94 protein-coding genes, 1 tRNA gene and 1 pseudogene (2 of these 96 cut by a window edge) are annotated in these 115,343 nt (G+C 62.9%); 41 read left to right on the forward strand and 55 right to left on the reverse strand.

Annotated features, from left to right (window positions below; genetic code table 11):
* The 7 genes from AC56KW_RS11975 to AC56KW_RS12005 all read left to right on the forward strand — a co-directional run.
* Nucleotides 1–413, forward strand: partial view of an aminopeptidase P family protein gene (locus tag AC56KW_RS11975; protein WP_497170953.1) — the 3' end only. 1,420 nt of this gene lie to the left of the window's left edge; the window shows 413 of its 1,833 coding nt (coding positions 1,421–1,833); the start codon falls outside the window, past its left edge; the stop codon is at nt 411–413.
* Nucleotides 413–673, forward strand: a complete 261-nt coding sequence (locus tag AC56KW_RS11980; protein ID WP_109345677.1) for a hypothetical protein — start codon at nt 413–415, stop codon at nt 671–673. Before AC56KW_RS11975 ends, AC56KW_RS11980 begins: the two co-directional genes overlap by 1 nt.
* An 18-nt stretch (nt 674–691) precedes the next feature.
* Complete coding sequence (locus AC56KW_RS11985; protein ID WP_497170954.1) at nt 692–1,435, forward strand: MgtC/SapB family protein; 744 nt, start codon at nt 692–694, stop codon at nt 1,433–1,435.
* A gap of 47 nt (nt 1,436–1,482) precedes the next feature.
* On the forward strand, nt 1,483–2,061 hold the full coding sequence (locus tag AC56KW_RS11990) for a DUF924 family protein (RefSeq protein WP_497170955.1): 579 nt from the start codon (nt 1,483–1,485) through the stop codon (nt 2,059–2,061).
* Between the two features lies 1 nt (nt 2,062).
* Nucleotides 2,063–2,899 carry a Rossmann-like and DUF2520 domain-containing protein gene (locus AC56KW_RS11995; protein ID WP_497170956.1) on the forward strand — a complete coding sequence of 279 codons (837 nt, stop codon included), beginning with the start codon at nt 2,063–2,065 and terminating at the stop codon, nt 2,897–2,899.
* A 36-nt stretch (nt 2,900–2,935) separates the two neighbouring features.
* Nucleotides 2,936–3,316 carry an MAPEG family protein gene (locus AC56KW_RS12000; protein WP_497170957.1) on the forward strand — a complete coding sequence of 127 codons (381 nt, stop codon included), beginning with the start codon at nt 2,936–2,938 and terminating at the stop codon, nt 3,314–3,316.
* A 120-nt stretch (nt 3,317–3,436) separates the two neighbouring features.
* On the forward strand, nt 3,437–3,799 hold the full coding sequence (locus AC56KW_RS12005; RefSeq protein WP_497170958.1) for a hypothetical protein: 363 nt from the start codon (nt 3,437–3,439) through the stop codon (nt 3,797–3,799).
* A gap of 3 nt (nt 3,800–3,802) precedes the next feature.
* Here AC56KW_RS12005 and AC56KW_RS12010 read toward each other — a convergent pair whose 3' ends face one another.
* Nucleotides 3,803–4,405: a putative pterin-binding protein gene (locus AC56KW_RS12010; protein WP_497170959.1), complete on the reverse strand. Its 603-nt coding sequence runs from the start codon at nt 4,403–4,405 to the stop codon at nt 3,803–3,805.
* A 51-nt stretch (nt 4,406–4,456) separates the two neighbouring features.
* Between AC56KW_RS12010 and AC56KW_RS12015 the strand changes: the two genes are divergently transcribed.
* Entirely contained in the window at nt 4,457–5,053 is a 597-nt protein-coding gene (locus tag AC56KW_RS12015; protein WP_497170960.1) for an alpha-ketoglutarate-dependent dioxygenase AlkB family protein, read from the forward strand.
* Nucleotides 5,054–5,229: 176 nt separating this feature from the next.
* Nucleotides 5,230–5,802 carry a porin family protein gene (locus tag AC56KW_RS12020; RefSeq protein WP_497170961.1) on the forward strand — a complete coding sequence of 191 codons (573 nt, stop codon included), beginning with the start codon at nt 5,230–5,232 and terminating at the stop codon, nt 5,800–5,802.
* Between the two features lie 140 nt (nt 5,803–5,942).
* Here AC56KW_RS12020 and AC56KW_RS12025 read toward each other — a convergent pair whose 3' ends face one another.
* The 5 genes from AC56KW_RS12025 to rarD form a co-directional block, all read right to left on the reverse strand.
* Nucleotides 5,943–6,920, reverse strand: coding sequence for an NAD-dependent epimerase/dehydratase family protein (locus tag AC56KW_RS12025; RefSeq protein ID WP_497170962.1), 978 nt, complete (start codon nt 6,918–6,920; stop codon nt 5,943–5,945).
* Entirely contained in the window at nt 6,917–8,284 is a 1,368-nt protein-coding gene (locus tag AC56KW_RS12030) for a UDP-glucose dehydrogenase family protein (protein ID WP_497170963.1), read from the reverse strand. The genes AC56KW_RS12025 and AC56KW_RS12030 overlap by 4 nt, the downstream gene beginning before the upstream one ends.
* A 223-nt stretch (nt 8,285–8,507) precedes the next feature.
* Nucleotides 8,508–9,053 (reverse strand): REP-associated tyrosine transposase, encoded by a 546-nt coding sequence (locus AC56KW_RS12035; RefSeq protein ID WP_497170964.1) that lies wholly within the window; start codon nt 9,051–9,053, stop codon nt 8,508–8,510.
* A gap of 177 nt (nt 9,054–9,230) precedes the next feature.
* Nucleotides 9,231–10,898, reverse strand: a complete 1,668-nt coding sequence (gene ettA, locus AC56KW_RS12040; protein WP_497170965.1) for an energy-dependent translational throttle protein EttA — start codon at nt 10,896–10,898, stop codon at nt 9,231–9,233.
* Between the two features lie 107 nt (nt 10,899–11,005).
* Nucleotides 11,006–11,890 carry an EamA family transporter RarD gene (gene rarD / locus AC56KW_RS12045; protein ID WP_497170966.1) on the reverse strand — a complete coding sequence of 295 codons (885 nt, stop codon included), beginning with the start codon at nt 11,888–11,890 and terminating at the stop codon, nt 11,006–11,008.
* 166 nt (nt 11,891–12,056) lie between these two features.
* On the opposite strand from rarD, the gene AC56KW_RS12050 reads away from it, so the two are divergent.
* On the forward strand, nt 12,057–13,934 hold the full coding sequence (locus tag AC56KW_RS12050) for a potassium transporter Kup (RefSeq protein ID WP_497170967.1): 1,878 nt from the start codon (nt 12,057–12,059) through the stop codon (nt 13,932–13,934).
* 184 nt (nt 13,935–14,118) lie between these two features.
* On the forward strand, nt 14,119–14,556 hold the full coding sequence (locus AC56KW_RS12055) for an FKBP-type peptidyl-prolyl cis-trans isomerase (protein ID WP_497170968.1): 438 nt from the start codon (nt 14,119–14,121) through the stop codon (nt 14,554–14,556).
* A gap of 1,104 nt (nt 14,557–15,660) precedes the next feature.
* Here AC56KW_RS12055 and AC56KW_RS12060 read toward each other — a convergent pair.
* The 9 genes from AC56KW_RS12060 to AC56KW_RS12100 form a co-directional block, all read right to left on the reverse strand.
* The gene (locus AC56KW_RS12060; RefSeq protein ID WP_497170969.1) at nt 15,661–16,128 is read right to left on the reverse strand and encodes a GNAT family N-acetyltransferase; all 468 of its coding nucleotides are present in this window, start codon (nt 16,126–16,128) and stop codon (nt 15,661–15,663) included.
* A 43-nt stretch (nt 16,129–16,171) separates the two neighbouring features.
* A complete protein-coding gene (locus AC56KW_RS12065) occupies nt 16,172–17,218 on the reverse strand; it encodes a histone deacetylase family protein (RefSeq protein ID WP_497170970.1) in 1,047 nt (348 codons plus the stop codon).
* A 59-nt stretch (nt 17,219–17,277) separates the two neighbouring features.
* Nucleotides 17,278–18,873, reverse strand: coding sequence for a glutamate--cysteine ligase (gshA, locus tag AC56KW_RS12070; RefSeq protein ID WP_497170971.1), 1,596 nt, complete (start codon nt 18,871–18,873; stop codon nt 17,278–17,280).
* A gap of 77 nt (nt 18,874–18,950) precedes the next feature.
* Nucleotides 18,951–20,987 (reverse strand): DUF885 domain-containing protein, encoded by a 2,037-nt coding sequence (locus AC56KW_RS12075; RefSeq protein WP_497170972.1) that lies wholly within the window; start codon nt 20,985–20,987, stop codon nt 18,951–18,953.
* Between the two features lie 57 nt (nt 20,988–21,044).
* Nucleotides 21,045–21,872 carry a peptide chain release factor N(5)-glutamine methyltransferase gene (gene prmC, locus AC56KW_RS12080; protein ID WP_497170973.1) on the reverse strand — a complete coding sequence of 276 codons (828 nt, stop codon included), beginning with the start codon at nt 21,870–21,872 and terminating at the stop codon, nt 21,045–21,047.
* Nucleotides 21,869–22,351 (reverse strand): disulfide bond formation protein B, encoded by a 483-nt coding sequence (locus AC56KW_RS12085; protein ID WP_497170974.1) that lies wholly within the window; start codon nt 22,349–22,351, stop codon nt 21,869–21,871. The genes prmC and AC56KW_RS12085 overlap by 4 nt, the downstream gene beginning before the upstream one ends.
* A 160-nt stretch (nt 22,352–22,511) precedes the next feature.
* Complete coding sequence (gene prfA, locus AC56KW_RS12090; RefSeq protein WP_497170975.1) at nt 22,512–23,588, reverse strand: peptide chain release factor 1; 1,077 nt, start codon at nt 23,586–23,588, stop codon at nt 22,512–22,514.
* 99 nt (nt 23,589–23,687) lie between these two features.
* Nucleotides 23,688–24,974: a glutamyl-tRNA reductase gene (gene hemA / locus AC56KW_RS12095; RefSeq protein ID WP_497170976.1), complete on the reverse strand. Its 1,287-nt coding sequence runs from the start codon at nt 24,972–24,974 to the stop codon at nt 23,688–23,690.
* A 74-nt stretch (nt 24,975–25,048) separates the two neighbouring features.
* Nucleotides 25,049–25,738 carry a response regulator transcription factor gene (locus AC56KW_RS12100; RefSeq protein ID WP_497170977.1) on the reverse strand — a complete coding sequence of 230 codons (690 nt, stop codon included), beginning with the start codon at nt 25,736–25,738 and terminating at the stop codon, nt 25,049–25,051.
* A gap of 245 nt (nt 25,739–25,983) precedes the next feature.
* Between AC56KW_RS12100 and AC56KW_RS12105 the strand changes: the two genes are divergently transcribed.
* Entirely contained in the window at nt 25,984–26,580 is a 597-nt protein-coding gene (locus tag AC56KW_RS12105; protein WP_497170978.1) for a hypothetical protein, read from the forward strand.
* Here the strand turns inward: AC56KW_RS12105 and AC56KW_RS12110 are convergent, their stop codons facing one another.
* From AC56KW_RS12110 to minC, 4 genes are all read right to left on the reverse strand, one after another.
* A complete protein-coding gene (locus tag AC56KW_RS12110) occupies nt 26,581–27,117 on the reverse strand; it encodes a carboxymuconolactone decarboxylase family protein (protein WP_497170979.1) in 537 nt (178 codons plus the stop codon).
* Nucleotides 27,118–27,318: 201 nt separating this feature from the next.
* Nucleotides 27,319–27,570: a cell division topological specificity factor MinE gene (gene minE, locus AC56KW_RS12115; protein WP_497170980.1), complete on the reverse strand. Its 252-nt coding sequence runs from the start codon at nt 27,568–27,570 to the stop codon at nt 27,319–27,321.
* A gap of 1 nt (nt 27,571) precedes the next feature.
* Entirely contained in the window at nt 27,572–28,387 is an 816-nt protein-coding gene (minD, locus tag AC56KW_RS12120; RefSeq protein WP_497170981.1) for a septum site-determining protein MinD, read from the reverse strand.
* Nucleotides 28,388–28,424: 37 nt separating this feature from the next.
* Nucleotides 28,425–29,216 carry a septum site-determining protein MinC gene (minC, locus tag AC56KW_RS12125; protein ID WP_497170982.1) on the reverse strand — a complete coding sequence of 264 codons (792 nt, stop codon included), beginning with the start codon at nt 29,214–29,216 and terminating at the stop codon, nt 28,425–28,427.
* Between the two features lie 329 nt (nt 29,217–29,545).
* Between minC and AC56KW_RS12130 the strand changes: the two genes are divergently transcribed.
* Nucleotides 29,546–30,724: an acetyl-CoA C-acetyltransferase gene (locus tag AC56KW_RS12130; RefSeq protein WP_497170983.1), complete on the forward strand. Its 1,179-nt coding sequence runs from the start codon at nt 29,546–29,548 to the stop codon at nt 30,722–30,724.
* An 89-nt stretch (nt 30,725–30,813) separates the two neighbouring features.
* Nucleotides 30,814–31,554 (forward strand): acetoacetyl-CoA reductase, encoded by a 741-nt coding sequence (gene phbB, locus AC56KW_RS12135; protein ID WP_497170984.1) that lies wholly within the window; start codon nt 30,814–30,816, stop codon nt 31,552–31,554.
* Between the two features lie 50 nt (nt 31,555–31,604).
* Here phbB and AC56KW_RS12140 read toward each other — a convergent pair whose 3' ends face one another.
* Nucleotides 31,605–35,558, reverse strand: a complete 3,954-nt coding sequence (locus AC56KW_RS12140) for a hypothetical protein (protein WP_497170985.1) — start codon at nt 35,556–35,558, stop codon at nt 31,605–31,607.
* A 133-nt stretch (nt 35,559–35,691) separates the two neighbouring features.
* Here AC56KW_RS12140 and AC56KW_RS12145 point away from each other — a divergent pair, with 133 nt between their 5' ends.
* Both AC56KW_RS12145 and AC56KW_RS12150 read left to right on the forward strand, forming a co-directional pair.
* Nucleotides 35,692–35,973, forward strand: coding sequence for a hypothetical protein (locus AC56KW_RS12145; RefSeq protein WP_497170986.1), 282 nt, complete (start codon nt 35,692–35,694; stop codon nt 35,971–35,973).
* A 277-nt stretch (nt 35,974–36,250) separates the two neighbouring features.
* Nucleotides 36,251–37,225 (forward strand): glycosyltransferase family 2 protein, encoded by a 975-nt coding sequence (locus AC56KW_RS12150; protein WP_497170987.1) that lies wholly within the window; start codon nt 36,251–36,253, stop codon nt 37,223–37,225.
* A gap of 37 nt (nt 37,226–37,262) precedes the next feature.
* Here AC56KW_RS12150 and AC56KW_RS12155 read toward each other — a convergent pair whose 3' ends face one another.
* Nucleotides 37,263–38,453, reverse strand: coding sequence for a hypothetical protein (locus AC56KW_RS12155; RefSeq protein WP_497170988.1), 1,191 nt, complete (start codon nt 38,451–38,453; stop codon nt 37,263–37,265).
* A 199-nt stretch (nt 38,454–38,652) separates the two neighbouring features.
* On the opposite strand from AC56KW_RS12155, the gene AC56KW_RS12160 reads away from it, so the two are divergent.
* From AC56KW_RS12160 to AC56KW_RS12185, 6 genes are all read left to right on the forward strand, one after another.
* On the forward strand, nt 38,653–39,975 hold the full coding sequence (locus AC56KW_RS12160; protein ID WP_497170989.1) for an amino acid deaminase: 1,323 nt from the start codon (nt 38,653–38,655) through the stop codon (nt 39,973–39,975).
* Between the two features lie 57 nt (nt 39,976–40,032).
* Nucleotides 40,033–40,989, forward strand: coding sequence for a prolyl aminopeptidase (gene pip / locus AC56KW_RS12165; RefSeq protein WP_497170990.1), 957 nt, complete (start codon nt 40,033–40,035; stop codon nt 40,987–40,989).
* Nucleotides 40,990–41,085: 96 nt separating this feature from the next.
* The gene (locus AC56KW_RS12170) at nt 41,086–41,592 is read left to right on the forward strand and encodes a DUF2721 domain-containing protein (protein WP_497170991.1); all 507 of its coding nucleotides are present in this window, start codon (nt 41,086–41,088) and stop codon (nt 41,590–41,592) included.
* Nucleotides 41,593–41,614: 22 nt separating this feature from the next.
* The gene (locus tag AC56KW_RS12175; RefSeq protein WP_497170992.1) at nt 41,615–42,070 is read left to right on the forward strand and encodes a hypothetical protein; all 456 of its coding nucleotides are present in this window, start codon (nt 41,615–41,617) and stop codon (nt 42,068–42,070) included.
* A gap of 67 nt (nt 42,071–42,137) precedes the next feature.
* On the forward strand, nt 42,138–44,177 hold the full coding sequence (locus AC56KW_RS12180; protein ID WP_497170993.1) for a 2,4-dienoyl-CoA reductase FMN-binding domain-containing protein: 2,040 nt from the start codon (nt 42,138–42,140) through the stop codon (nt 44,175–44,177).
* Between the two features lie 132 nt (nt 44,178–44,309).
* Nucleotides 44,310–45,224, forward strand: coding sequence for a glycosyltransferase family 32 protein (locus AC56KW_RS12185; protein ID WP_497170994.1), 915 nt, complete (start codon nt 44,310–44,312; stop codon nt 45,222–45,224).
* A 50-nt stretch (nt 45,225–45,274) separates the two neighbouring features.
* Here AC56KW_RS12185 and AC56KW_RS12190 read toward each other — a convergent pair whose 3' ends face one another.
* Together AC56KW_RS12190 and AC56KW_RS12195 are read right to left on the reverse strand one after the other, a co-directional pair.
* Nucleotides 45,275–46,396 (reverse strand): beta-ketoacyl-ACP synthase III, encoded by a 1,122-nt coding sequence (locus AC56KW_RS12190; protein ID WP_497170995.1) that lies wholly within the window; start codon nt 46,394–46,396, stop codon nt 45,275–45,277.
* A gap of 108 nt (nt 46,397–46,504) precedes the next feature.
* Entirely contained in the window at nt 46,505–47,932 is a 1,428-nt protein-coding gene (locus AC56KW_RS12195) for a S41 family peptidase (RefSeq protein WP_497170996.1), read from the reverse strand.
* 597 nt (nt 47,933–48,529) lie between these two features.
* Between AC56KW_RS12195 and AC56KW_RS12200 the strand changes: the two genes are divergently transcribed.
* On the forward strand, nt 48,530–50,614 hold the full coding sequence (locus AC56KW_RS12200) for a M13 family metallopeptidase (protein ID WP_497170997.1): 2,085 nt from the start codon (nt 48,530–48,532) through the stop codon (nt 50,612–50,614).
* Between the two features lie 76 nt (nt 50,615–50,690).
* Complete coding sequence (locus AC56KW_RS12205) at nt 50,691–52,760, forward strand: M13 family metallopeptidase (RefSeq protein ID WP_497170998.1); 2,070 nt, start codon at nt 50,691–50,693, stop codon at nt 52,758–52,760.
* A gap of 696 nt (nt 52,761–53,456) precedes the next feature.
* Here the strand turns inward: AC56KW_RS12205 and AC56KW_RS12210 are convergent.
* Together AC56KW_RS12210 and AC56KW_RS12215 are read right to left on the reverse strand one after the other, a co-directional pair.
* Nucleotides 53,457–55,682, reverse strand: a complete 2,226-nt coding sequence (locus tag AC56KW_RS12210; RefSeq protein ID WP_497170999.1) for a hypothetical protein — start codon at nt 55,680–55,682, stop codon at nt 53,457–53,459.
* Nucleotides 55,683–55,942: 260 nt separating this feature from the next.
* Entirely contained in the window at nt 55,943–56,827 is an 885-nt protein-coding gene (locus tag AC56KW_RS12215) for a c-type cytochrome (RefSeq protein ID WP_497171000.1), read from the reverse strand.
* Between the two features lie 195 nt (nt 56,828–57,022).
* Here AC56KW_RS12215 and AC56KW_RS12220 point away from each other — a divergent pair.
* Nucleotides 57,023–57,098: transfer RNA gene (locus AC56KW_RS12220), tRNA-Arg, on the forward strand.
* 285 nt (nt 57,099–57,383) lie between these two features.
* On the opposite strand, the gene AC56KW_RS12225 is transcribed toward AC56KW_RS12220, so the two are convergent.
* Entirely contained in the window at nt 57,384–57,791 is a 408-nt protein-coding gene (locus tag AC56KW_RS12225; RefSeq protein ID WP_497171001.1) for a hypothetical protein, read from the reverse strand.
* 196 nt (nt 57,792–57,987) lie between these two features.
* On the opposite strand from AC56KW_RS12225, the pseudogene AC56KW_RS12230 reads away from it, so the two are divergent.
* Nucleotides 57,988–59,113: pseudogene (locus tag AC56KW_RS12230) on the forward strand (IS3 family transposase).
* Nucleotides 59,114–59,378: 265 nt separating this feature from the next.
* Here the strand turns inward: AC56KW_RS12230 and AC56KW_RS12235 are convergent.
* The 4 genes from AC56KW_RS12235 to AC56KW_RS12250 form a co-directional block, all read right to left on the reverse strand.
* Nucleotides 59,379–60,998 carry a tetratricopeptide repeat protein gene (locus tag AC56KW_RS12235; protein WP_497171002.1) on the reverse strand — a complete coding sequence of 540 codons (1,620 nt, stop codon included), beginning with the start codon at nt 60,996–60,998 and terminating at the stop codon, nt 59,379–59,381.
* A gap of 8 nt (nt 60,999–61,006) precedes the next feature.
* On the reverse strand, nt 61,007–63,028 hold the full coding sequence (locus AC56KW_RS12240) for a phospholipase D-like domain-containing protein (protein ID WP_497171003.1): 2,022 nt from the start codon (nt 63,026–63,028) through the stop codon (nt 61,007–61,009).
* A 212-nt stretch (nt 63,029–63,240) separates the two neighbouring features.
* Nucleotides 63,241–64,421 (reverse strand): IS3 family transposase gene (locus tag AC56KW_RS12245; protein WP_497171004.1). Its coding sequence is split into 2 segments (ribosomal slippage): nt 63,241–64,154 and nt 64,154–64,421, totalling 1,182 coding nucleotides; the frame shifts between segments, so codons are not numbered across the junction.
* 47 nt (nt 64,422–64,468) lie between these two features.
* Nucleotides 64,469–65,434, reverse strand: coding sequence for a hypothetical protein (locus tag AC56KW_RS12250; RefSeq protein ID WP_497171005.1), 966 nt, complete (start codon nt 65,432–65,434; stop codon nt 64,469–64,471).
* Between the two features lie 614 nt (nt 65,435–66,048).
* Here AC56KW_RS12250 and AC56KW_RS12255 point away from each other — a divergent pair.
* Genes AC56KW_RS12255 through AC56KW_RS12270 form a run of 4 tightly spaced genes read left to right on the forward strand, consistent with a single transcriptional unit; the run spans nt 66,049 to nt 72,410 of the window.
* Entirely contained in the window at nt 66,049–67,446 is a 1,398-nt protein-coding gene (locus AC56KW_RS12255; protein ID WP_497171006.1) for a TIGR03013 family XrtA/PEP-CTERM system glycosyltransferase, read from the forward strand.
* The gene (gene prsK, locus AC56KW_RS12260) at nt 67,446–69,581 is read left to right on the forward strand and encodes an XrtA/PEP-CTERM system histidine kinase PrsK (protein ID WP_497171081.1); all 2,136 of its coding nucleotides are present in this window, start codon (nt 67,446–67,448) and stop codon (nt 69,579–69,581) included. Before AC56KW_RS12255 ends, prsK begins: the two co-directional genes overlap by 1 nt.
* Before the next feature lie 13 nt (nt 69,582–69,594).
* Nucleotides 69,595–70,953 carry a PEP-CTERM-box response regulator transcription factor gene (gene prsR / locus AC56KW_RS12265; protein WP_497171007.1) on the forward strand — a complete coding sequence of 453 codons (1,359 nt, stop codon included), beginning with the start codon at nt 69,595–69,597 and terminating at the stop codon, nt 70,951–70,953.
* Complete coding sequence (locus tag AC56KW_RS12270) at nt 70,953–72,410, forward strand: right-handed parallel beta-helix repeat-containing protein (protein WP_497171008.1); 1,458 nt, start codon at nt 70,953–70,955, stop codon at nt 72,408–72,410. The genes prsR and AC56KW_RS12270 overlap by 1 nt, the downstream gene beginning before the upstream one ends.
* 57 nt (nt 72,411–72,467) lie before the next feature.
* Here the strand turns inward: AC56KW_RS12270 and AC56KW_RS12275 are convergent, their stop codons facing one another.
* From AC56KW_RS12275 to AC56KW_RS12295, 5 genes are read right to left on the reverse strand one after another with little or no spacing between them, the layout of a single operon-like run.
* Nucleotides 72,468–73,304 (reverse strand): hydrolase 1, exosortase A system-associated, encoded by an 837-nt coding sequence (locus tag AC56KW_RS12275; RefSeq protein ID WP_497171009.1) that lies wholly within the window; start codon nt 73,302–73,304, stop codon nt 72,468–72,470.
* Nucleotides 73,294–74,142: a hydrolase 2, exosortase A system-associated gene (locus AC56KW_RS12280; RefSeq protein WP_497171010.1), complete on the reverse strand. Its 849-nt coding sequence runs from the start codon at nt 74,140–74,142 to the stop codon at nt 73,294–73,296. The genes AC56KW_RS12275 and AC56KW_RS12280 overlap by 11 nt, the downstream gene beginning before the upstream one ends.
* Entirely contained in the window at nt 74,139–74,387 is a 249-nt protein-coding gene (locus AC56KW_RS12285) for an acyl carrier protein (RefSeq protein ID WP_497171011.1), read from the reverse strand. Before AC56KW_RS12285 ends, AC56KW_RS12280 begins: the two co-directional genes overlap by 4 nt.
* Nucleotides 74,378–75,427 (reverse strand): GNAT family N-acetyltransferase, encoded by a 1,050-nt coding sequence (locus AC56KW_RS12290; RefSeq protein WP_497171012.1) that lies wholly within the window; start codon nt 75,425–75,427, stop codon nt 74,378–74,380. The genes AC56KW_RS12285 and AC56KW_RS12290 overlap by 10 nt, the downstream gene beginning before the upstream one ends.
* Before the next feature lie 4 nt (nt 75,428–75,431).
* On the reverse strand, nt 75,432–76,622 hold the full coding sequence (locus AC56KW_RS12295) for a DegT/DnrJ/EryC1/StrS family aminotransferase (protein ID WP_497171013.1): 1,191 nt from the start codon (nt 76,620–76,622) through the stop codon (nt 75,432–75,434).
* 123 nt (nt 76,623–76,745) lie between these two features.
* Here AC56KW_RS12295 and AC56KW_RS12300 point away from each other — a divergent pair, with 123 nt between their 5' ends.
* The gene (locus AC56KW_RS12300; RefSeq protein WP_497171014.1) at nt 76,746–78,329 is read left to right on the forward strand and encodes an acyl-CoA ligase (AMP-forming), exosortase A system-associated; all 1,584 of its coding nucleotides are present in this window, start codon (nt 76,746–76,748) and stop codon (nt 78,327–78,329) included.
* A complete protein-coding gene (locus tag AC56KW_RS12305) occupies nt 78,326–79,561 on the forward strand; it encodes a pyridoxal-dependent decarboxylase, exosortase A system-associated (RefSeq protein ID WP_497171015.1) in 1,236 nt (411 codons plus the stop codon). Before AC56KW_RS12300 ends, AC56KW_RS12305 begins: the two co-directional genes overlap by 4 nt.
* A 161-nt stretch (nt 79,562–79,722) precedes the next feature.
* Here AC56KW_RS12305 and AC56KW_RS12310 read toward each other — a convergent pair whose 3' ends face one another.
* From AC56KW_RS12310 to AC56KW_RS12375, 14 genes are all read right to left on the reverse strand, one after another.
* Entirely contained in the window at nt 79,723–80,904 is a 1,182-nt protein-coding gene (locus AC56KW_RS12310; RefSeq protein ID WP_497171016.1) for a glycosyltransferase family 4 protein, read from the reverse strand.
* The gene (locus tag AC56KW_RS12315; RefSeq protein ID WP_497171017.1) at nt 80,901–82,361 is read right to left on the reverse strand and encodes a lipopolysaccharide biosynthesis protein; all 1,461 of its coding nucleotides are present in this window, start codon (nt 82,359–82,361) and stop codon (nt 80,901–80,903) included. The genes AC56KW_RS12310 and AC56KW_RS12315 overlap by 4 nt, the downstream gene beginning before the upstream one ends.
* Complete coding sequence (locus AC56KW_RS12320; RefSeq protein ID WP_497171018.1) at nt 82,358–83,350, reverse strand: polysaccharide deacetylase family protein; 993 nt, start codon at nt 83,348–83,350, stop codon at nt 82,358–82,360. The genes AC56KW_RS12315 and AC56KW_RS12320 overlap by 4 nt, the downstream gene beginning before the upstream one ends.
* Nucleotides 83,351–83,380: 30 nt before the next feature.
* Nucleotides 83,381–84,763 carry a putative O-glycosylation ligase, exosortase A system-associated gene (locus tag AC56KW_RS12325; protein ID WP_497171019.1) on the reverse strand — a complete coding sequence of 461 codons (1,383 nt, stop codon included), beginning with the start codon at nt 84,761–84,763 and terminating at the stop codon, nt 83,381–83,383.
* A 119-nt stretch (nt 84,764–84,882) separates the two neighbouring features.
* Nucleotides 84,883–86,784, reverse strand: coding sequence for an XrtA/PEP-CTERM system amidotransferase (locus AC56KW_RS12330; RefSeq protein WP_497171020.1), 1,902 nt, complete (start codon nt 86,782–86,784; stop codon nt 84,883–84,885).
* Nucleotides 86,772–87,968, reverse strand: coding sequence for a TIGR03088 family PEP-CTERM/XrtA system glycosyltransferase (locus AC56KW_RS12335; protein ID WP_497171021.1), 1,197 nt, complete (start codon nt 87,966–87,968; stop codon nt 86,772–86,774). Before AC56KW_RS12335 ends, AC56KW_RS12330 begins: the two co-directional genes overlap by 13 nt.
* A gap of 2 nt (nt 87,969–87,970) precedes the next feature.
* The gene (gene xrtA, locus AC56KW_RS12340) at nt 87,971–89,536 is read right to left on the reverse strand and encodes an exosortase A (protein WP_497171022.1); all 1,566 of its coding nucleotides are present in this window, start codon (nt 89,534–89,536) and stop codon (nt 87,971–87,973) included.
* On the reverse strand, nt 89,527–90,720 hold the full coding sequence (locus tag AC56KW_RS12345; RefSeq protein WP_497171023.1) for a TIGR03087 family PEP-CTERM/XrtA system glycosyltransferase: 1,194 nt from the start codon (nt 90,718–90,720) through the stop codon (nt 89,527–89,529). The genes xrtA and AC56KW_RS12345 overlap by 10 nt, the downstream gene beginning before the upstream one ends.
* A 4-nt stretch (nt 90,721–90,724) precedes the next feature.
* A complete protein-coding gene (locus AC56KW_RS12350) occupies nt 90,725–91,825 on the reverse strand; it encodes a FemAB family XrtA/PEP-CTERM system-associated protein (RefSeq protein WP_497171024.1) in 1,101 nt (366 codons plus the stop codon).
* Complete coding sequence (locus tag AC56KW_RS12355) at nt 91,822–92,706, reverse strand: XrtA system polysaccharide deacetylase (protein ID WP_497171025.1); 885 nt, start codon at nt 92,704–92,706, stop codon at nt 91,822–91,824. Before AC56KW_RS12355 ends, AC56KW_RS12350 begins: the two co-directional genes overlap by 4 nt.
* 22 nt (nt 92,707–92,728) lie before the next feature.
* Nucleotides 92,729–93,766, reverse strand: coding sequence for an XrtA/PEP-CTERM system-associated ATPase (locus tag AC56KW_RS12360; protein ID WP_497171026.1), 1,038 nt, complete (start codon nt 93,764–93,766; stop codon nt 92,729–92,731).
* A gap of 17 nt (nt 93,767–93,783) precedes the next feature.
* A complete protein-coding gene (locus tag AC56KW_RS12365; RefSeq protein WP_497171027.1) occupies nt 93,784–95,352 on the reverse strand; it encodes a TIGR03016 family PEP-CTERM system-associated outer membrane protein in 1,569 nt (522 codons plus the stop codon).
* Nucleotides 95,345–96,292, reverse strand: a complete 948-nt coding sequence (locus AC56KW_RS12370) for an XrtA-associated tyrosine autokinase (protein WP_497171028.1) — start codon at nt 96,290–96,292, stop codon at nt 95,345–95,347. The genes AC56KW_RS12365 and AC56KW_RS12370 overlap by 8 nt, the downstream gene beginning before the upstream one ends.
* 21 nt (nt 96,293–96,313) lie before the next feature.
* Nucleotides 96,314–97,846, reverse strand: a complete 1,533-nt coding sequence (locus AC56KW_RS12375; RefSeq protein ID WP_497171029.1) for an XrtA system polysaccharide chain length determinant — start codon at nt 97,844–97,846, stop codon at nt 96,314–96,316.
* Nucleotides 97,847–98,280: 434 nt separating this feature from the next.
* Between AC56KW_RS12375 and AC56KW_RS12380 the strand changes: the two genes are divergently transcribed.
* The 9 genes from AC56KW_RS12380 to pepA all read left to right on the forward strand — a co-directional run bounded on the left by AC56KW_RS12380 (nt 98,281) and on the right by pepA (nt 105,568).
* Entirely contained in the window at nt 98,281–99,075 is a 795-nt protein-coding gene (locus AC56KW_RS12380) for a S1 family peptidase (RefSeq protein WP_497171030.1), read from the forward strand.
* Nucleotides 99,076–99,251: 176 nt separating this feature from the next.
* Nucleotides 99,252–99,869 carry an XrtA/PEP-CTERM system exopolysaccharide export protein gene (locus AC56KW_RS12385; protein WP_497171082.1) on the forward strand — a complete coding sequence of 206 codons (618 nt, stop codon included), beginning with the start codon at nt 99,252–99,254 and terminating at the stop codon, nt 99,867–99,869.
* Between the two features lie 169 nt (nt 99,870–100,038).
* Nucleotides 100,039–100,617 (forward strand): hypothetical protein, encoded by a 579-nt coding sequence (locus AC56KW_RS12390; protein ID WP_497171031.1) that lies wholly within the window; start codon nt 100,039–100,041, stop codon nt 100,615–100,617.
* The gene (locus tag AC56KW_RS12395) at nt 100,610–100,951 is read left to right on the forward strand and encodes an HPr-rel-A system PqqD family peptide chaperone (RefSeq protein ID WP_497171032.1); all 342 of its coding nucleotides are present in this window, start codon (nt 100,610–100,612) and stop codon (nt 100,949–100,951) included. The genes AC56KW_RS12390 and AC56KW_RS12395 overlap by 8 nt, the downstream gene beginning before the upstream one ends.
* A complete protein-coding gene (locus AC56KW_RS12400; protein ID WP_497171033.1) occupies nt 100,945–101,862 on the forward strand; it encodes an HprK-related kinase A in 918 nt (305 codons plus the stop codon). The genes AC56KW_RS12395 and AC56KW_RS12400 overlap by 7 nt, the downstream gene beginning before the upstream one ends.
* Nucleotides 101,859–102,953, forward strand: coding sequence for a nucleotidyltransferase domain-containing protein (locus tag AC56KW_RS12405; protein WP_497171034.1), 1,095 nt, complete (start codon nt 101,859–101,861; stop codon nt 102,951–102,953). Before AC56KW_RS12400 ends, AC56KW_RS12405 begins: the two co-directional genes overlap by 4 nt.
* A gap of 146 nt (nt 102,954–103,099) precedes the next feature.
* A complete protein-coding gene (locus tag AC56KW_RS12410; protein ID WP_497171035.1) occupies nt 103,100–103,828 on the forward strand; it encodes a GNAT family N-acetyltransferase in 729 nt (242 codons plus the stop codon).
* Nucleotides 103,829–103,913: 85 nt separating this feature from the next.
* Nucleotides 103,914–104,579 (forward strand): class I SAM-dependent methyltransferase, encoded by a 666-nt coding sequence (locus AC56KW_RS12415; RefSeq protein ID WP_497171036.1) that lies wholly within the window; start codon nt 103,914–103,916, stop codon nt 104,577–104,579.
* Between the two features lie 194 nt (nt 104,580–104,773).
* A complete protein-coding gene (pepA, locus tag AC56KW_RS12420) occupies nt 104,774–105,568 on the forward strand; it encodes a flocculation-associated PEP-CTERM protein PepA (protein ID WP_497171037.1) in 795 nt (264 codons plus the stop codon).
* Nucleotides 105,569–105,681: 113 nt separating this feature from the next.
* Here pepA and AC56KW_RS12425 read toward each other — a convergent pair whose 3' ends face one another.
* From AC56KW_RS12425 to icmF, 6 genes are all read right to left on the reverse strand, one after another.
* Nucleotides 105,682–106,557 carry a ThiF family adenylyltransferase gene (locus AC56KW_RS12425; RefSeq protein ID WP_497171038.1) on the reverse strand — a complete coding sequence of 292 codons (876 nt, stop codon included), beginning with the start codon at nt 106,555–106,557 and terminating at the stop codon, nt 105,682–105,684.
* 29 nt (nt 106,558–106,586) lie between these two features.
* Nucleotides 106,587–107,258: a GNAT family N-acetyltransferase gene (locus AC56KW_RS12430; RefSeq protein WP_497171039.1), complete on the reverse strand. Its 672-nt coding sequence runs from the start codon at nt 107,256–107,258 to the stop codon at nt 106,587–106,589.
* 145 nt (nt 107,259–107,403) lie between these two features.
* Entirely contained in the window at nt 107,404–110,181 is a 2,778-nt protein-coding gene (gene prsT / locus AC56KW_RS12435) for an XrtA/PEP-CTERM system TPR-repeat protein PrsT (protein WP_497171040.1), read from the reverse strand.
* A 168-nt stretch (nt 110,182–110,349) separates the two neighbouring features.
* Complete coding sequence (locus AC56KW_RS12440; protein WP_497171041.1) at nt 110,350–110,682, reverse strand: hypothetical protein; 333 nt, start codon at nt 110,680–110,682, stop codon at nt 110,350–110,352.
* Between the two features lie 141 nt (nt 110,683–110,823).
* Nucleotides 110,824–111,903, reverse strand: a complete 1,080-nt coding sequence (locus AC56KW_RS12445; protein WP_497171042.1) for a type I restriction endonuclease — start codon at nt 111,901–111,903, stop codon at nt 110,824–110,826.
* A 233-nt stretch (nt 111,904–112,136) separates the two neighbouring features.
* Nucleotides 112,137–115,343, reverse strand: the 3' portion of a protein-coding gene (icmF, locus tag AC56KW_RS12450) for a fused isobutyryl-CoA mutase/GTPase IcmF (protein WP_497171043.1). The gene runs 93 nt beyond the window's last position; 3,207 of the gene's 3,300 nt are visible here — the last part of the coding sequence; its start codon lies off the right edge, out of view; the stop codon is at nt 112,137–112,139.

The following is a 115,343-nucleotide window of genomic DNA, read 5'->3' on the forward strand; positions in this document are numbered from 1 at the left end:
CCGCCGGCATCGACTACGGCCACGGCACCGGCCACGGCGTCGGCTACTTCCTGAACGTGCACGAAGGACCGCAGACGATTTCGCCAGCGGTGCCGCCGGAGCCGCACACCGCGATGGAGGCGGGCATGATCACCTCGATCGAGCCGGGCATCTATCGTCCGGGACGCTGGGGCATCCGTATCGAGAACCTGGTGCTGAACGAGCACGTCGAGACGTCCGAGTTCGGCGACTACCTCGGTTTCGAGACCTTGACCCTGTGCCCGATCGATACGCGCTGCCTCGATAGATCGCTGCTGCGTGCGGACGAAATCGCGTGGCTGAACGACTACCATGCGACCGTGCGCACGCGCCTGACGCCATACGTCGAGGGTCCGGCATTCGAATGGCTGATGCTGCGCACGGAGGCGATCTGATGGCCAGCTCACGCTCCACCCGCGCCAGCACCGCCGTCGAGCGCCTCAAGCAGCGCACCGGGAACAACCTGTACTCGATGGCGCGCACCGGCGACGGCCATTTCTACCTGTCCGAAGCGCCCGGCAGCCCGCCGCTGTGTCCACCGATGGAGCTCGACGACTTCGTCGCTTTCGTCAAGGGCCTGGGCCCGCAGGAGCAGCCGCGCATCAGCAAGAACGACCTGGCTTTTGAAAAACAGCTGGTCAAGAAGAAGCCTTGAGTCTCTACGCATAAGCGCATGACGGAATACAACCTGATCGCGGCCTATTGGTCGAAGAACGAGCTGTTCACCAATGGCCTGATCCTGTTGCACCTGGTCGGGGCCTTGCTGCTTGGCCTCCTGGTCGGCTACGAGCGCGCCTATCATGGCCGCGCGGCCGGCATGCGCACCTATGGCCTGGTGTGCATGGCCTCGGCGGCGCTGACCATCCTGGCCGGCTATCCGGACTTCTGGTACGGCGGCCACTCGGGCATCCTGGCGCCGATCGATCCGACCCGCATCATCCAGGGCGTGGTCACCGGCATCGGCTTCCTCGGCGCCGGCGTGATCATGCGCGACGGCTTCAATATCAGCGGCCTGACCACGGCCGCGTCGATCTGGGCCTCGTCGGCGATCGGCATCCTGATCGGCGTCGGCTTCTATCTCGCCGCGATGGGACTGGCCTTCCTGTCGGCGATGATCATGATCTACCTGAACCGCCTGGAGACCTTCCTGCCGTCGCGCCATGCGGTGGCGGTGCGCATGCGCTTCAAGCCTGAATTCATGCCGCGCGAGGACGCGATCCGCAAGGTGGCGCTGGAGCGCGGCTACGAGATCGCCGGCAGCTCGCTGACCATCAGCAGCGACGAAGGCCGCCAGGAATGGCGCTTCGTGGCACTGGCGTTGTCGCGCAAGACCGGCGCGCCGCTGTCGGAGCTGGCGCGCGAGCTGGCCGCCTTCGATGGCGTCGATTCCTTCCAGCTATCGCACGCGCGTAACTGATTCTTCGCACACGCAAGACCAAGAACAATTCCAGACAGGGTTTTCCAATGGACGCACAAGAAGTTCTCGATTTCTGGTTCCTGCCATCTTCAGAGGCAGGCCACGGCAGGCAGCGCGCCGAATGGTTTCGCAAGGACGACGGGTTCGACGCCGTCATCCGTGAGCGCTTCGGCGCGGCGATCGACCACGCGATCGCTGGCGGCCTGCGTGAATGGGACGCGCAGGGACCGCGCGGCGTGCTGGCGCGCATCCTGGTGCTCGACCAGTTCACACGCAATGCGTATCGCGACACGCCCGAATCCTTCGCCGGCGACGCCCTGGCGCTGAGCGCCGCGCGCCAGCTGGTGGAGTCCGGCGCGCACCTGGCGTTGAGCCCCTGGGAGCGCTCTTTTGCCTACATGCCGTTCGAACACGCGGAAGACGCGCGCATGCAAGAGCAAGCGGTCGAACTGTTCACCGGGCTGGCCGCCGCGCACGAAGGTTTTGGTGCATCGCTCGACTACGCGCACCGCCACCGCGGCGTGATCGCGCGCTTCGGCCGCTTCCCGCACCGTAACCCGATCCTGGGCCGCGCATCGACGCCGGAAGAACTCGACTACCTGGCCCAACCGGGTTCGGGGTTCTGAAGTGGCGTCGACCCTGAACCTGGTCGGCGCCGGCCATGTCGGCAAGGTACTGGGCCGGCTGCTGTCGGACAGCGGCGCGGTCGTGGTGCAGGACGTGATGACCCGGTCCCCGGCAAGCGCGCGGGCGGCGGTCGATTTCATCGGGGCGGGCAAAGCCTGCGCGGACATCGCGGCACTGCGCGCCGCCGATATCTGGCTGCTGGCCGTGAACGACGACCAGATCGCGCCGACGGCTGCGGCACTGGCACAGGCGCAGCGCACCAGGCTGCGCGATGCGGTCGTGTTCCACTGCAGCGGCGCCAAGGCATCGAACGAATTGCAGGCCCTGGCAGAGCAGGGCGCGCTCGTCGCCAGCGCGCACCCGATCCGCAGCTTCGCCGATCCCGACGCCGTCGCGCGCGACTTTGGCGGCACCTTTTGCGGGATCGAAGGCGACGCGGCGGCGCTGGCGCTGTTGACCCCCGCCTTCGAGGCGATCGGCGCACGCCTGGTGCCGATCGACGCCGCGGCCAAGACGGTCTATCACGCGGCGGCGGTGTTTGCCTCGAACTACCTGACCACGGTCCTGGATGCCGCCTTGCGCGCTTACCAGGCGGCTGGCGTGCCGGAGACGATCGCGCGCGAGCTGGCGCGTCCGCTGGCCAGCGAGACCATGGCCAATGTGTTCCGCCTCGGTCCTGCCGCGGCCCTGAGTGGGCCGGTGGCGCGCGGCGACCATGCGACCGTGGCGCGCCAGCAGCAGGCCTTGCTCGACTGGGACGAGGCGACCGGGACGCTGTACGAGGCGCTCATACCCTTGACGGCCGACCTGGCGCGGCGCAAGCGCGCCGGAGGCTGAGCGTCCGGCCCTTGATTTGCCAATAACAAGGAAAACATGATGTTCTTCACCGCTTGGGCCACGCTGGCTATTCTCGGCGTCTATTTCTGGACCTGGGGTGTCGCCGGCTATGCCCGCGTGCGCTACAAGGTGCCGGCGCCATCGATGGAAGGCCCGGAGGCGTTCCAGCGCGCCCACCGCGTCCAGATGAACACGCTGGAAATGCTGCCACTGGTGCTGGTGCCCTTGTGGCTGTGCGCCACCTTCCTGGGCGATGTGTGGGCGGCGGCAGGCGGCTTGCTGTGGTGCCTGGGCCGTATCCTGTATGCGCTGGGCTATTACCGTGATCCAGCCAAGCGCGAAGCCGGCTTTATTGTGGGCATGCTCGCTTGCGCCGCGTTAGTCGTTGCCACAGTTGTTGGTTTATTGATGCGCTAACGGCAAGAATCCAGACATCGATCGACAAAGTTCCCATATGGAAATATGCTTGAGCACTGACCAACTAACAAGCATTGCGCGTCCTGTCCTCTAGGTCACCGGCGCGCCAGGAGAACAGATATGTTGTTTCTGAAGAGCACGAGTGCCACCAGGGCGCCAGGAATCTATGAGGTCGATATCGCTGCCAAGCCGCCAGGCAAGACTTTTGGCGTATTCCTGGCCACCGATCCGGAAAATCCTCCACACACCGTGCTTGCCGGCCTTGCCGAACTGGGTTTCCACAACGTCCACCAGCAAAACTACGTGCACCGCGACAAGGGCAAGGTGCTCGACCTGCACTTCCAGAAGGACGGCACCGATATGTTCAAGGGCTGGAAGGCCGAAGAGTGCAGCGCCAACCTGGCCGCCATCGATTCCCTGTTCGGCAATGTCGGCATCACGGTGGCGCCGCGCGTGATGAGCCTGGCCGAAGCCTACGCCTGATTTCTACGCCATCACTTCCAGGTGATACAGGGCCCAAGGGCAAGCACCAAAACGCTGCGCTACCGGGAGCGCCGCCATCTCCGGCACCCGGTCGGCGTCGTACACGGCCCATAGCGGGCCCAGGCCGCCCAGTGCCATCGGCCTGCCATCCAAGTGGGTGGCAACGATAAATTTCCAAGTTTTTAACTGCTGCATCTCGAGCACGGCGGCATAGCCGTCGACCCCCCGCATCAGAACCTTGGCCGTATCGCGCGGCCTGGCGCCGGCCTGGGCCAGTACATCGGCCAGCAAGGGTCCGCGCAAGGTATGCGGCTTGCCATCGTATTCCAGCGTCGGACGGATGGTGCGTGCCGGCAGGGCGGCCAGGGCCGCGAAATCCAGGGCATGGGCCCGGTCGAATGCCAGCTTGTGCTTGGCCATCATCTGGTCGAGGGCCGGGTCGAGGGCGCCGCGGTTGTGGCGCGTGATCGCGCCGGTGATGGTCAGCAGGGTCGGTCCGGCGGCGCGCCCCGCGGTCGGGCCCGTGGCCTGTGGCGCGGGACGGCTGGCAAATGCCGGCGCTGCGCCCGTGATGACGGCGGCGCCGAGGAAATGGCGTTTGTCCATGCGAGAATGCCTGTGGTGGAAGATTCACCATCATAGCCTTGAATATTGCCCATGGATTTGTTTGCTGCCGACTCCGTGTTGAGTCCGATTCCGTTCGAAGACGGATACCTTGCCTGGATGCCCCAGTTGCCGCTGCGCTGGACCAATGCCGAGGTCATGGCGCGCCTGCTCGCCGAGACTGCCTGGCGCGAGGAGACCGTGGTGGTCCATGGCAAACGCCACCTGCAGCCACGCCTGAGCGCCTGGCATGGCGACGCCGCATATACCTATTCCGGCCTGCGGCTCGATCCCTTGCCTTTTACACCCCTGCTCGATACTCTACGCGGCGCGGTCGAAGCGGCGACCGGGCATGTCTTCAATAGCGTCCTGCTGAATTACTACCGCAATGAGCGCGACAGCATGGGCATGCATAGCGACGACGAACCGGAATTAGGGCCACAACCGGCCATTGCATCGCTCAGTTTTGGCGCGGCCCGTACCTTTATCCTTAGGCATAAATACAACAAAAAGACTGTTCGTTTGGAATTGACAGATGGCAGCCTGCTACTGATGTGCGGTGAAACACAGAAATATTGGTTGCATGGCGTTAATAAGATAACGCGCATATTACAACCGCGGGTCAATCTAACTTTCAGGAAAATCGTTTAAGTTGACGGCAACCTCGTCGATCCATACAGAAATATTAATAACCGGCTGGTCAGTAAGTTACACTTTCTTACAGTTCTTACGGAAACGCGACGGACTTGACGTTTCGACAGTGCTATCTTGGTCACATCGCGATTCGTTGGGAATCGCGAGCCAGATGAACAAGAAGAGGAATTGAGATGAAAAAGCTGATCGTTGCACTGCTCGCTACCACCGCCGCTGTTTCGGCAGCCCAGGCACAAGAATTCACCCCACGCGCCTATGTCGGCGCCGGTGCGGTGGCTACCGATTATGAAGCCCGTGTGCCAGGTGCGACCAGCGCCGACATCGATACCATCAAGGCATCGGCCAAGCTGTTCGGCGGCTATGAGTTCACCCCGAACTGGGCGGTCGAAGTCGGCCACACCGACTTCCGCAGCGCCGACATCTATTACACCCTGGGTCCAGTGAACGCCAGCGGTGTCGTCGATGGCCGTTCGACCTATGTCGCTGCCAAGTTCAGCTCGCCGCTGACCGAAAAGCTGGTCGGTTATGCCAAGCTGGGCGTGTCGCATGACGTGAACGAATTGTCGGCGGTCAATGCATCGCTGAACCGTCGCGACAGCGACAACAACGCCTATGGCGCCCTGGGTGTGCAGTACAACATCAACCAGGACGTGGCCGTGATCGCCGAATACGAACGCTTCGGTGGCACCCGTGACTTCGGCGTGCGTCCGAACGCACTGACCATCGGCGCGAAATATTCGTTCTAAGTAAGCACGTGGCGCCGTAGCGCCAAAAAACTAATGCCGTTCAGTTTGCACTGAGCGGCATTTTTTTTTGGCCGGCCATACTGACCGCTGCTGGCTAGCATATCGGTCCCTGAAGGGCTCTTCCAGCAGAGGCCTGTCAATTATGTCCGCCAGCTACGATACCAGTCGCGATAGCGGGTTAAACCAGATTCGAGCGATGTCGATGGCTCAAAGCCAACCCATTCCTTCAACAGCGTCGTATCTGCATGCGTCGCAGGTACATCCCCGGCTTGCATCGGCTGAAAGTCCAGCAAGGCATTGACACCCAACACACGTTCGAGTGTGCGGATGAAATCGATGACCACTACCGGCTGGTTATTACCTATGTTGAATACCGCGTGACGCGCCTTACCCCTCTCTGGTTGTGGTTTGAATAGCAAGCGCACGACACCCTCGACAATGTCATCGATATAGGTGAAATCGCGCGTCAGCTTTCCCTCCGCAAAGACGGGAATCGACTCACCACGCATCATCTTCTCAGTAAAACTGAAATAAGCCATATCGGGTCTTCCCCACGGTCCATACACCGTAAAGAAACGCAGGCCAGTAGCCGGGAAACCGTAAAGATGGCTGTAGGAGTGCGCCATCAATTCATTGGATTTCTTGGTGGCGGCGTACAGCGACACCGGCTCGTCTACTTGGTCCGATTCGCTGAACGGTACTTTGGCATTGTTTCCGTACACACTGCTACTGCTGGCATACAGCAAATGCGCGATCTGATGCTGACGACAGGCTTCCAGGATATTGCCGAAGCCGACAAGATTCGATTGTATATAGGCAGTGGGATTCTGTAGCGAATAGCGCACACCAGCTTGCGCCGCCAGGTGGACCACCAGGTCAGGACGAACGCGTTCGAACAGCGCGTTCAGTGCCGTACCATCAGCGATATCAACGCGCTCGCATTCGACACCGGCAGGCGTCAGCAGCGATGCAACGCGGTCGTTCTTCAACTGTGGATCATAGTAGTCGTTGAAATTATCGCAACCGGTCACGCGATGTCCCATCGCCGCGAGGCGTGCGGCCACGAAGCTGCCGACGAAGCCGGCGGCACCCGTGACCAGGATGCATTTACCACTCACAGTGACCTCGCCTGTACCACGCGACCGATTCCCTCGTACACCAGGCCAGCATCAGCCACGATCTTGGGATCATAGATGTTGCGCCCGTCAAATACCGCACGTCGAGCCAGCGATTGCGCCAGGAACTGCCAGTCCGGAGAGCGGAATTCCTTCCATTCGGTGACAAGTACCAGTACATCGGCCCCACGTACCGCGTCTTCGGCCGAGTCCGCAATAGTCAACAATTCGGCGCAGGTCGATGCACCGTGTTCGGCCTTCAGTACGCGCAAGCCTTCGGCCCCAGCAACAGGATCGTAAGCCACGACGCGACAACCGGCTGCGAAGAGCGAACGAATCAGTATCAGGCTGGGAGCCTCACGCATATCGTCTGTATCGGGCTTGAATGACAAGCCCCATAAGGCTACGGTGCGCCCTTGCAGGTTGGCTTCGCCATCGAAAAAGCGGGATATCTTTTGATACAGAACATTTTTCTGCAACTCATTAACACGTTCAGTTGCTTCCAGAATATGCAACTGCTGATTCCTGTCGCCGGCCGTCTTGATCAATGCCTTGACATCTTTCGGGAAGCATGAACCACCGTAACCCATGCCCGCATACAAGAAGTGTGGGCCGATGCGCGGATCCAGACCAATACCCTGGCGGACTGCTTCGATATCGGCGCCGAGCACTTCGGCCAGGTTGGCCAGTTCGTTCATGAAACTGATGCGGGTGGCCAGCATGGCATTGGCGGCATATTTGGTCAGTTCGGCCGAGCGAACGTCCATGACGACCAGTTTTTCGTGGTTGCGGCTGAACGGCGCATACAGCTGGCGCATGAGCGCGGTCGCGTCGGACGCATCGCTGCCCACGATGATCCTGTCGGGCCGCATGAAGTCGCCAATCGCGGCACCTTCCTTCAAGAACTCTGGATTGCTGACTACGCTAAATGGAACTTGGACGCCACGCTTGTCGATTTCGTCCTGAACTGCTTGACGTACAAGCTCACCAGTGCCTACTGGCACGGTGGACTTGTCGACGATGACCATTGGTTTCACGATACGCCGGCCGAGTTGACGTGCAGCATCGAGGATATGCCGCAAATCGGCGCTGCCATCCTCATCTGGCGGAGTTCCTACTGCAAGGAAGACCACGTCGGCATGGGCCACGGCATCGTCATAACTAGTCGAAAAATGCAGCCGCTTGGCAGCGACGTTGCTCGCGACCATGGTGTCGAGTCCGGGCTCATGAATAGGAATCTGCCCGTCCTTGAGCATCTGGATCTTGGCAGCATTGATGTCGAGGCAGAGGACGTTATTGCCGACATCGGCGAAACATGCACCAGAAACTAAACCTACGTAACCGGTTCCGATAACTGAAATTTTCATGAGAAATATGGATGAGTTGAGACGCGCAGTCGTAGGAAGCAAGCACCGTCAGGCTGCATATTGAAGCAGAGCTGAATGGCTAGCGCTGATCGCGGCAACATTGAACGAAATAGGTGATGCTTGGAAATTATTATATTGTAAATCGCGCAAGAATCCGCTTGGATTCGATTGACTACTATCAAAAAATTAACAAAATTTCTTGCTTCTTAGCACCGTACCTGGTTTACAGGGCGCTGTCAGAATTGAGCGTCAGTGCATTGTTACGCGATTTCACTATCCACGGTGGGACGATGAGGGGTTGGGGTGAGTCGTATCCGGCCGAAATGAAACGGTGCAGCGACGACCATGGCCAGTCGCGCGCTTCGAGGCAATGGCCGTGACGTACGGGGTCGGTATGGACATAGTCGACCAGCGCCGCATAATCATCATCCGGGCCCACGCGGTAGTGACGGTAATGGCGTTCCCAGACCACGCCGTCGTCCATCTCGGGCCGGCCGGTCTTGCGCAAGGCCTTGGAAAAGGCGATCTTGACTGCGCGCCAGCGGCTCGAGCAGTCGTGGTCGCCGGGAGGCAGTGTCCAGATCGCGTGGGCATGGTCGGGCAGCACCGCCCACGCATCGACGTGAAAAGGACGGCGTGTACGCGCCATCCGCATGGCTTCGCCGAATGCGGAAATATGTTCTGTCAGCAGAGTGCTGCCGCGATCGAGCAGGCGCACCGTGAAAAAGAACGTCCCGCCAGGGACGCGGTTATAGCGGTAATCGAGCATGGTCTGGCCAGCACCGCGCGCACGAGGCGGCTACGGTCGACGAGCTTCCGAGAGTCTGATCGGCTAGAGTTTTACACAATTTACACTGCTACCCCGTTCCGTTTCCGCTAATAAAAAAGCCTGCCAATGGCAGGCTTCTAACGGAAACAGGCGATTACATCCTGTCCATGAACACGATCAGGTGGTCAGCGGCTTGTAGCGGATACGCTTCGGCTTGGCGCCTTCTTCACCCAGGCGTTTCTTTTTGTCGGCTTCATATTCCTGGTAGTTACCATCGAAGAAGGTGACTTGCGAATCGCCTTCGAAGGCGAGGATATGGGTGGCGATGCGGTCCAGGAACCAGCGATCGTGGGAGATCACCATCACGCTGCCGGCGAACTCGAGCAGTGCATCTTCGAGTGCACGCAGGGTTTCGACGTCGAGGTCGTTCGACGGCTCATCCAGCAGCAGGACGTTGCCGCCTTGCAGCAGGGTCTTGGCCAAGTGCAGGCGGCCGCGTTCACCGCCCGACAGGTTGCCCACGACCTTTTGTTGGTCGGAACCTTTGAAGTTGAAGCGGCCCAGGTAGGCGCGCGACGGCATTTCGAAGCGGCCGACGCTGAGCATGTCGGCGCCGCCAGAGACGTCTTCGAACACGGTCTTGGCATTGGCCAGTTCGTCGCGACTCTGGTCGACCAGCGACACCTTGGCGGTCTTGCCGATCGCGACTTCGCCGCTATCCGGCTGCTCTTTGCCGGCGATCATCTTGAACAGGGTCGACTTACCGGCGCCGTTGGGACCGATGATGCCGACGATGGCGCCAGGCGGCACCGTAAACGACAGGTTGTCGATCAGCAGGCGGTCACCGAAGGCTTTCGAGACGTTCTTGAATTCGATGACTTCATTGCCCAGGCGCTCGGCCACGGGAATGAAGATCTCTTGCGTCTCGTTGCGCTTCTGGTATTCGAACTCGGACAGCTCGTTGAAGCGGGCCAGACGGGCTTTCGACTTGGCCTGGCGCGCCTTTGGATTCTGGCGCGACCATTCGAGTTCTTTTTGCAGCGCCTTCTGGCGCGCCGATTCGGTCGATTCTTCCTGCTTCAGGCGGGCTTGTTTCTGGTCCAGCCACGACGAGTAATTGCCTTTCCATGGGATGCCATGGCCGCGGTCCAGTTCCAGGATCCATTCGGCGGCGTTGTCGAGGAAGTAGCGATCGTGGGTGATGCCGACCACGGTGCCCGGGAAGCGCAGCAGGAATTGCTCCAGCCACTCGACCGATTCGGCGTCCAGGTGGTTGGTGGGTTCGTCGAGCAGCAGCATGTCGGGTTTCGACAGCAGCAGCTTGCACAGTGCCACGCGGCGTTTCTCGCCGCCCGACAGCACGCCGATCTTCGCGTCCCATGGCGGCAGGCGCAGCGCGTCGGCGGCCATTTCGAGTTGCAGGTTCAGGTTGCCGCCGTCGGAGGACGAGATGATCGCTTCCAGGCGTTCCTGTTCCTTGGCCAGCGCATCGAAGTCGGCGTCTTCGTCGGCATAGGCGGCGTACACGGCTTCGAGTTTGGCCTGCGCCTCGAAGGCTTCGCCCAGGCCGGATTCCACTTCCTGGCGCACGGTTTTTTCTGGATCCAGCTGTGGTTCCTGCGGCAGGTAGCCGATGTTCAGGCCCGGCATCGGACGCGCTTCGCCCTGGATGTCGGTGTCGATGCCTGCCATGATCTTGAGCAGGGTCGACTTGCCCGAGCCGTTCAGGCCCAGCACGCCGATCTTGGCGCCCGGGAAGAAGGACAGCGAGATGTCCTTGAGAATTTGACGTTTCGGCGGGACGATCTTGCCCACGCGGTTCATCGTATAGACGTAATTGGCCATGCTTTGACTCTGGTGTTGTTTAAGGTGCACAGGATACGACAGAACCCCGGCCAGACACAGGATTTCTTGGCCGGCGCCGATGAAATCCTGTGCCGCGCTGTGCGCGATCAGGTTTTGGCGGAAGCCGCCGGCGCGCGGCGTAGCAAGCCTTCGCCGGCAAACAGCACCAGCGCGCTCCAGATCAGCGCGAAGCCAACCAGGCGATCGGCGGCAAACGCTTCCTTGAACAGCCAGATGCCGAGCAGGAATTGCATGGTCGGCGACAGGTATTGCAGCAATCCGAGGATCGACAGCGGAATCTTGCGCGCGCCGCTGGCGAACAGCAGCAGCGGGATCGCGGTGAGCGGACCGGCCATCACCAGCAGCACGCGCGTGGTGTCGGAATCGGTATTGATGAACACGTTCTGGCCCTGCAGGGTCAGCCAGATGACATAGGCGGCCGCCAGCGGGAACAGCACGATGGTCTCGAACGACAATCCCTCGAGCGCGCCCAGCGCCGCGGTCTTGCGCAGCAGGCCGTAGCCGCCGAACGAGAAGGCCAGGAACAGGGCGATCCACGGCACCGTGCCGGTCTGCCAGGTGAGCCAGGCCACGCCGAGCGCGGCAATCGCGATCGCCACCCACTGGACGGTGCGCAGGCGTTCCTTCAAGATCAGGTAGCCCAGCATGATGTTGACCAGCGGATTGATGAAATAGCCGAGGCTCGCGTCGATCACGTGGTGATTGGTGACCGACCAGATATAGACCAGCCAGTTGGCGCTGAGCAGCAGCGCCGACAGCACGAAGCTGAAGAACACCCGCGGCTGGCGCACGACGTTCAACCACTTCCACTGGCGCCGCAACAGCAGCACGATCAACAGGAAGCCAAGCGACCACAGCATGCGGTGCGCCAGGATCTGCAACGGCGGTACATCACCCAGGGCGTGGAAATAGATGGGGAACAGCCCCCAGCAGAGAAAGGCCAGGGCCGCGTAGATGATGCCGGAACGCATGGGGAATGGGATTGGATTGCAGGGATGACATTATCCCCGAAACCGTACACAGCTGCTGGAGAGGCCTGTATTTGCACCGGTGTATGATGCACCACGAAATGTTCTTGCTTTTTCCCAGCCACTATTCTATGGTGCGCCGCACCAATACAAAAGCGACGGTGTAATCTTGACATCAGATAGCAAGAAAAGCAGCCTGGCGGCACTCACCCTGGCTGCGGTCGGCATTGTCTATGGCGACATTGGCACCAGCCCTTTGTACACGCTACGCGCGGTGTTCGACGACACCCATGGCTTGCCCCTGAATACCCCCAATATCCTGGGCGTCATTTCGCTGATCTTCTGGGCGTTGACAGTCATCGTTTCGCTCAAGTACGTGACCCTCGTGCTGCGCGCGCACAACCGCGGCGAGGGCGGCATCATGGCGCTGATGGCGTTGGCCACCAACTCGGTGCCGCGCCACTCGCGCTGGGGCTTCCCGCTGCTGGCCCTTGGCGTCATCGGCGCTACCATGTTCTATGGCGACAGCGTGATCACGCCGGCGATCTCGGTGCTGGGCGCGATCGAGGGCCTGGAAGTGGCGGCGCCCGGCATGTCGCACTACGTGGTGCCGCTGGCGGTGGTGGTGCTGGTGCTGCTTTACAGCGTGCAGCGTCATGGCACGGCCGGCATCGGCCGCTTCTTCGGCCCGGTAATGCTGGTGTGGTTCCTGGCCCTGGCTGCGATGGGCATCGTCAATATCGCCGAATCGCCCGAGATCCTCGACGCGCTCAATCCCTGGCATGCGGCGCACTTTATGCTCGACAATAAACTGCTGGCCTTCATCGCGCTGGGCGCGGTGGTGCTGGCGATCACCGGCGCTGAAGCGCTGTATGCCGACATGGGCCATTTCGGCGCCAAGCCGATACGCATGGCCTGGTTCCTGATCGCCTATCCGGCGCTGACCCTGAACTACCTGGGCCAGGGCGGCCTGCTGATTGCCGACCCTGGCGCGGTGGAGAACCCGTTCTACCACCAGCTCGGCAGCTGGAGCGTGATCCCGCTGGTGATCCTGTCGACCATGGCGGCGGTGATCGCTTCGCAGGCGACCATCTCGGGCACCTATTCGATGACCAAGCAGGCGATCGCGCTCGGCCTGCTGCCGCGCATGCGCATCATGCACACCTCGGAAAGCGAGATCGGGCAGATCTATATTCCGGCCGTCAACTGGCTGCAACTGGCGGTGGTGCTGATCGCCGTGGTCGGTTTCGGCTCGTCGGACAACCTGGCCGGCGCCTACGGCATCGCGGTCACCGCGACCATGATGATGACCACCGTGCTGACCTTCTTTGTCACCCGCTACCGCTGGCGCCTGCCGCTGTGGGTGTGCTTGGGCGCGACCGGCTTCTTCCTGGTGATCGACGTCCTGCTGTTCTCGGCCACCAGCACCAAGTTGTTCCACGGCGGCTGGTTCCCGCTGCTGATGGGCGGCGTGCTGCTGACCCTGATGCTGACCTGGAAGCGCGGCCGCGCTCTGGTGTTCGAGAACCTGCAAAAACATGCGATCCCGCTGGAAGCGTTCATGGAATCGCTGTTCGTGGCGCCGCCGACGCGCGTGCCCGGCACCGCCATTTTCCTGCGTGGCGAAAGCGACGGCGTGCCGCACGCCATGCTGCACAACCTGTCGCACAACAAGGTGCTGCACGAGCGGGTCGTGTTCCTGACCGTGCACATGCGCGAGGAGCCATGGGTGCCATTCGACGAACAGATCGACATCGTCAATCTGGGCCACAACTGCTACCAGCTCAACATTCACTATGGCTTCAAGGACGAGGCCGATATCCCGGATGTTCTCGACCGCTGCGGTGCGCTTGGCCTGTCCTTCGAGATGATGGAAACCTCGTTCTTCATTGCGCGCCAGACCGTGATCTCGGCTCCCGGCGGCGGCATGGCCCCGTGGCGCGAGCACCTGTACGTGGCAATGTCGCGCAATGCGCGCAGCGCGGCCGACTATTACCAGATCCGCAGCAACCGGGTAATCGAACTGGGAACGCAGATCGAAATCTGAGGCGAGGACCGGAACGCCTGGGCCTTCCCCGGCAATGTTGTGCAAAACCGTCAGCTCCGCCGATATCCCTCATTGCTAAACTACAATTATTAGACAAATCACGGACAGTTTCATGTAACTGATTCGCTAAGGTACGAAGTTTCTCTATGCGAACTTTGTTTGCCTTTCCAGTCAAGGACCTACCATGAAGCTGAAGTTCCCCCTGATCGCCGCCTTTGCCGCCATGCTCGCCCTGACCGCCTGCGGCGGTGGCGGCAGCGATGACGATAACAAGCCCGTTGTCAGCAGCCCTGCCACGTTGACCTTCAAGGACGATACGGTCGGCACCGGCGCCGAAGCGGTCAAGGGCAAGCGTGTCACCACCCAATACACGCTGTGGCTATACAACGACAAGGCCGCCGACTTCAAGGGCACCCGCATGGAGTCGGGCAACCTGACCCCGTTCGTCGTCGGCGGCGGCGGCGTGATTCCGGGCTTCGACCAGGGCGTCACCGGCATGAAGGTCGGCGGCAAGCGCACCGTCCTGATCCCGTCCGGTCTCGGCTACGGCCCATCGGGCTGGGGTCCGATTCCGGGGAACTCGGGCCTGGTGTTCGAGATCGTCCTGACCAAGGTCGAGTAAGCCGGCGCCTGGCGCCACGATCGACGAACCGGGGCCTGGGCCCCGGTTTTTTTTCGCGCGCACGGCTGACCTGACGCACGAGCCGTCGGGCGGCGGCGGGCGATGCTCGGGGCTTTCATGTCGAGCCAATCATGCGATCTTTATTCTTGGTCATTGTCCTCTTGGTGCCGGCCTGGCCGCGTGCCGCGCCGCTCGGGCCGGCACCGGCTACGGCTACGGCTACGGCGCCGTCAGCCTGTATCGCCGTTATGCCCGCCCCGGCCGACAAACCGCCCGCCTGGCTGCTGCTGGCGGCGGCGGCGATGTTGGTGGGCGCTGGCCGGTTGGCTGCATCTTGACGGCGCGCCCTGCGTTGGCGGGCCGGTCGCCATGGTGCCGCAATGCGCAGCAGGTATGTTCGCCCGAGCAGCGCCATGCTGCGCGCGCCAGCTCATGGAAGATGCCCGATGAGCATTCTGCTCGTAGAGGACGAAACCGAATTCGCCGCTATGGTCCTTGGCGTGCCCGAAGACGAAATTCGTCGTCGATCATGTCGACAATCTGGCGCTGGCACTGGCGCTGGCGCGGGAAGCGCCGCCCGCATGTCTACGACCTGGTCCTGCTCGGTCGGACCCTGCCAGCCGCGCTTGATAAGCGATGAGTCCATGATCCTGCAATCCCGGACTGTTCTACTGTCTCCAGGGCGATGCCGTCGCCTCCGGCCGCGAAGGGCGTACACGCAATCCTGACAGGAGAATGAATATGAGCCGACCTGCTATCGCTGCGATGCGCCGGCCCGCCATGGCGCTGGCGCTGGCGACCATGCTCGGTGTCGGCCTGGGTGCATGCACCTCGCCGGGACCGCGGCGCCAGGCGAATCTGTACCAGGACAACACGACCTGCGGCGACTTTGGCGCACGCCAGGGTGCGCGCGACTACACCGGCTGCATGCTCGCGCAGCAAAACCGGCGCGACAACGAGAAGCTCGATGCGCTCGAGCGCCAGCGCATCTCGACCCGGAACAGCAAGGACAGCTTCGAGATGGGGCGCAAGATCGAGTGCGGCCGCGAAGCGAAAAAAGACCGCGAGGCCGGTCGCCGGCCGCGCGACTGCCACTTCGAACGATCAGCGCAGCATGTCGATGTGCATGATCCCGTCTTCGTCATAAGGCTCCGAGACAGTCTGGAAACCGAAGCTGCCGTAGAAGCGTTCCAGGTATTGCTGGGCGCCGATGCGGATGCGGTGGCCCGGATACAGCGCCTCGGCCTGGCGGATGCCTTCGTCGATCAGCGCGCGGCCGGCGCCGGTGCCGCGCGCGGCCGGGGTCGTGATCACGCGGCCGATCGACATCTCGTCGTACTTGGCGCCCGGCGCCAGCACGCGCAGGTAGGCAGCCAGGCTACGCTGGCCGTCGACCGTGCGCCAGCCCAGCAGGTGGTGGGCTTCGAGGTCGTGGCCGTCGATGTCGGGATACAGGCAGGTCTGCTCGAGGATGAAGACGTTCTGGCGCTGGGCCAATACTTCGTAGAGGTCGAACGGGGTCAGGTCGGCGAAGCGCGAGAATTGCCAGTCGATGAGGCTTGGGGTGGTCATGGGTGCGAAACGGTGGTGGTTGAATGTGAAGCGCAGGTCCGGATCATATCGCGGCGGTCTCGAAACCTTCCAGTACGTTGACGGTATGGATGCCGGGTTCGGGCCCGGCGTTGCCGCCTTCGAACATGAAGGCCGTCGGCAGGCCCAGGTGGGCGATGCGTTCGCCGATGCGCAGGAAGTCGCCGCCCTGCAGTCCGAAGCGCGGGTCGGGACCTTGCGCGACGGTGTCGACGCCGAGCGAGACCACCAGCGCCTGCGGCCGCGCCATCGCGATCTTGAGACAGGCCGTTTCCAGCGCCGCGAACCAGGCGCCGCTGCCGCAACCGGGCGCCAGCGGGATGTTCATGGTATAGCCGGCGCCGGCGCCGCTCCCGGTCTCGTCGGCGTGGCCCAGGTAGAACGGATACGCCAGGCGCGGGTCGGCGTGGATCGAGACGAACAGCACATCGTTGCGGTGGTAGAAAATGCCCTGGGTGCCGTTGCCGTGATGGTAGTCGATATCGAGGATGGCGACCCGTTCCAGGCCGTCGTCCAGCAAGTGCTGGGCCGCCAGCGCGGCGTTGTTCAAGAAGCAGGACCCGCCAAAGAAATCCGCACCCGCGTGGTGGCCGGGCGGGCGGGTGAGTGCAAAGGTGCCGCGCTCGCCGCGTCGCAGGGCGTGGGCCGCGTTGACCGCGCAGTCGGCGCCGGTCTTGGCCGCGACCCAGGTGCCGCTGGTGAGCGGCGTGCCGGCGTCCATCGAATACAGGCCGAGGCGGGCGCAGAAATCATCGGGTTCGACATCGGCGCGCAGGGTGCGCACGGGCCACACGGTTGGTACGGCGTCCTTGCCGGCATTGCGCGCATCGAGACCGATCCACTCGCGCCAGGCCTGGCGCAGGAAATGCAGGTAGCGCGGGCTGTGCACGCGCTCGAGCGTCATGAGCGGCACGCCGTGCGGCGTCACGATGGCGCCCAGGCCGCGCCGCTCGCACTCCTTGAGCACGACGGCGGCGCGCTCGGGTTGGTCGGAACACGGCGCCGGCGCGCTGCGATCGAGCCCGATGCGGCCGTCATGCTGGGCATGGTGTTCGTTGTAAAACGTCAGCAAGTGGTCCTCGCGGCTGCCGGTTCGGTAGGGTTGCCGCGCGCCTGGGCGGACGGGCTACGTCAGTTGTTCGAGCATAGCTTACTGCTGTTGTAGGCCGCAACAAAGGCGTCGAAGCTGCCAGTATCCGTCGCTTCGATGCTCGCCTGCTCGGCCTGCGAACTGGCGGCCATCTCGTCGAACAGCGCTTCCTCGGCCGGCATCAGGGGGCTGTCGCGGAACGTGGCCGCATGCAGGCGGCTCTGCTGCAGGCCGAAGGCTGCCGCCGAGCCGAGCGCGCGCACTTCTTCCAGCACCCGCGCCGATGGCGTGAGTGACGGATCCTCGATCTTCGCCTTCTGCTTGCCGAGCGAAGCCTGGTGCACGTCGCCTTCGTTGTGCTGGTCGTCGAGCAGCTGCGCCACCGGGCGGATGCGTTCGATGAGTTCCAGCGCCCATTCCTTCAGCGGCACCTCGATGCCGTCGCGGGTCAGGGTCAGGTCCGGACGGCGGCCTTCCTTCACCGTGCGCGCGAAGTTACGCGCGTGCAGCTGGCTGTCGTGGGCGCTGATCAAGGGGCTTTCTTCGAGCGCGCAGAACAGCAGGAAGGCGTCCAGGAAGCGGCCGGTGTCGAGGGCGATGCCGACCGGTTCGAATGGATCGACGTCGAGGCAACGCACCTCGATATATTGCACGCCGCGGTTGCACAGGGCCTGTACGGGCCGCTCGCCGGTGCGGATCACGCGCTTGGGACGGATGGTCGAGTAGTACTCGTTCTCGATTTGCAGCACATTGGTCGACAACTGGATCCATTCGCCGTCCTTCTGCGTGCCCAGCTTCGCATACGGCTCATAGGGACGGTTCACCGCATCCATCAGGCTCGTCACATAGCTTTCCAGGCTGTTCTCGTGCGGGCGCAGGCCGGACTGGGCGTCGTTCTGGTAGCCCAGGTCGCTCATGCGCAGGCTGGTCGCGTACGGCAGGTACAGGGTGTCGCTCGATAAGGTGTCGAGATTGTGCTCGCGGCCGCGCAGGAAGCTGGTGGTGAGCGCCGGAGTTGCGCCGAACAGATACATCAGCAGCCAGGAATAGCGACGGAAGTTGCGGATCATCGCGATATAGCTTTCGGACTGGAAGTCGCGCAGCGCGTGGCGGCGTTCCTCGGTGATCCCTTCGTCTTGCGCGAACAGCTGCCACAGCTGCTCGGGCAGCGAATAATTGTAGTGGATGCCGGCGATGCATTGCATCGCCTTGCCATAGCGCAGGGCCAGGCCGCGGCGGTACACGTGTTTCAGCATGCCGATGTTCGAGGTGCCATACCAGGCGATTTCGATCTGTTCCTCGGGCGGCAATTCGCCCGGCATCGACACGCCCCACAGCATCTCGTCGCCCAGCTTGGCGTAGGCGTAGCGGTGGATCGCATCGAGGCGGTGCAGCGCCAGCGCAATATCGTGCTCGGCCGGGGTGATGAACTCGAGCAGCGCCTCGGCGTAGTCGGTGGTGATGTGCGGGTGCGTCAGGGCCGAACCGAGAGCCGGGGAATGCGGGGTGCGCGCCAGCTGGCCCGCCGCGTCGACGCGCAGGGTTTCGCGCTCGATGCCGCGCAGGCCCTGGCCAAGCAGGGCGCGGTGGTCGTCGTCGTCGAGCAGTGCCAGGCGGCGGTTGAATTGGTTCGACACAGTGTTTCCTTTCTTATACTGCCATTTCCGTTGGAGCAGAGATTAACCGAAAAATGGACTGCGCGTTCGGGCGTCCCTTATTCAATCCAGGTTGGCGCGCGGAAGGACTTGCGGACGGGCGGCGGCGCGGACGGGGCCGGTGGCTCGAAATCTGGCGATGGGCCGGGGTCGTAGCCCGGTTCGAGCTCGCCGTCGAGCACGAAATCGAATTCGAAGGCGGGTTCCCAGGTGGACACGGGCACCGATTCGAATTCGGCATTGAACTCGGCGTCAGCGCCGTTGGCGTTGGCCCTGGCCTGCGCCTCGCCGACGCGCGTCGCCGGATCCTTCTCGGCCGCGATCCAGCGTCCCATGCGGCGCTCGAGCTCGGGCAGCGGCAGGGCGCCGCCGCCCAGCACGGCGTCGTGGAAGCGGCGCAGGTCGAATGCCTTGCCCAGCGCGGCGCGCGCCTGGGTGCGCAGCGCCAGGATGCGCAGCTGGCCGACCTGGTAGCCCAGCGCCTGGGCCGGGCGCGCGATATAGCGGTCGACCTCGGCCTCGTTGTCCGCCGGCGGGTTCGCGGTATGCGTGTTCAGGTAATCGATCGCCTGCTGGCGCGACCAGCCGAGCGCGTGGATGCCGGTGTCGACCACCAGGCGCGCGGCGCGGAACATCTCTTCGTTCAGGTGCCCGAACAGGGAGAACGGATCCTGGAACAGGCCGAGCTCGGGACCCAGGCTCTCGGCATAGGTGGCCCAGCCTTCGCCGAAGGCGTCGTACCAGCCGTGGCGGCGAAATGCCGGCAAGTCGAGTTCCTGGGCGCGCGCCACCTGCAGGTGGTGGCCGGGCACCGCCTCGTGCAGGGCCACGGTGTCCACCTGCCAGATCGGACGCGCATTCAGGCGCGTCGTGTCGACTACCAGCGCGGCGGTGCGCGCCGCGCTGCCGGCTTCGTAATAGGCGGCCGGCTGGCCGCCGCTGTCGCCATCACCGCCCATCGGTTTGACGACGATGCCGGCGGCCGGGGTCAAGGTGACCACGCGGCCGAGCCGCGCCTGGGCCAGCGCCAGCGTGCGCCGGTAGCGGTCGAGCAGGGCGGCCGGATCGGTGAAGAACAGGCGGCGGTCGCTGCGCGCGAAGACGATGAATTCGGGGAAGCCGCCGCGGAAACCCGTGCGCGGGATCAGGCGCTCGATGCCGGCGCGCAGGCGCACGACTTCCTGCAGGCCGAGTGCATGCACCTGGGCCGGTGTCATGGCGGTGGTGGTGCTGTGTTTGACCAGCTGGGCATACCATTCGGCCCCGTCCGGCAGCGCCGCGGCGCCGATGCTGGCGCGTGCGGCCGGCAGATAGTCCTGGCGCAGGTAGTCCTCGAGCTTGCGCAGGCTCGGCCCGACCTGGCCGCTCAGTGCGGCCTTGCCGGCCGCGCGGAATTGCGCGCGCACGTCAGGCGCGATGGTCGCGGGGATGCGCTGGAACGGCGCGCCGAGCGGGCCGTCGGCGAGCTTTTCGCGCAGCGCGCGCAAGGCGTCCGGTACCGGCGCGATGGCCGCTTTCGGGATCGTCCAGCCGGCTTGTTTGCCGGCGCGCAGCTGCTCGACCAGGCCGTCGACATGGGCCGGCAGCGCCTGCAGACGCGCCAGGTAGGTCAGGTAGTCGGCATCGTTCGCGAACGGCATCTGCGCGACCAGACGCGGCAGCCGCACCTGCAGGCCGTCGTAGGCGGTGATCGGCAGCGGATCGAAGGGCGTCAAGGCGCCGGCGGCGACCAGGCGCTCCTTGTCGGCCACGAACAGGTCGTAGGAGACCTGCTCTTCGCCGGCCAGTTGCAGACGGTCGATCTTCTGGGCCGCGGCCAGCATGGCGCGTTCGTGGGCGAGGGCGGCCGCGCGGCCGGCCAGCGAGGTGTCGGTGAGCCAGGCGTTGTAGCGGTGCTCGCCCAGCGATGTGGCTTTTTCTGGCGCATGGCGCAACTGCCACTGCCAGTCGCGTTCATACAGCTGCGCCGCCTGCACGGACGGCGTCTCGACGGCCGCCTGCGCGCTGGCGGCGGGCGGCGTCACGCCGGCGCCGCAGGCCAGCGGCGCGAGCAGGATGAACGAGGCGAATAGCGGGGAGGAGAACAGGATGCGCATGCAGGCTCCAGGATCAAGACTGGTCATTTTAACAAGCCCGTCCCGAAGGCGCGCCCCTTAGGAACCCGTTGCGCGGCGGCCTCCGCTCACGCGTTCGATGCCGGCCAGGTCACGCCAGCTCCGCACTTCGCCGAAGCCTTGCGCCTTCAGCATGGCGCGCACCGCTTCGGCCTGGTCGTAGCCATGCTCGAGCAGCAGCCAGCCGCCGTCTTCCAGGCGCGCCGCGGCGCCGTCGACGATGGTGCGCAGGTCGGACAGGCCGTCGGCATGGTCGGTCAGGGCGTCGACCGGTTCGAAGCGCAGGTCGCCTTCGCCCAGGTGGCGGTCGCCCGCCACGATGTAGGGGGGATTCGAGACGATCAGGTGAAAGCGCTCGTCAGCCACGGCCGCATACCAGTCGCTGTGCAGGAAGCGCACGCGCGCGCCATTGGCGGCGGCATTGTCACGCGCGATGGCCAGCGCATCATCGCTGACGTCGAGCGCCGTCACGTCGGCCTGTGGCCGGTTGCAGGCGATGGCGACAGCGATCGCGCCGCTGCCGGTGCCCATGTCGAGCACGCGCTGGCCAGCGGCCGCGCGCTCGAGCGCGAGTTCGACAATCAGTTCGGTGTCGGGACGGGGAATCAGCACCGCCGGACTCACCTTGAACGGCAGCCCGAAGAATTCACGCTCGCCCACGATGTAGGCGATCGGCTCGCCGTCCAGGCGCCGACGCACCAGCGCTTCAAGATGCACGGCTTCTTCCGCGCTCAGCACGCGTTCGGATTGCGTGATCAGCGCCACGCGCGGCAGGCGCAGCGCATGGCACAGCAGGATGCGGTTTTCGAGCGGATCGAGCGGCAGCGACAGCCGCACCTGCCCGAGGGTGGCGCCGGCCTCGATCATGCGCGCCTGGCGCGGGACTGGCGCAGCAGCACCCAGCCCAGCAGCACGGTCAGCACCACGAACCACACCGCTGCCCATTGCGGGATCGCGAGGCCCAGGATGGCGTCGGTCGCGCCTTCGCACAGGCCGTCGGCGCGGAACAGCCACGGCAGGTATTCGGCCGTGGGAATCTTGTTGAGCATGGTCTCCATCGGATCGATGCCACACGAGAAGCCGGGGTTCGCGATCACGTACAGGTGCTTGCCGACCGTGACCAGGCCGCCGATGGCGCCCAGCAGGGCCAGGATCGCGCCGGCGCGGATCTTGCCGCTGATGGCGCCGGCCAGGGAGCACGCGCCGATGGCGAAGAACATATAGCGCTGGATCACGCACAGCGGGCAGGGCCGCATTTCCATGCTGTGCTGCAAATACAGCGCGAACGCGATCAGCGCGAACGAGATCAATGAAATGGCGAACAGGACCTGGCGATTGGTGGGCATGCGTGTGGCTTTCTCAGACGGGTAGGGTGGACGGGTTTCCCTTCCACCCTGCATAGCAGGGGTACGGCAAGCACCCATTTTCGCATGAAGTCCACGCGCTTGCCGGGCTGTATTTTCAGTCTGACAACTTAACAATGACTTAAGTTAGCTGAGCGCCGGCTCAATCCCCCAGCGCCGCCAGCAACTCGGCCTGGTGTTCCTGCGCCAGCGCATCGGTCAGCTCCTTCAAGTCGCCGTCCATGATGAAGTCCAGCTTGTACAAGGTCAGGTTGATGCGATGATCGGTCAGGCGGCCCTGCGGGAAGTTGTAAGTGCGGATGCGCTCGCTGCGGTCGCCCGAGCCGATCAGGCTCTTGCGGGTGGCCGCTTCCTTCGACTGCTGCTCGCGCAGCTGGGCGTCCTTCAGGCGCGCCGCCAGCACCTTCATGGCCGAGGCCTTGTTCTTGTGCTGGCTGCGGTCGTCCTGGCATTCCACCACCAGGCCGGTCGGCAAGTGGGTGATGCGCACCGCGGAGTCGGTCTTGTTGATGTGCTGGCCACCGGCGCCGGAAGCGCGGTAGGTGTCGATGCGCAGGTCGGCCGGGTTGATGTCGACATCCTCGACCTCGTCGGCCTCGGGCATCACCGCCACCGTGCAGGCCGAGGTGTGGATGCGGCCCTGCGTCTCGGTGGCCGGCACGCGCTGCACGCGGTGGCCGCCCGATTCGAACTTGAGCTTCGAATAGGCGCCATTGCCGACCACGCGCACGATGACTTCGCGGTAGCCGCCCAGGTCCGAGCTCGATTCCGACACCATCTCGACCTGCCAGCGGTTGCGCTCGGCGAAACGGGTGTACATGCGCAGCAGGTCGCCGGCGAACAGGGCCGATTCGTCGCCGCCGGTGCCGGCGCGGATCTCGAGGAAGATATTGCGCTCGTCGTTGGCGTCCTTCGGCAGCAGCATTTTCTGCAGTTCCAGCTCCAGGCCCGCCATGCGCTCCTTTGCGGCCTCGATTTCTTCCTGGGCGAAGTCCTTCATGTCCGGATCCTGCAGCAGTTCCCGGGCCGCGTCGGTGTCCTGGAGCGCACCCTGGTACTGGCGGTAGACGGCCACCAGCGGCGTCAGCTCGGCGTGCTCGCGCGTCATCTTGCGGTAGCTGTCCATGTTCGCGGTGGCGCCTTCGCTCATTAACAGTTCATCCAGCTCGACGAGGCGGTTGGCGAGTTGGTCCAGCTTGAACAGCATGGAAGGTTTCATGGGCAGTCTCGGAAAAATAGCGGGATTCGGCATGGCCGCAGGGCGGCCGGGATGCGTCGACAAGGACGCGGGCGGGCAGGGCCGCCGGAAGAAGGGGCGCTAACGGCGGCCGCGGTACATTTGCGGCAGCAGATCGGCCAGGCGCGCGCGCTCGTCGCCCTGGGCCTGGTGCAGGGCCTGCTGCGGGCCGTGCAGGAACTTGGCGGTCAGGCCTTTCGACAGCGCTTCGAGCACCGTTTCGACGTCGTCACCGCGCGCCAGCATCTTGCGTGCGCGTTCGAGTTCGGCCTGGCGCAAGGCTTCGCCCGACTCTTGCAGGTCGCGGATCACTGGCACCACCGCGCGGTCGCCCACCCAATGCATGAACGACTGGACCCGGGTCTCGATGATGGCTTCGGCCTGGCGCACGGCGGCCTGGCGGCTCTCCATGCCGGTCTGCACCACCTGGGCCAGATCGTCGACCGTATACAGGAATACATCGTCCAGGCGCGCGACCTCGGGTTCGATATCGCGCGGGACGGCCAGGTCGACCATGAACATCGGGCGGTGGCGGCGCGCCTTGACGGCGCGCTCGACCAGGCCCTTGCCGATCAGCGGCAGGGTCGAGGCGGTGCACGAGATCACGATGTCGAACTGATGCAGGCTGTCCGGCAAGTCGGCCAGGCGGATCGCGCGCCCGTCGTAGCGGGTGGCCAGCGCTTCGCCGCGCTCCATCGTGCGGTTGGCAATGGTGACCGATGTCGGATTCTGGGCCGCGAAGTGGGCCGCGCACAGCTCGATCATCTCGCCGGCGCCGATGAACAGCACGTGCTGGTCGGCGATGCGGTCGAAGATGCGGTGCGCCAGGCGCACCGCGGCGGCGGCCATCGACACGCTGTGGGCGCCGATCTCGGTGGTCGTGCGTACTTCCTTCGCGACCGCGAAGGTGCGCTGGAACATCTGGTGCAGGTAGGTACCCAGGCCGCCGGCGGCGTCGGCGGTGCGCACCGCATCCTTCATCTGGCCCAGGATCTGCGGTTCGCCCAGCACCATCGAATCGAGGCCGGAAGCAACGCGGAAGGCGTGGCGCACGGCGTCGTCTTGCGGCAGCAGGTAAAGGTGGGGGCGCAGCTCGGCGTAGTTCAGGGCGTGGTAGTGCGCAAGGAACTGGGCCGAAGCGTCGAGCGGATCGGGGAGGCTACTGGCTGCATACAGCTCGGTGCGGTTGCAGGTCGACAGGATCGCCGCCTCATCGCCGCCATTCGCGCCGCCGTTCGACCCCTGGCGCGCGAACCAGCCGCGCGCCGACTGCACCGCCGTCCCGAGCTGGTCGGGGGCGAGCGCCAACTGCTCGCGCAGCGAGACCGGTGCTGTGGTGTGGTTCAGGCCGACGGCAAGCAGTTGCATTTCGGGGGGAGGGGCGAGAGTCAATGGACTGCGGCCATTATACCCTCTTGCTGTCAGGGTTTCAGGCGGGCCGCCTAGGCGCCCAGCTTTTCCAGCCGATAGCCATAACTATAGACCGGCACAAGACGGAAACCGTTCTCTGGCCGCAGATGGAGTTTGTTGCGGACACGCGAAACATGGGTGTCCATGGTGCGCGACGGCACGTCGTTTTCGCGGACCCACACCGATTCGTGGATGTAGGCGCGCGACAGTGGGCGGCCGATATTCCTGAAGAACAGCAGCGCCAGCGAGAACTCCTTCTGGGTCACGTCGATCACCGCACCGTCTTTCAATAGCCGGCCCGGGCGGGTCTCGAAGGTATACGGCCCGAATTGCAGCTGCTCGGCGCTGTTCTGCGACGGGTAGGCGCGGCGCAGCAAGGCCGAGGCGCGTGCCACCAGTTCGCCGCGGCGCAGCGGCTTGACCAGGTAGTCGTCGGCGCCGGCGGTGACGCCGGCGATGATGTCGTCTTCTGCGTTGTTGCCAACAAGAAACATAGTCGGCGCCGCCGATGCCAGCTTTTCCTTGGCGCGGCGTAGTACTTCGGCGCCATCCATATCGGGCACATTCCAGTCCATCACCAGCATGTCCGCACTGTCCTTGCGTAGCTGTCCCAGCAAATCCTTGGCGCTGTCATACGATTGGCAGCTGTGGCCAGCAGCGCTGAGGACCTGGCAAATCAGGTCAGCTTGGGGGCGGTCTTGCTCCAGGACGGCGATCTTCATGACGGGAGAAATGTTGTGTGGTTGCCTATGTAGGAAGATTCCTACAAAGTTAAACCAAATATATCAGACTTTCACAAAACGATGCTACTGATAAACATCGCTGAGTCACCGAAAGGTGACATTTGTACTATAGGACTGTTGTGTTAAAGGGACCACGCAGAAAATCCAGCCACTGGCGTAGACTGAATTTTATATGTCATTCAGATAATGTACAGGGGGAAATTATGTTGTTTTCACGCAAAAATGTGGCAGCTCCCGACGATCGCGTGCCCGTCAGCGGCGCCGCCGTCGACACCACCCGCAGCCGCTGCCTGGTCCTGGTCAAGAAACGCGCCGCCATGTCGGCGGCGGTCGCCGCGGTGCCGGTGCCGGGCCTCGACCTGCTGGCCGATATCACCGGTTTCGCCGCCCTGGTCGACCAGATCAATGCAGAATTCGGCCTGACCCAGCAGCAGATCGAACGTCTCAACCCGCGCATGCGTGTGATTGCTTACAAGGCGGCTGCCTCGGTGGGCGGAATGCTGGTCGGGAAACTGGTGACGCGCGGGGCGGTGGCGCGCCTGTTCAGGGTGGTGGCAGGGCGAATGTCGGTCAAGACCACGGCCAAGATGGTGCCGCTGGCCGGCCAGATCGCCTCGGCTGCGATCGGCTACACCCTGTTCAAGCGCATGGGGGCGCAGCACGTGGAAGCCTGCGTCAAGGTAGTGCGCGAACTGGAGCGGGCCGAGGCCGAAGGCGAGGCGCCGCGGCCGATGGAACCCGGTGACGACGATACCGCCACCGCGCTGGTGAATGGCGGGGCGGTCAGCGGGCCGGCGAAGGAGCCGGTGCTGGTCATGTGATCAAGCCACTTCCGGAAAATCGACCATCGTATCGTTGATCCGGTTGAACAGATTCGTCAGGGTAATCGCCGTGATCGCCAGCGTGACGTCGACGATCTGCGCATCGCTCACGCCGGCCGCCTTCACTGCCTCGACCACGTGCGCATCCACCGTACCGCGGGTTGTCACCAGATGGCGGGCGAAGTCGGCCAGCGCATCGTCGCGGCCATTGCCGGTGGTCTTGCCCTCGCGCACGGCGGCCAGCGCCGCGGGGTGCAGGCCGGCCATCTTGCCCATCAGGCTGTGGGCGGCCACGCAATAGTCGCAACCGTTGACGGCGCTCACCGCCAGCTTGATGACTTCGATATCGCGCGCCGACAACGCGGTTTTCTTCAGGCCGGCGTCGAGGGACAGCACCGCTTCCAGCACGACCGGGCTGTTACTGCCGATGTCGCGGTAGGCGTTCGGCACCTTGCCGATGGCGCCCTGGATCGCGTCGAACAGTTGGGCGGCGGCGCCGGTGGCGTCCGAAACAGGGTGGGAGGCGAGACGGGGCATGATGGGTTCCTTGTCAAAACAACGTTGGGTTCGGCTGGTTGCTGTGTTGCAACCGTGAATCCAGTATAGGCAGGCTCACCAATACTTTGAATGCTTGAAGTTACCTAAAAATTGCTTGATCGTCTCATCGCGCCCATGATCGCTCCAGAAAAGACAATGCCCGCACGCGGCGGGCATTGTGGGCGAACGGCAACGGCCGGATCAGGTATCCGGCAGCACCACGTTCACGTCCAGCACTTCGAGGTTGCCCTGGCGGTCGAGCGAGACCTTGATGTCGTCAGGATTGACCTTGACGTACTTGGAGATCACCGCGAGCAGTTCCTGGTGCAGTGCCGGCAGGAAATCCGGACCGGCGCGGTTGGTCCGTTCGCGCGCGATGATGATCTGCAGGCGTTCCTTGGCGGCGCTTGCGCTCTTCTTTTTTTCGGGGAAGAGGAATGAAAGCAATGCCATCTCACTTGGCTCCGAAAATGCGCTGGAACAGTCCCGGCTTTTCGTAATTGATAAAGCGCAGCGGACGTTCTTCGCCCAGGAAACGCGCGACGACGTCCTCGTAGGCATCGGCCACGTCGGTTCCCTTGAAGTGGATCGCCGGATTGCCCTGGTTCGAAGCGTGCAGCACCGATTCCGATTCCGGAATGATCCCGATCAGTGGAATGCGCAGGATTTCCTGAACGTCCTGGTAAGAGAGCATCTCGTCCGCTTCGACGCGTTTTGGCGAGTAGCGGGTGATGAGCAGGTGTTCCTTGACCGGCTCGCTGCCGCTCTGGGCGCGGCGCGACTTGGCCTGCAGGATGCCCAGGATGCGGTCCGAGTCGCGCACCGACGAGACTTCGGGATTGGTGACCACGATCGCCTCGTCGGCAAAGGTCAGCGCCATCAGCGCGCCATGCTCGATGCCGGCTGGCGAATCGCAGATGATGAACTCGAAATCCATCTTGACCAGATCGTTGAGCACGCGCTCCACGCCTTCCTCGGACAGCGCGTCCTTGTCGCGCGTCTGCGAGGCCGGCAGGATGAACAGGTTGTCGCAGTGCTTGTCCTTGATCAGCGCCTGGTTCAGGGTCGCTTCGCCGTTGACGACGTTGATCAGGTCGTAGACCACGCGGCGCTCGCAGCCCATGATCAGGTCGAGGTTACGCAGGCCGACGTCGAAGTCGATCACTGCCGTCTTGTGGCCGCGCATGGCCAGCCCGGTGGAGAAGCTAGCGCTCGAGGTCGTTTTGCCCACACCGCCCTTGCCGGACGTCACAACAATAATTCGTGCCACAAATAAGTCCTTTACAGTATCTGTTCAGTTCGGAGGATCAGGCGCGGGGTGCCGGAGCCAGCGATTGGAGTTCGATGCGGTCGCCGACCAGCCGGATCTGCGTCGGCTGGCGCGCCAGGTCGGACGGGAAACCTTCGTCGAACGTGCGATACACGCCGGCGATCGAGACCAGCTCTGGCTGCATCGACAGCGCGAAGATGCGCGCGTCGGGATTGCCGGAAGCGCCCGCCAGTGCGCGGCCGTTCAGCGGCGCATAGACATGGATGCTGCCGTCGGCGATCAGCTCGGCGCCGTTGTTCACCACCGCGGTGACGATCAGGTCGGTGCCGCGCGCATAGATGCGCTGGCCGGCGCGCACCGGGGTGTCGACGACCAGCGGCGCGGCGGCCGCGGCTGCGACCGGTTCCGGCATTGCCGCCGGCGCCGGCGCGGGCGTGGGTGCGGCAGCGGCGGGTTCGGCAGCGACCGGCGGGGCGGGCGGTGGAACTGCATGGCCGCCGGCGCGCACGCCGCTCGAACCGTCGTCCAGCGCCAGGCCCTGGGCCCGGATCGCGTCGATCATCGCCGGGCTGGCGCCGCGCACGGCGACCGCATTCAGGCGGTAGTTCTTGAGCAAGGCCACCAGTGCGGCCCAGTCGAGCTGCGGCGTTTCGGGCGTGATCGCGGCCACGTCGATTACCGCGAATTCGTCCTCGAAGAAGTCCGACACGCCGCCAGTCATTTGTTCCAGGGCGACGTCGATGACATCCAGATCGGCCGAGTGCAGGATCGTGGAGATGGCAACGACCGTGGAAATCTTGATTTCGATGGGAAGCGTGGTTTTAGGCATAGAACGGTCTGGTTGGCGTTGCGCTTGTGCATTCTACTGTGAAAATTGTAGAAAAGGACAGACGCGCACACATCATTCCTAACAGAAATTGAACGTTTGCTTGCAACCAAAAATCAAGTGATGAGCTAGATCAAGTCCTTACCATTGTCTTATTGTTTTTAATGAATAAACTGCTAAGATTGCTATTGCTTATACAGCAGCATGGGCTCCTCATTCTGTGACTTGAGGTTTATCGACCCCATGCACAGGGCGCTCCTGCCTAGCAGAGTGCGCCCGGTCCGAGGGAATTCTGAATAACGCCGGCCACGGCCGGCTGAACGGAGATTGAAATGGAAGATGTAGTCATCGTAGCCGCCGGCCGCACCGCAGTCGGCAAATTCGGCGGCACCCTCGCCAAGATTCCCGCCGCCGAGCTCGGTGCGCAAGTGATCAAGCACCTGCTGGCCAAGACGGGCATCGCCCCCGAAGCGGTCAGCGAAGTCATCATGGGCCAGGTGCTCACCGCCGGCGTCGGTCAGAACCCGGCGCGCCAGGCCGTCATCAAGGCCGGCCTGCCCGAAATGGTACCCGGCTACACCATCAACAAGGTCTGCGGCAGCGGCCTCAAGGCCACCCACCTGGCGGCCCAGGCGATCCGCTGCGGCGACGCCGAGATCGTCATCGCCGGCGGCCAAGAAAACATGAGCGCCTCGCCACATGTGCTGTCGGGTTCGCGCGACGGCTTCCGCATGGGCGACGCCAAGCTCACCGACACCATGATCGTCGACGGCCTGTGGGACGTCTACAACCAGTACCACATGGGTGTCACGGCCGAGAACGTGGCCAAGAAATACGAGATCTCGCGCGCCGAGCAGGATGAATTTGCGCTGCAATCGCAGTTGAAGGCCGAAGCTGCCCAGAAAGAAGGCAAGTTCAAGGACGAGATCATCCCGGTCGAGATCGTGACCAAGAAGGGCACGACCGTCTTCGACACGGATGAGTACCCAAAAGCGGGTAGCACCCTCGAGGCGCTCGCCGGCCTGCGTCCGGCCTTCAATAAAGAAGGTTCCGTCACCGCCGGCAACGCTTCCGGCCTCAATGACGGCGCCGCCGCCGTGATCATGATGAGCGCGTCGAAAGCAAAAGAGCTGGGCCTGACCCCGCTGGCGCGCATCAAGGCCTATTCCTCGTCCGGCCTGGATCCGCAAATCATGGGTATGGGTCCGGTCTCGGCCTCGCAGCTGTGCCTCAAGAAGGCCGGCTGGACCCACGAAGACGTCGACCTGATGGAAATCAACGAAGCCTTCGCCGCCCAGGCGGTCGCCGTCAACAAGCAAATGGGTTGGGATACATCCAAGATCAACGTCAACGGCGGCGCGATCGCGCTGGGCCACCCGATCGGCGCCTCGGGCGCCCGCGTGCTGGTTACCCTGCTGCACGAAATGATCCGCCGCGACGCCAAGCGCGGCCTGGCGAGCCTGTGCATCGGCGGCGGCATGGGCGTGGCACTGGCGGTCGAACGCGACTGAGGTCGGTTTAACCTTGGGTAGGGCGGCGCGCTGCAGCGTAGTGACGCCGCCGGGTTCAAGTGTTTCACACAATAAAACTGGAGAAGACAATGGCTCGAGTAGCATTAGTAACTGGCGGCATGGGCGGCCTGGGCGAAGCGGTGTGCATCAAGCTGGCCGCACTGGGATATCAGGTGGTCACCACCTTCTCACCGGGCAATACCAAGGTCGACGCCTGGCTCGGCGCCATGAAAGAGCAGGGCTTTGACTTCAAGGCCTATGCCTGCGACGTGGCCGACTACGACGCCGCCCAGGAATGCGTGCGCCAGGTGATCGCCGACGTCGGCCCGATCGACGTGCTGGTCAATAACGCCGGCATCACCCGCGACATGACCTTCAAGAAGATGGACAAGGTCAACTGGGACGCCGTGATCAAGACCAACCTCGATTCCGTCTTCAATATGACCAAGCCGGTCTGCGACGGCATGGTCGAGCGTGGCTGGGGCCGCATCATCAATATCTCGTCGGTGAACGGCCAGAAGGGCGCCTTCGGCCAGACCAACTACTCGGCGGCCAAGGCCGGCATGCACGGCTTCACCAAGGCGCTGGCACTCGAAGTGGCGCGCAAGGGCGTGACCGTCAACACCATCTCGCCAGGCTATATCGGCACCAAGATGGTGATGGACATCCCGAGCGAAGTACTGGAAACCAAGATCATTCCGCAGATTCCGATGGGCCGCCTGGGCAAACCAGAAGAAGTGGCAGGCCTGGTGGCGTATCTGTCGTCGGACGAGGCGGCGTTCGTCACTGGGGCCAATATCGCGATCAATGGCGGTCAGCACATGTCCTGATGCCCGGCACGGGCGACGTCCACGGCGTCGCCTGTCATTTCATCATTCCGTCAGGCCGGATAGGCAGTGACGGCCACCGATGTCTCGGCGCTGCGCCGCGCCATCACGCGTACCAGCCAGTCCCAGCCCACATCGGCGTTTTCCTTGCCCTTGCTGCGGATGGCGCAATTCTTGAACGCCCAGGTGCTGCGCTGCTGCAGCAAGTCATTCAGGGTGCGCCGGTGTTCTTGCGCCGCCTCATGATTGCCGGCCTTGCTTGCCAGCGCTTCCAGCGCAAGCAAGGCATCGACCCGTCCGCTCATGCGCGGCTGCATTTCGTACTTCAGGTTGAACTGCAGGCTGGGATTCTTCTTCGCGCTCTTCAGGTCGGTCATGAACTGGTGCAGCGTGTCCGCCGCGAGCTTGCGGTTTTCCGGCGTGTCCTTCGGTTCGCCTTTCCTGCCGGGCACGGTTTCCAGGAAGCGCAGATAGAATTCTTCCTGGTTGTCCTCGATTTCGGCGAGCAGCGCGCCGGCATCGGCAAACGCACGGTCGGTGCTGCCGCCGGTCTGGTCCCCGATGCTAAAACGCGTTGCGCCGTTCTTTTCCAGGCGTAGCAGCAGGTCGCGCGATACCTCGAACGGGTTGGCGGCGCCGCCGATATTGGCTGCGCCGTTGCGGTCCGCCTCTCCTTTGTCGTCCGGCTTCACCGGCTTCTTGTACGACCCCAGTACGTTGATCGTGCCCGCTGCCGCAATGCGCTGCTTGCGTTGGTCGGAGCGGTCATGCACATTCTGGTGGGCGTAGCCCGAGCGTTCGTCGCTGCGTTCCTGGGTTCTTTCGATTTTCGCGCTCAGGCTGAGCGAGCCGCCGGCGGACGCGTTGTCATTCCCCTTTACCCGCAAGATCGCACCGACTTCCACCGAGCCCTGCAGCGAAACATTCTCCTTGCTGCCCCAGCCGACGATGACGTCGGGATGCTTCAGGAGAATGTCGTCCAGCGTCCCCCTGCCCTTGTCGCGCTCCTTTGCGAGCAGGGTTTCCAGCACCGCCAATCCCTCCTTGCGGGCTGCTTTTTCTTTGCGCACACCCTGGCCATCCTTGCCGCGCAGGATGCGCAGCGTGGTGAAACTGGTGGTGGCCTTGCTGCCTTCCAGCTTGATGGCGCCGTTGGGCGCGGTTGCCTTCAGCCGGCCCGCTTCAAGGCCCAGGCCGGCCGAGGCCTTGATGTCGTGCGACCTGGTCTGGATGTCCGAAATGATGAATTCCACACCATAGGTCGGACTCTTGATCTGGAACTGGGCCTCGTTTTTCTTCGACACGACGTTGGCGTTCACGCTCATTGTCGCCGGCGCTACCGGCACCCAGGGCGCGAGGGGGATGCCCACGCCGACTTCGCTCCCCGCCGTCATCACCAGCTGATTGCGCAGGCGCAGTTCTTCCAGCACGGGACGGAAGAATGCCACCGCATCGTCCTTGTCGCCAAAACGTTTGCGGCGTGCGATATCGGTCTGCTGTTGCAGCTCATCCAGTTTTAGCCCATCCATATACTGGCTTACTTCCTGGGACTTTGCCGCTTTCGCCAGGATGCCACCCAGGCGCTGCAGCGCTTCCTGGGGTGTCGCGCCAGCGCCGTCGAAGATGGCGTTGAACTCGTCTGGAAACGCCTGCAAGGTGTGGTGCATGAAGTTCCTGGCGCCCGCCATGCGGCGCAGCTGTACCAGGTCCTTCCCTGTCAGGCGGCTCTTGTAGAGCCGGTCGGTGCGATGGAATTTACTGCGGCTGACCTTGCCATCGAGCTGAGCGAGCGCCTTCCTGCTGTCGTCATGGTGGGCGATATAGTCGCACAGCGCCCGCCCAGCCACCTGCAGGCGATGCACGTTGGGCGCGTCCGGGGCCTGTTCCGCCAGCCATCCGCTTGACAGCTTCGCAGACAGCTCTCGCGCCCTGGCCGCGATGCTGTCATGCGCATGCGTTTTGATCGAGGCGAGTCCCTGCCTTTCCAGCTGCGACACGGTCGCCTTCAGGGTGCGCCGGTCGAACGGCGTCGCACGCGAGTTGTCGGAATCGAAGACGGTACGGATGGCCCCCTTGGTCCAGGCGGCAGGCGAGTCCCGGGCATGCTCCAGCCAGTCCTTGCCGACCTTGTTCAGCGTCGCATTGACGTGTGCATAATCCGAATCGGGACCGTTCGACAGGAAGCCTCGGCATACGCCCCGGTAGGCAATTTTTACGTCGTCCTCCAGTGCATCGCTGTCGAATAGCGGCGGCTCTTTCGGCACGTTGCGTACTTCGTAGCAGGCCATCTTCTGCGCCTTGCTCAACCATGGGTCGGGATCGCCGGTCGCGGGCTGGTGCGCATCCGCCATCCAGTACGCGTGCAGCGCCGTCATCGATGCGGACCTGAGCTGGGGATGCGCCGCGTCCGTACCGGCTTCGTTCAATATCTCCATGCCGCGTGGCACTGATGCCATGCAGCGGAAAAGTTGTTTCAGGTCGTCGCTGGGTGATGCGTATGGCGCCGCCTGCCGCGGGGCCGCGCCGTCCGGCGCCACATCCGCGATCGCACCTGCCGCGGCGTGCGGCGCTGCCTTGGCCGCCTTGCCGCCGTCGCCCTCGTGCAGCACCGGCGGGGGAACCCAGTATTCGCTGGGATGGGCCGACAGCGCTTCCAGCACGCTTGCCGCGCGGCGGGCGTCGCCATTGCAGACCTGGGCCACGGCCCGGCTGAGAATTTCCAGCCGGGCCGGCGCCGGTACTTCGCGCTCGGCATCCGGATCGTCGTCCTTCAGCTTGGCGGCAACCTTGCCCAGCATGGCGCGCAGGTCCTTGCCGTCTGCACCGGCGAGCGCGGCAGCGTCGAAACCGGGCGCGGCATCGACTTGCAGCCGCAAGCTCGCCTTGCCCATCTCTTTCTCATCGTCCCATGCGGTCCTGGCCCGCGCCTGCCAGGTCGCCGCACGTTCGTCGATGGACCGGGCCGATTCCGCGATCCTTCCGCCGAGCGTGAGATCGAACCGCATCTGGGCGGCGCCATACTCGCCGATGCTGCTGTCGCAGGCTGTCTGGGCCTGCTTCATCTGCTCCCTGCGATCGTTGGCGGCCTGCCCGGCTTCTTCCAGCAGTTTGTCGAGCGCCGTCCGTTGCCGTTGCAGATCTCCCTGCTCCTCGGTGGCCTCGTGCGTGGTTGGGCGCTCCCGCAGCGCAGCGCGACGCGCCTCCAGGTCCGATATGGCGCCCTTGATGCGCGCCACTTCCAGCCTCGCGCCCTGCAGCGATACCCGGGCAAGTTCGGCCTCCTGGCGCAAGCAGTCGCGCCGTTGCCTGAGCGCCTCGAGTTCCTCGGTGGGGCCCAGTCCGGCCTGGCCAAGCTGCTGGTCGAGTTGATGGACCTGTTCCTGGACGAATCGCACTTTTTTCTCCACCAGGTCGGTAGCCAGCGCGTGATTGTAGTAATCGAGGTGTTCGCCGATCGTCACGCTCGCTTGCAGCTCATGGAGTATTCCCTCGAGCCTCTCGCGGGCCCGCCGCACGGCTTCATGCTCGCTGCCGTCCGCTTCACGCGGATGCAGCTTTACCTGGGAATCGTATTCCTGCTGCACCTCGTCCAACCGGTGCTTCAGTTCGGCGGTCCGCTCCAGCAGCTGCCTGCGCCCGGCATGCCTATCGGATGGGGAGACAGCAACCTCCCTGGTCTCGGCCGGGTTGCTCGTCCGGTAGGCCGGATCCTTGTCGATCAAGTCGCCTACACGGGTAGCGGCAAACATGCTCATTGGCCAGTATTGCAAGGTTTTTTCGCGCCAGGCTGGACGTCCAGGACGATGATTCACGTCAGGCAATTGCTCAAGCGTGCTATCCATGATCTTGTCCACACGCTTGCACAGCGCGACGGCGGACGCCTTCAATGTCTCCATCTCGGTGGCCTTGTCGCGCGCCGCGGCCGGCGCCGAGGGAAGGCCGCGTGTCTGCGGCCTGTCGCTGGTGTGGCTCAGGCCCAGGCCCGCGATGCGCGTGCCGAGCGTCACCGGTCGCGCATCGATCAGGCGCCGTACCGGATGGTGCTGGTTCGTATTTTCTTGCTCCAGGCGCTGGGACAGCGGCGCCGAATGTTTCGGCGCCGCTGCAGGTGCTTTCGTCGCGACCTGTCCTGCAGGAGGCTTGGCCGCCTCGTCCTGGCGCAATGCGCGCTGTTTGCCGGACGCGTTGCCGGCCGCGTTCGATGGCGCGGCCAGCGGCGTCGCCACGGTGTTCGCTGTCGTCCGCGCTGCGTTCGTGCGCGTGGGCTGTCTCAAGGGGAGAAGAGGCGGTATGGGTAGCAGCATGATCAGTATTCCTGTCGATGGCGCATTGCAGCCATACTGCCGGCTGCAAGCGCGTGTCACGGTTGAAGAACGGGCTGTGCTGAAGTGGCCTGTGCGTCGAGTGCGCCTGGATGCCTGAACAAACGAGAGTGGAAAGACTTGGGATGCGAAATAACTTTTAGAATATTTTTAATATTCCGGATGAAATGTCATCAAGGCGTCATGTGAGTGCGCGCCGGCCGGCACGTGGCCTGGCGGCGCCGTCTGGCAGGTCGTCCAGGTCGCTTTCCGGCACGATGCGAGCGTCATTGAGGAAGACCACATCCCTTCTAGGCTTATGCAATGTCTTGCCAAAATGATAAAGCTGACTTATTGTGAAGCCTAGGCGTAAGCCGCTATTGCATGGAGAATAATCAGTGCCACCCACCAGTCAACTGCAGGCGAGCGCCAGTCTCGTCATCCCCTCATACAACCGTGCAGCGCTCATTGGGCAAACTATCGATAGTGCTTTGGCGCAAAACCCGGCCTTCCTAGAAATTATCGTCGTCGACGATGGTTCAACCGACAACACCAAGGACATCATCGCCCGCTACGGCGATAAAGTGACCTTCGTACAACTCGCCCACGGCGGTGTCCAGCTAGCCCGAAATCACGGAGTAGAAATTGCGCGCGGCGACTACGTCGTGTTGTGCGATTCAGACGATCTGCTAGAACCTGATTTCCTTGCAACCATGTTGGGCTGGCTGGAGGGACATCCGGACTACGACGCGGTGTACGCGAATTTCATCACTTTCAACAATGACGGCAAGATCCATCCTGACAAGTTTTCTTTGGCGCCGCCGGATTATTTCCTTGGCGCTGAAGGCGATGCTGACTTCATTCACCATGTTCCGGACCTTTACTGGCGTATGGTCGAGTATCAACCCTTGTTCATGTCGGGTGTGATATTTCGGCGAGAGTTTTATCGCGCGATTGGCGGATTCAATGCCAGCTTCAAGGGTGTGGGCGGCGAAGACTGGGAATTTACATTGCGTGCAGTAGGGCTCGGAAAAGTTGCTCTCTGCAAGCGCCCGCTTACCCGCATTCGCAAGCATGACAGCAACGATTCAGCCGATTCGAGCTATATGGTGAGTGGGACTGCCGATATCCTCGAATACGCGCTGGATGCGCATCCAACCGCCGTGCAATATCGCGCGGCCATTCTGAAGGATATCGACAAACGACGCGTTGGCGTATTCGATGCCGCGTTCGCCCGAGGGAATTTTGAATTAGCGAAGACCATGCTGGGTAAGCTCAGAGCGCTGCCCAGTGACAAGAAGTTCAGGCTGAAAGTCTTTATTACCAACCTGCCGCCGTCGCTGCGCAAGCCATTGTGGCGCTTCACACAATGAGCACGCTCTTCCAAGCCTCCTGCTTACCGTAATCTTCCTACAACGCTGATTCGTAAGCGCCGACGTCGATGGTCTTGACGACCGGACGGGTCGCGCTGGAAGCGCTGTGCTGGTAGACATGGACGGGCTTGAGCGACACGCCGCTGCTCGAGGCGCCCGGGACCGAGCCGGCATTGACCACCAGGGCATTGCCGGTCGGGCGCAGGTCCCAGGCGCCGCGATTGACGAAACCTGGCGCCACCGAACGGTAGTTGGTCTTCTCGACGGCGCCGACCTGGTTGGTCACGGTGCCAGTGCCGCCGAAGATATTGTTCTGTAGCAGAGCGCTCTTGCTCACATTCGCGCCGATCATCACGAAGGTGCCCCGGGCGCTGTCGTCGTTCAGGAAGGTATTGTTGACGACATACAGATCATGCCCCGGATTGGTGGCGCCTTCCTCCCCATAGGCGATCAGGTTCGAGTTGCTGTGCGCGGCCGGCTGGTGGATGACGTTGCCGATGATGTAGGACGTGCCTGCGTTCGGCAAGTTGATTTCATAGCTGGGCTTACCGCTGGCGGTCGTCCCGGCCTGACCCGGCATAGTGCTCGAGAAGCGGTTGTAGGCAATCATGTTGGTACGCGCGCGCGACTTCAGGTTGTGGCCGACATCGGCATCGTGCGAGTAATTGAAGCGGAACGTCAGGCTGCCAGCATTGCCGATATACAGGTTGTGGTTCTGGCCGGTGCCATTGCCGTTGTGGCCGAACTCGCTGTTCTCGATCACGATCTTGCTAGCAGTGTTAACGCCGCTCAGCACCCCATTTTCGTTGTCGTGGATGAAGGCCTTGCGCAGGGTGAAATTCGTGCCCTCGAGACGTAAAGCGGCGCCATTCGCGTCTGGAACCTTGGCGCCCACCATCTCGACATTCTCGATTACGATGTCGTTGCCTTGCACAACCCAGGTGCCCTTTCCAAGGGCGTTCTTGCCAGCGGCATCGATTTTCGGGCGACCCTTCACGCCGCGAATGGTCAGCTTGTGCTGCCTGATCGCGCAGACATCGCCGCTGTAAGTGGTGTTGCCAATGATATTGACCGTGTCGCCAGCCTGTGCAACAGCAAATGCGCGGCATGGCGCGGTATAGGTCTGGCCAGGGCCGACGGTCAGCGTAGCAGCGCTGGCTGGAATGGCGACCGCGGAACCGAGGAGGGCGAGGATGGCGCTGAGCTGCGTGGTGGATCGTGGAGACATGATTTTCCTTGAGGTATTAACGAATGTGTCTTTTGCAATTTAAGATGCGAAACATTTCTGAGGATAACTCCTGCTGATTGGAAAATCCGTTACAGGTTGTAACATTGGCTTGGTCACGCTCGGTGAGGGCAGGGATAGGCCATCGAAAGCTGCCGGGGCGACTTACAATCAAAACTGTTTAGTTTTCCAGGGAGTCCCTATGCATACCTTGCCCCACGGCGGCCTGGCCCTTTCCAGCCTCGACGACCAATTACTGCTCCCCGGTACCAAGGGCCTGCCGCTGAGCGCTCCACTGCGCCAGGGCGCAATCGCTGTGCAAGATTGGAATGTGTTGCGCGGCGATACCAGTTTTCCCGTCGCCGTGCTCAAGGCATCGCGCCTGCGCCACAACCTCAGCTGGATGCGCGCCTTCTGCGAGAACCACGGGGTCAGCCTGGCGCCGCATGGAAAAACCACGATGAGTCCGCAGCTGTTCGGCGCCCAGCTCGCCAATGGCGCCTGGAGCATCACGCTGGCCAGCGCGGCCCAGGTCCAGGTGGCGCACCGCTTTGGCGTACGCCGCGTGCTGCTCGCGAACCAGCTGGTGGCGCGCGCCGATATCGCCGCCGTGCTGACGCTGCTGCATGACGATCCGGATTTCGAATGCATCGTGCTGGCCGATTCGCAGGCTGGCGTGACGCGCCTGGCGCAGGCCGTCGCGGCGCACAGGCTGGCGCGCCCGCTGCACGTGCTGGTCGAACTGGGCCTGGCGGGCAAGCGCGCCGGCTGCCGTTCGGAGCAGGAAGCCATGGACCTGGCGCGCGCCATCGCGCTGGCCGAGGGCCTGGTGCTGGCCGGGTTCGAGGGCTACGAGGGCCTGCTCGTCAGCGACGACCGCGCGGCCGACCTGCGCCAGGTCGACGCGTTCCTGGCGCGCCTGGTCGCCCTGGTGCACGGCGCCGATGCCGAAGGCTTGTTCGGCGCATCCGAGATCCTGGTCTCCGCTGGCGGTTCGTCGTATTTCGACCTGGTGGCACGCGGCTTCCAGGACGTGGCCGGGCTGTCGCGCCCTCTGCGCCCCATCCTGCGCAGCGGCTGCTATCTCACCAGCGACCATGGCATGTACGGGCGTCATCTCGCGGAGCTGGACGCCCGCACGGGTATACCGGATGACGGACTACTTCCCGCTCTGGAGGTCTGGAGCGCCGTGCAGTCGCGCCCCGAGCCGACCCTGGCCATCCTCACCATGGGCAAGCGCGACGCGTCCTACGATGCCGACCTGCCGGTCCCGCTCTGCACGGCGCGGCCAGAAGTCGCTGCGTCCCTGAGCGCACTGCCGTCCGGCTGCGCCATTGTCAAGATGAACGACCAGCACGCCTACCTGCGCCTGCCTGAAGGCGACCCCTTGTGCGAGGGCCTGGCGGTCGGCGACCTGGTCGGTTGCGGCATATCCCATCCCTGCACCACCTTCGACAAATGGCCGCTGCTGCTGGCGGTGGACGACGATTACCAGGTCCGCTACGCCCTCAATACCTTCTTCTGAAACCGGTTGTCCTTACGTTACAATCGGCTTCTTGAATCACTGCCAACAAGAGCTGCCATGCCCGTCACGCCGCCGTCGCTGTTCCCGCCGATCCAACCACTGCGCCACGGCATGCTGGCGGTCGACGAGCTACACACGATCTACTGGGAAGAGGTTGGCAATCCGGACGGTATCCCGGTGCTGTTCCTGCACGGCGGCCCCGGCGCCGGCCTGTCGCCCCAGCACCGCCGCTTCTTCGATCCGCGCGCTTACCGCGTGATCCTGTTCGACCAGCGCGGTGCCGGCAAGTCGACACCGCTGGGCGAGTGGCGCAACAACACCACCCAGCTCCTGGTCGAGGACATCGAGCGACTGCGCGCGCTGTTCGGCATCGACCAGTGGCTGGTGTTCGGCGGTTCCTGGGGCTCGACGCTGGCGCTGGCCTATGGCCAGGCCCATCCCGAGCGCTGCCTCGGCTTTGTATTGCGCGGGATCTTCCTGTGCACCCGCGCCGAGGTGGACTGGTTCATCAACGAGGTGCGCTGGTTCTATCCCGAGCTATACGAAGAATTCGTCGCCCCGATTCCGCCTGACGAGCGGCACGACCTGCTGGGCGCCTACGCGCGGCGCCTGCTGTGTCACGACCCGGACGTCTACTGGCCCGCGGCGCGCGCATGGAGCCGCTTCGAGGGCCGGCGCGTGTTCTTGCTGCCGCAGCCCGAGGAAGTCTCGAACGATACGCTCGACCTGGGTGTGGGCCGGCTCGAGTCGCACTACATGCTCAATGGCGCCTTCCTGGAAGAAGACCAGCTGCTGCGCGACCTGCCGCGCATCGCCCACCTGCCGGCCGTGATCGTGCAGGGCCGCTATGATGTGATTTGTCCGCCGCTGGCTGCCTGGCGCTTGCATTCGGCGTGGCCAGGGTCGACACTGCAGATGATCGCCGACGCCGGCCATGGGGCGCTGGAAGCCGGGATTGCGCGCGCGCTCGTGGCGGCGACCGAGCAGTTCAAGGCGGTTCGGCGGTTTGAATGAGCGCTTTGGCGTACTGGCGGCTGTTACACTATGCGTGATGGCATTGAACGCGTGGACGGCGCGCCGTCCACCCTATAACAATTCGAACGTGTTTCCATGAATATCCAGATCAGCGACATCGGCCATGTGATCCAGCTGGCGATCGCCCCGGTTTTCCTGCTCACCGGCGTGGCCACCAAGCTGACCGTGCTGACCAACCGCCTGGCGCGCATCATCGACCGCACGCGGGTGCTCGAGGACCGGCTCAAGGTCAGCCCCAACGCCGAGTTCTCCAGCGAGCTCGAACTGCTCTACCAGCGCTCGCACCTGATCAACTTCGCGATCGCCTCCAGCACCGCCTGCGGCCTGCTGGTGTGCGTGGTCATCGCGATGCTGTTTGCGGGCGATACCACCGGCATTCCGCTCGACCAGTACATCGCGGCCTGCTTCGTGTTCGCGATGCTTGGCCTGATCAGCAGCTTTGTCTATTTTTTGCGCGAGATCTTCATCGCCTCGCGCTTCATGCGCATGCAGCACCAGCAGATCATGCTCATGCAGCCATCGCCATCGCCATCGCCATCGCCATCGCCATCGCCATCGCCATCGCCATCGCAACAGGCGTGAGGCCGCGGCCAGAAAGAATCCTATGCACGACTACCAACGCCCACCGACCCTGCACCGTTATGCGCTGCGCACCGAACTCGAAAGCGCGCTCAAGAACGGCCAGTTCCGCCTCGAGCCCAATGGCGGCTTTCTCAACGTCTCGTTTTCCACCGTCTGGGACAAGGGCCTGTTCGACGTCATCACGCCCAGCGACGCCTGCCTGGTGATCCACAATACCGAGGAATTCGGCGAGCGCCTGCACCGCGCGGTGCAGCGCATGCTGCCCAACTGGGCCGGCATCGACGGCGCCATCGAATATGGCGCCCGTTCGGCGCTGGGCGCGGCCTTCACCAAGAGCGCCGGCCAGGCGCGCGAGAAGGAATGGCAATTCGCCTGGCGTCCGATGTCGCCCGGCGCCAGCCTGAACCCGGTGGTGGTCAGCATCGGCAGCATCGAGAGCTTCGCCGAGCTGCGCGACCGCGAGAGCCACCTGGCCTGAAGCCGCCGCCAGGGCGGAGCATGAACTTTAGTACCACGGCTCCAGAAAATCGCGGTGTAATGCCGCGATGACCACCTATTCCGACGCATTTCCTCATTTATTGGCGCCGCTCGACCTGGGTTGCACCACCCTGAAGAACCGCGTGATCATGGGCTCGATGCACACCGGGCTCGAGGACCGCTTCTACAACTACGGCAAGCTGGCTGCCTTCTACCGCGAACGCGCGCGCAGCGGCGCGGGACTGATCGTTACCGGCGGCATCTCTCCGAATCGCCAGGGCTGGCTGCTGCCCTTTGGCGGCACCCTGAACTCCCTGTTCGACGTGCCCAACCACCGGCGCGTCACGCGCGCGGTGCATGAGGAGGGCGGCAAGATCCTGCTGCAGATCCTGCACGCGGGGCGCTACGGCTACCAGCCCTTCGTGGTGTCAGCGTCCAGCCTAAAGTCGCCGATCTCGAAGTTCAGGCCGAAGGCCCTGGATGCAGCTGGCATTGAAGCCACCATCGCGGCCTATGCGCGCTGCGCGCAACTGGCGCGCACGGCCGGCTACGACGGCGTCGAGGTGATGGGCAGCGAAGGCTATTTGCTGAACCAGTTCCTGTGCGCGCGCACCAACCAGCGGACGGATGCATGGGGCGGCCCGATCGAGAACCGCATGCGTCTGGCGCTCGAGGTGGTGCGCCGCATCCGCGCCGCGGTCGGTCCCGATTTCATCCTGATGTACCGTCACTCGGTGCTCGACCTGGTCGAAGGCGGCAATACCTGGGACGAAGTGGTGACAGTGGCCAGGGCACTGGAGTCGGCTGGCGTCACGATCCTGAATACCGGCTATGGCTGGCACGAGGCGCGCGTACCCACCATCGTCACCTCGGTGCCGCGGGCGGCCTTCGCGCAGGTGGCGGGACGTTTGCGCGCAGCGGTCGGGATTCCCGTGGTCGCCTCGAACCGCATCAATATGCCGGAGGAGGCAGAAGCGCTGCTGGCGCAGGGCAGCGCCGACCTCGTGTCGATGGCGCGTCCCTTCCTCGCTGACCCGGACTGGGTCGCCAAGGCGGCCGGGGGCCGCAGCGACGAGATCAATACCTGCATCGCCTGCAACCAGGCCTGCCTCGACCACACCTTCGCGAACAAGCGCGCCAGCTGCCTGGTCAATCCGCGCGCCTGCCACGAGACTGAGCTGGTGTACCGCAAGACGGCCCGGCCGCGCCGCGTGGCCGTGGTCGGCGCCGGACCGGCCGGACTGTCGGCGGCCACCGTGGCGGCCGAACGTGGGCACCAGGTGACCCTGTTCGATGCGCTTGACCGTATCGGCGGCCAGTTCAACGTGGCCATGCGCATACCGGGCAAGGAGGAATTCGCCGAGACCATCCGCTACTTCGGACGCAAGCTCGCGCTGGCCGGGGTCGAGGTGCGCCTGGGACGACGCGTGAACCGCGGCGAACTGCTGGCCGGCGGCTACGACGAGGTGATCGTCGCCACCGGCATCACGATGCGCAAGCCGGCGATTCCCGGCATCGGGCATCCAAAGGTGTTGAGCTACCTCGACGTCCTGCGCGAAGGCAAGCCCGTGGGCCGGCGCGTGGCCATCGTCGGCGCCGGCGGCATCGGCTTCGACATGGGCGAATTCCTGGTGCACGACCGGGCCGTGCCGCTGCCGGTGCCGACGGCGCACTGGATGGCGGAGTGGGGCGTCGATCCCGCCTCGGGCACACCGGGCGGGCTGGTGCCTCCCCTGCAGCCCCATCCGCCGCGCGCAGTCTGGCTCCTGCAGCGCAAGAACACCCGTCCGGGCGCGGGCCTGGGCAAGACCTCGGGCTGGGTGCATCGCGCGACCCTGGCAAGGAATGGCGTGCAGATGCTGGCGGGAGTGCAGTACGACCGCATCGACGATGCCGGGCTGCACATCACGATCGGCGGCGAAGCGCGGTTGCTGGAAGTGGACAACGTCGTGATCTGCGCGGGGCAGGAGAGCCTGGTGGAGCTGATGCCGGGCGATGCCAGCAACGGAGGGCCGCGTTTCCACAAGATCGGCGGGGCGGCGATGGCGGCGGAGCTGGATGCGAAGCGGGCGATTCGCGAAGGCGCGGTGCTTGCGGCGCGCTTGTAAGGGCGACCATGGGACACGGGCTGCTCGCTGCTCGCTGGGCGCTGCCGGGATCGACGCGAGGCAGCTTATATCCAGGCAGGTTCGTGCTATATTGATAACCTACCTCTTCGGGTTCTCAACCTTTCACGCCTTATGTCGATCAAACGATTATTGATTCCCCAGCTGAACAGCCCTCCGACCCAGGAATGGGTCCCCGAGCTTCCGGCTGGGTCGACAATCCCGCGGATCATTCACCAGATTGGCACCCGTCCGGCTTTCCAGAACCGGCAGCTGCCGCAGATCTTGCAGGACAACGTCGATCGTTTGCGTGCGATGAACCCCGGCTGGGAATACCGGTTCTATGACGACGAAGACATCGCTGAATTCTTGCAGCGACATTACCCACCGCCAGTGTGGGATCACTATCAGCGCATCGATCCGAAATATGGCGCTGCGCGTGCGGATCTGTTCCGCTATTTACTAATGTATAAGGTAGGCGGCGTTTACCTGGACATCAAAAGCAGCACTACCCGGCCGTTCGACGAGCTGATACGCCCCGACGACCGATTTATCGTGTCGCAATGGCACACTTCCGACGGCAAATATGCGGTGTGGGGTGAACTGCATGATGTGCGTCATGTGCCTGGAGGGGAGTACCAGCAATGGCATATCGTTTGCGCGCCCGGGCACCCCTTCTTGAAAGCCGTGATCGAGCAGGTACTGTCAAATATCGGCAAGTACTATCCATACCTGCACCAGACCGGCAAAAACGGTGTGCTGCGCCTGACGGGGCCAGTGCCATACACGGTTGCGATAGCACGCATCCTGACGCGTCATCCGCACCGCTTCATCAAAGGCCACGACCAGCTGGGATTGGAGTACAGCGTCTACAGCGCGAGCCAGCAAAGCCATGAGAAGGCGTTCAAAGGTCACTACATATCGCAGACCGCATCGATCGTACGCATGAGTGTACTCAGGCAGCCGTTGAACCAGGCATACCGCCTGGCCCAGTATTGCCACGATCTCTTGCGCGGAAACGGCGCTTCGCGGACGCGCTCCCAGCCATAAATCGGGCTGTCCGATCGACACCAGGCGCGATCATGCCCGCGCCAACAGGTTTACTTCTTGCGCACGACCACGCAGCCGATCGAATAGCCCGCGCCGAACGAGCAGATGACGCCATTTGCCCCCGCCGGCAAGTCGTCCTGGTATTTGTGGAAGGCGATGATCGAGCCGGCCGACGAGGTATTGGCGTAGCTGTCCAGGATCACCGGCGCTTCGCCCGGTTCGGCATCGCGGCCCAGCAGGGTGCGCACGATCAGCAGGTTCATGTTCAGATTGGCCTGGTGCAGCCAGTAGCGCGACACATCCGCGGTTTCAAGGCCGGCCGCGGCCAGCGTATCGGCGATGGTCTGGGCCGCCATCGGGCAGACTTCCTTGAACACCTTGCGACCCTGCTGGCGGAACAGTTTGTCCGGCTGGCCGATGCCCGCTTCGTCGAAGCGGTTCATGAAGCCGTAGTTGTTGCGGATATTGTTGGAGAAGCTGGTCTTGAGGCGGCTGTCCAGGATTTCCCACTGGTGGGCGCTCGTCGCCGTCTCGGCCGCCTCGATCACGATCGCCGTGCAGGCGTCGCCGAAGATGAAGTGGCTGTCGCGGTCGCGGAAGTTCAGGTGGCCGCTGGTGATTTCCGGGTTCAGCACCAGCACCGCGCGCGCGCGGCCGTTGCGCACCGCATCGACCGCGGTGGCGATGCCGAAAGTGGCCGAGGAACAGGCGACGTTCATGTCGAAGCCGAAGCCGTCGATCCCCAGCGCCTCTTGCACCTCGACCGCCATCGCCGGATACGGACGCTGCATATTGCTGCAGGCGACCAGCACCATGTCGATGTCTTGCGGCTGCTTGCCGGCACGTGCCAGCGCTTCGCGCGCCGCCGCCACGCACATCTCGGCCTGCACCGAGATCTCGTCGTCGGCCCGCTCCGGGATGCGCGCCGTCATGTGGGTCGGATCCAGGATGCCGCTCTTTTCCATCACATAGCGTGACTTGATGCCCGATGCTTTCTCGATGAAGCCGCTGCTCGACGGTTCCAGCGCCGCCATGTCACCCGCCGCGATGCTTTGCGCATGTTCCTGGTTGTGCAGGTCGACGTAGGCGTTGAAGGCTGCCACCAGCTCGTCGTTCGAGATGGAGTGCGGCGGCGTAAACAGGCCGGTGCCGCTAATGACGACAGGTTTCATATTCAGCAAACTTTCAAGGAAAATAAGCGGGGTTGCCCGCAAGATGCGCCGATTCTACACGCTCGCGACGGGCGTGGGAATCGGCTGCGGCAGGCAATGGAAGGTCGTTCAGCGTTCGTGACTTGCCAGCGTGGTGGCGGCGGCGGCGCGCTTGGACAGCACCACTTCCTGGCCCTTGAGGTGGCGCAGGGCCTGGGCCAGCTGGAAGTCGTCGGCGCTGCCGTAGTCGAGCGGTTTGCGGGTGCGCGCCTCGGCCAGCAGGCGCATCTGTTCTTCGATATCGCCGTCGCGGGTGGCGACCTCTGGGCCCGTGCCGTTCGACAAGTGGTGCTGCAGGTCGGCTTCGCGCATGCGCAGGGCGTTCAGGCCGTCGCCTTCGAGGGTTTCGTCGACCGGGAAATCGGGCACGATGCCGCGCGCCTGGATCGAGCGTCCGGCCGGAGTGTAGTAGCGCGCCGTGGTCAGCTTGACCGCAGCGTCGCGCCCGATCGGGCGGATGGTCTGCACCGAGCCCTTGCCGAAGGTCTGGCTGCCGAGGACGGCGGCGCGCTTGTAGTCTTGCAGGGCGCCGGCCACGATCTCGGACGCCGAGGCCGAGCCGGTATTGACCAGCACCACCATCGGCACATCCTTGAAGGCGGGTGGGAGGGAAGCCAGCGGGTCGGCGCCGCTGCGCAGCATGTAGAACTCGGGACGGGCGTAGAAGCGCTGGCGCGAGTCGGCCAGCTGGCCATTGGTCGAGACGATTTCGGCGTTCTTGGGAAGAAAGGCGCTGGCGACGCCGATCGCGCCCTGCAGCAGGCCTCCCGGGTCGTTGCGCAGGTCGAGCACCAGGCCTTTCAGGTCCGGGTCTTCGCGGTACAACGCCTGCAGCCTGGCCGCCATGTCGTCCACGGTCGGTTCCTGGAATTGCGCGATGCGCAGCCAGGCGTAGCCCGGCTCCACCATCTTCGCCTTGACGCTCCTCTGGACGATCTCGCGCCGCTCGATGGTGAAGTCGAGTGGGGCGGGCGTGTCCTTGCGGGCGACCGTGAGGGTGACGCGCGTGCCCGGCTCGCCTCGCATGCGCTTGATGGCGTCGTCGATCGGCGTGCCTTGGACCGGGTGGCCGTCGATACGGGTGATCAGGTCGCCCTCCTTGATGCCGGCGTGGTAGGCCGGCGAATCTTCCATCGGCGAGACGATCTCGATATAGCCGTCCTCGCTCACGGTGATCTCGATGCCCACGCCGACGAAGCGGCCTTCGGTGCCTTCGCGCAGCTCGCGGTAGGCGCGCGGATCGAGGTAGGCCGAATGCGGATCGAGCGAGGCGACCATGCCGGAAATCGCCTCGGACAGCAGCGCCTTGTCTTCGACCGGTTCGACATAGGTGGACTTGATGACGCCGTAGACGTCGGCCAGCTGGCGCAGTTCGGCGATCGGCATACCGGCCTCGACCGGCGGCTTGAAGGCGAGGGCCGAGAATTGCATGGTCAGGCCGACCCCGGCGATCACGCCTAGGCCGACGAGGCAGGAATTCTTGAAGGTGGAACCCATGGTGGTTGATCCGTTGGATGGCGTCTGCCGGCGATACGTGGGTCGCCCGGCAGGCGCGAGCTCATGCCTGAGGTAGCGCCTGCCCAGTATAAACCGGTTCGCAGGCGGCTGCGGGCGGCGCCGCAAAAGTGGTCGGCATGTCGCCGGCAGGCAGGGTCGGGCAGTTGGTTGTTGCACCCGGGCTTACGAAGGTAAGCAATTGTAAGAGTAGGCGAGCGTACGGATGAGGCAGCCTATAGTTGGAACCAGTTTTTCTCTCTCTCCACTCTTGAAGTGGTCTTTGCCCGCGGCCTCCACCGCGGGCTTTTTTCTTTCTGGGCCCACTTTCGCGAACCGATCGGTCTTGCCGGCTGCCTCTCCTCAGATTGTACATTCCACATTGCGCGGCACGGAATGCACTTGTCATCCTGTTGTCACCATCCAACACATGCATATGCGAAAACACATGTGTGCTGTGTATCGAAAAGTAAAAATCCCTGCTCTGCGGACGAGGTTGAATGCCTACCCGCTAGAATGTTCTTTTGCCGGTGCGTAGCAGGCGCATCCGGCCGGACTCGATAATCCCTGCAATCACTCTTGCAAGTAAGGAATTTCCCCGTGAAGCGACACCTTCTGAGCACCCTGACCCTGTCCCTGATGGCAGCCTTCGCCGTGCCGGCCATGGCCGCCGGTCCTGCCGACACCGCCCCGTCCACCACCGCCCGCGCGAGCGCCCCGGCCGGCGCGATCTCGGGCATCGACACCGAGTACATCGACACCAGCGTGCGTCCGCAGGACGACTTCTTCACCCACCTGAACGGCAAGTGGCTGAAAGAGACCGAGATCCCGAGCGACCGTTCGAGCTGGGGCACTTTCATGAAGCTGCGCGAAGACACCACGCCGCAGCTGCTGGCCATCATCGAGGCCGCGCAAAAGGACAAGAGCGCGAAAGCCGGCAGCGAAACCCAGAAGATCGGCGACCTGTACGCCAGCTTCATGGATGCCGAACGCCGCGAAAACCTGGGTTACAAGCCGCTCACCGGCGAGCTGTCGCGCATCCGCGCGCTGAAGGACAAGAAGGGCATCCCGGCCCTGTCGGCCCACCTGGCCAGGATCGGTGTTTCCAGCCCCTACGGCATCTACGTCGGCCAGGACATGCGCGAGTCGACCAAGTACGCCACCTATATCAGTCAGAGCGGCCTGGGCATGCCCGACCGCGACTACTACCTGAAGCAGGACGACGCCAAGCTGGCGGAGATCCGCGCCAAGTACCAGCAGCATGTCGAGAAGATCCTGGCGCTGGCAGGCGAAAAGAACGCCGCGGCCCAGGCCAAGGCGATCGTCGACTTCGAGACCGAACTGGCCAAGGTGCAGTGGACCAAGGTCGAGAACCGCGACCCGGTCAAGCGCTACAACAAGATGAGCGTGGCCGAGCTGACCAAGCTGGCGCCGGGCTACGACTGGAAGGCGGCCCTGGCGGCCGCCGGCGTGGGCAACAAGCTCGACTACATCATCGTCAACCAGCCGAGCTACTTCACCGGCCTGAACGAGCTGCTGGCCAGGACCGACCTGGCGACCATCAAGTCCTATTATGAATGGCAGCTGCTGCGCGAATACGCGCCTTACCTGTCGAAGGCTTTCGTCGACGAGAACTTCGCCTTCTACGGCACCGCGCTGACCGGCGTGGCCGAGCAGCGTCCGGAATGGAAGAAGGGCGTGGCCACGGTCGAAGGCGCGCTGGGCGAGGCGCTGGGCAAGCTGTACGTGAAAGAGCACTTCCCGGCCGAGCGCAAGGCGCGCATGGAAGAGCTGGTGAAGAACCTGATCATCGCCTACGGCCAGTCGATCGACAACCTCGAGTGGATGAGCCCCGCGACCAAGAAGGAAGCGCGCGCCAAGCTGGCCAAGTTCACGCCGAAGATCGGCTATCCGGACAAGTGGCGCGATTACGCGCGCCTGGCCATCAAGCGCGACGACCTGGTCGGCAACGCCATGCGCGCCTCGACTTTCGACTACAACCGCAATATCGAGAAGCTGGGCAAACCGATCGACCACACCGAGTGGGGCATGACGCCGCAGACCGTGAACGCGTACTACCGCAGCACGATGAACGAGATCGTATTCCCGGCCGCGATCCTGCAGCCGCCGTTCTTCGACATGCGCGCCGACGACGCCGTCAACTATGGTGCGATCGGCGCCGTGATCGGCCACGAGATCGGCCACGGCTTCGACGACAAGGGCAGCCAGTCGGATGGCGACGGCAACCTGCGCGACTGGTGGACGGCCGAGGATCGCGCCGCCTTCAAGGCCCGCACCGACAAGCTGGTCAAGCAGTTCAACGGCTACGCGCCGCTGCCGGGCTATAACGTCAACGGCGAGCTGACCCTGGGCGAGAACATCGGCGACAACGCCGGCCTGTCGATCGGCTACAAGGCTTACAAGCTGTCGCTGAACGGCAAGCCGGCGCCGGTGATCGACGGCCTGACCGGCGACCAGCGCTTCTTCATGGGCTTCGGCCAGGTGTGGCGCTCGAAGATGCGCGAAGCGCAGCAGATCAACCAGGTCAAGACCGACCCGCACTCGCCGGGCCAGTTCCGCGCCAACGGCACCGTGCGCAATATGCCGGAGTTCTATCAGGCCTTCGACGTGAAACCGGGCGACAAGATGTACCTGCCTCCAGAGGAACGCGTCATCATCTGGTAATCTGGTCCCACGAGCGGGCCGGCGTCATGAGCGCCGGCCCGTTTTGCATTGCACTCACAACAAGAGAGAGAGATTCATGAAACGACATCTGTTGAGCGCCGCAGCACTCGTGCTGGTAGCTTCGTTCGCGCACGCCGAATCCGGTGCCCCCGCCACCGCCGCCACCGCGAGCGCCGCCAAGGCAGGAGCCTCGTCCGGCATCGCCACCCAGTACATCGAAGCGGGCGTGCGTCCGCAGGACGACTTCTTCGAACACCTGAACGGCAAATGGCTCAAGTCGGTCGAGATCCCGGCCGACAAGTCGACCTGGGGCGCCTTCCACCAGTTGCGCGACGACACGCTGCCGCAGCTGCGCGCGATCATCGAGAAGGCCGCGATGGAAAAGAGCGCGGCCAACGGCACCGAAGCGCGCAAGATCGGCGATTTCTACGCCAGCTATATGGACGAAGCGCGCCTCGAGCAATTGGGCGCCAAGCCGCTGGCGGGCGAACTGGGCAAGATCAACGCAGTCAAGAGCAAGGCCGAACTGCCCGCCATGTTCGCCCACCTGGGCCGCATCGGCGTCAATGTGCCGTTCGTGTTCTTCATCCACCAGGACGCCAAGGACTCGACCAGGTACGTGGCCGACCTGTACCAGGCCGGCCTGGGCATGCCCGACCGCGACTACTACCTGAAACTGGACGACGCCAAGCTGGCCGACACGCGCGCCAAGTACCAGCAGCACGTCGAGAAGATGCTGGCGCTGGCCGGCGGCAAGAACGCCGCCAAGGATGCGAAGGCCATCGTCGACCTGGAAACCGAGCTGGCCAAGGTCCAGTGGACCAAGGTCGAGAACCGCGACCCGATCAAGACCTACAACAAGGTCGAACTGTCCAAGCTGGCCGCCATGGCGCCCGGTTATGACTGGCAGGCGTGGCTGAAGGCGTCCGGCCTGCAGGGCAAGGCCGACTACCTGATCGTCAGCCAGCCGACCTACCTGAAGGGCTTCACCGAGGTGCTCAACCGCGTGCCGCTCGAGACCTGGAAAGCCTACCTGCAATTCCAGACCGTGAACGGCTACGCCAACTACCTGTCGAAGGCCTTCGTCGACCAGCGCTTCGCCTTCAACGGCACCACCCTGGCCGGCATCCCGCAACTGGAACCGCGCTGGAAGCGCGGCGTCTCGACGCTGGAAGGCAGCCTGGGCGACGCGGTCGGCAAGCTGTACGTGGCCAAGCATTTCCCGGCCGAGCGCAAGGCGCATATGGAAGTCCTGGTCAACAACCTGCTGGCGGCCTACAAGGAATCGATCGACACCCTGGACTGGATGAGCCCCGCGACCAAGAAGGAGGCGCAGGACAAGCTGGCCAAGTTCACGCCGAAGATCGGCTACCCGAACAAGTGGAAGGATTACGCGGCGCTTACCGTGAAGCGCGACGACCTGGTCGGCAACGTGATGCGTTCGCGCGAAGTGGAATACAACCGCGAACTGAACAAGCTGGGCAAGCCGATCGACCGCGACGAGTGGGGCATGACGCCGCAGACCGTCAATGCCTACTACAACCCGGAACTGAACGAGATCGTGTTCCCGGCCGCGATCCTGCAGCCACCGTTCTTCGACGCCAACGCCGACGACGCGGTCAACTACGGCGGCATCGGCGCCGTGATCGGCCACGAGATCAGCCACGGCTTCGACGACCAGGGCTCGCAGTACGACGGCAACGGCAATATGCGCAACTGGTGGACCGAGGAAGACGGCAAGCGCTTCGGCGAAAAGACCAAGGCCCTGATCGCGCAGTACGCGGCCTTCAGCCCGCTCGAAGGCTACAACGTCAACGGCGAACTGACCCTGGGCGAGAACATCGGCGACAACTCGGGCCTGGCGATCGCCTATAAAGCCTACAAGATTTCGCTCAAGGGCAAGCCTGCTCCGGTGATCGACGGTCTTACCGGCGACCAGCGCTTCTACATGGGTTGGGGCCAGGTGTGGCGCACCAAGATGCGCGAGCCGGCGCAGATCGCCCAGATCAAGACCGACCCGCATTCGCCGGCGCAGTACCGCGCCAACGGCACGCTGAAGAACCAGCCTGGCTTCTATGAGGCGTTCGGGGTCAAGGCGGGCGACAAGATGTACCTGGCGCCGAAGGATCGCGTGATCATCTGGTAATCAGCGGTCATCAGCGATAATCGAGGTACGAAAAGGGCCGCTTGATGCGGCCCTTTTCATTGGTGCGCCCAGCATGGGCGCACTCTTGTGGGTGAAAGTCCCGCCGCGAGCTGACCACAGTGAGCGAAGTGAAGTGCAACTGCGGAAGGGTGACCGACCGTGGGGAGCCATTGCATGCAATGGCGCACGGATCGAAACTGCGAGCCGATGGACAAGAACCGGATACAAGGCGCTGCCGAGCAGGGCGAGCGGGCCAATACACCTCAAGCACTGGAAACGTGGCTCGACAATCTACCGGGAGCTGCTGAAGCCGGGGGCGAGCCCGAAGGTGGCTCTATTGGTGGCGGGAAACGGCCGTCGCTGGTGGCGCAACAGCCGACTCGCCCTGAACAACGTGTTGACGATTGCCTACTAAGACCGTCTTGGCATGCCTCGTCTCACTTAACCTCAACTGCTCGAACCGCCCGGTGCGGACCCGCATGCCGGGTGGTTGGGAGGGGGCAGTCAGCATGCTGACTGCCCCTATCCCGATGTGCGGTCCCTGGCGGCTGTGGATGAGCCTTGAACTGCCGAGTCGGTTTCTGGTCCGGCTGGCGTTGCCCATTTTCCCAACTCTCGGGAGGCATCGGCAGCCAATGCCGACAGCGCACAAAAAAAAGGCCGCGCTGAGCGCGGCCGGGTAAGTCAGAAGAAGACTTAGCGTGGAACGATGGCGAACTGTGGCGCGGTGCTGTAGTCAGGCTTGACACTACGCGACATGAACGTGGCCCAGGCCTTCTTGCCTTCGGCGCCAGCGGCATCCGCACTCATCGCCAGGGCAGGCTGCATATTCGATGGGTAACCCGCCGTCGCACTCGAGTAGCCGGTCATTTCACCAACCTGCAACTGGAGCGCCGAAGCTTGTTGGGCAGTACCGCAACCGAGGTTAGCGAACTTTGGCGCATCAGAGAAGTCCGATTTCTTGAATGCCTCGGCAATCGTGGTATAGAACGGGCTGGAGTCACTGTCGCGGAACGTCATCGCATACATCGCGCCATGGATATAGCAAGCGCCGTCACCGTTCATTCGTGCAATCGGGAACTTCGCTTTCCACTTCAGCAACGGGGCTGCCTTGGTATAGCCGAGTTCGGCAGCATGGCCAACGGCCGCGGTGAAGAAGTCATCCATCCACGGCGCCAGAGCGGTGCCACTCTGATAGACCAGCGCATAACCGTTGACGATGGCGCCAAGCTTATTGGCGTTAGGGTTGGTGACATATTCAGCGTTGTACCAGTCAAGATTATGGTCGAGAATCTGGTTGAAGTGTGCTTTCAGGCGATCGGCGTCCGGCGTGATATACGAGACTTGCGCCAACGTACGCAGTGCCCATGCCTGGCCGCGAACCTGCTCTGGTGCCAAAAGACCTTTGACGTTCTGACGATAACCCGGATTCGAATTGAACACGTTATACATACCCCAGAACTGCAGTTCTTCCAGGTAGTAATGGTCGCCAGTGACCATGTATGGAAGGTATGCAAAACCTGGCTGGTGCGAAACATCCTCGACCAGTGGCGTGGCGCATGCTTCTCTGCTTGGGCAGCTCGGGAACCACTCGTGCTTGTCCGTTGCAGGGTTCCAGGTATCACCCGGGTTGCCAACGAGCGTCATGTAAGGATAGTCGATCAAGCTGACCGGCTGACCGGTGTTCTTGTCACGATAGTGCATGGACCAGCTGCCTGCCAGGTTCGCCGTGCCGAGTGCCGCGTTCCGTGCACGCTTGTCCATCGTCAACAGGTACAGCGCATTCCAGGTTGGCAGCAGGCCGATATCTTCGCGGCCGCCAGTTGCCGGCATATAGGCGAGCGCCAAGCCATTGCCCATCGGCTTGGTGTTCGAGTTGTGCCAGGACGCATCCAGATTGGCCAGCGTCGCTTCCTGAATTTTCAACGTCGGGTCATAGTTAGGAAGCGCGCGTGAAGCGATCAGGTAGGCAGGATCGAGTTTGACATTCACCTGCGGCTCGTCGCCACCGTACCAGAACAACTGGCGCCAGCGGGCATGGTGCATGTGCGTCAGACTTGCCTGGGTATAGACTGGCTTGCCGCCCACCAGGACTTGCGCATCGTAAGTAAAGTTTTGTGGCGCAGCTTCATACGCCCAGTTGTTTTCCAGGATGACGTCGACACGCGCTTTGGCGCTTGATGGATACCAGCGGATCGCGAAGCGTGCTTGCAGGTGTGGGTGGGCAACGCCTGCGCTCGTCATCAGTGGCGCGGATACATGCCATTCATTGGCGGATGCGCCAGCCAGCCAGGTGCTGCTCTTGCCGGCCTTGAGCAGTTGGTCGGCAGAAGCCTGATAGACAACGCCCGCGAGCTTCGCGCTTACCGAGGCGGTGAAGCCGCTGGCCAGCAGTTGGCTTGCCGATACAGTGGCCGGCGTCGTCGCGGCGCTGGTCGACACCAATTGCAGCGTACGTACCTGGCCCGCGTTCAAGGCTGGCACGACGGCCGAGATGATCGCGTGACGCACCGTGCCATCCGCGTGGCTGGCCTTGACATCGACCTGGAGCGGGAGGGTTGAACCATCTTCGAGACGGCCTACCAGACCTGCGCCCTTGGCAAGATGGCCTGGTGCGAAGATCTGGCCGAACGTGACCGGGACATTCTTCTGGGCGGCAGCTGCACTGGTATTTTCGAGCTGGACGCTGGTGATTGCTGCGCCAGTCACCGGAGGCGTCGGGGTTGGCGTGCCCGGCTTGACCGGTGCAGGCGTGTTACCAACATTGCCGCGGCCGACAACGACTTTCGCAGCAACGCTGCTCTCGGCACCGGAGGTCACCGCTGGATCTTGGGTCCCACCGCCGCCGCAGGCAGCCAGGACTGCGCCACACAGCGTACTAAGCAGGGCGCGGGAAGTCATAGAATACATGGAAACTTTCATGGTGGATGTCTTGTCTGGAGTTGCTGTGATCAAGATTGTCGATCAACTGAGAAACTGAAGATTACGCCAAAGGAAAATAAATTCCCAGTGGAATTAAACTTTCCGGACAGAATTTTCGCCAAATACAACACAAAATTAGCGTATATTCAATGAATATTATTTGCCTGGAAATCGAAATCTTGAAATATTCTTATTATTTATTGATAAGCCGAGGCAAAAAAAAACCCGCCTCGCGGCGGGTGTTGATATTGGGACAAAACCTATTTCAAAGTTGATACCATATAATCGACTGCTGCTTTGATGTCGGCATCCGCAGCGCTGGATCCGCCTTTGGGTGGCATAAAGCCGGTCTGACCCTGGAACCCTTTGATTGCGTGTTCGTAGAGAACGTCGCTGCCTTGCTTGACACGCGCAGCCCAGGCTGATGCATCGGCAAGCTTCGGCGCACCGGCAATGCCAGCCCCATGGCAGGCAACGCACGCCGCATCATAGATTTTCTTGCCTGTAGCCTGCTCGGTGACCGTGGGAGCAGACGCCGATACTGCTGCAGATGACGGCGTCGCCGTTGGCGCCGCCGGCGCCGCCGTAACAGCTGATCCCGGCGCAGGCGCGGCGGCGCCTTCTACAGTAGAAGCAACGGGCGCATCCGGCTCCTTGAAGCTGGCACCGCTTTTGTTGGTCATGAATGCGACTGCCCGCGCCACTTCGATGTCATCGAGGTCCGGATTCCCCCCTTTCGGCGGCATGGCTCCCAAGCCCGCAATCGCATGCTTCGTCAACACATCATATCCTTGGGCAAGGCGCGTTTTCCAACCTGCGATGTCACCAGTCTTGGGCGCACCGGCAGCGCCGCTATCGTGGCATGCCGCGCACACCGCGGCATATACCGCTCCACCAGCCTGCAATATTCTCGGTGCATTGACATCGACAAGGCTGAAACCATTTTCGGCAACCGGACGTACACGCTCTGCAATTGCTTCCGCATTTTGACCATCACTGCCCGCACCGGTCAGGCGCGCGCTAGTGACGAAGGTGACAAGTAGGATAATGCCGATAACGATAATCAGGAAAAACCCTGTTACGGCGACGATAAGTTGTTTCGGTGTCCGAATTAATGATTCTTGTTCGTGATGTACGTCGCTCATGATTTCCTTAAGTTATTAAAAAAACCGGGTCTCACGCTCTGAACTTTGCTGGAAATTTTGACTGCAGTCAATGTAGCAAGTGGCCGATTATAGGCTCAAAACTTGCTATTTGTAACTTGAAATCTCGCTATTGAAACGATTTTGCATGGACTTGCAGCCCGAAAAACTGTATCCTTGCGCACGTTAGTGGTCCTCGCGGCTGTAGCTCAGTGGATAGAGTATTGGCCTCCGAAGCCAAGGGTCGTGGGTTCGATCCCCGCCAGCCGCGCCACTCAAATCAAAGACTTACGTGATTCTCCAAGCGTAGGCTCCCTGAAGTTCAGCTCTTCGATTACTTGGTGTACCCGCTGTGTACCCCAATTCAGCCATTTAACTTCACTTGCGCGAGCTGTTTTCTTGGACGTTTTCTAGCTCGGCCGAAGAATCCTTTGATGACAAGGTGCGCTCTTGGCCGGCTGCCTGTTGCGACTAGCAGCCCAATTGTAGAGATTGAGTTTGGGGTGGCGAACGTTACGCCAACCACGTCAACCTTGTTCTCGGCCGCTATCTTAGCTGCTTAATGTGCTCTTGTAGAGCCAGGGCGACTGGGATGTTCATAGCTGCAAGTGCAGCACCTATCGACAAGCGCCTGCCGCGCCTCAGTGTGTTGCGACAGGGCTTGTGCGTCGTAACTCAATACCACCGCCACCAGCTCCGCTAATGCGTCGCCCATACCCTCGCGGTACCAGTGACTGCAAGGTTCTCGTTCCTTCAGCATGGCGGCAAGCCAGCGAAGCCCGTCAAGACGAAGTGTGCCGCCAAACTCTGTCGTCAAGAAGTGGCAGAAACGGGTAACGCATTCTTCGTCGCGGGCCAAGTGCACGACCGCCCAGCGTTCGTAGAGATCCTTCATCCGCAGGGCCGCGCCTGGATGCAGCCGGGTCAGCGCGCTTGCGTTGCCGAAGCCGAGCAGGTCGCAAACCAAGCGCTCGCCGTAGAACCAGAGGCCAGGTTGCGACCAATTCGCTGCAAGGCCGTAATCCGCAGTGGCCCGCCAGACGTGTTCGAATGCGACCGGGTCGACACCTTTATCCAGACGCAGGAATGATCTGCATTGGCAGAACTAGACACTTTCGGACGCGAGTTTTTGGTCAATAATTCCTTTGCGGGAGGACTTGGCCATGAAGCGCAAACATTTTCCAGCCGAACAGATCGTATCGGTCTTGAAGCAGGCTGAACTGGGCATCGCGGTCGGCGACATTGTCCGGCAGCTTGGCATTTCTGAGCAGACGTTTTACCGCTGGAAGAAGCAGTACGGCGGCATGCAATCCGAAGGCGTGCGGGAGCTCAAGATTTTGCAGGACGAGAATACATGGCTGAAGAAATTAGTAGCTGAGCTGAGTCTGGACAAAGCGATCTTGCAGGACGTCGCATCAAAAAAGTGGGGCGGCCTGCGCTGAAGCGTGAGGTGGTCGATTACATCATCGATCACTATGGATTGAAACTGGCGCGGGCCTGCCGGCTGATCAAGCAAGTGCGTAGCACGCAGTATTGTCGAGCAAGAAGGATTCCAAGCTGGAACTGCGCCAGCGCCAGCGCCAGCGCCAGCGCTTGCGCGAGCTGGCCCAGGTACGCGTGCGTTGGGGCTATCGGCGTCTGCACGTACTGCTCAAGCGAGAGGGCTTCCAGCTGGGAGTCAATCAGACCTACCGCTGGTACTGCCTGGAGCAGCTGCAGTTGCGTGCCTGGCGCAAGAAGCGGCGCAAGAGCGCGGTAGCCCGCCAGGCGCGCATGCAGCCACGTCAGGCGAACGACGCATGGAGCATGGATTTTGTAGCGGACCAACTCGCAGACGGAACGAAAATACGACTGCTGACGATCATCGACATTTACAGCCGAGAGTGCTTGGCCATCGTGGCCGGCCATCGCCTGCGCGGGGAAGACGTTGTCGCTACACTAAACCGGATTATTGCAAAACGCACGGCACCGAAATGCCTGTTTGTTGACAACGGCAGCGAATTTTCAGGACAGATGCTGGACCTGTGGGCCTACCACCGTCAGACCAAGATCGATTTCAGCCGGCCCGGCACGCCGACCGACAACTGATTCATCGAAACCTTCAACGGATCGCTACGTGATGAATGCCTTAACGTTCACTGGTTTACTTCTCTGGCCGAGGTCCAGTCGGTCGTGGAGGCATGGCGCATTGACTACAATGAGATTCGGCCTCACATGGCTCTCAAAGGCCAAACCCCGACGGCTTTCGCTGGGAGCGCGGTTTCTGGAGGGCCGGAAATAGGCCATTAACCGACCAGATTCTCAGGTCCAAAGTGTCCATAGAATCCAAGCAGATCAAGCAGTATTTCCAGCAGCTCGCGAGTGTCTAGAAAACTCGTGGCGATTCACTCGATCCTTTGCAGATCACTATCAAGCCAATTTACAGAGCAGCTAGTGCTAGGAAGCAGCGGCATAGCTAATATAAGCATAAGGAGGACAATGAAAGGCAGGATAACTTTCCACATCTCCACTCCTCAGCCATGTTGTTCAAGCATTTACTACCTGCAGCGTGACACTATTTGTCCGCTGGAGGCTCCGTCTCCAGCAAATGCCACTTCAAGTCGGCACTGTCCAGCGGAAGCATCCAGTCGCGTTTCGGGTCGGGGAAAGGTTGTCCGGCCGCCAGCCAGCGCTGCCGCCAGGCCTGGTTGACTTCCTGTTCCAGCGGATGACCCGGTGCAAGCCATGGCTGCCACGTACCCGTGGTTGGACAGGCCTTGTTGCCGGCGCATTCCACGGGCGGTGCCAGGCGTGCGACTAGCCGCGACAGCCTGAGCGCCGTACGCGGCGCGACCGCGCCACCGTCGTTACGCATGGTGAGCACACGTTGCCAGACGATGCCTTCGATGGCTTTCGACCCCATGCCGTCCGAAAGGCGCGGTTGCTCGAACGCTTCGCCCTTGCCGTAAAGACCGGGCGCGATGCTAGCCAGAAAAGTGCGCACTTCGGCTGCTTCCTGTGGCGGTGTCGGTTGCCAGTAGCCAGCAACTGGCGCCTGCAGGGCATTGGTCGTTTCCTTGATCGGCCGGAACACATAGGCGCTGTCAAGGAAGTAGCGGCCCTTCCTGAGCGAGGCTTCGGTCGGTGCCACGGTGCTCGGCGCGGGCACGACGGCCATGGCCGCGGCAAGCAGGCTTTCGCGTTTGCCGTCCCAGGGTGGCAGGGTGGCCGGCGGCAGGGGCAGGATCTTGTCGAGGTTGGGGAAGCGGCGGTCGGGATTGAAACTGAGCGCGTCACCAAGCATGTCGTAGCGTTGACCGCGTGCCTTGTCGATGAAAGGTACAAACATGTTTGCCAAGTTCCTCGGGCGGTCGAACTCACTCGCCAGGTTGTTTGCGCAGAACGCGCAGCCTCCTTTCACGCCCTCGTGCAAGGCGCGCATCACCCGATCAAGGGTTTCCGGAGTTCGCTTTCCAATTTGCATTCCGTCAGGCGCTCTGGGAACCGCAAACATGGGTTCCATTTCCACTGCGGCCGGGCCGTATCCTTGGGCGAGCGCGCACTCGAACATCTTGATCGCGATCGGGATGTTGCCCCAATAGCCCGGCTTTAGGCCGTCCGCGCCGGCGTCCATCTTCTCGCCGAGGAAGGCCATTGCCTGCGGGCTGCCCATCTGAGCCGCTTTCTGGAAGTAGGCATAGGCGCGGTCGGCACTGGCGCTGACGCCCGTGCCGTTAAGATAATAGGTGCCCATCCGGTCATAGGCGGCCGGGATACCGAGGTCTATGGCCTGCCACATCAGCGCCACTGCCTCGCTCTCGCCATGCGGCGGATCGTGCCGTTCTAGGTACAGGCTGGCCAGGTTCAGCATTGCCTTCCAATGATGCCGTTCGGCGGCCTGGCGGGTCAGCTTGACGATTCTTTTATAGTCGCGGTCGTCGACGTAAGTCGTACCGTCTTCCAGCGCGCGCGCCTCGAGGAACCAGTCATCGGCCTGAGCATCGATCGGCGGCACCTTGCTCGCTTCGGTCTGGCAGTCGAACGAGGCAATGTGCGGATCGAAGGGCGCCAGTTCTTGCATGTGGGGGAGAATCTTGGTCTTGTCCATGTCGCAGGCCGTCAGAAGAAAAAGCGTGATGAGTAAGGTCGCTGCACTGTGGCGACGCTGTGGCGAAGAAGCGGCAGAAGTACGCATGGCTCAATCTACCCATGTCGTGCGATCGAGCTCCGACCGTCCGATAGCGGGACGATGAAGCCCTCCATCTTTTTGTCTGCTGAATCGCTTGAGAGTGCCTTTTGTCTGTCCTTGTTTAGATTCATGAGCTTTACCCAATCCTTGAAGGTTTTTGCGATTTCCTGTGGCGTAGCGTTTCCGCCGTCGTTTTCTTTGGTCGCGAGCTGCGTCCAAATTCGCTTTCGTAGGTCGGCCGCGTGCTGCGGGTCGTTCGTGGCGAGGTTGATCTCGCTGTCCGCGGCCATGCTGCGCTGGTTCAGGTTGGCACTACCGAGCGTTAAAAAGCCGTCGTCGATCAACAGCAACTTGGAATGGATGTAGATTTCCCGATAGCGCCATTGGCGCCGCGCTTGGTTAAACTCGCAGGCGTTGAGCACGGCGACGCACACCCGCAGGCCGTATGTTTCCTCAAGGATTAGCTCGGAAGGCTTGATGATTCTGTTCGCAGCCCTGACAACCTCAGGCAACGTCGCCCGCTGGCCTCCTGAACCTTTGAAGTCGAACTGCTTCGACTCCGGTTGCCTAGCCTTGTTGACCCCGTTGAACTTGTCGATCATCTCGACCTGCCCTTTCAAACCGTCCTGTTGCCCCAGCGGAGCAAGGGTCTCGTAGGTGCGTGGAATCATCTCCGCCGCTTCCGGGGCCGGAATGACGACGAAGACGTGCATGATCGGGATGTCTTCGGGGCCCTTGCCAATTTTCGCGCAGTTGCGATTCCACCCGGCGATCACCTTCTTGCGGACTTCCAACAAGTGTTTAGCCCACTCCTCGTACTGGAAATACTGGTTCTCGAGGTACAGGTAACCCGTCCCACCGGCGGCGACGCGGGTTGCATTGAAGTAGATGTCCTTGATCGTGAAGTCGTCTTCCTCGGGCTGGGTGCGGACGATCTGCACCGTCGAGTCGCCGCGTGCTGCCTTGCGTAACAAGGCGGGAGGCGGTGCGCTGCACACGTACCGCTTCGTTTTGGCACCGCCGGCACGTTCCCAAGCACTTTCAAAATTTTCGTGAAGCGGTATCAATGCCCGGCCGCCGTCGATGCGGCAGGCGTAGTCGCGGTAGGGCTTTTGCGTCTCGAAATCATGCAAGCTGTCCACACCTTGCGTTTTCTCTTTTAGCGTCTTGTCGCCACCCTGCTCGCGTAGCGGATTCTCGACGGCATGCTCTTCGGTGTCCCAATAGCTGGTCAACGAATTCAATCCCATCACGTAACCGACAGCTTTTTCTCCTTGCTTGTAGGCGAAATCGATCAGTATCGGCTTCTGGTGATGGGTTCCGTGATGCTCCATCAAGTAATTCTCGACACCACCGAGTTGCGTCTGCTCACGGGCGAGAGATGCTTCGTTCTTGTCGCAGTCTCCATCGCGCAGACGTATGCTGATGCCTTGCAGCCGCCCAGCGAATGCTGCTTTGTACCAGCTGCAGCAATACTCCTCTCTCGCCATTGCCGCAAGTTTGCCGCCCGAGACGTTCCACTCCTTTTTATGACGGTTCTCCCGCGCATGCTCGCGTATCAGTTGCAGGCTGGCCTTTGCATTGATTTTTTGGACTTCGAGATCGCTTGACTGAATCCGCCAAGGGTTCTTGTCATGGGTGTGGCCCGGCATGTGTTTCTGTTTCTTACCGCCGATCCAGCTATACCAGACCAGCAGGCGAACGCGTACACCGCGCCTCCCCGCCGCGATCAGGAGATCGCCATAGGTTTCGGCCCGCGGCCAGGTATAGCCATTTCGCGTCAGCTCCATTCCGGGGTCGAAACCCCAGCACACCAAATCAATACTTTCCTTCGCTTCTTTGATGTCTTTGGCGATAGCGGCAAAACCATCTTTTCCACAAACATGAAGTGTGAGTTTGTTGTTGTGCGTGATGGGATGGGTGACTTCCCCTTTTTTGTTCTTGTCTTCCGCGAACCATTGGATGGTGCTTGTGGCTTTGCAGCTGACTTCGTCGATGTGAACTTTTTCGGTTCGTAGAAATTTTTCAGAGCTCATGAGGTTTCCTGTTCTGTTCGCATCTGTCAGGAATAGGTACGGCCTTCCGCCGATCCGTCTAGTGCGCGTGCTCCCTCATTCGAGAGGAGCTGCTCGCGGTACAGGGCTTTGTCCTTGGGATCAAACCTCTCCCAGGCTTTCAGGTCGCACTTGTCGCCGTTCGCCAGCTCGACCGTGTATGAGGTGTACTGTCAATAACGGACACGCTTGTCTTAAGCCGCCCGCGGCTGTTCGCTGAAGGATTCGGCGAACAACGCTGGCGGAACAAAGCCGATGCGGGAATGACGCCGCTGTCGGTTATAGAAAATCTCGATGTATTCCTGAATCGATGCCTTGGCTTCAAGACGGGTGGCATAGCGGCGATGATGGACAAGCTCATTCTTCAGCGTGCCCCAGAAGCTCTCCATCGGCGCGTTGTCATAGCAGTTCCCACGGCGCGACATCGACGCGCGCATGCCGAATTGCGCCACCAACTCCTGATAGGCATGGGCGCAGTATTGGCTTCCACGGTCAGAATGATGGATCAGCCCTGGCGCCGGCCGCTTGTGGCTCACGGCGCGCCACAAGGCCTGCGTTGTCAGTTCCTGCGTCATGCGCTCGCCCATCGCGTAGCCGACGATCTCGCAGGTAAAAACGTCCTTCACGCCGGCCAGGTAAAGCCAGCCTTCGGCAGTGGGAATATAGGTGATGTCCGTCACCCATACTTCGTTGGGGCGGCTCGGCGCGAACCGCTGTTCCAGCAGGTTCTCAGCTACTGGAAGGTTGTGGTTCGAATTCGTCGTGGCGATGAATTTGCGCCGCTGCTTGCAGCGCAGATTGAGCTCCTGGCGCAGGCGGCGAACACGGTCGCGACCAACCTCATGGCCCTGTGCAGCAAGCTCCCGTTTAATCCGCGGCACCCCGTAGGTCTCACGAGTCTGCCGATGCACTGCCGTGATCAGGATTTTCAACCGGGCGTCTTCCTGCTTGCGTGTCGATGGCTTGGCCCGCAGCGAGTCGTAATAGCCGCTGCGCGAGACGTCCAATATCTTGCACATCAGTTGCACAGAATAGTCAGGAAACTCGAGTCGCATTGCCTTTATCCACGCGTACTTGGCAGCGACTCCTGCGCAAAGTACGCCGCCGCTTTTTTTACGATGTCCCGCTCCATCTCTGCTTGGGCCAGCTGCTTGCGCAACTTCGCGTTCTCCGCTTCCAGCTCGGCCACGGAGCGGCTTCCAGGTGCTGCTGTTACCGCCGGCCCGCGTTTGGCTGCGGCCACCCAATTGGCCAGCGTCCCTTTTGGAATGCTGACGCGTGCCGCCGCCTGCTCAATGGACAGGCCCTGCGCCAGCACCAGCTTCACGGCTTCTTCCTTGAGTTCCGGGGTGTACGTCTTTTTCAATGTCTTCATAAAGGCTCCTGTTGGTGAACTTTACCAAACAAGAGTGTCCGAAAAAATCAGAGTACCTCAGTCGGCCTGACCGACTCATTGCACACGGCTGCAAGACAGGTCGGTAATGCATCCGCCAATGACCAGTCACGGGCAGGGCGCATTTTTTTTATCGCGTAAAAGCTGAGCGGGTTGCGCCGGAAGAGTTCTCGCGCCTGTTCCGGTTGACAAGCAATCCAGTTGAATATCAACTCCTCGCTTGTACGCGGCATCGTTTCAGGCGCTTGCAATCGTATCGCCAAGTGCTCACGTGCGGCACGATTTTCCACATGGCCGCGGGCCTGACGCACCATACGCTTCAACTGGCTCATCACATTACGGAACGTCAATGCTTCAATGCCTGGCACATCCCAGGTCGCATCTGCTACCACTGCAATGCGTTTCGGGTCCCAGCCTCGTTCCGGGTGGAGGTCGAACGACAGTACCGAACCGATCAATGAATCGGTTCGATACAGGCCCAAAGGCAGGCGAAAGCCAATGGTCTTCAGGCGCGCCATGGCGGTGGAACCGATGGCGTGCATATTGCCGTGAAACCCCCCGCCATGAAGCATTTGCTCGCGCAGCTGTTGTGCAGACCGTCCACTGGTCGGAACGCCTGTCGCGGCGAGGATGCCTGGGCGCTGCAAGGCAATATCGAGATTGACAAAGGCGTCGGGCCGCGCTTGCGCATAGGCATCCAGGAAAAATGCTGTGGTGCCTGGCGTCCAGATTCGATGGACATATTCATTCCATGCATGCGCCTTGTCACCCTGCGCAATCGACCAGATACGGATGTCGCAGTCAGAGGTTGCCCACTCATTGACCTGTTCCGCCGCATCACGTGCCAAGGCTGCATTGCCGTTGATCAACACATCGATGCATGCAGGGTGATTGGCGCACGCTGCCCTCGCCGCTTGAATACAGGATCCAAGTGTCGCGAGATTTTCACGCGATGCGATGATCGCGACAGACCAGACAGGAGGAGGAATTGACATGAGCACGCTTGTGGTTGTGAGAATTGCAATCAATGTATACTAGGCATAGTGACATCATATAGTGTGAGCTACTGCTTCGCACGATTGATTTCTACAAGAAAATTGTCTAACAGAAAATGCTAGTATCACGGCAGCACTATAGTCAGGCCTGTGATGTGTCGAAACCTGCTGTTATCGCACAGGAACTTAGCCCATTGCGCTCGCCACGCATGCGTCAACAGGACGTCGCAAAAGATGGCAAAATAGTAATATTGTTGACTAACTGTTGTTAGCCTTCTACAAAGCTGCTCGTCTTTTGTTGAGGCTGACTAAGTTTCCATGATAAGCTATCTTAGTATAATTGCAAAATTTGATACTCTAGGGAATTTACGTGTGAGCTCACATGACTTCGTTGCCGCGGCAGGTCGATGATGGGTTGCCGTTTTGCCTTTCGTTTGCACCACGACCACGCGCGTAATGCACACCCAGCCATTGGCGAGGTTTTGCGCGCCTGTCAGTCGGCCAGCGCGTCGAGGCCGGACTGGCACAAGCGCTGGCCGTACCTCCACGATCTGAATCGTAAAGCGCAGCAACGTGTACACCCCAAAAAGTAAGAAGAAGCCCGGAGGCTGATCGTGTTTAGAATCTCCAATCACTACGTATCGAAGATCGTATTCGTATTACTGTTCGTCGAAGTACTAGTACTGTTGGGCGCCGCTTACGTCGGCGTGGCGCTGCGCATGATGGAATACGGGGACGCAACGCTCAATTTCGATCACCTGTTTACGTCCGCGTTCGCCTTCGCCGCGGCGATCATTTTCAGCATGAGTGCAATGGGCATGTACCAGCTCGACTTTGACGAGGGCCTGCGTCATCCGTTTTTCATGAAGCTGATGCCCTCGTTCCTGATGGGCTTCGGGATTCTTGCACTGGTGTTCTATATGGCGCCGGAACTGTATCTTGGCCGTGGCACGATGCTGGTCGTGTTTGGGTTGGCCGGTTGCGGGATCTTTATCGCCCGAATGGTGTTCTTCAAGACATCGGAAGCCAAGCTGCTGCAATCGCGGATCATGTTCCTGGGCGGCGGACCGCTGGCGAAAGAATGCAGCGAATTGGCCACTCGTCAGTCGCGCTATCATAAATACAAGATTGCTGGCTTCATTCCGAATGCGAGCGAAGAGCTGTGTGTTCCGTCGACTAATTTGTTGACAGTGCGTGACGGCGATTCCCTGGTCAGTCTCGCACGCAAGCATCATGTGAGCGAGATCGTGGTATCCGTCCAGAATCGTCGCGGGGGCTTCCCGATCAAGGAACTGCTGGACTGCAAGCTGCAGGGCATCAAGGTCACCGATGCCGCCACCTTCTTCGAACGCGAGACCTGCCAGATCCGGGTCGATTCCCTGCAGCCTTCCTGGCTGGTGTTCGGCGGCGGTTTCGACCAGAGCTTTGTACGCACCTTCATGAAGCGCAGCTTCGACCTCATGTGCAGTATCCTGATCCTCCTGCTGACCTTCCCGCTGATGCTGGCAGCGGCGATCGCCGTGTGGCTGGAAGACCGCGGGCCGGTCTTCTATTCGCAGGAGCGCGTGGGTAAGGATGGCAAGACCTTCTATGTGCATAAATTCCGTTCGATGCGCGCCGATGCCGAGAAAAACGGCAAGCCGCAATGGGCCGCGCAGAACGATCCACGCGTCACCCGTGTCGGTAATTTCATGCGCAAGACCCGGATCGATGAATTGCCGCAGATTCTCAATGTATTCAAGGGAGAGATGTCCTTCGTCGGCCCACGCCCCGAGCGGCCGTATTTCGTCGAACAGCTGATCGAAGTAGTGCCGTACTACAATGTGCGCCACAGCGTCAAACCAGGCATCACGGGTTGGGCCCAGGTGCGCTACGGCTACGGTTCCTCGGCTGAAGACGCCCTGCAAAAACTCCAGTACGATCTCTACTACGTCAAGAACAACAGCCTGTTCCTTGACATCCTGATCTTGATAAACACGCTCAAGGTCGTCCTGTTCCGCAGCGGCCGTTGATGCCACTCCTGCTGGCGGCGTCGCCGCCGGCACAACTACCCGTTCCCATGGACGTCGCCACGTTGAGCAGTATCGTCATCTATAGCCATGCATTGGCGGCAACATGCTTCGCGGTCCTGTGCATCCCGTTGCTGCGCAGCCGCGATGGGATGCCGCGCACGATGCTGGGCGTGGCCGCCCTGATTACCGTGCTGTGGGGTTCGGCGTCGGCGCTGGAGGCCAGCAACGGCTACTTGTGGTCGAGCCTGACCGACGGCTTCGAGATCCTGCGCAGCGCCGGATGGTCGCTGTTCATGCTGGCGCTGCTGGGCAACTGGTTCGCGCCGGGGAGCCGCCTGCCGTTCGGTTTGCGCCCGGGCCTGGCGCTGGCCGTACTGGCCTACCTGCTGTGCCTCGTGGCGAACGTCACCGGCTACTGGAGCCTGGGTTTGCTGCGCGAACAGAGCCTGGTGCCGGTGGTGGCACGGGTCGGCATGGCGATCTGGGGCATGTTGCTGGTCGAGCAGGTGTACCGCAGCCGTTCACTCCAGCAGCGCTGGGCCATCAAGTTTGCTTGCCTCGGCGTCGGCAGTATCTTCGCGTATGACTTCTACCTGTACAGCCACGCCATGCTGTTCCGTGAAGTCAATCCGAATATCTGGGCTGCCCGGGGCCTAGTCAATTCGCTGATCGTGCCGCTGCTGGCGATTTCGCTAGGGCGCAGCCGGTCATGGACCTCGCCGCTGGCCTTGTCGCGTCGGGCGGTATTCCATTCCGCCGCGCTGTTCGGCTCGGCCGTGTACCTGCTGGCGATGGGTTTCGCCGGCTATTACCTGCGTCTGGTCGGTGGCGACTGGGGCATGGTCATGCAGGTGACCTTCCTGTTCGGCACCGTGATCCTGCTGGGCAGCATCCTGTTCTCGGGCACCTTCCGGGCCTGGCTCAAAGTATTCATCAGCAAGCATTTTTATCGGTATAACTACGACTACCGCGAAGAGTGGATGCGTTTCACCCGCACTCTTTCGAAGCCCGGGCCGGACCTCGGCCAGCGCGTAATCGAGGCGCTGGCGACGCTGGTCGAAAGCCCGGGCGGGGTACTATGGCAGCGGCGCGAAGCGGGCGGCTTCGAACCGCATGCGCACTGGCAGATGCCGGTACTGGGCGCCACCGAATCGGCCGATTCGCCGTTCGCCTCGTTCCTGGAGTCGAGCCAGTGGGTGGTCGACCTGAACGAGTACGAGAGCAGCCCCGAAAAATACGATGCGATGACGTTGCCGACCTGGCTGCAGTATTATCCGCGTGCCTGGCTGGTGGTACCCTTGATCATGCACGGTCGCCTGTGCGGCTTCGTGGTGTTGCAGGAGGCGCGCAGTCCGATCAAGCTGAACTGGGAAATTATCGACCTGCTCGGCGTGGCCGGCAGCCAGGCCGCGGCCCACCTGGCGCAGCAGGAAGCCTCCGAAGCGCTGCTGGTGGCGCGCCAGTTCGAGTCGTTCAACCGCATGTCGACCTTCGTGGTGCACGATCTCAAGAACCTGGTGGCCCAGCTGTCGCTGATGAATGCGAACGCCGCGCGCCACAAGGACAATCCCGAATTCCAGGCCGATATGCTGGAAACGATCGATTTCTCGGTGCAGAAGATGAAGCTGCTGCTCCAAAAGCTCAGCCGCACGACGAATGCCCAGGAACGACCGGTGGCGCTGGTCGTCGACGAGGTGGTGCGCCAGGCGCTGGCGCTGAAAGGCGCGTTCGAACCTCACCCGCGCCTGCGGCTGGAGACGCCGGGCCTGCGCGTGCTGGCCGAGCGCGAACGCCTCGAGCGCGTGGTCGGCCACCTGATCCAGAATGCGATCGAAGCGACACCGAAGAGCGGCCAGGTCGAGGTGCGTGTCGCCGAAACGGCGGCCGGCGCGCTGGTCGAGATTACCGATACCGGCGAGGGCATGAGCGAGGAATTCATCCGCGAGCGCCTGTTCAAGCCCTTCGATTCGACCAAGTCGGCCGGCATGGGGATCGGCGTATTCGAAAGCCGCGAGTATATTCATGAACTGGGTGGTCGGCTCGACGTGAAGAGCGAGCCGGGCAAGGGCACGACCTTCTGCATCGTGCTGCCGCCGTATCGACAAGAAACGCAGTTGGCCCCAAAGGCCGCTTAACACCAGGAATACCGTGACAGCGAACAAACCAAAACTCTTGATCATCGAAGACGACCCGGGCCTGCAGAAGCAATTGCGCTGGAGCCTGGATGCCTATGACGTCGCGGTCGCCGGCGACCGCGAGGCAGCGCTGGCCCAGATTCGCCGCCACGAACCAGCGGTGGTGACGATGGACCTGGGCCTGCCGCCCGATCCGGACGGCTCGACCGAGGGCCTGGCGACCCTGCAGCAGATCCTGGCGCTCGCGCCGGACACGCGCGTGATCGTCCTGACCGGCAACCAGGACCACGGCAATGCGGTCAAGGCGATCGGCATGGGCGCCTATGACTTCCACCACAAGCCGGTCGATTCCGAGGTGTTGAACCTGGTGATCGAGCGCGCCTTCTACCTGCACAACCTGCAGCAGGAAAACCGCCGCATGCAGCAGGCCGGCGCCGACTCGCCACTGGGTGGCGTGATCACGCGCGATCCTGGCATGCTCAAGGTCTGCCGGACCATCGAGAAAGTGTCGCCGACCTCGGCCTCGGTGATGGTGCTGGGTGAGTCCGGCACCGGCAAGGAAGTGCTGGCGCGCGCCATCCACCAGTTGTCGCCGCGCGCCAAGGGGCGCTTCATGGCGATCAACTGCGCCGCGATCCCCGAGAACCTGCTCGAGAGCGAATTGTTCGGCTACGAAAAGGGCGCCTTCACCGGCGCCGCCAAGCAAACCAAGGGCAAGGTCGAACTGGCCCACGGCGGCACCTTCTTCCTCGACGAAGTCGGCGACCTGCCGATGCCGCTGCAGGCCAAGCTGCTGCGCTTCCTGCAAGAGCGCGTGATCGAGCGCATCGGCGGCCACGAGGAGATCCCGGTCGACGTGCGCATCGTCTGTGCGACCCACCAGAAGCTCAAGGAGTTGTGCGCACAGGGGCGCTTCCGTGAAGACTTGTACTATCGCTTGTCCGAAATCGTAGTCACGATTCCGCCGCTGCGCGTGCGCGAAGGCGATGCGGCCCTGCTGGCCCACCACTTCAAGAACAAGTTCTGCGCCCAGGAAGGGCGGGCCGCGCTCAACTTCGCGCCGGAGGCAATCGCCGCCATCGAAGCCTATGGCTGGCCTGGCAACGTGCGCGAAATGGAAAACTACATCAAGCGCGCCGTGATCATGGCCGACGGCAATACCATCATGGCCGACGACCTCGGCCTGCCGGGCGAGGGCGCCGAGGAACAGCCGATCAACCTGCGGCAGGTGCGCGACGAGGCCGAGTACAAGGCGATCGTCAAGGCGCTGGCCCGGGTCGACGGCAATATCGTCAAGGCGTCCGAAGTGCTGGGGGTCAGCCGTCCGACCTTGTACGACCTGATGGCGCGTCACGGCATCAAGGCTTCCTGATGTCTCGCCTGTTGCTGCGCGTGGGCGTGGCGGCAGCGGTGCTCATGCTGCTGGCTGCGGGTGCCGCCGCCTGGCTGCTGCTGCATCTCGGATACATGCCGCGCTCATTGGCGCCCTACATCGAACAACGGAGCAGCGGGCATAACCCCCTGATTACCGGTAGTGGAAGCTGGGTGGGCAGAACGCTGCGCAGCATGGACCGGGGAACAACGCCCGTCGAACTGCCTGCGCTCGCACTTGGCGCCCAGGCGCGCGCGGTCGGCGACGGCGCCGGCGCCATGAAACTCGTGTCCGACGAGGACGGGGCATACCAGGCCTTCGCCGCTGCCCTGGCTGGCGATGTGATCACCTTTGCACCAGGTACCTACCGATTCGACCGGCCGCTGGTGGCCAACCGACCAGGGACTTCCGGCGCCCCGGTGACGGTGCGTGCACCTGTGCCCGGTAGCGTGACCCTGGAATTCGATACCAGCGAAGGCGTGTTGGTCGAAGCGCCATATTGGCGGTTCGAGAACCTGGTGCTGCGCGGCGTATGCCATATCGATGACCATTGCGAGCATGCCTTCCACGTGGTCGGCAAGGGAGTCGGCTTTGCCGCCGTGAACAATACCCTCATCGACTTCAATGCCCACATCAAGGTCAATGGCAACCGCGGCATGTTCCCGGATCGGGGTCTGGTGGAAGGTAATACGCTGAGAAATAGCCGTCCACGCGATACCGCCAATCCGGTCACGCCGATCGACTTGGTCGCCGCGAGCGGCTGGATCTTTCGCGCCAACCTGGTCACGGACTTCATCAAGTCTGGGGGCGACCGCATCAGCTATGGTGCTTTCGCCAAGGGCGCCGGGAAGGGCAATGTCTTCGAGCGCAATATATTCTGGTGCGAGCAGCGCTTGCGCGGCCATCCCGGACAACGGGTCGGCATGTCGCTCGGCGGTGGGGGCACGGGACAGGCGTATTGTCGGGATGGCCGCTGCATCGTCGAACAGCAGGACGGCGTCATCCGCGACAACCTGGTCGCATCGTGTTCCGACGCCGGGATCTACCTGAACAGCGCGGCCGCCAGCGAGATCAGCCACAATACCGTGGTCGATACGGCCGGGATCGACGTGCGTTACCCGACCAGCAGCGCCGACATCGGCGGCAACCTGGTCGAGGGGCCGATCCGCAGCCGCAATGGTGGCGTCGTGCGCCTGACGGATAATCACGCGACGTCGCTGCTGTGGCCCTATATTGGCGCCCACCCGGTGCGCGGCCTGTTCCGCGACTGGGAGAGCGCAGATCTGGGCTGGCGGGCCGAAGCACCGGGCCTGGCCACCGCGACCGCCCGGCCTGACCTGTGCGGTGCGCCGCGCGCCGGACGACCCGCTTATGGCGCGTTCGAGGATTTCGGTCCCTGTCGCGCCATGCCGGATGCGCGTCCAGCCGTCACCGAAGCAGGTATGGCCGCCAACTGAACGGCATCCGGCGCTGCGCCCGCGCACTGCCAACGGATCCGGCGACCAGCCCCCGCTTCACCATGCGCGCGTCCAGTCGGCAGTCCATGCGGCGACCTGGTCGCGCCAGGCGCGGCGCGAAAACGTATGGTCGGCCTCGTCGAGCCTGTGCCGCGTGAAGCGTGGACTTGCCAGCAGGACAGGCCAGGGGCCGGTTGCGGCCAGGTCCTCGAATTCGCAGGCAGTCAGGTCGGCGCCTGCCAGCAGTAACAGGACCGGACCGTCGAAGCGCGCAAGGGCGGTATGCAACCGTGCGGGTAATCCGGTCTCGCCGCGTTGTTCGGGTACGGTGCCCAGTGCGCGGCGCGCCAGCGCGAGCAATGAGGCGAGACTGGCCAGGGGGTTGAGCTGCCCGCGCACGATGCGGCGCCAGACATCGGGATCGAGCAGGCGTGCGCCGTAGTAGTGTTTCAGGGTGGCGCGGGCGGCGCCATCCTCGGTGCGAACCCAAGGGTTGAGCAGCACCAGGCCGCGCACGCGCTGGTCGCGCTCGGCATACAGGGCGCTGCCGGTGGCGCCGTCGCACAAACCCCATAGGACGACCTCGCGCACCATGGGCGCGATGCGCAGGAATGCATCGATCGCACTGCGCAGGTCGGCGCCGGTATCGTCGAAGACGCGTGGCGCACCGCCGCTGTCGCCCATGCCGCGCAGGTCGAAGCGCATGACGGCGATGCCGCGCAGCGCCAGTGCGCGTGCTAGCAGGGTGAACTGGCGGTGGCTGCCAGCCCTGTATTGCCGGCCGCCGACAACGACCAGGACACCGCGCGGACCGGCTTCATGTGGCAGCGTGGCCACGCCAATCAGGTGCTCGCCTTCGCACGGGAAGCAGATCGCCCGCTCTTCATAATGCATCGCTTGCCTCCTGCAGGGTGGCCAGGGTGGCCTCGATCAGTGCCGGGCAGTCGGCGCTTTCCTGCATGTTCCAGAATGCCGGCCCGGTCACCTGGCGCAGACGCAGCAGCGTGCCGTTGGCGCGCCAGGCGGCGGCGGTGGCCTGCGTCGCCGGCGCCATCGGGCGCTCGCTCGATGCGGCGAGTTCCAGCCAGTGAACCGGTATGCCTCCCGGCGCCAGGCGCTCGCCATCGAGCGTGTCGATTGCCGCGGCCAGCCGGGGGTGCAGCTCGTAGCCGCCGATCTCGAGCGTCGCGCCGCGCTCCATGTCGGCACGCAGGTCGGCGGTACTGACGCCGCCCGCGCCAGTGAGCATGTCGCTGGCCAGGCGCAGACGCAGCAAGCCGTTGAGATAGGCGCGGCCAGCAAGTACTGGCTGCCATAACACCAGGGCCGCCGGCGCATGGCGCGAGCCCGTGGCCTGGCGCGTGAAATCCAGCGCCAGCGCCGCCCCCAGGCGCATGCCCCACAGCGTCAGCGGCGCCGCACTGCGCTGCGCCAGCCAGGCGCTACCCGCGGCCAGGTCGTCCAGCCAGGTCTCCCAGCGCGCGTCGGCGAAATCGTCGCTGCTGTCGCCGCAACCGTGCAGGTCGAGCTGCAGCACGCCGTAGCCTTGTTGCGCCAGCGCGCGGCTTTGCAGCGCGGCCATGCGGCGCGCGCGGTTCATTTCTTCGGCAAAGGGATGCACGTACAGCACCGTGCCGCGTTCGATTGTCGCGGGCGGATGGTAAAGGCAGAACCGGACGCTCGTGCCGACTTCCAGGAAGAACGCTTCGGGCGCAGCCTGGGGCAATATCATGCGTCGTGTTTTTCTTGGACGAATGCAGCCAGGCTGTCCAGGGTCGCGAACGTGCTGGCGCTGATCTCGTCATCGTCGATCGCGATGCCGAAATGCTCTTCGAGTGCGCCGATCAGGCTGACGACGCCCATCGAATCGAGTTCGGGCAGGCTGCCCAGCAGCGGCGAGTCGGGCGTCAGTGCGGCGCCGGCGCCGGTCAGTCCCAGGGTGTCGACGACGATGGTCTTGACTTGGTTCAGGTACATGGTTGTTCTTTCGATGGAGTGCATGCCGGCCGCGCCTGCAGCCGGCCATGCCAGTTGCGCAGGACTGGCCAGCGGTAGGTATTAAGATGGTAGAGCGTCCGGACCTCATCCGTCCAGCGCAGGTGCCAGTCCATCACCTTGCCATAGAATTCGATACGCCGCAGGCGGCGCTCGCCGAAGAGCTGGCGGCAGGCCTGCTCGCGCATCAGGAGCGCTGGCGACAGCGACTGCGCTACCGTTTCATCGTACGTGGTCTTGAGCACCACGATGCTGTCCGCACCCTCGACGCACAAGTCGACGGCCACCGGACGTTCGTTGAAGCGATAGCGGTATACAACGCCGGCGCCGCGCTGGCAGAATGCCTCGAGCAGGGCGCGGTAGAAGCGGCCCTGGGCATCCGCGGCGCCCACGGCGGTGCCCCTGTCGGCTTTCCATCCCGCGCTTTCGAGCCGTGCATAGTCAGCCACCGCGCCGGCCATGTCCAGTCGATCACGCAGCACGTCGAGGGTGACGCCGACGCCGTCGCGCTCAAGGCGTGCACGCTGTTTCTTCAGGTTGGAACGCAGGTTCTTGCCGCGCTCCTGCCAGTACTCCTCGAATGGCCGCTCGATGCTGATGCGCGCCGTGTCGATGTAGTCCAGTGTGCGGATATGCGGGCCGTCGGCCGGACGCGCCTGCAGTTCGGGGTCGCATTGCGTCAGGCCGAGCACCAGTCCGAGGCCAGGCAGGCGCGCCAGCAGCGCACGCGCCAGCGCCGCGGTATCGGCGTCCGGGCGCTGCAGCCACAGGCCGATCGGCGCCTGGGCCGGCTGGAAGGTTTGCCAGCGGCCGGCGCCAGACGGCGCCAGCAGCGCCATTGCATCCGGCCGATCGGGCATGCCATGCAGCGCCAGCAACTCGCGGCCGGTGGCGAAATGGTCCAGCAGCGCGCCGGCGAACTCCGATGCCAGCAGGGGCGACGCGCTTCCTTGCGCATGCAGGATCTGCCAACGGTCGGCGAATTCGGGAAAACGGCGTGCGGGTATGATCGTCCAGTTCATGGCGTCACCGCGCGCACAATGCGTGGCGAAGCCGGGCGCCGATCCAGTCCAGCTCGTCCGGTCGCAGTTCCTGGTGGCAGGGCAGGGCCAGGACCGAATGCGCCAGCATGTCGCTCGCCACACAGAGGCCGGCTTCCATCGCGGGCCAGCGTTGCCACGCAAAGCGTACCAGCGGCACGCCGGCCTCCTGCAGCCGCGTGAACAGCGTCTCGGGGTCGTCGCACAGCAGTGGGAACTGCCATGGATAGACGCCGTCCGGCAGGGCTGGATAGAGTGGACGGCAGCCCGGCAGGCCGCGCACCATCTCTTCGAGCGCCAGGTAATGACGACGACGGCGCGCTCCGATGGCTGCGCGCGGCAGCGTGCGTACCAGGAGGCGCGAAAACCAGGCCGAGCGCTTGTCGAGCCAGCGCGGTTCGAAATCGAAGCCGCTGTCGGACGATGCCGGCGCCAGCGCCAGCGCCTGCGCCTGCGGGGCGGCGTTGCGACGGCGCTTGAGCATGCCCCAGGCCAGATCGCGCAGCCGTAACGCGGGACGCAGGACGCGGCCCAGCAGCGGCAGGCGTCCATGGCGGAAGCTGGTTTCCAGCGTCGCCAGCAGGGATTTGGCCTCGAAGCCAAGCCCGGCGCACTGCAGCGCGACGGCATCGAGCCGGTGATGCGCGGAGACCAGGCAGCCGCCTTCGTAGATCGGGAAAAATTTCATGCTGCTGGCAATCGCATAATCACCCCAGGCGCCCAGCGGCCTTCCGCCGTATTCGCCGAAAAAAGCGTGTGCGCAATCCTCGAGCAGGAAGATACCGCGCGCGTCGCACCACGCGCGCAGCGCCTCCATTGCTTGCGGAAAGCCAAAGTAATGGGTCACTACCAGCACCCGCGTAGCGGGGGTGGCGCGGCGCGTGATATCGTCCAGGTCGACCGAGGTGTCGGCGCGCAGGCGGTAGAACAGCGGTACGGCCTGGCGCCATAGTACCGGTGGCACCATCGATGGACTGTGATAGGCCGGCAGCAGCACTTCATCCCCGGCCCCGACGCCCATGCGCTCGAGCGCCAGCGCGATCGCGACGCGTCCGCTGCTCACCAGGCGGGCCTGCCCGGCGTCGAGGACCGATGGCGGGCGGGGCCCGTTCCCGGCACGCAGCGAATCGCGCGACAGCACGGGAGCAAGTGGCGGGCGCGAGCTGGGTAGGTTCATGGCGGTGATATTCATTTAGGCAAGATAGTATAACGGCCCCGGCCCGCATGGCTGTTTCCAATATGGCTGGGATGTTAAGATGGCGCGCTTCTGTTTCGGCACTGTGCCTCCTGGGGTTTTCGAATGAGCGACTTGGTACACGATCTGGTATTCACAGCGGCCCGCCGTGCGCCTGCCGACGAGGCACTGGTGCATGGCGAGCGCCGCCTCGATTATGCACAGCTCGCGCGCGCGGTGCACGACGCGGCCGCAGTGTTTCTGGCGGCAGGGATCGGACCGCGCGAACGGGTTGCGGTTTATCTGGAAAAGCGGATCGAGAACGTGGCGGCGCTGTTCGGCGCTGCCGCCGCCGGCGCGGTGTTTGTACCGGTCAATCCCCTGCTCAAGCCGGCCCAGGTCGCGCACATCCTCGCCGATTGCGGCGCGCGGATTCTGGTCACGTCCGCCGAACGGCTGAACCAGCTGAGCGATACGCTGGCCGGGTGTCCTCGACTGCACACGGTGCTTGTGGTCGGCGCCCAGGGCGACGCCGCCCAAGGAGGCTGGCGACTGATGTCCTGGGACCAGCCAACCGCATCGCCGCTCGAGCCAATGACGGGGCATGCGGCGATCGACGCCGACATGGCGGCGATCCTGTACACCTCGGGCAGTACCGGCAAACCCAAAGGGGTGGTGCTGTCGCACCGGAATATCGTGGCTGGCGCGCGCAGCGTCGCTTCCTATCTCGGCAACCATGCCGGCGATCGTATCCTGGCCCTGCTTCCGCTCAGCTTCGACTATGGCCTGAGCCAGCTGACCACCGCCTTCCATACTGGCGCCACGGTGGTGCTGATCAATCATCTGTTTGCGCGTGATGTCGTGCGTGCGGTCCAGGCCGAACGCATCACGGGCCTGGCGGCCGTGCCGCCGCTGTGGATCCAGTTGTCCGGCCTCGCGTGGCCCGACGACTGCAGCCTGCGCTACCTGACCAATTCGGGCGGCGCCATGCCGGGACCGACCGTGGCTGCGCTGCGCGCCGCATTGCCGCGGGCCGAACTATTCCTCATGTACGGCCTGACCGAGGCATTTCGATCGACCTACCTGCCGCCAGCCGAGCTGGCGCGCCGGCCGGACTCGATCGGACGCGCGATTCCGAACGCCGAGGTGCTGGTGGTGCGCCCCGACGGCAGCGTGTGCGCGGCCGACGAGCCGGGCGAGCTGGTTCACCGCGGCGCCCTGGTGGCGCTCGGCTACTGGAACGACCCTGGCAAGACCGCCGAGCGTTTTCGCCCGGCGCCGGGACAGGACCCGGCGCTGCCGCTGCCCGAAATGGCGGTCTGGTCGGGCGATACGGTACGCCGCGATGCCGACGGCTACCTGTACTTCATCGGCCGCAGCGATGACATGATCAAGGTCTCGGGCTACCGTGTCAGTCCGAGCGAAGTGGAGGAAGCCCTGCACCAGAGCGGACTGGTACAAGAGGCGGTGGCATTCGGGCTGCCGCATTCCGAGCTGGGCCAGGCGGTGGCGGTCCTGGCGGTAGCGGCCATGCCGGAGCTGGATGCGGATAGCCTGCGCCGCGAATGTCAGCGCCGTCTGCCCTCCTGGATGGTGCCGGCCTGGATCGAGCTGTTGCCGGGCCCCTTGCCGCGCAACCCGAACGGAAAATTCGACCGGCCGGCGCTGCGCGCGGCGTTCGGCACCCTGTTAGAAAGCAAAAATCCATGACGAATCCGACACCATCGCATGCCGCCACGGCCGGCTTCCCGGTCGTCGACGGCTGCCTGCAGGTGGGCGGCATTGCGCTGCCGCGGCTTGCGCAGCGGGTCGGCGCCACGCCTTTCTATGCCTACGATCGCGCCCTCGTGGACGACCGGGTGCGCTATCTGCGGCACCATCTGCCGGCCGATATCAGGCTGCATTATTCGGTCAAGGCCAATCCGATGCCGGCCCTGGTCGGCCACCTGACGCCCCTGGTCGATGGTCTCGACGTGGCCTCGGCCGGCGAGATGAAGGTGGCGCTCGACGCCGGCATGGCGCCGTCGCGGGTGAGTTTCGCCGGCCCGGGCAAGAGTGAAGCGGAACTGATGCAGGCGGTTGCCGCCGACATTAATCTCATGGTCGAATCCGAGCGCGAGTTGGCGCTTGCGATCGACGCGGGCAAGCGACTCGGCATCCTGCCGCGCGTCGTGCTGCGCGTGAATCCCGACTTCGAGCTCAAGTCGTCGGGCATGCGCATGGGTGGCGGCGCCAAGCCGTTCGGCATCGACGCCGAAGCATTGCCGGGCCTGCTGGCGCGCATGGACCTGGGCCAGGTCGATTTCCAGGGGTTCCACATCTTCAGCGGTTCGCAGAGCCTGCGGCCGGAAGCCATCATGGAGGCGGCCAGCAACGCCTGCGCGCTGGCGCTGCGCCTGGCGGAGCATGCGCCATGTCCGCCGCGCCAGATCAATCTTGGCAGTGGCTTGGGCATTCCTTATTTTCCCGGCGAACAAAGGCTGGACCTGGCGCCGATCGGCGCCCACCTGGGCGGCTGCCTGCAGCAACTGCGCGCCGCCTTGCCCGAGGTGCGCATGGCGATCGAACTGGGCCGCTATCTGGTCGGCGAGGCCGGCATTTATGTCGCAAGGGTGGTCGACCGTAAGGTATCTCGCGGCCAAGTATTCCTGGTCACCGACGGCGGCCTTCACCACCATCTGGCGGCCTCCGGCAACTTTGGCCAGGTGATCCGCAAGAACTATCCGGTCGCAATCGGTAACCGCATGGATGCGGCGCCGGGCGCGCCGGTTTCGGTGGTTGGGCCGCTTTGTACGCCGCTTGATCTGCTGGCCGAGCGCATGGCGTTGCCGGATGCCGAGGTCGGCGACCTGGTGGTCGTGTTCCAGTCGGGCGCTTACGGCCTGAGCGCCAGCCCAACCGCATTTCTGGGACACCCCGCGCCGCGCGAAGTATTGGTATGAATGGCCGGTCTCGGGTCGCCATGCAGGCCTGAGTCAGCTGCCAAAAAACGCGCTGCCCGCGATGGCGGGCTCGAACGCCGGTTGAGCAGCTGGTGCGCATTGCCATTGGACTCACCCACCGCGAGCGCTGACCGCCCCGTTTTTATCGCTGGACCACCTGCTCAAGCGCGCCGCGCCCGGTCGCGCGTCGCCTGCAATACCGCACTGATGGCCTCGACGTGGTACTGGATCGAGAACCTGCTCGCCTTGCGTGCGGCATTGGCGCCGAGCCGGGCCGCATATGCCGGTTCGGACAGCAAGAGGTTGACTGCCTGGGCAAGCACTGCTGGATCACGAGGAGCGATCAGCAACCCATCGACCTCATGCTCGATGACATCAAGCGGCCCGCCTTCGTTGGATGCGATCGTCGGTCTTCCCATAGCCATTCCTTCAAGGAAAGTGCGGCCGAAGGGTTCCGGCTTGGTCGACGCATGCAGGACGACCGAACTGAGCGAAAGTATGTCGGGAATATCCTGACGTGCTCCAAGCAGTTGCACATGGCCGCGTAATGCCGGCGTCGCGACCCGGCGCGTGATTTCTTGCGCGAATATGTCGTCCTTGCCATATGCGGAACCCACCAGCAGAAAGCGGGTGGTGGGGAAGCGCGCCAGGATGGCGGGAACGGCGTCCAGCAGCACGTCCTGGCCTTTCCAGTCGATCAATCCGCCTACCAGGGTAACGACCGGCGTTTCCTGGTTCAGGCCGAGCTCGGCGCGCAGCAACTCGCTTGGCGGACGGGGACGAAACAAGTCGAGTTCCAGCCCTTCCGGCACGACAGTGCATTTGTGGGCGGGCAGGCCGAGTTCCAGCAACTCCGCCTTTACCGCCTGCGAGACGGCGATGCAATGGTCCAGCTGGCCCAGTACCCAGCGATTGCCGCGGGTATCGGCATTGAAACCGCGCGCGTGCAGCACCATCGGCAAGCCTGCCATCCGGGCGCCAAGCGCACCAGCAAAATTGCAAGTGCAATCGTTGTTCAGATAAACCAGATCGATGTGTTGCGCCTTGAAGGCCCGGTAGTGACGCAAGGCGTAAGGCAGCAGGTTGAATGCATTTTCCAGGTGCGATGACAGTCGTGCCCTGTGCGGCCCCAACCAGGACCGGTCGAACCATGCGACCGGACGCAGGTGGCGCCAGTTGCCCAGACCGGACAGCTTCTGGTAAGGCTCTGTACCCAGACTCGTGTAGAGGTAGGGGCGCACGCTGGCAGGACGATGCGCCAGGAATGCGGCAAGCGAGATCACTGCGCCGCCATAGCCGGCGCCATTCTCGCAAAACCCCACATTCATTGTTTCTTCCATCATAGTGTATGACCCCATCCTTGTATTCTGGCAAACACCCAGTTGCGCGCTTGATACAGATGCGCTTTTACAGGATGGTTGGTGCAGGTAATGCCAATGAACCAGCCGACCAGTGCACTTGCGCCACCGACGACAAGCTCCAGCCAGGCGCGCTCGCCGGTCATGAAAGTGAACATCACGAGGGCCGGGCCTACGGCACTGAACAAGGTGACGATGGCGCTCTTGGTGGTCGCGCGCAGCACCCCGCCCAGTTCAATGCCGGTGGCGGTGTACAGGCGTCGCGAGGTGATGGCCACGGTGTAGCACTCGACCAGCACCAGCGCGATGGCGATGGGAATGATGCCGAATGGTCCGGCGAGCAAGATCGCCCCCAGGCGCACCGGCTGGGTCAATACCTGGCTTGCCGTCGCCTGGCCGACCTTGCCATGAGCGATCATGACATCGCCGGCGAATGTCGTCAGGTTAACCAGGGCGCCGGCAATGCACAGCACTTGCACCACCGGCACCGAGGCATCCCACTGGGTGCCGTACAGCACCCGCACCGTAGGCAGGGTCAGGAAGCCCAGCACGGTAAAGAATGGCCAGGCAAACACGGTCAAGTGCTCGACGGCCGAACGGTATGCCAGGATGGTGTCGCCCCGATCGCGTCGCAGCTGAGAAAAATAGGGAAGGATCAGCGGCACGATGGCGCCGTTGACCAGGGTACGGAACATCTGGATCATGCCGTTGGCGCGGCTGAAGTAGCCGGATGCGGCCAGGTTGATGGTCTTGGCGATGATCACGTCCGGGCCGTTGCTGCCGAGGACGCTGGCGAGGCTGCCCAGGCTGTTGACGCTGCCGAATGACAGGATTTCCCGCATATTCCTGAAGCTCGGCCTATAGGGTGTACCGCGCGTGCGCAGGAGGACGGCCGCGATGCCGTACGACAGGATGCCGGCGAAATTTGCCCAGGCCAGGCTGAGCGCACCGAATCCATGGGTCGCCAGGGTCACCGCCGTGATCACGTGGAAGATCGAACTCGTGACCTGCACGATCATGATCTTCTTGAACTCCATATTGCGTCGGAAAATCGACGTCAACAGGCCACCGAGCGGTGTGAGGGCGAAGCTGATCGCCATCACTTCGAGGATGGCGGCCACCCGCGGTTCATCGTAAAAGCGTGCTACCAGCGGAGCGGACAGGTACAGCAGCAGGGCGATCGACCCGGCCAGGATGATGGCCACGCCATAGGCGGAGCGAATCCGGTCGGGCGTCAGTTCCTCGACCGCGATCAGGTATTTGCCGACGCCAAAGTCGCGGAATACATGGAGCAGCGCCATCAGGAAAGCGGCCACCGAATAAATGCCGATTTCCTCGGGCGTGATGAGCCTGGCCAGGAACATGACACCGATGAACTGGATGGCCATTTCCGTGTATTGCGCCGCGAACGACAGACCAAGTGATTTCTTAATCTGGCTCACACGGACCTCCCACTCAACCAGTATAAAAGTCGACTGGCGAACTTGAGCGGGTGTGCATCCCATGGTCGGCTGCGCGGCAGTGTATAACGCTCGCTGTGACGGGAGACCGGTCCGGGGGCGGTGGTGAATGCGGCATGGTACCCGGCCTCGCGCACCATGCGGGCATGCCGCTCGTCGAAATCAATGCCTGGCTTGCCATTGGGATATGCAAACAGGCGCAGCGGTTTTCCCAGCATGGCTTCCAGCTGCTGCTTGTTATTAACGATCTCCTCACGTGCGGTGTCGTCGTCGATGCAAGTCAGGATGGGATGGGTGACCGTGTGTCCACCGATCTCGATACCGCCATCGTCCAGTGCCAGCAGCATCTCGCGGGTCAGCATCAACTCTTGCTCCAGTGGGCAGCCCACCAGGGTTTCGAGTCTGTGGTTGAGTCGAGCCCGCTCCGCGGGTGATAGATATTTGGCGCGTTCGGTGAGTGTGCGCGCCGTGTCGTGCCGATCAGCCTGCGTGCCCAGTGAATAGTTGTCGAACCCCAGCTCGCGCAGGTCGAGCCGACCGGCCGGAAGCCGGCGCGTCGCTTCCAGGATCACGTCGTTCCACATGCTGCCCTTCCCGATATGTCCGGTCGTGACGAAGACCGTGGCCGGCAACCGAAACTCGCGCAGCACCGGCAGGGCGAGATCATGGGTCGAGCGGTAGCCATCGTCGAAGGTGACGGCGACCGCGCGGGGAGGCATGTCGCGCGTGCCCAGCATCTCGATCGCATCATGCAAGGGCAATACATTGAAGCTCCGGGCCAACAAGGTCATATGCCATCGGAAGGTTTCAATGGTCGGCTCGGAGTCGAGCAGCGGGTCTGGCTGTGTCAGGACGCGATGGTAGTTGAGGATGCAGAGTCGCCTTGCTCCTGCTTCGCGCGAGGCGATGGCGTTGCCTGCGTGACGGATCAGGCCGCCCGCGAGACTGATGCTGGTTCTGACTTTTGTCATGGTTCGAGGTGGTGGCTTGGACTGACCGCGTTAGCGAGCGCAACCCACGGTAACTGTCTGGACGGCATCGGGGACGTGCTGAGCACCATGTCGATGCCTTTCGGTGCGCGCCAGCTTCGCCAGCTCGGCGGGCAAAATGCGTTGTTCAATGACGATAGTTAGTCCAAACAGGGTGAAAATCAGGTCGAAATACGCAAAGCTCAGCGCTGCACCGCCGAAAGCGAAGGCAAAGATGCTCAGCTGCATCGCGACTGCCATATTGACGAGCCATGCGGGTCCGCCTGCCCGTTTGGCGGTTCTGGCGGCGCGCGCCGCCTTGCGCCAGGAGGCGAACAGGCAGGCGAGGTAGATGAACAGGCCGACGAAGCCATGGTCGCCCAGCACCTGGAAATACACACTGTGTGCGGCGCGCGCAAAGGTCGTCGGTGGCAGCGAATCGCCGGTATAAAACCATGGATACTCAAAGAAGTGTCGTGACAGCTCGGTCCAGACGGAAAGATTTTCAAGCGTCTTGAAGCCACCGCCGAAGAACGGATTCTGCATCGCCATGATGAAGCTGAGCTTCCATGCAACAACCCGGCCCATGAATGACGCATCTTCGTTAGCCGTCTCGATGGTGTCGATGCGCGCTGACCATTCGGACGAGGCGAAATTGCCCAGGACCACGATCAGGGCCACGATCAGCACGGACAGCAAGACCTTGCGCTCGCTTTTGACGAACAGGTAGGCGCCAAGGGTCAGGAGCGCCAGGAAACCGCCGCGCGACTGGGTGCCGATGACAGCGAAGACGAGTAAACACATGGTGCCGATCAAGCCCAGTTGGATGGCACGCGATTGCTTTCCATACTCACTCAGCAGATAGACGCAGATTGGTAGGGTCATCACGAACGCCAGCGCCAGTTCGTTACGGTCCGCCAGCACATGCCCGGCGATGCCGGAGATCATGTGATTACCACCGCTGGCGATAAACTTCAGTGCTTCCAGATTGCCATAGAAACCGACCGACAGCACGACTCCCCACAACAGTGTGTCAACGTGGAGTTTGTTTTCGACGATGGCGAGAACGAAGAGGAACAGGATGATGATCTTGAGGAGACGATTCCAGTATTCCCAGGCTACTCCCGGAGCGCCGATCGACATCCATGTGCTGAGCGTCGTCCAGAAGAAGAACAGCAGTACCAGCATCCCCAGTCCACTGAGGCGGAATGCGGGTTTGTGCTTGTGGACCAGGTAAGCGACAAGCGTTACCCCTGCGAACAGCAGGTTGTAGCGGATGTGGCTTGCAAGACCGTACACCCAGGCGTTCGGAAAGAACAGGGCGGTCCATGGCAGCATGGCAAGCGCGATGAATGGGCGCTGCAGCATGGCGTACAGCAGCAATGGCAGAATACCGAGCAGGAACAGATCGCGCATATTAGTGACGCTTTTCCTTGTCACCGCTGCTGCCGCGGCGGTCTTGACGTAAGGCCCACAAGCACAGATAGGCAACGCCGATCAGGTCAAGGCACCACAGTATCGTTTCCATCGGGGCCTCAGGCAGCGCTTGCGCCGTTCTTGCGCAGGAAAGCATCGAACATCAGGACCGACCACAGCGTGGTTGCATGGTCCTGCGTCCCAGCCTGGTGCTCGTCCACCATCTGCTTCAGGTAGGCGGCATTGAAGATCCCGGTATCGAGCAGCGCCGGGTTGAGCACCGCACTGCGCATGGCCTCGCGCAATGGGCCTCGCAGCCAGGCCGCAAGCGGGATCGAGAAGCCCATTTTCTTGCGATACAGGATGTCGTCCGACAGATAGGGTTGCAGGGCTTTCTTGAAAATATGCTTGCCTTCGCCATTGCGCAGCTTGGAGGTCGACGGCAAACCCGACACCCACTCGACAAAGTGGTGGTCCAGCAGCGGCACCCGCACCTCGAGGGCGTGCGCCATGCTGGCGCGGTCGACTTTGGTCAGAATGTCGCCCGGCAGGTAGGTCTTCATGTCCAGGTACTGCACCAGCGACAGCGGGTCATCGGTTGGGGCGTTGGCGGCATAGCCGCGCATGACCTCGACCGCCCGATAGCCTTGCAGGCGCTGTCGGAAGCCGTCGGAGAACAGTTGCTGGCGTACGCGGTCGTTGTTGACCGAGACGCCATGGAAGTAACCCTCGGTCAGGTCGCGCGCCAGCGCCTCGAAGGTAGTCTTGGCGCGCAATACGCGCGGTGCCCAGTCGGCTTTCGGGTAGGCCTTGCCGAGCAGGCCAAACACGGGCTTCCTCAGCGCCAGCGGCAGCATCGAGCGCACCCGCTGCTCGCCCATGGCCATCCGGTGGCGGCGATAGCCGGCGAAGTTTTCGTCGCCTCCGTCACCCGACAGGGCGACCGTCACGCGCTTTCTCGCCAATTCGCACACGCGGTAGGTCGGGATTGCCGAGCTGTCGGCATACGGCTCGTCGTACAGCGCCGCCAGGATATCGATCAGGCCATAGTCGTCCTTGTCGACTGTCTCGCTCTGGTGCCGGGTCTTGTATTGTTCGGCCACCTGGCGCGCATACTGCGATTCGTCGAAGGCCGGATCGTTGAAAGCGATCGCACAGGTGTTCACCGGACCTGGCGAGACGCCGGCCATCATGGCCACCACCGCGCTCGAGTCGACGCCGCCCGACAGGAAGGCGCCCAGCGGCACGTCGGCGATCAGGTGGCTCTCCACGGCTTCGCGCAGGCGAACGACCAGCTCGCCCTCCATGTCGCGCTCGGTCATTTGCTGGTGCGGCGTGAACGGCACGTCCCAGTATTGTTTCGAGGCCGGCAGCGGCTGGCCGACGCGCAGGGTCAATGTATGCCCCGGCAGCAGCTTGCGCGCCCCCGCGAAGATGGTGCGCGGCTCGGGCACGTAGCCATAGGCGAAGTATTCCTCGACCGCCAACGGGTCGATCTCGCGCTTCAGGTTCGGCAGGCACAGCAGCGACTTGAGTTCGGAGCCGAAGGCGAACATGCCGTCGTCCAGCAGCGCGTAGTGCATCGGCTTGATGCCCAAGCGGTCGCGCGCCAGGAACAGGGTCTGGCGCGGACGGTCCCAGATCGCGAAAGCGAACATGCCGCGCAGGTGCTGGACGCAATCCTCGCCCCACTGTTCGTAGGCGTGGACGATCGTCTCGCTGTCGGACGGGGTACGGAAAGCATGGCCCAGCCCCTGCAGCTCGGCGCGCAGCTCGCGGAAGTTGTAGATCTCGCCGTTGAACACCAGGGCGATCGTTTCGTCTTCGTTGAACAGCGGCTGCAGCCCGGCTTCGAGGGCGATGATCGACAGCCGCCGGTGGCCGAAGCCCAGGCCCGGCTCGAGGTGCAGGTCGCCTTCGACCGGGCCGCGGTGGAACTGGGTTTCGTTCATCCGGTGCAGCACGTCACGCGCGATGGCGCGCTGGCCGCGGGTATCAAACAGTCCAACTATTCCGCACATGGTGTAATCGCTTTATTCGTTTTCATCTTGGTCTGGCACAGGCCATCGTACAGGGCAACATAGGCGTCGAGCATGGCGCGCATGCTGTAGTGCCGTTCGACATGGGCGCGGCCGGCCGCGCCATGCGAACGCGCGAGCGCAGGGTCGCGCACATAAACGGCCAGCGCCTCGGCCAGGAGCTGGGAATCGCGCGCCGGCATCAGCATGCCCATCGCGCCATGCTGCACCAGCTCCGGGATGCCGCCGACGGCGCTCGCCACCACTGGCAAGCCGCTGGCCATCGCTTCGAGCAGCGTGACCGGCGTGCCCTCGGCGATCGAGGACAATGCGAACAGTGAAAAGCTGCGCATCGGCGGCGCGACGTCGGCGTGCGGACCGGCCATCCAGACGCAGTCCTGCAGGCCGAGGGCCGCCACCTGCGCTTCCAGCGCCGCGCGCAGCGGGCCGTCGCCGACCAGCACCAGGCGCAGGCGCGCCTGTGGCAGCATCTTGCGCAGCAGGGCGAAGGCGTCGATCAGGTTGGCCTGGTCCTTGACATCCTGGAGGCGGCCGACGGTGCCGATCACGAAGGCGCCTGGATCGTCCTGCCACGGCTCCGTGGCGGTGTCGTCCGGCCGGACCGGGCGGAAGCGATCGGTGTCGACGCCGTTGTCGATCGCCGCCAGCTTGGCCGGGGCGATGCCAACCAGGTCACGCAGCCAGTCGTGCAGGTCGCGCGAGACCGGAACGATACGGTCGACGCAGGGCGCCAGCAGGCGCCGCAGCAGGTTGTGCCTGCGGTTCAGCCCCTGGGGATCGCCGGCGTCGCGCCCGTGTTCGGCGTGGATCCGCACCGGCACCCCGGCCGCGAGCGCGGTGGCGGCGTACTCGTAGCAGCCCAGGTTGTAGGTGTGCAGGATCGTTGGGCGCAGGCGGCGCAGCAGGCGCCACAGGTCCAGGTGGATATGCAGTGCGGCGCCGGGCGGCTTGTGCAGCGCGAACAGTTCCACGTCCGGGCGCGTGATGCGCTCGGCGAAGTCGGTGTAGTCGGTCAGGCACACGACCGCGTGCCGGTAGCGATCAGGCGGCATGCGGTTGATGGTGTCGACCAGCAGCGTTTCCAGGCCGCCGATGTCGAGCCGGTAGACGAGGTGCACGACCAGTGGCGGCTGGCCGGCATGCGCGGATGAAGCAATCGCGGCCATGCTCAGCGTTCCCTGGTCGCCTGTAGCGCGGCGTCCACCGCACCGAAGTGACCGGCCAGGAAGGCGCGCATGGCGGCGCGCGCGGCATCCGGATCGTCGCCATATGGCGCGGCCAGCAGCACCAGGGCGCCGTCGTCGCCCTGGAACAGCAGCCGTCCCTGCGCCTGGCGTAGCTTCCCGACCACGTTGCTGGTCAGGTAGCCGCCATTGACCCACATGGTGTGCCAGACCACCAGTTTGCCGTTCGGGCTCGCCAGCAGGGTCTCGCGCAGAGGCAGCGTCAGTGCGCCGGCAGTTTCACTGCGCGTGCTGCTCGTTACTGCATGGAAGGCGTCCTTCTCGCCGGTCAGGCGGTTGACGGAGCTGATCAGGCCCTTCTGCTTGTCCTGGTTGCGGTAGTACAGGATCTCGAGGCGCACCGGGCGCTCGGCGCCCGGCACCTGCCAGGTGCGCGCCAGGCGCGCATCAGGTTCCATGAAGCGGACCTGCCAGTCGGGGAAGCCGCCGGCCTGGTCCAGGCGGATCGCGGGTTCGGCCAGCTGGACCGGCGCCGGGTTGCGGTTGGCGCGCTCGTTGATCACGGAAAAGGCCGGCCACAGCGCCAGGACGGCGATCACGGCGACCGCCATCGGCATGATGCGGGCCGCGCCCTTGCCGGCACTGGCTTGCGTGCCGGCAACCGTCTCGCTGTGGACCTGGGCCGGGGCCGGTTGCTCGTCCTGGCGCCAGAAACTGCCGAGCCAGAACATGATGAACATGATCAGGCCGAAGAACAGCCAACCATAGACCAAGTGGTCGACGCCGGTCGCGTGTTCCATGCTGCTGAAATGGCCAATCATCACGATCATGTAGGCGCGCAGGCCATTGGCCACGATCGGCACCACGATCGACAGCGCGATGAACACGGCGCGGCGGCGGTTGCTGCTATAGGTCAGGTAGGCGTACAGGCTGCCCAGCGTGATCGACGAAATCAGGTAGCGGATGCCGCTGCAGGCTTCCACCACCGACCACGAGCCGGTCGGCAGATCGAAGCGGGTGCCGTTGCGCAGCACCGGGATGCCGGTCGCCTGCACCGCCCATACGGTGAAATCGGCGGTGAGATGGATGAGCGGGTCGACGAAGATTTCGCCGAACGGCACGGCGAACAGCAGGAACAGCAGCGGGAAGGCAAAGGCGCCCGCCAGGCGTGGGCCGAACAGCGCCAGCGCCGCGGTCGGGATCATCGCCACGAAGCAGTACTGCATGACTACCGAGACGTCGCCCATATACCCCGCCAGCCAGCCGGCGCCCAGCAAGGCCAGCAGCAGCAAGGCCGGTGGACAGGGGACGGCCGGGATGTGGGCAAAGCGGTCGCGGCGGCGCCAGATCAGCCACAGGCTGATCGGCAGGATGGCATAGCCGTGGGCGAAGGTCTCGGAACTGTTCCAGATCGACACCATCGAGGCGGCGGTGCCATAGTACAGGGCGAACGGCGCCAGCATGGCCAGCAGCAGGAGTGCCAGGGCCGGGCTGTGAGCGTTCGACAGGACGGCGGCGCCAGGCGCCACGGGCGGTGATTTCAATAGCATTCGAGTTTCTCCCCGATGCAGGCCAGGTTGCTGGGCCAGCTGTAATGGTATTCGACCCTGGCGCGCGCGGCCAGGCCCATGTCGTTGTCGGCGCGGGCGAGCAGCAGTGCGACGGCATCGGCGAAGCCCGTGGCATCGGCCGCCAATAGCAGCTCGCGGCCCGGTTCGGCCGCGATGCCTTCGAGCGCCTGGGGCGACACCACGACCGGTGTAGCCATCGCCATCGCTTCTAGTACCTTGTTCTGGATGCCGCGCGCGATGCGCAGTGGCGCCACTGCCACCCGTGCATGACGGATGTACGGGCGCACGTCGGGCACGGTGCCGGTGACGGTCACGCCCGGCGACTGGGCCAGCGCCTGCACCTGTGGCGCGGGGCGGGAGCCGACGATATAGAAGCGTAGATCAGGGTCTTGCCGGCGCAGGATCGGGAATATCTCATCGCAGAACCATTGCACCGCATCGACGTTCGGCCAGTAGTCCATGGCGCCGGTGAACACGAGCGAGCGCTCGCCGGGGGCGTAGGGGCTGGCCAGGTCGTGTTCGGGCGAGAAGTAATCGGTGTCGACGCCATTGCTGAAATGGCCGATGCGCGCCACGCTCTCGGGCGCCAACTGGCGGAACAGGTCCGCCTCGGGGCTGGAGACGAACAGCGAGGCATCGTACTGGCTTGCCACCTGGCGCTCGTAGCGCAGCAGCTGGCGCGCTTCATGCCGGTACAGCCAGCTCATGGGCCAGGATTTCTTGTCGGCGTACTGGCGCCATTTGTCCGAGTCCACGTCGCAAAAGTCGATTACGCGCCGGGACTCTGGATAGTTGTCGGCGTACTGGGCCATTGCCGACGAGAACACCAGCACCCGCTTGATCGCGTGCGCGGTCATGGTCTGGTCTACCCAGCGCTGCAGGCCAGCGTCCTGGTAATAGTCCAGCGACAGCGAACGGTTCTTGACCAGCGCGCCAAGGCTGCGCACCCGCGCCAGCATGGGATTCAGGGCCGCGAAATGGCTGCTGGCGCACATCGCCTCGACTTTCGGCACGTATTGCCAGTCGTCGGCGTCGTCCACGAACGTGGCCAGGTGCACCCGGTAGTCACGCGCCAAGTGCTTGAGCAGGTTGTACGAGCGGATCTTGTCACCCTTGTTGGGCGGGTAGGGGATGCGGTGGATCAGCAGCAGCAGGTCTTGCACGGCATTACCCCAGGTTGCGCACGATGTAGGGACCGAGGAAGTTCGCCACCGGCAGCGGCAGCTTCTTCCACATCTTGATGAACAACTGGTACTTCGGGTTCAGCGGATTGTTGTCCGGCAGCGCGCTCGACGCGTACAGCTTGTACTCATACGGCAGTGGCTGGGCCTCGAAGCCCCAGTTCTTCTTGAAATCGTAGGCGCCAGTACCCAGCTTGCTGCGGCCGAAATCGAAGATGCGGCAGCCGCGCGCGGCGGCGGCCTGCATCAGGTTCCAGTACATGAAGTCGTTGCCAGCCACGCTGCGCGCCAGGTCGGTGCCGCCGCCGTAATACGGCACGACTTCGTCGCGCCAGTAGAACGACAGCACCGAGCCGACCAGGCGGTTGTCTTCGGTGTAGATGGTGCGCACTTCGCACTCGTCGCCGAAGGTCTGCTGCAGCAGGGCGAAGTATTTTTTCGGGAATACCGGGGTGCCCAGGCGCAGCACGCTGTGGGCATAGGCCTCGAACATGCGCTCGACGTTATTTTCGACCACGCCTTTCAGGCCCAGCTTGATTCCCTTGCGCACCATCGCGCGCTGCTTGCGCGGGATGGCGTTCAGGTTGGCTTCGTCGTCGCCGGTGATCTCCTTGCGGAAGGTGACGTACAGCTCCTTGGTGTGCCAGGAGGCGTCGCCCGGGTGGGCGCGGTGCATGCCACGGTATTCCAGGTGGCCCACGCCGAGCTTCTTGGCCAGCAGGTCGGCCGCTTCGTCGAGCATCCCGCGCGCCGTGTCATCGAGCGCGGCCACGCCGCCGTAGACGCAGAACGGCATTGCACCCAGCGAGTGGCCGAATAGCCGGCTCTTGATCTCGGCCAGCGGCAGCACGCCCTGGATCTGGCCATCCTGCTCGACGAAATAGAACCAGGTCTGGATGCCGAAAGACTGCTCGATGACCTTCTGCCAGCCCGACAGGTGAAAGAAGGTGGCCGTGGGGCAGGCGCGCACGAAGGCATCCCAGCGGGCGGCGTCTTGCGGCCCCATCAGGTGCAGGGTGTGCGCCGCGCTCGATGCGGCTGGCGGGGCGGCGCGCTTGGCCTGCGCCGCTTCGATGATCGAATTCATGGCTGGTCCAGGAAGATGCGGTCCATGCGGTCCCACGCGAAGTCGCGCGCCAGGCATTCCAGGCGGCGCTCCATGCGGTCGATATTGACGTAGTGGCGGAAGCGCGCCTTGGCGCCCAGGCCTTCGGGACGCGGCTGGCCGGGATCGACTTCCCACGGGTGGAAGTAGAACAGCGCCGGCTCGCGGTCTTCGCGGTTGACTTTTTCCATCATCCAGCGCGACAGGGCGTAGGGCAGCAGGCGGAAGTAGCCGCCGCCGCCGGCCGGCAGGTTGCGGCCCGCCATCTTGACCGTGGTGATCGGCACTTCGAGCAGGCCGTCCGGGCCGTTCGGGTAGAAGGCGAAGCGCGGCGCGTCCGGCATGCCATAGTGGTCGTGGGCGATCGGGTAGATGCTCGAGCTGTACTTGTAGCCCGCGTCGTGCAGCGCGTCCAGCGCCCACAGGTTGGCGTGGCCGATCGAAAAGCTCGGCGCGCGGTAGCCCACCACGGCTTGGCCGCCGATGTCTTCGAGCAGCGCCTTGCTGGAGCGGATGTCGTTGTCGAATTCGGCGCGGCTCTGGTCCGAGGCGCGCAGGTGGCCGTATCCGTGGCTGGCCAGTTCGTGGCCGGCGGCGACGATGCGGCGCACCATGGCGGGATAGCGCTCGGCGATCCAGCCCAGGGTGAAGAAGGTCGCGCGCACGCCGTGGCGCTCGTACAAGGCCAGGATGCGTTCCGTATTGGCCTCGACGCGGCATTCGCGGGTCGGCCAGCTGGCGCGGTCGATGTAGGGAGCGAAGGCCGAGACCTGGAAGTAGTCCTCGACGTCGCAGGTCATCGCGTTGCGGATCTTTTCGCCTGGCGCGGGACGCGGCCGGGCTGCGGGTGCGGTCATTTTCATGCCAAGTCCATTCTTGAAAAGATTATTCCTGGTCCAAGTGGCGCGGCGAACCGGGCGGGGTGGCGGCGATCTTCTTGAGGATCGACAGCACCGACACGATCGATTTCTCGAGGCGCATCATGCGTTCGTCGAGCTGCTCGACGCTGGCGCCGCGGCGTTCGCCGCGCATCTCGCCGTGCTGCAGGTCATGCTGGCCGGAGGTGTCGCGCACGGATGCGGGATCCGGCTCGCCGATGCCATCCGGGGCCTGGAACTCGTCCGAGATGTCGCGCACGACGTCGCCGATATGGGCGCCGGTGAAGCCATGCAGCTCTTCCAGGTAGCCCATCAGGAGCACGCGGTCCATCAGCGTATTGGTCTTGCGCGGGATGCCGCCGCTGTAGCCGTAGATGGCGGCGTGGGCGTCGTCGTCGAATGCCGGATCACCCTTCCAGCCAACCGTGGCCAGGCGGTGCTCGACATAGGCGCGGGTTTCCTGCGCATCCATCGGTCCCAGGTGGTAGCTGGCGATCACGCGCTGGCGCAGCTGTTGCATGGTAGGGCTGTGCAGGGTGGCGCGGAACTCGGGCTGACCGAGCAGGAAGGTCTGCAGCAGCGAGCGGTCGTCGGTCTGGAAATTGGACAGCATGCGCAACTCCTCGACCGTGCGCGCGTTCAGGTTCTGGGCCTCGTCGATCACGAGCAGGGCGCGCTTGCCCTGGCGGTCGACGGCGCGCAAGAACTGCTCCAGGCGATTGAGCAGCTCGGCCTTGCTGGCGCCTTCGTACGGCAGGCCAAAGGCCGAGACCACCATGCGCAGCGTGTCTTCCGGATCGAGGCTGGTGTTGACGATATGGGCCGCCACGATCTGGTCCAGCGGGATGCGGTTGAGGAGGTTGCGCACCAGCGTGGTCTTGCCGGCGCCGACCTCGCCCGTGATGACGATGAAGCCCTCGCCCTGCGACAGGCCATACTCCAGGTAGGCCATGGCGCGCTTGTGGCCTTTCGAACCGAAGAAGAAATGCGGATCGGGACGGAGCTGGAAAGGCTTGGCCGACAGGCCGTAATAGGATTCGTACATCTGCTTGCTCTCTTCGCTTAATACGTCATGGTCAGGCTGGCGATCACGGCGTTTTCGGTGTAGTCGCGGCGGCCTTCGAATCCGGTGTCGCCGTTGCGTCGCCGCGCTTCAAGGCTGGCGCGCACATTGCGGCCCAGATCCTGGTTGAGCCGCACATAGAACACGCGTTCGCTCGATTCGAGGCCGGTGGTGAGCGACTCGGAATAGCGGTAGTCCGCGCCGCTTTGCAGGTAGGAACGTGCATTCAGGCGGTAGGTGTGGGCAAGGCTGCCGCCGTGCTGGCGCACGTCGTCGTTGAGCGAGGACAGCGAACTGCCCAGCAAGGGGCTGTCGCTCTGCTGGTCGGAAACGGCGCGGCGCTCGCTGCGGTAGGCGCTCACGAGCGCGGTGGCGCGCGCCGAGCGCCAACCCACGGAGGCGCGCAACTGCTTGTCGCGCGCATAGCGGTTACTCAGGTAATTGACGTCGTTGGCAAGGCTGGTCGGCAAGCCATTGGCCTGCATGTAGGCGGCAACCGCACGCTCGCGCTCGAGGGCGTCGGCGATCATGCCGTTGAACAGGCGATCCAGCATGGCGGCGGTGTCGATCGCGGCCGGCAGCAAGAATTGCGAGCGCGACGAGGTGATCATGTCGCCGTACTGGATGTCCCACACCAGGCGCCGGGCGCGCAGCGTCGCCGACAGCGATCCGGTCTTGCCGTACAGGTGGCGCCCGACCGAGGCCTGCACGCTGGTGCGCGTGCTCGGTGTCCAGGCGCCGCCGACCGACCAGTTGCGGCCCGCGGTCTTGCCGCCTGGCCCTTCGAAGTCGAAGCGGTCGTGGCCGGCCGTCGCCGTCGCGGCCCAGGTGCGCGAGAACTGGTAGCGCAGCGAACCGGCCACGGTCTCGGATGACGATGCACCGACCAGGCGGTTATCGACTTCCTGGAGCATGTAGTTCAGCCCCCAGCCGAGCGCGCGCAATTCGGCGCCGCTGGCCAGATTCAGCAGGACGGTGTCGCCGGTGCTGCTGCCGAACAGGTTGCTCAGGCCCGAGTCGACCGAATCGCGCGTATAGCGCAGTTGCATGGTGGCGTCGCGGCCGAGCCGGCGCACCAGGTAGGGGCTGACGCTCCAGCTGCGTACCTCGGTCTGGTTCGCGTTCGAAAAGGGCGTGCTCTGCGCGCCGGGACCGAAAGGCAGGATATTTTGCCGGCTCCGGTTGGCGGAGGCATCGACGTACAGCATCTGGTCGACCAGCGTGCCCTGCAGGTCGGCCGCATAGGTGCGCTGACTGTCGATGCGGTCGTTTACCTCTTCCTTGTCGCTGTAGGCGAAGCGGCTCCAACTAGCGGCGGCATTGACTTTCAGGCGTCGGGTCTTGCCGGTCACGGACAGGGACGGACGCAACTCGGTAATCCACTGCGCGCTGGCCAGATCATCGTCACGCAGGTCGGCGTTGTCGGTATAGGTTTCGAGCAGGCCGATCGCGGGGACGACTTCCCACTGGGCGTGGCTGCTGGGCGCTGCAACAAGCATGGCCGCCGCCAACGGCAGCAGGCGTGGCAGCGCGCGCGGGATGCGGCGCGTCCGCCGGGATTCAGCCATAGTGATAGTCATACGTTTCTTCGATCCCGGGCAGGTCACGGGTCTTGTTGTAGATCAGATTGACGTTGTCGAAGCCTTCCAGCCGCTGCAGCGCTTCCTTCACCGCATGCTGGGTAGTGGTCTGGGCTTCCACCACGACCACGAGCTGGCCCATGTGGCTGGCCAGCTCGCGTGACTCGCTGGTCAGCAGCAGCGGCGGCGAATCGAAGATGATCACGCGGTCGGGATAGCGGTTCGCCAGTTCGTTGACCAGGGCGGTCATGGTCGAGCTAGCCAACAATTCGGTGGCCTGCGGGGTGCTGGTGCCGGCCGGAAGGATCGCCAAGGTATCGACGTTGGTGCGCAGCAGCACATCCGAGACGTCGAGGCTGTCGTCCACCAGAATGTCCATCAGGCCGCGCTGGGCCGGCAGGCCCAGGGTACGCATGACCGACGGGCGCGCCACGTCGGCGTCGACCAGCAGCACGGTATGGTCCAGTTCCATGGCGATGCTCATCGCCAGGTTGATCGAGCTGTAGGTCTTGCCTTCGCCGGGCAGCGAACTGGTGATCATGATCAGGTTGCCGGGGTTCTTGCCCGGCGTCCGCTCGGCGAAGGCGCGCTTGAGCAGCGGGCGCTTGATGACGCGGAATTCTTCCAGCAGGTTGGTGCGGCCACCGGCCGCGGTCACCATGCCCAGGTCGCGCATGCGCGCGAGGTCGAGCTGGACCCGGCGCGGGCCCTGGCGCGCAGGGCTGGCAGGGGCTGCGGTGACCGGTGCCTCGACGCCGGCAACGGCGGAGCCAGAGGGCTGTACGGCATGGCCGGCGTCGGCCGCTACCGGGGCCGTGTTGTGTTCCACGGCAATAATGGCGTCGCGCTCGGCCTGGCCGGCGCTGGCGGGGGCAGCGGCTTGACGCTGCTGGTCGATGCGGCTGGCCGCTTTTTCGATAATGCTCACATTCGCTCCTTCACGACAGCCTTACAGGGGAAGCACGAGGATGGCCGTCAGGCCGGCGCCATAGGCGCCGAACAACAGCAGCACCGACGCGGCCAGGGCGACCAGGCGCCGCTTGCGCCGCACCGTCTGCTCGGCGGTCCAGTTCATGCTGACCGAACCCAGGATCGGCAGTCCGGTGACCTCGCGCAACGCCACCTGGCTCAGGAAGGTCGGGCGTAGCTGGCTCAGCAGGAATGCACCCGCCAGGCCGGCCGCGAGTGAAATGATGAACACCGCGGTGAACAGCTGAAGACGGTTCGGTCCGGACGGGGTGATCGGGGCCAGCGGGGGATCGATCACGCGGAAGCTGAGCATGTCGGTGGCCGACGACAGGTCACCCGACAGCTTGGCCGACTCGCGGCGCTCGACCAGTTTCTGGTAATTCTCGCGATTGACTTCGTAATCGCGGTTGAGCTGGGCCAGTTTCGCTTCGATTTCCGGCACCTGGGCGCTCTGGCCGCGCAGGTTGGCCGCGCGCGCACTGTATTCGCTCACCCGCGCCTGCAGCGAAGCGACGCGCGCTTCGGCCTCCGACAGCGCCACGTTCAGCTGCTGCAGCATGGGGCTATAGCTGGCGCCGGGGTCAGCGCTCGGTTTTGCATTCTTCGCCTCGTCGGCTCTGCGCGCCAGCAGTTGTTCCAGCAGGCGGCGGTTAGCGACGATGTCGGGATGCTGCTCGGTGTATTGGGTGCGCAGGGAGTCGAGCGTCTTGTTGACGTTGGCGATGCGCTCGTCGAGCGCCGGATCGGTCAGGATCGGCAGTGCACGCCGGCCGGGAGCGCTGCGGGTGTCGCCCGAGATCTGGCGCCGGATCGCGTTACGCGCCTGCTCGGCTTCGGCCAACTCCAGTCGCGCCTGGTTCAGCGACTCGGTGGTGGACATCATGCGCGCGCCGTAGTCTGCACCCTCGTTGGGCAGCATGCCCATGTGCTTGATCTTGAATTCCTTGAGCGAGTTTTCGGCGGTGGCCAGGCGTTCTTCGTAATTGCGGATCTGGTCTTCGATGAACTGGACCGCCTTCTCGGAATCCTGGCGCTTGCCACTGAAACTGCCTTCGACGAAGATTGTCAGGAAAGCTTGCACCACATCGCGGCCTTGCTTTGCGCTGGGCGCCGTGTAGGCAATGGTGTAAATATCGTCACGCTCGGTGCCCGCCATTCTAATGGTCGCGATCATCTCATCGACGATCTTGTCGAACTCCTTGGGGGTCCTGGCTCCGACGTCGAGATCGAGTTCGCGCACCACGCGTTCCACGTTGGGGCGGCTGAACAGAGTGCGGCGCATGAACAGCACCTGCTGTTCCATGGGTGGCGTGGTGGTCATGCCGGCCATCAGGGGACGCAGGATGCTTTGGGTGTCGACATAGACCCGTGCCGAGGCTTCGTACTGGTTCGGCAGCGCGAGCACGACGATCCAGCCCGCGATCGCGACTATCCAGGTAATGACGACCGCGTGCCAACGGTACTTACCAAGTGCTTTGAGGAAATTTAGAATCAAGGCTATGATTTCGGCCATCTTTTGGTCTCGCCAGTCAAGGTCCGTTGCCGGACGCGGTCAAATAAACATCCTGCATGATCGCTTGTAGTGTGTGCAATTGCAATTGCGCGGTAGCAAAAGCAGCAAATACCGTTGGTAATCCAATCGCTCTACAACACATATTCCGTGGAACAACAGAACAAACAACAATACTCGGCTTCGTATGCTTGTAACGTTGCATTATCGCAAACAACACAGGTTTTTGCTTATTGCAATTTGCGAAACTTTGTAACGCCCCCATTTCATGGGCCGACGGGCCGGAAGGCCAGGCAAGCATGCCTGCAAACACCCGTATGTTGCAAATAATAAATTTCCTACAGTAAAGCAACGTTATTTTAATGTCTTACTTCTGAAATGCCTTGCACGATTGGACTACTGTGCTAGAAGATGTACTCGATCAATATGAACACCTTATGAAACACAAACTCAGTATCAGCCGGCTCTCCGGTCTCTGGCTCGCGCTGGCACCTGCTTTCATAGTCGCCCTTCCTCCAGCTATGGCCGCTTCGTTGCCTGAGACGGTCACGCTGGTCAAGCCGTCGGTCGTCGGTGTTGGCACCCATCTGCAGACGCGCAGCCCGGCAGTGGCATTTTCGGGCACCGGATTCGTGGTCGGCGACGGCTTGAGCGTCATCACGAATGCTCATGTGGTGCCGGATATGCTCGATGGTGCGCGCAAGGAGACGTTGGGCGTGGTGATCAAGATCAGCAATGGCGCCGAGGTGGGGTTCCGTCCCGCGACCGTTGTCGCTGTTGACCGCGATCACGATCTGGCCCACCTGCGCCTGAGCGGGGCGCCGCTGCCGGCATTGCGTTTGGCCGAGAAGGACGATGCGCGCGAAGGCCAGGAACTCGCGTTCACCGGGTTCCCCCTCGGAATGGTCCTCGGCCTGTACCCGGCTACTCACCGCGCCAGCCTGGCGGCCATCACGCCTATCGTGCGCCCCTCGCTCAATGCGAGCAAGCTCGATGCGCGTGCGATCGCACAGTTGCAACGCGCGCCGTTCACGATCTACCAGCTCGACGGCACAGCCTATCCAGGCAACAGCGGCAGCCCGGTATACGACCCAGAGACTGGTGTGGTGCTGGCAGTAATTAACATGGTCTTTGTTAAGGGATTGAAGGAAAATGCCATTACTAATCCGAGCGGCATCACGTACGCGATCCCGGCGCGTCATGTCCATGCGCTGCTGCGGCGTACGCAGTAGCTGTGGTCGCACTTAAGCGTTTACGTTTGTTGCAACAAATTCACGCGTGCGCAGGGTTTCCTAAAAGACTCTGATATACAATAACCGCCGTTTGATGGTGAAATAACAATTTTTAACAAGCAAGTGGTGCGCGGATGTGCTGTGCCACGGCGTGAAGGAGAGTGAACGTGAGCAAGATGAGCTATCTGACCAATACCATGGCCAAAGCTGGTGCGATCGCCTGCCTGTTGCTACTGGGCGCCTGCAGCACACCACCAGCGCCACCTGCGGCGGCGCTGGCGCCGATCAACCCGGATTACCTGATCGGCCCCGGCGATTCGGTCAACATCATCGTATGGCGTAATCCCGAGGTATCGATGTCGGTCCCGGTGCGCCCTGACGGCAAGATCACCACGCCGTTGGTCGAAGACTTGCCAGCCGCTGGCAAGACCTCGACCCAGCTGGCGCGCGATATCGAAGCGGCATTGGCCAAGTTCATCCAGCAGCCGGTCGTGACGGTCGTGATCACCGAGTTCGTGGGCAATTTCGGCGACCAGATCCGTGTCATCGGTCAGGCCGCCCGTCCTCAAGCCTTGGCTTATCGTCGTGAAATGTCCCTAATGGATGTTCTGATTGCTGTCGGCGGGGTAACCGAATTCGCTGCGGGCAATAAAGCGAGCATTGTTCGTACCATTGATGGGAAACAAGAAAAATTCACCGTGCGGCTTGACGACCTTATCAAGGACGGCGATATCTCTGCCAACATGATGATGCGTCCGGGCGACGTTCTGGTCATTCCGGAAAGCTACTTCTGACTGTCGATTTTTTTTACAGATGGTCAAAGCACGCTGACAGTAAGTCCGGATCGTGCCATTATGCGTTCAGATATATGCTTGTTTCATAAGGGATTTTTCCTAATCGAAATTCTGGCATAGTAATTGCTGCCTGAAGTAGGCGCCAAACGCCACCCTAGGGAATAAAAACATGTCTACCGAACAATATCCGCATGACGAAATGGTGGCACCGCTGCCGCCGGTAGCGAACGCGGGCCGCCGTCGACTCGGGAAAGCCGGCATCGGCGCTGCGGGTGTTTTGCTGACGCTCGAAAGCAGGGTTGCTTTGGCGACCAACTACCGATGCGTTGCACCATCGGCTGCGTCGCTGTCGCATGGTGGCAACAGCAACTACGTCGAGAAAGGACGTTGCGAAGGGCAGCCTCCAAGCTATTGGTGCGAAAAATCGCGTCGTTGGCCATGCTCGAAGGAGATCGAGTTCGGCGCCCTGTTCAGGTGCGGCATGGATGCAAAATATGCAAAGGCAAAGCTGATCGATATCCTGAAAGGGTACGATACCCCTGACGACGAATTCTACAAATTTGTCGGCGGCGCTGTTGCCACGACCTATTTCAATATCCTGGCTGGTTACGTGACTGTCCTGGACGAAAAGACCTTGTACCAGATGTGGACCGCCATGCAGAGCGGCCAGGCCTACTCCCCGGCGCGCAATGTCTACTGGACCCCGAGTCAGGTGCGCAAATACCTGGAAAACACCTATCTTGCATGAAGCGCGCCATCGCTGGCAGGTAGCCGTTGGCCAGCGACTGAACCGGCGCGAATGGGACGGCGAGGCTGTCCTGTTCAACGATTTATCCGGGGCCACGCATCTGCTGTCGTCGACTGCCGTCTGGCTGCTAGAGCGGCTTGCCGAAGCGCCCGACGCGATCCCAGGCTTGGCGGCGGCGCTGAAATCGGCGCTTGCGGCCGAGATAGCCGAGGATCGCGACAACGGCGTCAACAGCGCCAGGGGCGATGAAGCCGGTGAGACGTCAGTCGATCACGCGCAACTGGCCGCCTTGCTGGCCGACCTTCACGCGCTCGACCTGATCGAACCATGCTGACCCTGTCATCCCTGACGCCGGCGCAGTTGCGCGCGCGCCTGGGCGGCCCGGGCCTCGACTTCCAGACCGGTCCGTTCGTCAACCGCATCCACTCGAATATCCCGCACCTGGCGGCGGGGCTGGCCTCGTTGTATGGCGATTATCCGCTGTGCCCGGCGGGCGGCTTTGCCGATTTCCATCTCGACTTGCGCCAGCCCGGCGGCATTCGCCGCTGGTGGCGGCCCCAGGTCCGGTTCCAGCAAGATGGGACGCAGCCGTTCAAGCCCTTGCCGGTCGCGCAGGCCCAGCCCTTTTGCGAGTGGATGATGAATTGGTGCGTATCGAACCGCGCTCACGGCTACCTGATCATCCATGCCGCGGTGATCGAAAAGAACGGACGCGCCATCATCTTGCCGGCGCCGCCGGGTTCGGGTAAGAGCACCCTGTGCGCGGCCCTGGTCTGTCGCGGCTGGCGCCTGCTGTCGGACGAGCTGACCCTGGTGCGGCATGACGACGGCCTGCTGGTTCCCGTGCCGCGTCCGGTGAGCCTCAAGAACCGCTCGATCGATGTGATCCGCGCGTTCGCCCCCGATGCCGTGTTCGGGTCGATCGTGCATGGCACCATGAAGGGCACGGTCGGATTGCTGCGTGCACCGGCCGACAGCATTCGTCGCGCCGGTGAGGCTGCCATGCCCCATGCGATCGTGTTTCCCCAGTGGGAATCCGATGCGCCTGCCGTGCTCGAGCCCATGCCGCGTGCGCGCGCGTTCATGCGCGTGGCAGACAATTCCTTCAATTACACTCTTCTCGGCGCCCGGGGCTTTGCGACACTGGCCGGCCTGACGGAGCATGCCTCGGGCTATGCGTTCCGCTACAGCAAGCTCGACGAAGCGATAGCGGTCTTCGACAGGCTGGTCGGGAAGGCAGCATGACGACGCCGGCGTCGCTACCGCTCCTGGTACGCGTGTTACGCGACCCGACGACGGCCGGAGGCCTCGATCCCGCTGCCTGGGACTTGCTGCTGCGCCAGGCCGGCAACGCCGATCTGCTGGTGAGCCTGCTGTACCTGCTGGAAGACGGCGGGCTGCTGGACGTGGTTCCCGCCGCCCCGCGCGCGCACCTGGAGTGGGCCCGCCTGGCGGCCGGCAACCATGCACGCGGCGTGCGCTACGAAGTGGCGCGCATTCGCGCGGCCTTGTCGGAGCTCGATGTGCCACTGATCCTGCTCAAGGGTGGGGCCTACGCGATGGCGGGCCTGGATGCCGGACGTGGGCGCCTGTTCTCTGACATCGACATCCTGGTGCCCAAGGCGCGCCTGGATGAAGTCGAGGCCGCGCTGATGCTGCATGGCTGGGCCAGCGCCCACCACGATCCCTACGACCAGCGGTATTACCGTGAATGGATGCATGAGATTCCACCGATGGTGCATGTGCGCCGTGGCAATACCATCGACGTGCACCATGCGATCTTGCCGGAAACGGCGGCCGTCCGTCCGGATCCCGACAAACTGCGCGCGGCCGCCGTGCCCATTCCTGGCCAGGATGGTGTATGGATGCTGTCGGCCCACGATATCTTCCTGCACAGTGCCGTGCATTTGTTTTCCGACGGCGAGTTCGAGCACGGCTTGCGCGACCTGTTCGACCTGCACCGCCTGATGCGCCGCTTCGACGCCGAGCCAGCCTTGTGGGCGGGATTGCCGGCGCGTGCGGCCGAACTCGAGCTTTGCCGCCCCCTGTTTTACGCGCTGCGCTATACCAGCCGCCTGCTGGGCAGCCGGATACCGCAGGCCACGTTCGAGGCCGCGCAGCGCGGCCGTCCGCCGGCGCCCCAGCTGGCGCTGATGGACGCCCTGTTCATGCGCAGCCTGCTGCCGGCCCATCCGAGTTGCCGCGATCGCCTGCATGGCGCTGCCATGTTGGCACTCTATATCCGCGGAAACTGGCTACGCATGCCTCCCTTGTTGCTGACACGCCACTTATTTCACAAAGCATTCCTGTCGCCGCGCGTGGCAGAGCGCGCCTAGCTGCTATCGTCATTGACAACGGCATGCCCAAAATGTCAAAAAGTTAAATACTTTTAGGTAATACAATTGATAAATTGTAATTTTCGATGCTATGATGATCAGGATTTCGCCGGCGCATGACGCGCTGGTCTGCCTGGAGAATGACCATGATCGAGACTTTGACGCCGGCGTCGCTCTGCGCCGGTCTGGATGGTGATGGTGCGGCCGTAGACGTGCCCAGCATTATCGACGTCGCCATCAACGAGCGCGTTTTCGGCATCCGCGCGGCCGATATCGATTCCCAGCGCAATTCCGCCAGCATGCTCATCAGTAAGATGTATTCCTGGCGCGGCTACAGCGGTAACCATCAGGTGCACAGCGATCCAAACCGCATTACCCTGACCGCTTCCGACCACGGCCAAGTGTTCGGCACTCTGAGCCTGGGAATCGATTCGGACGTCGGGCTGCTGGCCGACCAGGTGTTCAGGGATTGCATCGACGTGCGCCGCGCAACCGGCCGGGTATGCGAGATCACCAAGCTGGCGGTGGATCCGGCGGTCAAGTCCAAGGCGGTGCTGGCCTCGCTGTTCCACGTGGCCCTGATCTATGCGCGCGACCTGAACGATTGCAAGGATATCTTTATCGAAGTCAATCCGCGCCACCGCCGCTTCTACGAAGCCATGCTCGGCTTCCAGACCGTGTGCGAATCGCGTCCCAATCCACGGGTGCAGGCGCCAGCGGTCCTGCTGCGCGTCGATACCGCCTATGGCACCGAACAGGTGGCGAAGTGGGGCGGCATGCAGGATAAAGCGGTGGGCGAGCGCTCGCTGTTTCCCTGGTTCTTCTCGCCGCGCGAAGAGGCCGGCATCGTCAACCGCCTGCGGCTGCTGGGTTAAAGGCAGTTGTCGGGCATCGCTTGCCCGCTTGGCATTAAGCACCTATATTTCCCGCTCTACTTCATTCGACTAACAAGGACGCTCCATGACGACCGGTAAGACCAGGGATGAAATCGCCGAAGCCTATTCATCCGAACCATGGTGGTATGACCTGCGCGGCTTTTTCATTCTGACCTTCGCCTACAACAGCACCATCGGCACCCAGATGCGCTTCTTCGGGCCCAATTTCGGACCCGATCACCTCGAGGTCGCTTGCGGCACCGGCACCCTGCTCGAGATGGTGCTGAACTGGCGCCGCCGCCGCAAGCTCGCGCCGGTCAAGGTGACCGGCATCGACTATGCACCCTCCATGCTGGCCGGGGCCCGCCATCGTTTCCGTAACAATCCGCAAGTCGAGGTCCAGCATGCCGACGCGGCCCAGCTGCCGTTCGCCGACAACCGCTTCGACACCGCCAATATCGCCAACTCGATCCACTGCTTCCCGACGGTCGACGGCGCGCTGCGCGATATCCTGCGCGTACTCAAGCCGGGCGGCACGCTGGCGGCCAATGTACTGCTGTATCCGAGCGGGCTCGCGCCGCTTCGCTGGGCGGCGCAGAAGATCAATGAATGGGGTATTCGCAAGGGGATCCTGTATAGCCCGTTTCATATTGAGGAAATCCGTTCGAAAATGTTGGCAGCTGGATATGAAATAGCAAGCGAATTTGTTTCCGGAAACACCTGGAATGTAGTGGTACGGAAACCTCTGTAGTAGAAAACGATATGGTCTTGTAGGAATGTGCCGACAACGTTACATATCAAGTGTCGGCCTTCTTTACAGTGTTATTATTTTTATCATGAAATATTTCTATAAGTCCTTGATTTATAAGAAACCGATTGTCCTGGCATGGTAGTTGCTTACTCCAAGGGTGCGAAGTATGAACCCTACAACTCAGGAGATCCAAGATGAACGCAGTTTCGAAGTCCATTATTGCTTGCTCGATCGCCGCCGCTTCGATTTTCGGCGCGGCCAATGCCAACGCAGGCCCATTCACGGTCGATGTAGAAGGTCGTAACTTCACGTCCGACCGGATTATCGGTGACTACACCGAAGTTGCTACTTTCAACGATGATGGCACTTTCAACGTATCGCTGTACTGGGATGCGGGTCAGTTCTCGGGCGCGAAAAGCACTGGGCTGGGCGAGTTGTACAGCATGTATGCAACGTACACCGCACAAGGCACTTATTCGACCAGCAATAATGTGACCACCTTCCTGTTCAGCCAAAGCACTGGCGATCTGAACATGTACCTGGATCTGGACAACAACACCAAGCGTACTGCACCAGGCACCGGCAGTGGCGCTTTCACCCTTGCTGACAATGGCGATGACCGCCTGCTGGCAACCGGCAAGCCACTGGCTGGCGAAGGCACGCTCAATCCATACCTGAGCACCTGCGAGAGCGAGCTGAATCCGGATGGTTCCGGCATCAACTGCGGCAGCTTTGGTTCGACCACCTCGTTCTCCCTGACCGACTTCGGCAAGACGGTGTTCGTCGCACCGAACCCGTTCTACACGCTGTCGTTCCAGTCGGGTCAGCTGAACAACTTCACCCCGACCGATACCGTGGTGATCGAGGGTTCGCTGGACGTCGTGTTCCAGCGTCCAGGCGAAGTGCCAGAACCAGCTTCGGTCGGCCTGCTGGGTCTCGGCATGCTGGGCCTGTATGCTGCACGTCGTCGTAACAAGAAAGCCGCCTGAGGATAACGGCCTGCCAGTCAGGCCTGATGCCGTAGAAAAAAACCACTGCCGGGAAACCGGCAGTGGTTTTTTTGCGTCAATGTATCTGGCGCCGACGGCGCTTGAGCACTCGTTCAGCGCCCGGCCGCCATCCGCGCGAACTGCCGCCGCCCCACCGCCAGCATGAGCTGCTGGATCGGATGGCGATTGCCGCCGGGCCGCCAGGTGCGCTTGAGCTTGTTGCGATAGGCATCGAACTGCATGCCCCAGGGCGCCGCCAGCACGTCACCACGGCCGAGCAGGATCTTGAGCGCCTCGGTGGCGCAGATGCCGGCGCACAGCTGGCAGGCCATGAAGGTCGACGGGCCGCGCTGCTCGGCCAGGTTGACCGCCTCTGGCACCACCAGATAGGGCCGGTGCAGGCCGGCCGGGGCCAGGCCGACCACGAAGCGGATCGCCTTTTCCTGGTCCGGCAAATCCCCCCAGCCGAAATACTCCTCGAAAGTCATCTTGCCCGGCATGAAGTTGAGCAGGGCCGCGCCCATGCCCAGAGGCGCTCCGGTGGTGGCCGGGATGCCGAGTCGGGAGCAGGCGGCGAAGGTCTGCTGGCGCGCGTCGAAGGCGAAGAAGTCGAGGGCGTCGACATACAGGTCGACCCCGGCCAGGAAGGCGTCCAGGTTGTCCCGGTGCACGCCGTCCGGGAAGATCGTCACCTCGATCTCGGGATTGATGTCGCGCGCCATGCGTGCCAGCACCTCGGCCTTGGACTGGCCGACGGTCGACATCATGGCCCCGACCTGGCGGTTGAAGTTGACGATATCGAAGCTGTCGAAGTCGGCGATGTGAAAGCGCGTTACGCCCAGGCGGGCCAGGGTCAGCAGGTGCACGCCGCCGACGCCGCCGCCGCCGGCAATGGCGACGCGCTTGCCGCGCAGCCGTTGTTGTTCGTCCTGGGTGACCCAGCCGATATTGCGTGAAAATGCCTGTTCGTAGTTGAACGGTTTACTCATTGACGGTTCGGAAATAGGGGAAGTGGCCGTTATGCAGGATGCGATTCATCCATGCGCAGCAGGCGATTGATAATGCCACGCTCTTCACGTGGAGAAAAGAAATAAGGGTAGAACGAGCGTTCCTCGGTCTCGCCCTCGGCGGCCCAGGTGCCGCCGAAAAGGCGGATCTGCTCGGTGACGAAGACCAGGTTCACGCGCAGCAGGTAGGCCGGCGCATCGACCCGTGGATTGATCTTGAGCTCACCTTCCTTGCGAAAGCCCAGCATGCGTTCGTAGAAGCGGCGATGGCGCGGATTGACCTCGATGATGATGTCGGTGCAGCCATGCATGTCGCGCGCGTAGATCACGGCCAGGTGGAAGACATTGGCGAGCGCCGTTTTCGAGCGCACCGAGGGGTCGAAGGCGAACTTGGTGAACTCGCACAGCTTCGCGCCGCGCTGGCGGTGGGCATCGAGTTCGTCGCCGAAGATCTCGTCGGCCATCAGGCCGACCTCGGAATCGATGCCGATGCTGAGCGTGCCGACCACGTCGCCCTTGTCGGTGGCGGTCAGCGTGATGCGGTTGGGGTCGTTGCTGGGTTGGTGATCTCCGGAGTAGCCACGCCAGGCATACATCCTGTTGATCAGCATACTGGCCGAGTTACGGCCATCCGAAGTATCGGTAAGCCGGATTCCGTACGAATCGTCGTCCACGATAGACATCCTCTTATGAGAGAACGGTATCTTATCGTGACATCAATAAATCCAGCGTTCGATAGGATGAGGTCGCGGGCCTCGGGCCGCGGGCCGGAAGGTGCAATCAACAATCCGCCGCGAACCGGCCATGGTCCGCGGCGAACGATCCCGGTTACAGGGATTTGAGCAGGGCGCGCGCCTCGTCGGCCTGGGCGAACGGGGTGTTCGACGCCAGCAGCTTGTCGAGTTCGCGGCGTGCACCGGCCTTGTCGCCGCTCTTGTTCAGCGCCTGCGCCAGGTGGAAACGGATCTCCGCCGAATTCGGCGCCTGGCTGCTGGCTTTTTGCAGCAGCGGCAGGCCACGCGCGGTGTCGCCCTGTTCCACCAGCACCCAGCCCAGGGTATCCATCACGCCCGGGCTGTCGCTGGCCAGTTTGTACGCTTTCTCGGCGGTCGCCAGCGCGCGCGGATCCTTCACCTGCTGGTAGGCCCAGGCCAGGTTGTTCAGCACCAGCGGGTGCTCGGGCACACGCTTCTGTGCGTTCTCGAGCTGGGCGATGGCCGCCTTGTAGTCCTTGGCCGCCAGGTTGAGCTCACCCACCAGCAACGATACCCGCACGTCGTCAGGCTGGGATGCCAGCCAGGCCTGGCCGCGCGCCAGCGCTTCCTTGCTCTTGCCGCCAGCCTGCATGGCCTGCATCAGCTTGACAGTCAGCTCGGTCGAGCGCGCCTGAGACAGCCCTTTTTCATAGGCTTGCTGGGCCTGGGCAAACTTTTGCTGCGACATCAGCACGTCGCCTTCGAGGGCATGGCCGATTGGCGTCTTGGGCGCCGCTTTCTGCAGCTCGCGCGCCACCGTCAGCGCTTCTTCCGGACGCTTGCCGCGCAGCGCCAGCTCGGCCTGCATCAGGCGCGCCGGCACGAAGTCGGGCTGCAGGTCGACCGCGCGCTTGAGGTGGCTGGCGGCCGCGCTCTCGTTTTTCAGCGCCAGTTGCACCTGGGCCAGGCGCAGCTGGGCGCCGGGCGCCTTCGGCAGCACGTTCACCAGTTTGCTGTAGGTATCGAGCGCGCCGTTCAAGTCCTTGCTCGCCGCCTGCGACTGGCCGAGCAGCTCCAGCACGCCAGGGTCGGTCGGGTGCGTGGCCTGGTACTTGCGCGCCAGCGCCAGGGCCTTGGGCGCCTGCTCGGTCGCCAGGTAGTGCGCACCGAGCTTGAGGGCGGGAGCCGTGGCGTTCGGCGCGGCCGCGTTGGCTTTTTCGAACCAGGTCGTCGCTTCGGCCGTATTCTTTTGCACCATGGCCAGTTCGCCCAGCGCCGTCATGGCTTCGACGCTATCCTTGTTCTTTTCCAGGAAGGCCGTGAAACGGGCCTTGGCGGCATCCGGCTTCTTGTCCATCAAGTCCAGGCGCGCCAGGTTGGTCACCGCCGGCAGGAAGGTCGGCTGCAGCGACAGCGCCTTGTCGAAGGCGGCGCGCGCTTCCACATTCTTGCTCTGTACCATGTAGACCGCGCCCTTGAGTTGCTGCACCTGGGCGCTGTCCGGCTGCTGCTTCTCGAGCGCGTTGACGGCGGCCAGCGCCTTGTCGTAGCGCTTCAAGCTCATTTCGGTCTGTACCAGGGCCATGGTGGCCTGGAACGATTTCGGGTCGAGCGTAGCGGCCATTTGCAGGTCGCTGAGTGCGCCGGCCTGGTCGCCCTGCGCCAGGCGCGACAGGCCCAGCGAAGTACGCACGGCGGCCGCCTGCGGCGCCAGGGTCGCGGCCTGCTTCAGGTAGTCGCTGGCCTTGTCGAAGTTGCGCACCTGCATATAGGACTCACCGGCCAGCGCCAGCAGTTGCGCATCCTGCGGCGCATCCTTCAGCGCCGGCGCCAGGGTGGCGGCGGCATCGGCCGGCTGCGAGTTCTTCAGCTGGGCCTGGGCCAGCAGCTTGCGGGCGTAGATATTGTTGGGATTGCTGATCAAGTATTTGCGCAGGTGGAGCTCGGCTTGCTGGATATTGCCAAGGTGGAGATCGGAAGCGCCAGCGAGCAGCACGCTCGGCAGGTGATCCGGCGCCACCTTGAGGACCTTTTGGAGCGCTTCTTTCGCCACCGAGTATTTACCTTGCGAGAATTCCAGCAGGCCGCGGGAGTACACCACCAGCAGGCTGCCGGGCGCATTCTTTTCCCCCGCCTCGACTTCCTTCTTCGCCGCGTCGAACTTGCCGCGCGCGATCTCGATATAGGCTTTCTCGATATGGGCGCCGCGGTGGTCGGGCTGGAGCGCGAGCGCCTTGTCATAGGCGGCCAGTGCCTCATCGGGCTTGTTCATCGACCGCAGCATCGCGCCCTGCATGATGAACACTTCGGGATTCTTCGGATCCTTGGCCACGGCCTGGTCGACGTAGAGGACGGCGGCATCGCGTTCGCCGCGCGCGGCCGACAGGCGCGCCAGGCCCATCAGGGCGTCGCCGGAATTGGCGTTCGCGGCCAGCGCCGCTTCATATGCCTGCTTCGCCTCGTCGAGCTTGCCGCTGCCCAGCAGCGCATCGCCACGCAGCGACAGCATCGGCGCCGACTTGGCGGCAACCTCGGGAGTCAGCAATTCCAGCACTTCCTGGAACTTGCCTTGCTGGGCTAGGGTCTGGCCCAGCAGCGGCAGCACGCGTTCTGCCGGGATGCCGAGCGATCGCGCACGGCCCAGTTCCTTCTCGGCCGAGGCATGGTCGCCGGTGGACATCTGCAGCGTACCCAGTGCAAGGCGCGCTTCGCCGTCTTCCGGGCTGTTCGCCACGGCATTCTTGAGCTGGATCAAGGCCGCCTTGACGTCGCCCTTTTGCTGATATTGCTTGGCCTCCGCCAGCAGCGTCTCGGTCGACTGGGTGCGGTTACAGCCGGCCAGGCCGACGGCAAGGAGGGCGCCGGTCAGGACGGCGACGGACAATTTGTGCTTGGTAGGATGGCGCGGCATGTGGATTCCTCAGGCAGTGGAGACGGTCGTTTCGCCGGAAAAGCGAAATTCCTCAACAACAAATAATACCTGAAGGAACAGCTCATCCAGTGTACAAACGAATACGGTTGTTGCAAAAGTGACCCCATGCTTGTTGCATGGATGTTGAAAAAATTTTTATACCGGCAGTCAACCGTGGTCCGGGCCGCCGTCAAGGCCGGGATCGCGGCGCAAGCGCTGCAGCAGGGCTTCCACATTGTCGCCCACCGGCAAGCCGTGGCGCCGCAAGAGCTGCACATGCAGCACCAGGTTTTCCAGCACCAGCTTGGCCGACACCGCCAGCAGGGTGAGTGTGCGGTCTTCCTCGCTGAAGCTTTCCATCGCCGCCGCCATCTCGCACAGGTGGTTGGCAACGATGCCGCGCATTTCGTCCTCGGGGAAGGGCAGGTCGGCGAAGTCGATCGGGTCTTCCCGTTCGACTTCGCGCATCAGTTCGGCGAGCTGGTCGGGCTGGATGGTCATCGCGGCGCTCCTGCTGGTTGTACCGATATGGTGGACTGACCTATACGGAGGATTGACACCGATGTATCTTTCTGGAGTGACGCAATTGACCAGTCGCCCGGAGAGAGAATGCATGTGGATCATGCGCGAACCCGGCTCGGCTTATTCCTCGGCTGGCAGGTGCATTGACACGGTTGCGCGCAACCGATCCGCAAAACTGTAGAGGTCATCGATCTCTTCAAGTGCAAAGCGCTCCTCTGCCTTGTCCGCACCAAAAATACCGACCGCCAGTTTTTGCGTGTTGTTGAAGCGCAGTCGACAGACAGGTTTGCGATTATTGTCGTCCAGAAGGATAGCGCAATAGCTCAGGTTATCGCGCATGACGATACGTCGCGGGCTGACAACGTCGCGCAGAATCGAGCGAACGATATGCAGGCCCTCGATCTCCTCGGCAGTGGTTTCGACCTCCGGCTCATCCGCAGCATGGGAAATGATCGGTGCGGAATGCTCGGACATCGTTGGCAATTCGGCGGCCATTGCGCCTTTTAATCTGACATTGATGCGCTCGCTTAACAGCTGTTCGAACGCACGTTTTGTGATTTGCGCGAACTGGTCCTTGAGTGTCGGGGTAAAGCGCTTTCCGCCAAGCAGTTCGGCGGACAGCAGGCGTACCAGTTCGTCCGGAGGATTGGCCACCCATTCGTTCAGGCGTTCCTGGATTGCCCTTGTATATTTGAGATCGCTGGCCGTGTTGAGGATGGTGTCTATATCGAATCTCGACTTTGCAAACTTTTTCAGCTCTTCAACATCACGCTCCTTGAAGTCAAGAATATCGAATTCAAAGAATGGCGTGTTATCCATCTTGTTCGGCTGCTCAAGGTCAGTAAAGAAGCGGTAATTCAGGCCATTGGTAAGAACGCCAAAGCGCGATTCCGTGACATGGAAATAGCGAAATAGCTGACTTGCGTGATTGATATGCAGGTCGCCACCACACTTCTTGCATTCAAAGAGCATGATTGGATCGCCATCGCGGAGGATGGCATAGTCCACTTTCTCGCCTTTTTTGGTTCCGACGTCGGCAATCAGTTCAGGAGTAACTTCTGTTGGATCGAAGACGTTGTAGCCCAAGATTTGAATGAAGGGCATGACCATTGCATTCTTTGTCGCTTCTTCCGTCTGAATAAGGTCTTTTGTTGCACGAATGCGCGTGGCAAGTGCGTTGAGCTGGTCGATCAAATCCACGATGATGCTCCTTCAAGCTGAATTGAACAGGTAAAAGACACAACAAGACGATCAGGCGATTATTTCCATCTTGCACATTTTTTAACGCTGTATCAACCTTTTAATGAAGAGCCAAACGTGTGGCGCTTTTTCGCCACACGTTTGGCTTGAATCGAGCAGCACGACGATTCAAACGGCATACCTAAAGTCGATCAGGACGATGGATGGGCACGCGACCAGCGCGCCCGGTAGCGCTACATATTGCGCCGATACTGGCCACCGACCTCGAACAGCGCGGTCGTGATCTGCCCCAGCGAGCATACCCGCACCGCGTCCATCAGCCGCGCGAACACGTTCTCATTGTCGATCGCGGCCTGGCGCAGGGCGGCCAGGGCGGCGGGCGCCGCAGCGGCGTGACGGGTGTGGAAGTCTTCCAGGCGCTGCAGCTGCGATTGCTTTTCGTCATCGGTCGAGCGGGCCAGTTCGATCGTCGCCGGGGCGCCCGCGCCCTTTGGATTGCGGAAGGTGTTGACGCCGATGATGGGCAGGGTGCCGTCGTGCTTCTGGTGCTCGTACAGCATCGACTCTTCCTGGATCTTGCCGCGCTGGTAGCCGGTTTCCATCGCACCCAGCACGCCGCCGCGCTCGGCGATGCGCTCGAATTCCTGCAGCACCTGCTCTTCGACCAGGTCGGTCAGTTCGTCCATGATGAACGAACCCTGGTTCGGGTTCTCGTTCTTGGCCAGGCCCCATTCGCGGTTGATGATCAGCTGGATCGCCAATGCCCGGCGCACCGATTCGTCGGTCGGCGTGGTGATCGCTTCGTCGTAGGCGTTCGTATGCAGCGAGTTGCAGTTGTCATAGATCGCGATCAGCGCCTGCAGGGTGGTGCGGATGTCGTTGAAGTCGATCTCTTGCGCATGCAGCGAGCGGCCCGACGTCTGGATGTGGTACTTGAGCTTTTGCGAGCGGTCGTTGGCGCCGTACTTGTCGCGCATCGCCACTGCCCAGATGCGGCGCGCCACGCGCCCCAGCACCGTATATTCCGGGTCCATGCCGTTCGAGAAGAAGAACGACAGGTTCGGCGCGAAGTCGTCGATGTTCATCCCGCGCGCCAGGTAGGCCTCGACGAAGGTGAAGCCGTTCGACAGCGTGAACGCCAGTTGCGAGATCGGGTTCGCGCCCGCTTCGGCGATGTGGTAGCCCGAGATCGACACCGAGTAGAAGTTGCGCACGCCGTGCGTGACGAAGTATTCCTGGATGTCTCCCATCACCTTCAGCGAGAACTCGGTCGAGAAGATGCAGGTGTTCTGGCCCTGGTCTTCCTTCAGGATGTCGGCCTGCACGGTGCCGCGCACGGCCGTCAGGACCCAGGCGCGGATCTTCTGGGCTTCTTCGGCTGTCGGCTGGCGCCCGTTGTTCTCGACGAACTTGTCGATCTGCTGGTCGATGGCGGTATTCATGAACATCGCCAGGATGGTCGGCGCCGGGCCGTTGATGGTCATCGAGACCGACGTGCTCGGGCTGCACAGGTCGAAGCCGTCGTACAGCACCTTCATGTCGTCCAGGGTCGCGATCGACACGCCCGAGTTGCCGACCTTGCCGTAGATGTCGGGCCGCAGTGCCGGATCGGCACCGTACAGGGTCACCGAATCGAAGGCCGTCGACAGGCGTTTCGCGTCCATGCCGGTCGAGACGAGCTTGAAGCGGCGGTTGGTGCGGAACGCGTCGCCTTCGCCGGCGAACATGCGGGTCGGGTCTTCGCCTTCGCGCTTGAAGGGGAACACGCCGGCCGTGTAGGGGAACGCCCCCGGTACGTTTTCCAGCATCAGGAAGCGCAGGATCTCGCCATGGTCCTCGAAGCGCGGCAGCGCCACCTTGCGCACCGGGTTGCCCGACAATGTCGTTGAAATCAGGCGCGTGCGAATTTCCTTGTCGCGGATCCTGACCACGTGCTCATCGCCAGCGTAGGTGGCCTGCAACTGCGGCCACGACGCGACCAGCGCCTTGGCTTCGCCGTCCATGGCGTTGTCGCGCTCGGCGATCAGGTCGTCAAGGTCGGACGACTGCGCGGCGTGCCGATTGGCCGCGGCCAGCATGCGCTTCGCCTCCTGCAACTGCTGGCGCTCGCGCGCCAATTTCACCTGCTTGCCGACGCTGCGGTGGTAGCCGCGTACGGTGTCGGCGATTTCGGCCAGGTAGCGGCTGCGCGCCGGCGGCACAATCACGTTCTTGCCGCTCGAATAGCGCTGCGCCGGCGCCTGCAGGCTGCCCGTCTCCACTTTCAGGCCCAGCGCCGCCAGCTTCGGCAGCAGGCCGTGGTAGAGGGCGGTCACGCCGTCGTCGTTGAAGCGCGAGGCCTGGGTGCCGTAGACCGGCATCTGGTCCGGGCTCGTTGACCACAATTCGCGGTTGCGCTGGTATTGCTTGGCCACGTCGCGCAGTGCATCGAGGGCGCCTTTGCGGTCGAACTTGTTGATCGCGATGAGGTCGGCGAAATCGAGCATGTCGATCTTCTCGAGCTGCGAGGCCGCCCCGAATTCCGGGGTCATCACGTACATCGAGGTGTCGACATGCGGCACGATGGCGGCGTCGCCCTGGCCGATGCCCGAGGTCTCGACGATCACGAGGTCGAAGCCGGCCACCTTGCAGGCCGCGATCACGTCGGGCAGGGCCTGCGAGATCTCGGAACCTGCTTCGCGCGTGGCCAGCGAGCGCATGAACACGCGCTGCTGGCCGTTCCACGGATTGATCGCGTTCATGCGGATGCGGTCGCCCAGCAGGGCGCCGCCCGACTTGCGGCGCGACGGGTCGATCGAGATCACGGCGATGTGCAGGCGGTCGCCCTGGTCGAGGCGGATGCGGCGGATCAGTTCATCGGTCAGCGACGACTTGCCCGCGCCGCCGGTACCGGTGATGCCCAGCGTCGGCACGCGCAGCGCGTCGGCCGTGTCCAGAATCTCCTTGCGCAAGGCAGCGTCCACCTTGTCATTCTCCAGCGCCGTGATCAGCTGGGCCAGCGGGCGGTGGCGCGCGGCGATGTCACCCGCCTGCAGCGGCGCCAGCGAGGTCGGGGCATACGGTGACAGGTCGACGTCGCAGGCTTCGAGCATCGAGCGGATCATGCCGACCAGGCCCATGCGCTGGCCGTCTTCGGGGCTGAAGATGCGGGTGACGCCGTAGGCGTGCAGGTCCTCGATCTCGCTCGGGACGATCACGCCCCCGCCGCCACCGAATACCTTGATGTGGGCGCCGCCGCGCTGGCGCAGCAGGTCGATCATGTACTTGAAGTATTCGACGTGGCCGCCCTGGTAGCTCGAGATGGCGATGCCCTGTGCATCCTCGGCCAGCGCCGCGGTGACCACTTCGTCGACCGAGCGGTTGTGGCCGAGGTGGATCACCTCGGCGCCGTTCGACTGCAGGATGCGGCGCATGATGTTGATCGAGGCGTCGTGGCCGTC

This window comes from Telluria sp. RT2P19, assembly GCF_059685725.1.

What these genes read in the sequence shown, in the direction of transcription:
- pepA (WP_497171037.1), top strand. Translation starts at nt 104,774, where the DNA reads ATGAACGCAGTTTCGAAGTCCATTATTGCTTGCTCGATCGCCGCCGCT.
- AC56KW_RS12250 (WP_497171005.1), bottom strand. Translation starts at nt 65,434, where the DNA reads ATGTCAATTCCTCCTCCTGTCTGGTCTGTCGCGATCATCGCATCGCGT.
- AC56KW_RS12280 (WP_497171010.1), bottom strand. Translation starts at nt 74,142, where the DNA reads ATGATATTGCCCCAGGCTGCGCCCGAAGCGTTCTTCCTGGAAGTCGGC.
- hemA (WP_497170976.1), bottom strand. Translation starts at nt 24,974, where the DNA reads ATGCAACTGCTTGCCGTCGGCCTGAACCACACCACAGCACCGGTCTCG.
- AC56KW_RS12020 (WP_497170961.1), top strand. Translation starts at nt 5,230, where the DNA reads ATGAAAAAGCTGATCGTTGCACTGCTCGCTACCACCGCCGCTGTTTCG.
- AC56KW_RS12175 (WP_497170992.1), top strand. Translation starts at nt 41,615, where the DNA reads ATGCACGACTACCAACGCCCACCGACCCTGCACCGTTATGCGCTGCGC.
- AC56KW_RS12155 (WP_497170988.1), bottom strand. Translation starts at nt 38,453, where the DNA reads ATGTCTCCACGATCCACCACGCAGCTCAGCGCCATCCTCGCCCTCCTC.
- AC56KW_RS12235 (WP_497171002.1), bottom strand. Translation starts at nt 60,998, where the DNA reads ATGCGTACTTCTGCCGCTTCTTCGCCACAGCGTCGCCACAGTGCAGCG.
- AC56KW_RS12130 (WP_497170983.1), top strand. Translation starts at nt 29,546, where the DNA reads ATGGAAGATGTAGTCATCGTAGCCGCCGGCCGCACCGCAGTCGGCAAA.
- minC (WP_497170982.1), bottom strand. Translation starts at nt 29,216, where the DNA reads ATGCCTAAAACCACGCTTCCCATCGAAATCAAGATTTCCACGGTCGTT.
- AC56KW_RS12360 (WP_497171026.1), bottom strand. Translation starts at nt 93,766, where the DNA reads ATGTACGAATCCTATTACGGCCTGTCGGCCAAGCCTTTCCAGCTCCGT.
- AC56KW_RS12320 (WP_497171018.1), bottom strand. Translation starts at nt 83,350, where the DNA reads ATGACAAAAGTCAGAACCAGCATCAGTCTCGCGGGCGGCCTGATCCGT.
- AC56KW_RS12410 (WP_497171035.1), top strand. Translation starts at nt 103,100, where the DNA reads ATGATCGAGACTTTGACGCCGGCGTCGCTCTGCGCCGGTCTGGATGGT.
- AC56KW_RS12365 (WP_497171027.1), bottom strand. Translation starts at nt 95,352, where the DNA reads ATGGCTGAATCCCGGCGGACGCGCCGCATCCCGCGCGCGCTGCCACGC.
- AC56KW_RS12005 (WP_497170958.1), top strand. Translation starts at nt 3,437, where the DNA reads ATGTTGTTTCTGAAGAGCACGAGTGCCACCAGGGCGCCAGGAATCTAT.
- AC56KW_RS12285 (WP_497171011.1), bottom strand. Translation starts at nt 74,387, where the DNA reads ATGTACCTGAACCAAGTCAAGACCATCGTCGTCGACACCCTGGGACTG.
- AC56KW_RS12335 (WP_497171021.1), bottom strand. Translation starts at nt 87,968, where the DNA reads ATGGCCGCGATTGCTTCATCCGCGCATGCCGGCCAGCCGCCACTGGTC.
- AC56KW_RS12205 (WP_497170998.1), top strand. Translation starts at nt 50,691, where the DNA reads ATGAAACGACATCTGTTGAGCGCCGCAGCACTCGTGCTGGTAGCTTCG.
- AC56KW_RS12405 (WP_497171034.1), top strand. Translation starts at nt 101,859, where the DNA reads ATGACGACGCCGGCGTCGCTACCGCTCCTGGTACGCGTGTTACGCGAC.
- AC56KW_RS12295 (WP_497171013.1), bottom strand. Translation starts at nt 76,622, where the DNA reads ATGAACCTACCCAGCTCGCGCCCGCCACTTGCTCCCGTGCTGTCGCGC.
- AC56KW_RS12160 (WP_497170989.1), top strand. Translation starts at nt 38,653, where the DNA reads ATGCATACCTTGCCCCACGGCGGCCTGGCCCTTTCCAGCCTCGACGAC.
- prfA (WP_497170975.1), bottom strand. Translation starts at nt 23,588, where the DNA reads ATGAAACCTTCCATGCTGTTCAAGCTGGACCAACTCGCCAACCGCCTC.
- AC56KW_RS12310 (WP_497171016.1), bottom strand. Translation starts at nt 80,904, where the DNA reads ATGATGGAAGAAACAATGAATGTGGGGTTTTGCGAGAATGGCGCCGGC.
- AC56KW_RS12185 (WP_497170994.1), top strand. Translation starts at nt 44,310, where the DNA reads ATGTCGATCAAACGATTATTGATTCCCCAGCTGAACAGCCCTCCGACC.
- AC56KW_RS12415 (WP_497171036.1), top strand. Translation starts at nt 103,914, where the DNA reads ATGACGACCGGTAAGACCAGGGATGAAATCGCCGAAGCCTATTCATCC.
- AC56KW_RS12330 (WP_497171020.1), bottom strand. Translation starts at nt 86,784, where the DNA reads ATGTGCGGAATAGTTGGACTGTTTGATACCCGCGGCCAGCGCGCCATC.
- AC56KW_RS12325 (WP_497171019.1), bottom strand. Translation starts at nt 84,763, where the DNA reads ATGCGCGATCTGTTCCTGCTCGGTATTCTGCCATTGCTGCTGTACGCC.
- AC56KW_RS12030 (WP_497170963.1), bottom strand. Translation starts at nt 8,284, where the DNA reads ATGAAAATTTCAGTTATCGGAACCGGTTACGTAGGTTTAGTTTCTGGT.
- AC56KW_RS12075 (WP_497170972.1), bottom strand. Translation starts at nt 20,987, where the DNA reads ATGCGCATCCTGTTCTCCTCCCCGCTATTCGCCTCGTTCATCCTGCTC.
- AC56KW_RS12015 (WP_497170960.1), top strand. Translation starts at nt 4,457, where the DNA reads ATGGATTTGTTTGCTGCCGACTCCGTGTTGAGTCCGATTCCGTTCGAA.
- AC56KW_RS12000 (WP_497170957.1), top strand. Translation starts at nt 2,936, where the DNA reads ATGATGTTCTTCACCGCTTGGGCCACGCTGGCTATTCTCGGCGTCTAT.
- AC56KW_RS12290 (WP_497171012.1), bottom strand. Translation starts at nt 75,427, where the DNA reads ATGAACTGGACGATCATACCCGCACGCCGTTTTCCCGAATTCGCCGAC.
- ettA (WP_497170965.1), bottom strand. Translation starts at nt 10,898, where the DNA reads ATGGCCAATTACGTCTATACGATGAACCGCGTGGGCAAGATCGTCCCG.
- AC56KW_RS12350 (WP_497171024.1), bottom strand. Translation starts at nt 91,825, where the DNA reads ATGAATTCGATCATCGAAGCGGCGCAGGCCAAGCGCGCCGCCCCGCCA.
- AC56KW_RS12180 (WP_497170993.1), top strand. Translation starts at nt 42,138, where the DNA reads ATGACCACCTATTCCGACGCATTTCCTCATTTATTGGCGCCGCTCGAC.
- AC56KW_RS12010 (WP_497170959.1), bottom strand. Translation starts at nt 4,405, where the DNA reads ATGGACAAACGCCATTTCCTCGGCGCCGCCGTCATCACGGGCGCAGCG.
- AC56KW_RS12300 (WP_497171014.1), top strand. Translation starts at nt 76,746, where the DNA reads ATGAGCGACTTGGTACACGATCTGGTATTCACAGCGGCCCGCCGTGCG.
- AC56KW_RS12190 (WP_497170995.1), bottom strand. Translation starts at nt 46,396, where the DNA reads ATGAAACCTGTCGTCATTAGCGGCACCGGCCTGTTTACGCCGCCGCAC.
- AC56KW_RS12380 (WP_497171030.1), top strand. Translation starts at nt 98,281, where the DNA reads ATGAAACACAAACTCAGTATCAGCCGGCTCTCCGGTCTCTGGCTCGCG.
- AC56KW_RS12195 (WP_497170996.1), bottom strand. Translation starts at nt 47,932, where the DNA reads ATGGGTTCCACCTTCAAGAATTCCTGCCTCGTCGGCCTAGGCGTGATC.
- AC56KW_RS12110 (WP_497170979.1), bottom strand. Translation starts at nt 27,117, where the DNA reads ATGCCCCGTCTCGCCTCCCACCCTGTTTCGGACGCCACCGGCGCCGCC.
- AC56KW_RS12430 (WP_497171039.1), bottom strand. Translation starts at nt 107,258, where the DNA reads ATGTCTATCGTGGACGACGATTCGTACGGAATCCGGCTTACCGATACT.
- AC56KW_RS11980 (WP_109345677.1), top strand. Translation starts at nt 413, where the DNA reads ATGGCCAGCTCACGCTCCACCCGCGCCAGCACCGCCGTCGAGCGCCTC.
- AC56KW_RS12210 (WP_497170999.1), bottom strand. Translation starts at nt 55,682, where the DNA reads ATGAAAGTTTCCATGTATTCTATGACTTCCCGCGCCCTGCTTAGTACG.
- AC56KW_RS12055 (WP_497170968.1), top strand. Translation starts at nt 14,119, where the DNA reads ATGAAGCTGAAGTTCCCCCTGATCGCCGCCTTTGCCGCCATGCTCGCC.
- AC56KW_RS12100 (WP_497170977.1), bottom strand. Translation starts at nt 25,738, where the DNA reads ATGAAGATCGCCGTCCTGGAGCAAGACCGCCCCCAAGCTGACCTGATT.
- AC56KW_RS12425 (WP_497171038.1), bottom strand. Translation starts at nt 106,557, where the DNA reads ATGAGTAAACCGTTCAACTACGAACAGGCATTTTCACGCAATATCGGC.
- prsT (WP_497171040.1), bottom strand. Translation starts at nt 110,181, where the DNA reads ATGCCGCGCCATCCTACCAAGCACAAATTGTCCGTCGCCGTCCTGACC.
- AC56KW_RS12240 (WP_497171003.1), bottom strand. Translation starts at nt 63,028, where the DNA reads ATGAGCTCTGAAAAATTTCTACGAACCGAAAAAGTTCACATCGACGAA.
- AC56KW_RS11990 (WP_497170955.1), top strand. Translation starts at nt 1,483, where the DNA reads ATGGACGCACAAGAAGTTCTCGATTTCTGGTTCCTGCCATCTTCAGAG.
- AC56KW_RS12085 (WP_497170974.1), bottom strand. Translation starts at nt 22,351, where the DNA reads ATGCCCACCAATCGCCAGGTCCTGTTCGCCATTTCATTGATCTCGTTC.
- pip (WP_497170990.1), top strand. Translation starts at nt 40,033, where the DNA reads ATGCCCGTCACGCCGCCGTCGCTGTTCCCGCCGATCCAACCACTGCGC.
- rarD (WP_497170966.1), bottom strand. Translation starts at nt 11,890, where the DNA reads ATGCGTTCCGGCATCATCTACGCGGCCCTGGCCTTTCTCTGCTGGGGG.
- AC56KW_RS12035 (WP_497170964.1), bottom strand. Translation starts at nt 9,053, where the DNA reads ATGCTCGATTACCGCTATAACCGCGTCCCTGGCGGGACGTTCTTTTTC.
- prmC (WP_497170973.1), bottom strand. Translation starts at nt 21,872, where the DNA reads ATGATCGAGGCCGGCGCCACCCTCGGGCAGGTGCGGCTGTCGCTGCCG.
- AC56KW_RS12270 (WP_497171008.1), top strand. Translation starts at nt 70,953, where the DNA reads ATGTCTCGCCTGTTGCTGCGCGTGGGCGTGGCGGCAGCGGTGCTCATG.
- AC56KW_RS12305 (WP_497171015.1), top strand. Translation starts at nt 78,326, where the DNA reads ATGACGAATCCGACACCATCGCATGCCGCCACGGCCGGCTTCCCGGTC.
- minE (WP_497170980.1), bottom strand. Translation starts at nt 27,570, where the DNA reads ATGGCATTGCTTTCATTCCTCTTCCCCGAAAAAAAGAAGAGCGCAAGC.
- AC56KW_RS12060 (WP_497170969.1), bottom strand. Translation starts at nt 16,128, where the DNA reads ATGACCACCCCAAGCCTCATCGACTGGCAATTCTCGCGCTTCGCCGAC.
- AC56KW_RS12440 (WP_497171041.1), bottom strand. Translation starts at nt 110,682, where the DNA reads ATGACCATCCAGCCCGACCAGCTCGCCGAACTGATGCGCGAAGTCGAA.
- AC56KW_RS12275 (WP_497171009.1), bottom strand. Translation starts at nt 73,304, where the DNA reads ATGCATTATGAAGAGCGGGCGATCTGCTTCCCGTGCGAAGGCGAGCAC.
- AC56KW_RS11985 (WP_497170954.1), top strand. Translation starts at nt 692, where the DNA reads ATGACGGAATACAACCTGATCGCGGCCTATTGGTCGAAGAACGAGCTG.
- AC56KW_RS12400 (WP_497171033.1), top strand. Translation starts at nt 100,945, where the DNA reads ATGCTGACCCTGTCATCCCTGACGCCGGCGCAGTTGCGCGCGCGCCTG.
- AC56KW_RS12375 (WP_497171029.1), bottom strand. Translation starts at nt 97,846, where the DNA reads ATGGCCGAAATCATAGCCTTGATTCTAAATTTCCTCAAAGCACTTGGT.
- AC56KW_RS12355 (WP_497171025.1), bottom strand. Translation starts at nt 92,706, where the DNA reads ATGAAAATGACCGCACCCGCAGCCCGGCCGCGTCCCGCGCCAGGCGAA.
- phbB (WP_497170984.1), top strand. Translation starts at nt 30,814, where the DNA reads ATGGCTCGAGTAGCATTAGTAACTGGCGGCATGGGCGGCCTGGGCGAA.
- AC56KW_RS12385 (WP_497171082.1), top strand. Translation starts at nt 99,252, where the DNA reads ATGAGCTATCTGACCAATACCATGGCCAAAGCTGGTGCGATCGCCTGC.
- AC56KW_RS12170 (WP_497170991.1), top strand. Translation starts at nt 41,086, where the DNA reads ATGAATATCCAGATCAGCGACATCGGCCATGTGATCCAGCTGGCGATC.
- AC56KW_RS12390 (WP_497171031.1), top strand. Translation starts at nt 100,039, where the DNA reads ATGTCTACCGAACAATATCCGCATGACGAAATGGTGGCACCGCTGCCG.
- prsK (WP_497171081.1), top strand. Translation starts at nt 67,446, where the DNA reads ATGCCACTCCTGCTGGCGGCGTCGCCGCCGGCACAACTACCCGTTCCC.
- AC56KW_RS12215 (WP_497171000.1), bottom strand. Translation starts at nt 56,827, where the DNA reads ATGAGCGACGTACATCACGAACAAGAATCATTAATTCGGACACCGAAA.
- xrtA (WP_497171022.1), bottom strand. Translation starts at nt 89,536, where the DNA reads ATGCTATTGAAATCACCGCCCGTGGCGCCTGGCGCCGCCGTCCTGTCG.